The sequence below is a fragment of the Anaerococcus sp. Marseille-P3625 genome, from assembly GCF_900232825.1.
Classification (GTDB): Bacteria; Bacillota; Clostridia; order Tissierellales; family Peptoniphilaceae; genus Anaerococcus.
This window is the reverse complement of the sequence record NZ_OCTP01000010.1, coordinates 115344-230686: the sequence shown is the minus strand read 5'-3', so window position 1 is coordinate 230686 and position 115343 is coordinate 115344. Positions and strand designations below refer to the sequence as shown.

Sequence of the window (115343 nt, the reverse complement as noted above, 5' to 3'; positions counted from 1 at the left end):
TTTAACAGCAACAGCGATTATCTTCGCCTTTGCACGAACTTCACCTTTTGCTTGCATAGTCATATTTACAATTACTTTTCTTTGACCTATTTCTTCTACTTCAGAAATTACACTTATTTCTTCATCCATGGGTGTTGGTTTTTTGAAATCTATTTCAAGTCTTGCTGTTATAAATCTTCCGATAACAGTATCTTTCTTTAATTCCAAACCTTTATTTTTGTGAGCAAAGTAGGCTGCAGAAGCTGTTCCATGGCAATCAAATATCATTGCTATCATTCCGCCAAAAAGATTGGCTGGAACTCCTCCAGTAAATTCTTTTGCTGGAATTATTTTACAGATACAATTTTTTCCGTCATCGCTTGGATATGATTTTAGGTGCATACCTTCTTTATTTTTAGGACCACATCCCCAACAATATTGAAATCTTTCGCCATATGTGTCTTGAATTGCAATCTTTTCTCCCATAAAAACTCCTTTTAAAATCGTATTTGACAAAAATTAAAAATTTTTAGTAATATTTTGTCTACCGATCCTATCTTATTTTTCTAATAATAACTAGAATTTTCTATGTCTATTATATCAAAGTTTTATAGTATATAAAAATTCTACATTGTTTTTAATTCTTAAAATAAAATTATTAAATTTTGACACAAAAAAGCCACCAGCTTTTTATAAACTGATGGCTTATATTTTTAAATTAGAATATCATCATGCAGATTGATAGAATGATAATATTAAGAATCATTACTACAAAGAATGGTTTTTTAACCCATTTTAGATATGTTGAATATTCAACTCTTGCAGCTGCTAGACCACCCATTACTACTCCTGATGTAGGTGTGATAAAGTTAATTAGTCCACAAGCTGCACAGAATATCATAATCATAATGTTAGGGTTAAAACCTAGTGTGCTTGCTAAAGGTCCCATTACTGGAATTGATAATGCTGCTAGTCCTGATGTTGATGGTACCAAGAAACTTAATAACATATATACAAGATATGAAAGTGGTACGAATACAAATGATGGTACACCACTTAACATTTGACTTGCTCTATCAAGAATGAAGAAGTCTAAGTGAGTAGCGCTCATAACTACTGTAATACCACGAGCAACTGCTATAATTAATGCTACTGATAATAGATCTGCAGCTCCAGCTATAAATGTATCTACAAAATTCTTTTCACCCATACGAGCAACTATAGCAATTATGATACTTGCAAGGATAAACCAAGCACCTAATTCTGCAAAGTACCAAGAACCTAAAGGTGCACCTGTTAAGAAATCTGACCATCCAAATGCTGCTAAGTAAGCATCTTCATCACCTTTGAAGTTGATATCTGCATAAGATATAAGTGATAGAATCATTATTACAAATGAGAATGCGAATACTCCAAGTACCGCTTTGTGTGTTCCTGTAAATTCAAGTCCTTGATCTTTTTCTTGAGCATAGTTTGCATTCATCTCATCAATTTCAGATGGAGTTAATTCTGTATTAGCTCTATTTTCTTTTACCTTTTGAGCATATTTAATTACAAAGAATATTACTGCTGCTACAGTTGTTAGCCATAAAATTGCACCAACAATCATTACTGTTGTAGCATTTGGTGTAATACCTACTGCTGATAATGAGCTCATTGCAGCTCCTGTTGCAAATGGGTTGATTGTTGAACCAAGTACACCTGCTCCAGCACCCAATAATACAGTACCTGCTGCTACTAATGTATCAAATCCTGCTACTACCATTGCTGCGGTTATTAATGGATAGAAACCTATTGTTTCTTCTGCCATACCATAAGTTGTTCCACCAAGTGAGAATAAAAACATTAAAATTACGATAAGCTTACTTTCTCTACCTTTCATGCTTCCAACCAAATGATAAATACCAGCTTCCAATGCTCCAGTAGACATCATTACACCAATAAATCCACCAATACCAAAGATAAATATGATTAGATCTGATGCATCTTGAAATCCTTTAGGAATTGCCATTACAAAATCTGAAAGTTTTGCACTTTGTACTGCGACAGTGCCACCATTTTTAACTGTATCTACTAATTCTCCGTATCTTTCTGGATCTAAGGCATCAATTATTTTTGAGCTAATTGGAGATCCGTTTAAAAATACAGAAAACAAGCAAACGATAGCTAGAAGAATCATTAATATTGAGAATGCACTCAAAGAATTTTTTTTCTTCTTTTCCTTTACGTTTGTCATCATTTTCTCCTTATTTAATTTTTACTTTTTAATAATAGTTCCTGTTTGACCTTTTAGTGCTTCAGCGGCTTTTTCTAAAGAAGTAATTAGTGCAATACCATTTTCAGAATTTTCTACATATTCAATGCATGCTTCGACTTTTGGTAACATTGAACCTTTAGCAAATTGTTCTTCTTTGATGTATTGGTTTGCTTGATCAATTGTCATTTCTTTAATAGCTTCTTGGTTTTCTTTGCCAAAATTAATCATTACTTGATCTACTGCAGTTAAGATAACTAACATATCAGCGTTAAGTTCGCTAGCTAATAATGCAGAAGATCTATCTTTATCAATAACTGCTGGAATGCCCTCTAATTTTTCTTCCTTTTCAATTACTGGTATTCCACCACCTCCTACTGTGATAACGATGTTATCGTTTTCAATTAAGCTATTAACAACATCCAGTTCCACAATTTCTTTAGGTATAGGACTTGCTACAACTCTTCTGTATCCACGTCCTGCATCCTCAACAAATATATACCCTTTTTCGGCAGCAATCTTCTCAGATTCTTCTTTGCTCATGAAAGATCCGATAGGTTTTGTTGGATTTTTGAAGGCTTCATCATTTTCATCCACTAATACTTGGGTTAAAACTGTAGCAACATTTTTATCCATACCACGTTTTTTAAGTTCGTTTCTTACGGATTGTTGTAAGTGATAACCTATGTATCCTTGGCTCATTGCACCACATTCAGGAAATGGCATTGCTGGAGTTCCTGCTCCATTTAATGCTGCATATTCGAATGCATTATTTATCATTCCAACTTGTGGACCATTACCATGACCAATTGCTAAATCGTATTCTTCTGATAAATCGACAATTGATTTAGCTGTTTTTGTAACTAACTCTAATTGCTCTTCAGGGGTTTTGCCTAAAGCATTACCCCCAAGAGCGATTACTAATCTTTTTTTACTCATATTTTACCTAATTATTTTAATGTTGCATACATTATAGCTTTGATTGTATGCATTCTGTTTTCAGCTTCATCAAATACTTTACTTTGTCTTCCTAGGAATACTTCGTCTTTTACTTCCATTCCTTCTAGATCGTATTTATCACCGAATTTTTCGTTAACATCTTTTCCAGTTGTTGTTTCAAGATCGTGGAATGATGGTAAGCAGTGTAGGAAGATAGCTTCAGGATCAGCTAAATCCATAACTTTTTGATTTACTTGGAATTTGTGAAGAATTTCAATTCTCTTTTCCCAAACTTCTTTTGGTTCTCCCATTGATACCCAAATATCTGTGTATATTACATGAGCTCCTTTTGCTGCTTCTTCTACATTTTCAGTAAATTCTACTTTTGAACCATGAACTTTTGCAAATTCTTTAGCTTCTGCAATTAGTTTTTCATCTGCCCAAAGTTCTTTTGGACCGCAACCTGTGTAGTTAAGACCTAGTTTAGCACAAGCTACCATTAAAGAGTTGCTTACGTTATTTCTGCAATCGCCCATGAATACAAAGTTTAGTCCCTTTAGATAGCCAAAGTTTTCTTTGATTGTTAACATATCAGCAATCATTTGTGTTGGGTGGAAATCATCTGTAAGACCATTCCATACTGGCACTCCTGAATATTTAGCTAATTTTTCAACTAATTCTTGGTCAAATCCTCTATATTCGATACCATCATAGAATCTTCCCAATACTTTTGCTGTATCTTCGATTGATTCTTTGTGTCCCATTTGGCTTGAACCTGGATCAAGATAGGTTACTCCCATTCCTAAATCCATTCCAGCAACTTCAAATGAGCAACGTGTTCTTGTTGAAGTTTTTTCGAATAATAGAACTATATTTTTTCCTTCTAGATATCTGTGTGGTGTTCTTGATAATTTTAATTTTTTGAATTGTTCACCTAGATCTATTAGGTATTTGATTTCATCTTCTGTTAGGAATTTTAATCCTAATATGCTTCTTCCTTGTAAATTTACTGGCATATTTTTTGCCTCCTTATAGTTTTGTTTTTTTTACTTTTTTATTTTAATTTATTTTAAAGCTTTTTGCAATATTAATTAATAATTAGTCTAAGCTTCTGATTAATGGCATTGTCATACATCTTGGACCACCACGACCTACTGTTAGGTTTGATGCGTCTAATTCGTGTAATTTGATGCCTGCTTCTCTTAGTGCAGCGTTTGTTACTGTATTTCTCTTATAAACAACTACTTCACCTGGAGCTATTGTTAATGTGTTTGAACCATCATTCCATTGTTCACGTTCAGCAGCAATTGGATCTCCATTACCACATGGAATTAGGCGAACTTTTTCAACGCCTGCAATTTCAGCTAAGATATCTTCAAATTCTCCTGATTTTTCTTCAATGTTTAATTCATTATCACCTTTTGTGATTTTGAAGATTTTTAGTGTTTGCATAATTCCTGGATGATAGGTAAATGCATCATGGTCAATTCTTGTAAATACTGTATCTAAGTGCATGAATGCTCTGTTTACAGGAATGTTTAGTGCATATATTGTTTCAATTGTATTTTCATTTTCACCAAAGAAGATATTTCTAGCTAATTCTTTGATTGCTTCATATTCTGTTCTTTGAGAAATACCGATTAGTAAAGTTTTATCAGAAATGATAAGTTCATCCCCACCTTCGATGTGGTATTCTTTTCCTCTACCATAGAAGTTTGGAACTTGACCTTTGTAATCTTTGTGATATCTGATTATATAATCACCATAGATTGTTTCTCTATTACGTGTTTCTGCAAACATTGTGTTGATTGAAACACCATTACCAATTGTAGCAAATGGATCTCTTGTGAAATAAAGGTTTGGCATTGGATTGATTGCTAAATAATTTCCCTTTTCACCCATTTGTTTTAATTCTTCTTCAGAGAATTTACCAATTTCTAGAAGAGTGATACCAGCCATTGTTTTTTCAACAAATTCTTTTGTATCTTTAATTCCTTCAAGTAATTGTCTACATTTTGAAAGAATTTCTTCATCTTTTACGCCAGTTTCTTCTAGATATTGATTTAGGAATTGTTCTCTTAAACCTTCGTTTTGATCTAAAGCTTCTGCTACTAAATCTTCAAGGTAAACTACTTCTGTTCCATTTTCTCTTAAAATATCTGTAAATCTATCGTGTTCTTCTTGAGCTAATTTTAAATCTGGAATATCATCAAATAATAATTCTTCCAATGTATTTGGAGTTAAATTTAATAATTCATCTCCTGGTCTATGAACCAAAACTTTTTCTAACTTATTAATTTCGCTTGTAACTTGTATTGCTGTCATTAATTCCTCCTGAATAATTTTTAGGAAACATTTTCCTTTTACATTCCTATTATACAATAACTGTTTTTTATATGTTGGACAAAATAGAAGAAATTTATTGTAAAAAATGACATAGTCGATGATTATACAAGATTTTTAAAAATAAGACAATTAATGTTACTGAATTATTATATAATTTTGAAAATCCCTAAATTATTTCGGCAAGTTTATCAAGGTCAATTATTTCAATAGATTTTTCTTTAATTTTTATTAGTCCATCATCTACCATATTTGAAAGTTCTCTCGATAATGATGGTCTTGTAGTTGCCAATATATCTGACCACTCTTCTCGTGAATAGTCCATTTTGACAAGCGAATTTTTTTGATTTAATATTAAATACTTAACAATTTTATTTCTTAAAGAAGACTGAGAAGTTATTTGATTATTGAGACTTAATTGTAAACATTTTTTTGATAATAAATTAATATAAGACTTTAAAAATGTATTTGGAAGCTTATAATTAAATAACTTTCTAAAATCATGTAGGATTAAAATTTCACTTTTTGTTTCAGCTACTGCAGAAAAATCAAATGCTTGCCCAAGATAAGAATAAACTTCACCAAAAATTTCTGATTTATCAAATCTTTTGATTATAAATCTTTTACCATTAGCATCTATCTTATAAACTAAAATGCTTCCTTTTATAAGATAATATATATCTTTACTAACTTCTCCTACTCTAAAAATATTTGTGCCCTTCTTATAAATTTTTTCTTCAATGCTTAATTTTTCTTGTATGTAAGAAAGTTCTGTTTCTGTTAAATCTTTAAAAATTGCTATTTCTCTTATATTCATAACCACCTCAATATAAGTATAGAAAAAAGACGTATATTTTTCAATACGTCTTTACTAAATTACCTATATTCAAGCTCTCATTTCCTGTAGATCTTCTTCAACTGTAGAATTTGGTTTAATATTAAATTTTTCAACTAAAAATTCCACTACTGTTTTAGATAAGAAAGCTGGAAGAGTCGGTCCCAAATGAATATTTTTCACTCCAAGGCTTAATAGGGCAAGTAATACTATTACAGCTTTTTGTTCATACCAAGCAATGTTATATTCAATTGGTAAATCATTTATTGATTCTAAGCCAAAAGCTTCCTTTAATAATAGAGCAATCTGTACTAGTGAGTAGGAATCGTTACATTGACCAGCATCTAGCACCCTTGGTATACCATTAATATCAGGAAGATTTAATTTGTTGTAACGATATTTTGCACAACCTGCTGTTAATATTATCCAATCTTCCGGAATTTTTTTAGCAAAGTCTGTATAGTAAGATCTTTGTTTAAATCTTCCATCACAACCTGCCATTACCACAAATTTTTTAATATTACCTTCTTTAATTTCTTCTACAATTTTATCAGCTAGTTGACTTACTTGATGATGAGCAAAACCACCTACAACTTTAGTATTTTCTAGATTTGTTGGAGCTTTACATTTCTTTGCCAATTCTATAATTTCTGAAAAATCTTTATAACCTTGACTGTCACTTTCAATATGTTTACATCCTGGGTAAGCAGCGGCACCTGTTGTAAACATTCTATCCTTGTAGGTATTTTTTTCTTTCATTGGTACTATACAGTTAGTAGTCATTAGAATCGGTCCGTTAAAGGATTCAAATTCTTCATTTTGGCTCCACCAACTATTACCATAATTGCCGTGGAAATGACTGTATTGTTTAAATTCTGGATAATAATTTGCCGGAAGCATTTCAGAATGTGTATAAATTTCAACTCCACTTTCTTTGCTTTGTTCTAATAGCATTTTCATATCCTTCAAATCATGTCCTGATATTAAAATCCCTGGTTTGTTTCCTGCTGAATAATCAACTTCTGTTATTTCTGGATTTCCAAAAGTTTCTGTATTTGCTTTATCTAGTAAAGCCATAGCCTTAACTCCATATTTTCCAGTTTCTAGTACCAAGTCTATTAAATCATTGATTTCTCTGTCAGATTTTATAGTTTTTTCTAAAGTTTGAGCAATAAATCTATCAACTTCTAAATCTCTAAAACCTAGTACATTAGCATGGTGATTATAAGCTGCCATACCTTTTAGGCCGTAGGTTATTAGCTCAACTAAACTTCTTTGATCTTCGTTTACAATATTTAAAACGCCAACTTCTATTGATTTTCTAGTAAGCTCTTCTTCATCATTTGAGGAGTATCTAGCAGATCCAGATAAAGCTTTTTTATCATCTAATTTTTCTAATAGATAATCTTTGACATTAATTGTTTCTTTGACAGCGTTCATAATGAATTCTCTATCAAAATTAGCATTTGTAATAGTAATAAATAAGTTAGTAGAAATTCTATCAAATATTTTATTATCATCTCCTACTTTATTTAAAACTTCAGCAAGTCCTTTAGTCACATAAACTAAGAGATCTTGAGCATTTGCTGTATCTTCTTTTTTTCCACATACTCCTTGAATAGTACATCCTTTGTTATTTGCAGTTTCTTGACATTGGTAGCAAAACATAATATCCTTTCCTTTCATGTTTTATGATTTCTTTATTTAAATTATAAGATGAAATTTGATCCAGTTCAGTAACATTTGTTACAATCATCATTTTATATAAAAAAATAAAAATTTTATTACTAATGGACAAAAAACTTCAAATTTGTTGTAAAAAACAGTAAATAGACTATAGTAATCTTCCGATTTTGTGATATTATATATTATATATGATGGTAGATTAAAGGAGAAAAAATGACTAACACTCGTTTAGAAGAAAAATTTGAATCTCATTTTGACTTATCAAATTTAGTTACTTATGAATATGAATTTGCAAATTCTACCACCAAACCTCTTATCCATCAGCAAGCAAGATTTTTATTATTTACAAGAGGTTCTGGTAAATTTGTATTAAATTCAAAAGAATATAAGGTTAAAAAAAATTCAATAGCCTTAATTATTCCATGGGATATTTCTGAAATAAAAGAAGTGGACGAGCCTTTAGATTTTATAAAAATAGTTTTTAATTATAGTGCATTTACTCAATATTTATCAGATATGGAAATTTTTACCGAAAATAATAGCGCATTTTATAAAGAGATCAAAGACAATAGAGTTAGATATCTAGATGACTTAGAATTTAAAAGTATTCTTAGGACTATGAAAAAATTTAGAGCTGAAGTCGGGGACATTTCTCAATACTACACTCCAAATAAAGACCAGTTTTCAAGAATTTATTTGTTGACTTTATTAATTGAGCTTACTATTGAGTACTTAAGATCAAAAAATTTTACGGATAAAACATCTAAAGATCAATTCCATGTAAATATTAATGAAGTTTTAAGCTATATGTACTCACATTTATCCGAAAAACTCACTCTCGAAAAAATTTCATCTGTGTTTTTTATGAGCAAGTCTTCCTTAACTAAATATTTAAAAGAAAGCATAAACTATACATTCAAAGAATTGCTTGAAGATATGAAATTTTCTAAGTCAGTCGACCTACTAACTTACACGTCATTAAGTATAAAAGAAATAGCAAGTGAAGTTGGTTATAATGATGATTCTCACTTTATAAATTCATTTTTACAGATAGAAAAAGTTACACCAAGTGAGTTTAGAGAAGATTATTTGGTAACGGAAAATAGATTGAAACTTTTCCAATCTGACAGAAAAAATGACCTAATAAGGTATATTGAAAATAATTTTGCTAACAAAGACTTATCAATTTCTATGGTTTCAAAGAAATTTAATATGAACAAGGCTTATGTAAATAGGTTGTTGAATTTTCAATTCGAGAAAAATTTTACCGAGTATTTAAATTATTTGAGAGTTACTAGAGCTATAGAATTGCTTAAATCTACAGATAAAGCAATAGAAGATATTTCTTATGAAGTTGGTTTTAACAATAGTAGAAGCTTTAGGAGAGCTTTTAACCAAATTCTAGAAATTAGTCCTTCAGAATTTAGAAAAAATGTAAAACTGCAAACTGCGGAGGGAAAAATTATTGGTTAAAATAAAAAGCTATTGCGCTTATTATTTTAGCTAAGATTCCTTGAAATAATGCACATCTTAAAGCAAATAAAGAGCTTGTCAAATGACAGGCTCTTATAATTTTCAAATGTTTAACTTACATTATAGTTAATCCACCATCGGATACCAATATTTGTCCGTTAATATTGGAAGCTTGATCTGAAGCTAGGAAAAGTAGATTTGAAGCTATCTCTTCTGCTGTTGCTACCATCTTGTCAAGTTTTGGTCCTCTCATTACAACTTCCATTCCTTTTTCATCAACATCGTTTAGATTTTGAAGAATTTCTGTTGCAATTCCACCAGGTGCTACCGCGTTACAGCGAATTTTATCGTTAGCATACATAGCTGCAGTATTTCTTACTAGTCCGTGAATAGCATTTTTAGACATTGTATAAGCTACTCCAGCTTTTCCGCCTCTGATTCCTGCAATTGAAGTTGTAGCGACGATTGCGCCACCATCTTTCATTAAAGGTATTGCTCCTTTAAATAATCTGAAAGAACCTTTTACATTTACATTAAAAATCCAATCAAAAGTTTCTTCTTTGCAATGAGTAATAGGCTCAAACTTATCCATTACACCAGCGTTTGCTATAAGAACATCTAATTTTTCATTTTCTTTACTTACTATTTCAAAAAGTTTATCTACGTCTTCTTGTTTTGAAACATCACATACTACAGGAACTATTTCTCCTTGGCAGTTTAAAGCTCTCACTTCATCTCTTAAAGCTATCAATTTTTCTTCTCTTCTAGCAACAGAATAAACTTTTGCCCCTTCTTTTGCTGCCATTATGCTAGCACTTCTACCAACTCCAGATGATGCTCCTGTAATTATAAGAACTTTATTTTCAAATCTCATTATCTTCCTCCTTTTATTTATTAACTAACATTAATATTATACCCAAAATAATAATCTTATATCTTTTATATATAATTTTTAAATGAGATTTTTCTCATAAAACTAGATCTTTCAGCAGAAAATATTTTAAAATTTTATTAATAGGAAAATTTTGTATAATTACTATCATTTATTTATCAAAATATTTCTCGTAATTGTCAATTAAAAGTCTAAGTCTTTGAACTTCTTCTTCTAAGAGTTTTTTGCCTTCATCTGTTATTGTGTAATATTTGCCTTTTTTGTTTGTTTCGACTCTTTTTATTAGGTCATTTTCTAAAAACTGTGCCAAAAGAGCATAAAGAGTACCTGGTGCCAAGTTTATTCTTCCCTTAGTTATCTTACTAACCCAAGAAGTGATTTCAGCTCCATTTCTAACTTCTCCCAAGGCTAATAGAGTAAAATACATAGGCTCAGTTAGGGTTTGAAATTGGTCTCTTGCCATTATTTCTCCCCCAAAATTTTTTCTATATCTTTTTGAACCGTAGCGTCGTTAAGATCTCCATTAATTTCCAAAACAACATTATTATATAAAATCAAATATTCGTTTTCATTAGATAAAATATAGGTTTTTTCATAAGGATATGATTTGGAAATATCTTTTACAAAACCTGCCCTATAAGGATGATTTCTTGAATTTTTTACAATTCTTTCAAATAAATCTTCTGCAAGATTCTCTGATTTTACTAGAGTTTTTCTTACAGCGAGATTATAATTTTTAGCAGAATAATGCTTACAACTTTCTGTTAGTAAACTTTTTCTTTCTGAAGTCACAGAAAAATTATCCAAATATTCTTCTTTTTGAACTTTATTGTCAATATTATCCATTACAAAAAATGTAAAAATACTTGCAGCAAGAGTGAGCGAAACTATCATTAATCCTAAAATAAGCTTCTTGCTCTTCTTTTTGACATCCATAAGCTTAATTTTCTTAACAAGAAAATAAACTAAAAACAATAGGAAAATATTGGGAAGAATTAATAAAAATCTTGATAAGCCATCAGAACTTCCTATTGGAACTAATATTGATGATATCCATGCCATTGCCGTCAAAATTAAAGGTATTATGGCTAAAAATACAAAGATTTTAGAAAAACTAAGTTTAGAAAATTTAAAATCTCTAATGTCTTTTGTATCCTTATTTCTTTTTCTAAAACTTATAAAATCAAAAAGGCTTAATATTATAAATACTAAAAGAAAAATACTCGCTGGCGCCATAAACAAAGGATAATTAGAATAATATATTTCACTAGAATTAAAGGAACCTAGGATAAAAAAAGATAAAATCGCAAATATAAAAGCGAAAAACTAATTGATATTATCTCTCCTCTAATTGCCTTATTTAAGATCCCTATTTCATCTAAGCTATCATTATATAAAGAATCTGCCCCATCTTTATCTAGTCTATAAATATTCATATTAAAAGACCTATCAATAAGATGCCAACCGTAATCTTCTGCCATATTATCAAAGTCTTTTTGTTCGTCTTTAGTAAGAGCAGTAAATGTTCCTTCATTTGGAGCGATAGAAATTTTATATTTTACATTTCTTGGGTCTGCTTTTTCAAACCTGTGAATAAATGATAAGGAAATTTTTTCAATTTGCCAGCCATCTTTTGCCATATCTTCATACCATTTTTCTACAAGAGCAAAATTAGTATAAGTTAAAAATCTAAATTTTAACATTTTTCCCTCCTTCATCTATCGAATATCGATATTAAGATTATATATCGATACTCGATACTTGTCAATAGAAAAATTATTTTTTCTTTATGCTGACAATTATTAATAAAGAAAAAGCTTTTAAGATTTATAAATCCTAAAAGCTTTGCATATTCCTAAAGATATTATAATTATATTGCAAAATAATATCCTACAAAATCATATTCTGAATATCATTTCTATACATTTTCTGCTGATAATGGTTTTATGACAAAAAGTAAATAGAGTCTTTGTTAAAACAGACTTGATTCGTACGATTATAAATATAATTTAAGTCTTCTATCTTTTTTATTAGCACTCTTGTGCCTGGATTTGCAAGTTCTGCAAATTTTCTTACAAGGTTTTTTTCTATTTCTTGAGCATCGTTGTATAAATTTTCTCCCTTAGCTTTTAAAAACTCATCAACTGGGCCTTTTTTAATTAACGGAATATTTCCTATAAATTTACCTGCTGTTTTTCCAGCTAATCCTATGCCCTTAAATAAATTTGCCTCAACTCCGCTCTTAGATATTTTTTCTATATCTAAGGAAGCTTCGTTAAAATAATCTCTATACTTCGCTGATAATTTTTCTATTTCGTTTTTAGTGTTTTCAATGTATTCTTCTTTAAAATTACCAGATAGCATTATTTCCATTAATGATGCTAAGGAAAATATATAAATGGATAGGCGATAGTATTTGAATTTTTTTAATAAATCTGCTAATGTCGAATTAATTTTCCCTTGAGATGTTAGAAGTTGTTTCTTTGAAACTTCAGCTGTAAGTTTCTTTTGGAAAGCTAATATATTTTTTCTTGATCTGTTTTTTATGTCCATAATTACATTATGGCTATTTGCAACTACTAGCTCTTTGTCCCAATTGTACTTATAATTATTTACTATCTCCATTAAAGTTTCAACATCTGCTTCGATTTGCGATTCATTTTCAACTTCAAGAAATGAAAGTATTTTTTTCTGAGTTTCTGATATTTCCTTAATATCTTTTTCAATAGAATAAAGCATCATCGCTACAAAAATAGTTGCTGGATCAATTGGAAGCATGGTTTTTGTTGTTACTGTAAGTGATCCCACTTCTTTAAGTTGAACCATCTTAGACTTACCTTTGGTTGTTTTCATTGCACCCCAAGCATTGCCATTTTTGGCCATCTTCAATGTATCGCCTAAAGCTGCATTTGCTATTTTATATAGACCATCAGTAGGTAAGGACGTTGTCTGAGTAATAGTATTAAAAGCAGGAACTAATGATGATATACTTGCTCCTAGCATTGAAAGTTCTTCAATTGGCAAACTTAATGTATTTTTTAAATTAATTGATTTCCTCGCATCCTCAAGCATTTCTTCTGTTAATATTTCCAAGTTATAATTTTCATCAACTTTATTAAGATCTCCCATCTTACACCTCCGAATATTTTGATAATTGCTTCTTCATCTTTTTTAAATTATAGGCTTTATTATTATGTTTATTTATAGATTCCACACAACAATATATACAGAGCCATCAACTTATAAAACTTATTTCTTTAATGTGATTATCCCTGCACATTCTGAAATTTTTTCAAATTTCATATCTGGAAAATATGCCTTCATCTCATTCACAACAAAGTAGAATTCATCTTTGTCCCATTCATCTCCTACTTTTTTCATGCATTTATCATGTTCTATACGATTTTCAAAAGCTACATCCCCAATGTATATGACTGCATTTTCGTCTAATTGTTTAAGCAAACTTTTTAAAAACGTAACTTTTTTAGAATCAGTTAGATGGTGGAGAGAATATGTAGCAATTATTGCATCATATTTATGTTCTAATAATGCTTCTACCAATCCATTAGAAATATCTCCGTTATATAGCTTAGCTTCAGGCATTTTCTTTTGAGCTATATCTATCATTCTTTCAGAAAAATCCTGTCCGTAAATGTTACAGCCCTGCTGATATAGCCTGAATATTAAAGTTCCAGTACCAAATCCAATGTCTAAAATATTTTTATAAGATGCGTTTAATATGCGATTATATATTTCATTTAATACTATTTTATATCCAGCGAATGGATAGGATTCATTATTATCAGAAATATCAACACATTCATCGTAATCATCTGCCCATAAATCAAAGCCTTCGTTAGTTAACATTTTATCTCCCAATGATTCTAATTTCTCGCCATCAATACTACACTCTCCACAAAGCTTTAGTGGCAAGTGTGTATGAGATTTGAGTTTTTATGATTGTTTATACAAATTCTGTCTTTGTGTCTTTAGCTAATTTCTTTATTTATTACTTAACTTTTGATTTTATACTTGCTTCAATCTTTTTTTCTATTACCCTAAAAACCTATAATTGCCATAAAACATGACAAAGGTTGCTATCAGTATAAAAATATGCCATATAGCATGATTGTATGGTATTTTTTTTATTGAATAAAAAATTGCTCCTATGGTATAGAAAAGTCCACCAAGTACCAAAAATAAAATATAGTATATACCTATATATTTATAAATCTGATAGATAAGTAAAAGTGATATCCAGTCCATTGCCATGTATATAATCATAGAAGCCTTATTTATCTTATCTTCTTTGCCTGCAGTAAAGGCTGTTATGTTCATCCCTATGCCTATTAATGCCAAGATCCATATTAAAACAAATATAACTATGGAAAAAGTAGACATTAAGCCAATTAAGATAATTGGAGTATATGAGCCTGCAATTGTCAAATAGATTACTCCGTGATCAATTGCCCTAAAGATCGTCCTTGCTAAGGGATTGGTAATAGAGTGATAGAGGCTTGAAGATAAAAACATTATGGCTATGGCTATAAAATAAATTAACCAGGCTAAAAATCTAATTATGTCTTTGCCACTATAAGCTTTAATGACTACTGGTAAAAAAATATCAGGCTTAGGATAAATCCTAAAACGTGGGTAGCTATATTTAAAGCTTCCTCAGACTTGCTATATTTAATAATTCTCATATTTATCCCACCTCCAATATTTTAACTTCTTTAAATCATTTTATTCCAAAGTAAGAAGAAGTGCCATCTTAAACTTCTTTGTAGCTTTTACTGAGTGTAGACCACCTTTTGCAAAGTGGAAGTTTTCGCCAGCACAGACTACATGGTCCTTCCCCTCATAGTTTATGACAGCTTCGCCATCCAGAGCAAAGATGATTGCCTCGCCGGGAGCGGCGTGTTCCGAAAGCTCTGTGCCTTCATCAAATGCCATAACGACGAATTTCATCTTGTCATTATGCACCACATCCATGTTGACGATCTTGCCTTCCGCATAAGGAACAAGGTCTTTCAATTTAAAAACTTCTCCCGCTTTAATTTTTTCGTTCATAATACTCTCCTTTCTTACAGATACCTCTGTATATACACTGCCTTTTGCAGTACTCATTCCCATAGGGGTGTTTGTCAGTGTTAAGATACTTTCTCCTACTTGCAATCTTTGCAAGAAATTATCTTTTCCATAAACCTCCAAGCTGCCCTCTGCAACGATTAATAGCTTGTGGTAGGGATAAATCTCTGCACTTATGTCCGTATTCTTAGCCAGTGAAAAATATGTAATGGAATTTTCTCCACCATAGATTTCTTTTGATATAGTACATCCTGGAACCGACGGATTATCCCTTCCTATTGAAAAGACTTCGCCTATTTTTTCTTTCATTTTATCACATCCCATTTTTCTATTCTGTCTGCAACGACCCGTTTTACTTTTGATCTTCCACCGATTAATACATAAACTAATTTAATTTCCATTTCGAAATACACCGCCTTCTGTAACAGTTATCGAAAACCTATGATCAAATGATTCCGTTGGCACGTCGCCACACATGTGCTCTCTGCAAATAATAGCAGCCGGAACATTATTATATTTATTGAAAAGAGTGTCGTAATACCCGCCGCCATGACCGAGACGATTGCCTTTACGATCTGTTGAAAGACAAGGAATAACAGCAAACTCAACCTCATACATGGGAATAAGCTCCGAAGATTTATCCGGCTCTTAGAGACCGTAGCATCCTTTTTTTAATTCATCAAGAGTTAATATTCTTCTAGCTTCCATGACTCCTTTTCCAATGCAAAGTGGAACTGCTAGCCTCTTCCCATCCGCAAGCACCTGGTTAAGAAAAGGCCTTGTGTTGATCTCATGCTTCACACCTACAAAACAGAAAATAGTCCTCGCATCTTTATATTCAGGAAGTCCTAAGAGTAACCGAGTAATCTCTCTGTCCGCATCTTTTTTATAAATTTCTGGCAGTGCAAGGGCTTTAGACAGCATCTTTTTTCTCAGATCTTTTTTTATATTTTGTATGTCTTTGTTTTTTTCAAACACCATATCAACATCCCTTTCAAGAATCATAGCAAACCAAGGCATATATTTTTGCTCAAAACAGAATCAAAACATAAATTTTCTACTAATTGATTTTATATTTCAATTATACTACAATAAAGACAATAACTGCGTTGTAATAACAACTAAAATAGCATTTTAAAGATACTTTTTTTAAGGAGACATTTATGAATAAATTATTTTGTAAGAGAATATATGAAACTTCCGCAGAAACTGACGGTTTTCGTATTCTTGTTGATAGACTCTGGACTCGAGGTATAAAAAAAGAAAAAGCTGAAGTTGATTTATGGGCAAAGGAAATCGCTCCATCAAACGAACTTCGAAAATGGTTTTCTCATGATCCTGAAAAATATGATGAGTTTAAAGAACTTTATATAAAGGAATTAAAGAGCAATCCAAAGTCGCAAAAGTTTAAGGATCTGTGCACGCAAAAGTTGCAAGATTTAAATGTAACCTTGCTATATGCCGCGAAAAACGAGAAATTTAATCATGCAGTCGTTTTAAAAGAATGGCTGGATGAATAGATAACAGTAAAAAAGTGTTGAAAAAATATATCAACACTTTTAAAATTTCTGTTTAGTTTTAATTGAATCCAAATATTTGTTCAAATGATTTTCTATTCCTTTTATTAAATCATAGATTTCTCATGCTTCTATGTCATCTTCTCTTAGTAGATTGTTTAGCATATCTTATTTTCAAAAGGTTCTGACTTTTTCTTTTTCAGACAAAGTCTTTTTTCGTCTTAAAATAATTATTCTCCCTGTGCATCAAAGGATTGTTTCACAATTTCCATAATTTGATCTAATTGATCCTTGTCTTCCATAAACAATTCTACATCGCCATTTCCCCAACGTCCAATTCCAGTAATATCTCTGCAAATATCATTAGGATCAATAATATCCGGAAACTTCATATTAACTGAAATACGCAATCTTTGCTTTTGGAAAACAATATCTACAAAATTAGTATCCAGCTTATAGGCAACATACATCTTCTTATATTCCTTTTTTACAGCCGGAGATAGATTCATAATTCGCTTATCCAAAGAATCGAATAGCATCTTTGTAAAATCACTCATATAATATGTTTCCAAAGAATACTTCTGTGCCTTTTTTTCATCTACTTGATATTGTGCAAGTTCTTCGTCAGTTAAAGTTGGATATGGCCAAATAGATTTAGCTTTATTTGCTAATTACTTTGCTCTCTCTTTTATATATTTTTCATTCCACTCTTTTTGTAAAACAACATATTTATTAAGTCTTAGCGCACTTTCTTTAAATCCTCCCGACATATCCATCTTCTCTAAGAAAGGCCTATCGCTCATCTCAGAATTATATGCAGTCAAAGTGAGGTTACCAATTGTGTGTAAATATTTTTTCTGAACCTCCTGCCAATTGTCACCAAGATCTGCTTGCCAGTCTAAAGAAAGATTTTTGTTCTGTGGCATAATATGCTCAATTGTGTAATTCTCAATTATAATTGGAGCTTTGTTTTCAAAATTTTCCAAACTACTAAGAATATAATTTCTATTACGCATATTGTAAATATCACGACTCACAAATGCAATTTCAAACTTATCGTTATCCGGGAATTCTTTGTAAGAATCTTGCATCAAGAAGAATGCCTTGACAGAATTTATGTAATCATTTGATCTAATATAATTTCTCATAGTTGCAAATGTTTTATTCAATGAGTTAGTAGGGATCTCACAAATCGAACGTCTTAATACATAACTAATGCAAAGCTTTAAAATTTCCTTAAGCTCGTCTGATGTAATTAGCCCTTCCTCAAAGTCACGATGAATTTTCAATAAGAATGGATAAGATACTTCCATTTTTAAATCAATAATTTCCTCATATAAATTCTTTAAATCCGTGTCAGAATTTCGCTCAAATACAATATTTGTATAATATTTTGCATACACCAACAAATCTTGACATAGTTCTCTTATAGTTCCAAACTCACAATTCAAATGATAAAGCTTAAATTCTTCATATACACATCCCAGCTTTGGAATACGAGAAATTTTCATAGTCAAGTAATGGCGGAAAAAAGCATCCATTACTGTTCCTTGCCTTTCATAGACAAACAGTTGTTCCATAGGTCGCCAAAGATGTTCGTACACATAAGTTTGCTCTGAAGCTTCTAGTCCCATCAAAATATAGTTACGAATTAAATCGGATTCAGAAAGTTCTTTACCCGTTGAATTCAAACTTTCAAAAATTGCTTGTGCATCATCAACAGCTCGATCTAATGTGATATTAACAATTTGTAATTTTCCAATTGACTCATATACCTCAGCAGGCTGAATTTCTTTATCGGCCAATTTATTGGCAAAGAAGTTATAATTTTCAATCAGTCTTGATCTAATGCCTTCTCTAATCGGTTTTCTCTCAACAAGGCTTATAAGAATATCTCTATCTGTTTCAGTTAAGAGCAGCTTATATCTTTCATCACCTTCCTCATACTCATTTTTTAAAAGCATATTATCTATACGACGAGCATTTATCGTTGTGTCACTTGGATTCTTTATTGCATAATCGCGCAAAGCAAGAAGTAACAGTGTTAAGGTAGTCATTCGCTGTTGACCATCAATAATCATGTATTTTTGAACACCTGTTGGCATTGCCTGCTCTGCAATGTTAACAATAGATCCCACAAAATGACCAACCTTGCCCTTTTTCTGCATATCTACAATATCGTTCCAAAGTCGTTTGCACTGATCAATATCCCAGCTATAAAATCTCTGATAAACTGGAATTAAGAACTGCTTATTTCCATTTAATATCTCATAGATATTACCTTTACGTGCATCCATAACGCACCTACATTATTTCCTTTCTCTTACTGTCATATATTTCATTCTATCCGAAGCATGTAAAATTCATCATTCTTTATCTTTCCATCAACACCACAGTCTCCACATGCAAAACAACTCTTACGTCCATGTAGTTTTTTTGAGTCTTTTTACATATACTTCTTCATCTTTATCAAAGACAAAATGCTTATAAAACCGCTTAAAATGCAGGATTTCTAAGTTTACATCTTTTGTATCAACGCTATAGTCTCAACACAATAATAATGACCTCAAATATCTAGCCATGCTTCTTAATTTAAAATAAATTCTTCTACCGTCATAATATTCATGACTACATTTTTAAAATCTTATCCAACAATTCTTCTTTTTCCATTTTCATTTTTAATTTCCTTTCTTATTAATATATTTTACCTATACCCTATATATGTCAGAATTATTACTGAATAAAATTTTTCTTATTATTATATAAGAGGTTACAACTTTTCTTTGGTGCTTATTATTAAATATAAACCTTACTATGGATTCACCTAATCAAGCCAATCACATCGCTTCCAAATTTTATTTTATAATCCAAGTAGCAGCACTAGCCACGCTTCTACTATGGATGCGATTGGAATTAGTAATAATGGCATCAAGATAAAATGTTCTTTAATAGCCAAATGCTTCATCCAATTTCCAAATTCGTAGTCCTCATGTCCTTCTGTACCTGGTATTACGATCTTATCCTTGTACTTTCCTTGGAACAAAAGTACATCCAATAGAAGGAAATCTCCCAAGTTTAATATTATCCACTGAATATAGCTCATCCAGAAAAGATCTCTAAGTCCTCTTATTCCCGTATGTAAAAGAGAGGTCACTCCATATATAAATACGATTCCTAAAATTATAAATGTAAGTATTAAATTTATTCTTTTCTCTTCTTTTGTCATATTTTCCGGAGCCGAATTTTGTATTTTCTTTGGATAGGAATCAAAGAAAAATCTCGGGTTAATCAGTACAAAAGCTGCCACTGCACCGTTAAAGATAGCAGCCATTGCAATTCCATCTAATATTGCTCTTGTTATATCCATAATATTCTCCTTATTTATTTTCCAAAAAGACTTTTAGCTTCTCAGCGTATTCTTTGGGATGTTCGTGGAGAAATTGTCCGTGTCCCATTCCTTCAAATATTTCTGTTTCCATTTGTGGAAGATACTCTCTTAATATCTTTTCACTTTTTGCAGGGATTGGCTCTTCGCTTCCCCTCCAAAACATTACTGGATTTGAAAACTCAATTAAATTCTTTGGAGGCTTGTAATGATAGATAAACTTGCAGACATTTTTAATAGTGTTTTTTGAAATTTGCGGATACATCATTTCTATTACGCTTAGATTATCCTTGCCCATAATCTTATCTAATAAAAATTTAGGTATTGGCTTTTTATTTTTGATTCTGCTTGTCCCAATGATAAAAGCATAGGTAAAAGGCGTTGCCATTAAGCCTAATTCAGCAGTAATCGCCGCATCTAGTAGGACTTTTGAAACAGAAATATTTCCTCTTCCAATGAGTTCAACTGCGATGGTTGCTCCCATAGAAAATCCGCATATTCCATAGACGCTCCCACCCATTTCATTTAATATGTAATTTTCTATTGAATCTATGGTTTCTTTCAAGGAAGTCAAGTCTTTGGGATTAATTCCATAATGTCCGTCCAATTCACAGAAAATTACAAAATAATCTTGCAAATAAGGCAGAAGTGGTTTGAAACATTGGTCTGCAGTAGAGGCAAGTCCGTGAATAAATAACATTGACTTCTTATTTCTATTTCCATAGCTAATAAAGTTCATTTAATTCCTCATTATATAAAAATTTCTCTATATCGCCATAATTTGATTCCTTTATCAAATCATGTATTGCAAAAACGCTGCCTTTTTTAAGTACAAGAAAATTTACCAATAGAAGTTTCTGTTTATTATCACATTATATTGTGATAAACTTAGTTGCTTGTTACCTCATCGAATCTTTCATCTTTAAATGGAAGTTTCACTGCATTTCCTTCTTCAAATCTCACATTTGTTACTCCCTCTGACTTAGCATTGTCATGGCAGAGCTTCTTTGAAAATTCGCTCTTGTATGGACCACTCCATATATCACAGCCAGCCATGGTTGCTTTTGAGTTTATTTTTGCACAAGCAATTGTAAGTGCACCGCTGCCACATCCTAAATCAAATCTAACTCTACCGTCTGATATTTCAACATATTGAGTGCTCCTTCTATAATAGTTTTGGCGTGTTTCCTCTTGCCCCTATAGTCAAAGGTTCGATACATAAGGGAGAGCATAATCTTTTAATCTATCTTTTAGTTTAGCTAAAGATTCTTTATTCTTCTTTGGGGTCTTGAGTGAAAAAATCAAAATTCATTCTTGCCTCCTTTATTTGAAGTAAAAAAAGACGACAGAATTATTACTTTCCATTGTCTAAATTCTTAGATTAGTAGTTTGTTTCCCGTAAGCATATCTGTTTAACACCTTTCCAGTAAAACATTCCTTGCCTTGTCTTCTGTATCGTCTTTTTCATCATAGCCATCATAGAGTGCCTTGGGGTCATGGACTTTGGGTTTCCTTTTTAACCCATTGCAGATCTCATCTGTATGAGCAAAAACAAAATCTATATCATCAGTCCAGCCCGTATGTCCTGTTATAATTTTTAACTTTAAATTTCTCTTTCTAAGTGTTTCCTCTAACTTTTTAAGAGATTTAATTTGTAATTTTTTATCTTCTGCAAGAATGTTCAAAAATGCGTAGCCACCATCTGCTCCAAACCAAATCGTGTCACCTGTAAATAAATATGCATCATCAATCAAATATACAAGATGTCCCCAAGTATGCCCTGGTACAAGAAATGCTTCTATCTTAATATTCCCTATATAGAAAACCTGCCCATCATCAACTAATATTTTTTTATTTTCCATGTGAACTTGTGGCAGTTTAACTAATCCGCCAAATACTTTACGCTTTTTACGACCTTCTAAATATTCATTTTCGATTTTCCCAATATATATAGTGGATTCGCTAAACAATCCATCACTGCCTTTTTCAATAGCTCCCACATGGTCTGTGTCTTGATGGGTAATTAAAATTTCCTGAATATCTTTCGGATCGATATCAAGCCACTTCATTTTTTCTACTAACCTATCATAATTATAACCTGCGTCTATCATAATCGTGTAATCGTCTTTTTTATAAAAATAAATATTGGCAACATATTCTCTAAGGCAACTTACTCTCTCATCAATATGCCCTGTATTTAATGGCTTAAATATTTCTTTCCCGCGAAACAGTAAAGACATGACTTTTTCTTGCATTTTAGATTCTATTTTTGACATAAATCCTTGCCCCATGCTTCTTTCCTAAAATTGCATTTTTATTGATACTCATCCTTGTATTCTTCATTTTCTTATCTCTTTTTATTTCACGTTCACATTATTAAATTAGATACTCTAAGCAGCACATCAAATATTTGTTTTTTGAGTTTTAAACTTTAGTAAAAGTCTTGAACTCCTTATATTTACATAACTATTTGCCTCTATCACTATTGTGACGCGAAATCCATAAGTTGGCACCTATTTTTAAAATAGGTGAATTAATATTTTTAGAATTTGTGGTAGAAACAAGCGGAATCTTCCAAATCCCAAGCACCTTCTTTTACATAAAAATTATAGGCTCGCGAATTTTTTAAAGTAGTAAAAAATGCACCACTTATACCTCTTTGCTTCAATTGTTTTATACTCGTTTGGTAAAGTTCTTTTGCTAAACCAGTCCCTCTATATTTTTCAGAAACAAAAAACTCATCAATGTAAAATGTTGATTCAGTAGAATATCTTCTTATGTGACCAATTATTGCACCAATTATTTTATTTCTATCAACAATCACATTGCCAAAAAATTTATGGAAACCTAAAATATCGCTTAAGGATTCCAAGGCTGTTTCTTCTGTCCACTTATTATTCCAAGGTGGAGCATTATAGACAGCTACCATTAACTTTGCTAATTCTTCTAAATCTGATCTTAAAATTTTTCGAATTTCTATATTAATCACTTCCATATCAATTACTTCCTTATTTTTTTCTAGGCCATGGTATTACTCTGTTTACTTCTTTTAAATATATTTCGTACTCTGTTCCGAATTCATTTTTTAACCATTTTTCTTCTGTATTTTTCATTAATATTGTTAAGAATGCCCAAAATACAAATGGAAGTATTAATAAAATATAGTTTGCTGTAAATAAAAGTATACCTGTGAATATAAATATAAATGCTGAATAAACAGGATTTCTTACTATGCTGTATACTCCTGTTGTTATCAACTTTTTTTCTGTAACTTTTTTATTTATTTTCTGAAATATAACCGCTTATATCCATAAATATGTCCGAGCATTATAAAGAGAATTCCTAATATAATAAATATAATTTTCCCTTTACTTAGTTCTCCTTGATATAGGTATTCCTTAAGATGAAGGCATATTCCTAATATTGTAAGAATTAAACAAGTAATTACATATATAGGTCAAACGCCAAATGAAGGCATTTTAAATTCTTTCGATTTCATTTTTTCTCCCGGCTACTGTTTTAATAATTCAATAATTTTATCCTGCGCCTGTCTACCCTCTCTAAAAAATCTTAAAAGTGGATAACAGTGGCACATTCCTTCACCCACAATGATTTTATATGGAGCCTTGTATTTTTCCATTGCCTTTTTAAAGTATTCTGCAAAAGCATAAAGGCATTCATTTTCTCCGTAATAAAAGTAAGTTTTTGGAAAATCTGAAAAATCTCCCTTTGTTCCGTCTAACATATATTCAGGTAAGTCTTCATCTCCCTTTACGATTTCCCTTGCAGTTTTAAAATAGCTAGGTTCAATCATTATGTCTTTATGGTTAAGGGCATTTAATTTTTCCCATATTTCTTTATTTTCCTCAAGACTTACATCTGGAAGTCCACCAGGAGATATTGAAATTATTTTCCCAGCCATTGGTAAAGGTCTGCCTAATGCATTATTATGTAAAAAAATTCCAAGGGCTAAACCAGCACCTGATGAAAATCCAAGGACACTTATGTTTTCCGCCTTATAAGTTTCGGTCATCAGCTTATAGGCTTCAAAGGAAACTTCGTATGTCTTATCTATCTTTACATCTTCAGAGCAAAGGGGATAAAATAAAAACCAAACATCTTTGCCGGTTTTTTCCATTATTCTTTCTGCCAAAGCAAAATCCAATTTGTCCGGTGGTGTAATCATTCCTCCGCCGAAGAAATGTAGGACTGCTTCCTCTGCATGACTCTTGTTTTTTTGATATGAAAGGAGCCTGTAACCCATTACGTCTCTTACAATGAGATAGTATTTTTTTCTCTCGGCTCTCTTCCTTGCCTTATCTAAATCAAATACCGCCTTTGCGTTTTCTTTCTTTGCGTACTCTAGCATCTCTTCCTTGTTCTTTAAAAACATTTTTTTGACACCGGCAAGTCTTACTATTGCCGATGCAATTTTATATGTAACGCTCATTTCACACCTCCGACTGATACTCAAATAATCACAATTTTATAAGTTTTTACCAATACTTATTCTTGTAACTTCTTCATTCTTTATCGCCTGTAATAAAATAATCACAATAATCTGCTCCATTTGCTATGGTCCCTTTTCTGTGAAGTACTCCATGTTGAAGGCTTATCATAAGCTCATCAAGTTCACAGAATAGCGGCATTAATTCATCTACCCCAAGCTTTTTAGTGTATGTGCAAATAGGGCAACGAGTAATTCTGTAATAACAAGCGCCCTCATATGGTTCTCCCTCAAAATCAACTTTAAATGACGTAGGATATAGCTTTTCTTTTTCTTCTGTATACCATTTATAATACTTAACTATATTTTTCTTATTGGCTTCTTTTCCTCTCTTAGTATTTAGATTAGTTAATGAAAAAAACCATTTGACAAAATACAGAGAGCGACGCATCATTTCCTGGATGGTCTCTGGTGCAATTTCTTTTTCACTTGCTATATATGGAGCAACAAAGGCAAGGGCGAACATCTCATTGTATGCCATGGGATTGTCATTGCCGATATCATCCATATTCTCAACCAAATCTCTATAGACACCTTTGCTCTTTCTAATAATATCCGAAGCATATACTTTGCCATACTTTTCTATAAGAACTTTTTTCATCGGCCTTTTAAATAGCCAAAAATAAAAACCATTGTATTTCATCTTGCATACCTCATCAATTTTCTAAAATTTTTATACTAATTTATATACAATTTTATTTTCTCCCAATAAGAAGAGCTGAGCCAGAAAGTCCAAGGAATAAAGATTCTTTGTGACTCATAAAAAGACCCTTTGTTGTATCAATTAATTGCACATCTTCGAAGCCATCTTTTTTCAGCTCTTCCATAAATTTATTCATATCTCCATATCTTGATCTACTCATCAAATCATGAATAACAAAAACTCCACCCTTTTTAAGTACACGTAATGTTTCCAGTAAAAGTTTTTGTTTATTTTCCCCCGTTATATTGTGATAAACGTAGTTGCTTGTCACTGCATCAAAACTCTCATCCCTAAAGGGAAGTTTTACAGCATTGCCCTCTTCAAATCTCACATTTTCTATTCCCTCTAATTTTGCATTATTTTCACAGAGTCTTTTAGAAAATTCACTTTTATATGAACCGCTCCATATGTCGCAGCCCACCATAGTCGCCTTTGGATTTTTCTTTGCACAAGCAATGGTAAGTGCACCGCTACCACATCCTACATCTAATCCCAGACCATCATCTGGAATTTTTACATAATCGGCAGTCCTTTCTATAATTATTTTGGCAAGCTTTCTTTTTCCATTGTAATCAAAAGCCCTATATAAAAATCTCATCCAGCTTGCAAAGAAAATAAGTATCAACGTTACAAGCCCAAGAATAAGGGCACATATTAGACGAGTTCTTCCACTAAATACAAAATCACTGACACCAAAGGCTATAAATAGGATAAAAGCTACAAGGCTTGCAAATATTAAATTCTTTAACAAGCTTTGGGGAACCCAATTTTTGTAGTCAACCTTTGTTTTATCGTCATCCATAAAATTTACTTGTTTCATAAAATTTTCTCCTTTAAATAATAAATTATATAAAATTTCCCTTGTCTACTAAAATAATAATTTTGTCTTTGACTATATAACTTATAAATTCATATTAGTACAGTGTATCAATAAGGTTAGGTAGTAAATAAAATATATTATGTTAAACCAACCTCCGCGAATGATCATGTGCAGTCCCTTTGGCAATCTCTCAGTAAGAGGAGTAAAAAGCAAAAGAAATATAGGTGTAAATAAGACTTGCCATCTTGGAAATACTGTGTATCCAAATAAAATTACCAAAGTTAATCCTATGTTTGCTAAAGCCATAATAGAAAAAACTATTTTTGCTTGGAGTTTTAAAAATTTTAAAAATTCATCAAAAGCTCCTTTGTTTTCGTGCCTTGATAAAAGACCTAAGTAGGCACATTGAATGTGATAAGTGCCCCCTAATATCATGCCAAAAATATTTATTAAAAATACAAACCAAGCAAGATTTAAATACTCTTCTTGTATGCTCAAAACAATATGGAAAAATCCAATACAGTATATAAAGGCACATATTGGACCTAAAAGACCACCAATGTATAATCTTTTTATGCTAACATTTTTCATGATGCCAATAATACTATTTATAGTATCCTTGCCATCGTAATCATTTGGATCATAATATAGGGTCATGTCTCCCAAAAACATTAGAAATGAACCCAAAAGACCAATTAATATACTCTTGTATAAATTCATAATTAAACGCCTCCTTACACTCGGATGATATTGATTATCAATTTAATTATAGCATATAACGCTGATTTCTTTCAATTATATGATTTGCTGCGTTAAACTAAGCAAAAAGTTAAAGGCAGTCCGAAGACTGCCGATATTTTTATCATATTGGAATAATCCATAACACTTTTGGGTTCTTCGAAATAGACAAACGGATAATCCTTCCACATAACAGATGCTATTGCAAGTCTTTGCTTCTGTCCTCCTAATAAATAAATTCTTCTGCCATTTTTGTTTTTTCAATTAAGTTCCTATAAACTTTTGATTTTTGTAAAAGCTCTTCATGTTTGCCTTGGCTTTCTAATTTTCCGTTTTCAAGAACTACAATCTTGTCTGCATTTTCTATGGATTTCATTCTGTGTGAAATGATGACAACTGTCTTATCTTTAATTAAATTATTTAAAGACTCTTGGATTTTTTTCTCGTTATCGACGTCAAGGCTTGCCGCTATCTCGTCTAATATCAGTATCGGTGCATCTTTTAAGAAGGCTCTGGCTATTGATAACCTTTGTCTTTCTCCGCCTGATAGCTCAGCTCCGTTCTCACCAACAACTGTATCGAAACCCTTATCCATTTTTTCTATAAAATCTGTGCAATTTGCAAGTTTTGCTGCTCTTTTAACTTCTTCGTCACTTGCATCTTGCTTTCCGATCCTAATATTTTCCATAACGCTTTGATTAAAGAGAACCACGTCTTGAAAAACTATTGAGACCTTATCAAAAAGGGATTCTGTTGATATTTCTTTTATGTCTTTACCATCAATTAAGATTTGTCCCTTGTCATAATCATAAAGTCTTGATATAAGTTTCAAGATAGTTGTTTTACCGCAACCACTTGCACCTACTAGAGCAGTAACCTCTCCCTGCTTAGCTTTAAAGCTTACACCATTTAAAACTTTTGTGTCTTTATTGTAGGCAAATTCAACATCTTTTAAATCAATGTCAAATTTTTTTAGTTCATAGTCATCGCCTTCTTGTAAATCTTGATTTTGAATTTCTTTTAATCTTTCAATTTTCGGTGATAAATAAAATATCTCCATCATTCCCTCTTTAGATGCATCTAGAGAGTCTTTTATCTTTATAGCTGCTAGTAAATATCCTATAAGGTAGAGGGCGCTTATCTCTTTATTAATAATTAGATTTACGCCAACAAATATTACAACAGCAAGGGAAATAAAGCTAAATATTGAAGATATAGACATAGTTAAAATAAGTCCTATTTCTGTCTTTAAGTGCACTTTTTCACTTTTATCCATTTTTTCATACAGCTTTTCTTTCATTTCCTCTGATAAGCCGTATGCTTTAATCTCCATTTGCATTTCGATATTTTCCTGAAAACTTTCTGAATTTTCTCTTAGAACGTCATAATATTTTTTATGTCCCTTAACCTGAATTTTTTTAGATAAAGGTATAAATATAAAGCTTAAAAGTGATGGAATAATTACAGCTAAACCCATCTTGACATTGCTCACTAGCATCATGATAGATATTAGTGGGAAGAAGAGTGCCATACCGCCCACTTTTGGTATTGAATGGCTCATTGCATGCTCTATACCTTCAATATCAGACATAATTGTTTGCGCTAAGTCTGAAATATCATGCTTAGAAAAGTATGATAGAGGTAGTTTTGATAAATTCTCCGCTGTCCTTATTCTTAAATCCGCACTTTCTTGATATGTTGTGCTATATAATTTATCGTATTCGATAGAAAGCAAAATATACATTGCTATCAAGGTCAAAACCGAGAATACTATATAAAATCCCTTGCTTTGGCCCATATTTTCCAAAACTTCTTGAGCAAAAATCATTAGTAATATCGCTGGAAGCATGTTTATACAGTAAACAAAAAATGAGGCCAGTGTTGCTTTACTTAAATTTCTCGCTCCCTTATCTGTAAGAGCAAATCTTTTTTTATAAAACTCCTTCATTTGAAACCCTCCATTCATTCGCACTGTTAAACATCTCTTGTAGCCACCTATACCTTGTATCTTTTGACATTAATTCTTTGTCAGAGCCTCTTTCTATAATTTTTCCGCCATCCATAACAAGTATTTCATCAAGATCTTTAATTGTAGATAGCCTGTGTGCAATCATGATAACTGTTTTATCCTTCATAAGATTTTTGAAAGCTTTTTGCAATTCAAACTCGTTATCTGGGTCAATTGATGCTGATGCTTCATCCATAATAATAATTTTGGAATCCTTTAAAATTGCCCTGGCAATTGCAATTCTTTGTTTTTCTCCACCAGATAAATAAACTCCCTTTGAGCCTATGATTGTATTTTCTCTTTCTGGAAATTTGTCTAATATTAAATCGCATCCTGCTAATTTTAAGGCTCTCATAACGTCATCTCTCGTCGCATCTTTATTAGCCAAAGCGACGTTATCATAAATGCTTTTCTTGAATAATTTCGAATCTTGAAAAACAAAGGAAATGGCTTTTATTAAGGCTTCGTCAGAATATTCAGATATTGGAATCCCACCTATCTTTATGCTTCCTTCATTAACATTGTAAAAACCTGATATAAGTTTTGCCACTGTTGATTTGCCTGATCCAGATGAACCGACAAGTGCATAGGACTTTCCCTCTTCTAATTTAAAGGATAAATTTTCAATGACAGCTTTATCGTTATAAGCAAAGCTTACATTGTCAAATTCTATATTGTAGTTTTTAAAATTATTGACATCACCATGCACTAATTTGTCTTTTTGCATATCTTCGTAAATAGCCTCTAAAGTATCTACTGCATAGTTGCCTTGAGAAATATACATAGAGTACCACATCATCCTCATAAATGAAACAAAGAGAACTCCTGATAAGAATAAAATCATAATAAGCTCAAGTAAAATCACCTTGGCGCTGCCTAAGCTAGTCATAAAATAAACTATAGGAATAATTAAAATTGCAATTAAGCCAAAAAATAACCATTGATACAAAACATAAGGTTTTTTACAAGATAGCGAATAATCATAAGCATACTTTGAATAATCTTTTATCGCCTTATAAAAGCTTTTAAATGACTCGACATTTGCTCTAAATATTTTTACAACTTGCATTCCTCTTACGTATTCAACAGTTTCAGCGCTTAGTTTAGATAGAGCTTCTTGGTATATCTTCATAAATTCTTGCTCGCCCATCATTGCACCTAAAATTAAGCCACCGATTATGGTAAGAGCAAGCAAAGTTATGCCAACTCTTATACTTACTATAAAGCCGAGTACTAGTACAAGTACGGGTGTAACTATTGCCTGAGAACTATCGGGAATCATGTGAGCTACAACCTGATGAGTTTGCGCGGCGTTGTCATCTATGATCTTTCTTATTTGACCAGATGGATTTAAGTCAAAGAACCTAAAACTTGCTTTCTCTAAGCCGTCTATCCCCCTTTTTCTTAAATTTGTTTCAAGCCTAAAACCTAGTATGTGAGAACATGTTCCTGAAACAGAATAAAATATTGCCCCACTTGTTAGTGTGATGACAGATTTTAACGCTATGCTCTCTGCTCCAGATAAATTTGAATTAATTATTAAATTATCCAGAAATTTGTAGATTAAATAAAATCCATATACCGTAAGTACAGCAGATATAGCAGAAAAGACTATAGCTAAAAAACCAAGATATTTTTTATCCTGCACATAAGCAAATAGTTTTTTGTAAATCTTCATAATCATTTCTCCTTTCTTTGATATCCCTTTTAGATATAAATTTACTTAGTTGATAATAATTATCATTGCTTTTCTATTATACATTGGTTATAATTACTAATACAATAGTTTTGAATTAATAAGTCTAATTGGAATATTGTCTAAAAGGGATAGGTGTATTATGGCATATTACGATTTTGTAAAAGAATATATGAAAGTAGATGAATGTAAAAACAATAAGAAGTATTCAAGTGCAGGCTACACTTTTTGTTGGAAAAAAGAGGATTCAGCCTATGCAGAAGGCCTATATTGGTTTTATGAAGGAGATGGATTTATTATTGATATCCATGATTTTTATATCAGAGAAGAAATAATTCAAAATAGCACATATAGTATGGCGGATTATGTTTCAATTTATTCAAGTTACATTGTCAGTGCAAATGGAGAAAAGTTTAATCCATATCAAACACTTACTGCAAACTCATTATGTACTTTTGACTTTGACAATATAAAAGACGATTTTGTTTTTTTATTACACGAGAATTGTTGTTATCTTGCTGTTTCCATTGGTTTTAAAAAAGAGCTAATAAAAAAACATTTAGCATCTATTAACATTAATCCGGAATCATTTTATTCAGCTTTACTTCAACCGAATCAAATAATTCTTACAAAATCCTTAGAAAAAGTTGCAATGGAAATATTGAATTGTAAAATGGACGCTCCTGCCGCTGATTTTTTCTTTAAAGCCAAAGCGAATGAGTGGATAAGTATAGTGATTGACACATACCTAAATAGAAAAAAATATAAAATTGAAATTGATGATAATAAAGCACTTGAAGATGTAGCAAGATTCTTGGATGATCATTTCGCCATGAATGTAAATCAAGAAACCCTTGAAAAAATATCTAAAATGAGCGGAACAAAATTAAAAAATTTATTCAAAGAAAAATATGGTCAAAGCATTACAGAATACACCCAAAGAAAAAGAATGAATGTAGCTGAAACTCTTCTCTTAAATACCGAACTTTCTATAAAGGAAACAGCTGAATCTGTTGGATACACATCCCATAGCAAATTTTCCATTTATTACAAAAGATATAAGGGAAAACTTCCTAGTGAGGTTCGTAATTTAGCTTGCAAGGATCATAATTTAAAATGCGATTATTGTGATTAGAATAATGGAGTGTTATTATTGTTTGAACCAATTGTGCTGTAATAGTTGCAAGTGCTGCACCTTCAATTGCATATTTCTCCATTAATTTCATTAGAATAAGATCAAGAATTATGTTTAAGAGAGCTCCTGGCCCATAATAGGCATGGCTTTTTCATAAATCCATTTCCACGCATAACCATGTTCGATGTTATTGTATACAAATACGTTAAAATGAACATAGCCCATCCTTTTAGAGAGGGAAATAGCAGGACGAATAGGATTTGGCTTAATTTATTCTTAAAAAAAACCTAAAAAATGTGTAGATTGGAAAACAATCGATAAATACGCTTATCTGTCCGCTATGAAGAGATCGGTTGTAAACACCTGAAATCAACCATTTTTACAATCTGCTCTTACAGATAAAATAGACGGTAGAGAAGTTTTCATGAAAGGAATCGACAAGTCCTACCTCTACGAAGACCTCTATGACATTCCTATAGGAGAAATTTAATAAAAATATAGAAATAAATGCCCCAAAATTAAGATTTAAACTTAAATTTGGGGCTATATTTGTATTATAATTTATTAGCTTTTTCTTAATATCTTTTCATAGCTATTTATTTTCAAATTTTAAAAATTTATTAGAAAGATACAAAAATGTGAATAATTCTCCTAGGGCAAAAGCACTCAGCAAGACCAAATCATGTGGGTTTATGAACCTTAAATTATTAGCCTCTATTGCCAGAAAGCTTAGACCTACAATTTTTAAAGACCTAAAAGCGCTCGCAAAACCAAACATGGTAAAGATTGTAGATAAGAGCACTATGATCCCAAAAGACCTTATCCTTATGGAAAGAGCTCCAAAAATCCCAATTATTGGAAGGGCAAGCAAGATGCTAAGGCCTATATAATAAAAATATATAGAAAAATCAATGGTCAAAAATCCTCCTATATATTTTCCTCCCAGGTAGAAAAGGGCCAGAAAATATATTTGGCAAAGGCAAATTATAAGAAAAGCCAAAATCAATTTTGCTCCCACAAAGGCCATATTTTTCTTTGGGCTAAGTCTAATAAATTTTAGGCCTGCTCTGTGTTCTGTCGCCCAAAGGCTTGCTATTACGATTGCAATTAAGGGAATGTAGAAAAACGAAAAGTAAAACAAGCTTACCTGGGTCCACAAAGATTGCCATTCATTGGTCAATGTTTCCCTATTTCCCATAAAGTTTATAAGGCCAAAGGCGTTAGCTAGTAGGGGAATTATCAGACTTACCAACAAGATATTTGTAAATTTTATTTTTTTAAATTCTAATTTTAACATAAGTCCTCCTAGTCCTTGTATAGATTATAAGTTTTCATTGCCTTTAAGTAGCCAAGGCAGGCTATTAAAAGGATCAGGGCAATTATTGGTGTATAAAAATTTATTGGATTTAGAACCTGGATAAATTCCCCTCCTTCGCTTACATAAGAAATATTTAATAAACTTGCCATCCAAGCAAAGGGATTTACAAAGGCAAGAGTCTCTGATGTAAGCATGGTTATTACTCCAGTAAGACCGCCTATTATTCCTATAAATGATAGGGTATAGACTCTTTTTGATTTCATTTCTATTATCATAAATAGGCCCATAAAAAATAAATTTATTAATATGGCAGATATATTTACCAAGGCAAATCTTAATATCATGTCAGTGTCCATATTAAAATGACCCGACTTTTTTGCTAGTAGGAGAAAGACAATAGCTTCTACTATTTGCAATAAAACTAGTTTTAGGGATAGGTTTTTAAATTTATTTATGAGTATAGAGTTTACTTTTTCTCCAAGACTTACTTGCAACTGCCACATCTTGTTTTTTTCCTCGATTTCAATCACTTTTTTCACCAAAGAAGAGATTAAAATCGGATTTATCAATAAGGAAATAAATAGATATGTGTCTAAGATATAGGCTAGGGGATAATTTCCTTCCGCAAATGATTTTGAATGGCTGACCCCTGCCACCATTAGCATTTGAGCGAAAAATACTATTGGTATTAAAAAATTTATCCCAAGTCTTTTGTATTTTTTTCTTTCTAAGTTTGCCATATTAAGACCTGCTTTCTTCGATAAAAAGTTTTTCTAGGCTTTCTTTTTCTTCTTCAATTCTATATATATCAACCTTTCCGTGCAAGAAATTTACTATCTCAGAAATTTTTCGATTAGAAACTTTGCCCAAAATAATCTTCTTATCCCCTAGCCTTGTTTGATCAAGGTCTAAAAGGGCAAGGGCTTTTTTATTGTCAGATGTTTGGATGGAAATAAATGGTGGATGAAGTTTCCTATAGTCTTCCAAGCTTCCATTGTAGGTTAGTTTCCCTGCCTTGAGAATACCAATATGTGTAGAAATTTTTTCCATCTCATCAAGAATATGGGAAGAAATCAGAATGCTTGTAGAAGTGTTTTTCACTATGTTTTTAAATAAGTTTCTCATTTCCTCAATTCCCTGAGGATCAAGGCCATTTATAGGTTCATCTAAGATCAATAACTTTGGACTACCTATTAGGGCAATTGCAATTCCAAGTCTTTGCTTCATACCAAGCGAATAATCCCTTGCTTTTTTCTTGCCAACATTATTAAGGCCAACAAGGTCAAGAGTTTTTGAAATTTCTGCCTTATCTATTCTCTTAAGCTCACAAATTATTTCAAGATTTTCATAGCCTGTTAAGTGGTCATAAAAGGAAGGATTTTCAATTAGGGCACCAAGATTTTTGTTAAGGTCTTTTTGGTTTCTAGGACTTACTTCTTGGCCAAAAACCTTAATTTCCCCTCCATCTTTTCTCACAAGACCAAGTATAAGCTTCATAAGTGTTGACTTTCCCGCTCCATTTTTGCCTATTAGGCCATAAATTGAACCTTGTTCGATTTGCAGATAGTCAATATCTAGGACTTTCTTCTTGTTATATGATTTTTGTAGATTTTTTATTTCTAATATTTTTTCCATAATCACTCCTCCTAACAAAAGGATACCAGGCTAAGATAAAAATAAGCTTTAAGCAAGGTCACTTTTACATCACAAAAACCAAAATATCAAAAGTCTGGTGTATAATTAGGATAGCAAGGAGGAGCTTAATGGATTTTAGAAATAATTTTTCTATACTAATAGTAGATGACGAAACAAATTTATTGGAAAATTTATATATTTTTTTGAAAGAAAAGGGTTTTAAAAAAGTTTATACCGCCAAAAACCTCAATGAATCTAGGTTTAAACTAGGAAATTTCAAAATCGACCTAGTTGTCCTTGACCTAATGCTACCCGACGGGAGCGGTTTTGATCTATTGAAGGAAATAAGAAAAACTTCCGATATGGCAGTCATAATCCTCTCCGCCCTTGATGGGATAGATGATAGGAAGGAAGGTTTTGAAAACAAGGCCGACGACTACCTAGTCAAGCCATTTTTCCCTGATGAACTCCTTTGGAGGATTGATGCGGTTTTAAGACGCAGTAAAAAAATTAAAAACGAGGAAAGAATATCTTTAGGCAAGGTAATTTTCGATAAGTCCAAGGGCATCCTCATAAAAAATGGAGAGGAAATCCCCCTAACTGCCACCCAATTTAAAATCCTGTCCTACCTAGCCGACAACATGAATGTGATTGTCTCTATTGACCGCATTTTGGAAAATATTTGGGATGATTCCTATGGTTATGAAAACACATTGATAACCCACATTTACAGGATTCGTGAAAAACTCGAAGACAATCCTAGAGATCCAAAAATCCTAATTACCATCAAGGGTTTGGGCTATAAACTGGTGAAGGAAGATTAAGATGTTTAATTACATTATAAAAAGATTTAAAAAAATCGTAATAAGAATCCTTGCCCTTTTATTTTTTCTGACATTTTTGCTAATGGTCTTTCTCTACCTCAACTACAGGTTGGGAGATAAATATCCAAATCCTAATGATGTTTATACTTATATAGCTAATAACAAAACAGATACTTATCTCAACGAAAATAATAAGAACTTTTTAAAAGAAAATGATATTTGGGCCATAAGGCTAGATAAAAATGGCAAAGTCATCGAATCTTTCAACAAGCCAAGAGAGGTAAAAAATAAATTCGAGATTACAGATGTAGTTAGCTTTAACAGGTATTACTTGGCTGATTATCCCGTTTTTACCTATATTGTAGGAGACGGCCTAATCCTTTTTGCCTATCCAAAAAATTCTTTAGATAAATTGCCCTTTAATTATTATAACTACCAGAACCTTGTATTTAATATGTGGCTAGTAGTCATATTTATAGTTTTATTTTTGCTCTTTGTCTATGTTTTTTACAGGATGGATATAAGGGATATACTTAAAAATATTGCTCCTTTTCAAAAGGCCATTGATGGGCTTTTTGAAGATGACTATGAAAAATTAGATGAAAGTGGAGAATTAAGAGACCTTGCCCTTTCAATTAACAAGGCAAACGAAAAATATAATAACTTAAAAAAATCACAAAGTAAGTGGATAAGGGTAGTTAGCCACGATGTTAGGACCCCTCTTGCAAAAATTTCCTGGGAACTTAATAAAGAAAACAAAAATGACCTCGATACAAAAAATATCCAAGACCAGATTTTAAAAATTTCAAATATTTTAGAAGGTCTCAATCTAACTATGTCCCTTGCCAACATCGACAAGGAGAATTTTGAGTCAAAAAGTCCCTTAAAAGTAATCCGAAAAGTCATAGTCGATAAGTTAAATGAAAACCCAAAAAGAGAAATTATTTTTGAAAATAGGCTAAGAGATCCAGATATAAAGCTTAAAATGGATCCAACCTTGTTTTATAGGATGGTCGAAAATATCATAAAAAATTCCCTTGCCTATACCGAGGGAAAAATCGACCTTATAATTTCAAACCCAGATAACCAGCTAATTATAAGGGTCTTAGACCAAGGCTGTGGGGTAGATGAAGATATAATAAAGAGAATTAATGACGAAGATTTGACCAATATTACAAGGCACGGTTTGGGGATTTTTATTTCTAAACAAATAGCCGAATTGCATGATGGGAAATTTTCTATAGAGAATAAGGACCAAGGCCTTGACGTTTCCTTTATCTTTGACCTGATTAATTAAATTTTATTTTAATCATAAATCACAATTAAAAAACGAGCCAGCAAGAAAATCATGTACCGAGCTCCCAATCGTTAGATTTTGGTATAACTTTTTGAGGTCGGTACATGATTCTGAAATAGCATATTTTTTGATAAATCAGAAATAGAATATCTTTCAAAAGAATTATTTGGAATCGTATTATATGATTCTACAGTTGCTTTATATACTGGTTCTGAAAAAAACGTTAACTTAAATGTATCTGAACTTTCATCTAAATTTAAAAATAATAACAACTCTATTGTTTTTGTAATTTAATAAGAAAGTCTTATTCTAGAATCTACTCTATAAAATTCACTAATAGCATGGTCTATCTCATGACTTGAATGAATAATTAAAGCTGGACCATTTTTACACAAACGATCTTTTATTTCTAACAAATCAATTTTTGCATACGGAAAGTATTTATTAATAGAATTTTGTGCCTTTTCTATATCAATAAATATTGAAAGTCCCATATATTTTTTTGTTGGTATGCACGAATCTTCAAAAGAAACTTTACCTATTTCGATTACACTTAGATCGCCTTTACCTATCAGAGCACGTTCATTATTTTCAAGATTAAACTCATAACATCCATCTAAGCAATGATCTATTTCTAAAACCCTGCTTTTTTGATTTATTTTTTGATATGCTGTCTCCATATTTAGGTTATTATATGATAACTGAACACCTTCAAATAAATTGTAGCAACGCATTTCACCACAGCCATTAGAATTTTTAATTGTATAAATTTTACATTCATCAGTAACCTTTTTTTCGGAAAATATATATCCTTCAAGGACATCTTCTATTATATCCGCCTGATTTAATTCCAAAACTCCACCTCCAAATGAATAATAAATAATTAATTTATACCCCTCTTGATATGGCTGGCATTGTAGCCTTGGGGTACAGATATATGAAATACATTTGGAGTTCTGTAGGATAGGTCGTGGAGGTAGAGGGCTGTTTGATGAGAAAATATAATTCGATTACTATTGGATGATATTAAAATAAAATCGTCTATTACTTTTCCTTTTAACTGATATAGTCCTGGTCTTAATCTTTCTAATTGTCCGATTTTTGTTAATTTTGATAAATTATGCCTAGTATATCCAAGTTCTTCTGCTTCTTTGTTGGTGATTACTAAATTTTCTTGTATATAATTTTTAAGTATATCCATAGTCCACCTCCTATCATTTACGATTTTATTATATGTTATAAAAGCGAATATATAAAGTTGGCTTGTGATTGTTTTATATTTTAAAAAGGATGTAACGAATCCTTACTCTCTTCAATAAAAAAAGAGCAGCCTTTTAAGCCACTCTTATAGAAAGTACAAAATGAGTTTATATTATTTTTTGTGTCTCCTCATACCAGTTGCAAAACTACTCTTACATCCATGTAATTTTTTTGAGTCTTTTTGACATATCCTTCTTCGTCTTTATCAAATACAAAGTGCTTATAAAACTGCTTAAAATGCAGGATTTCTAAATTTACATCTTTTGTATCAACGCTACAGCTTCAGCAGTCGATTTCTGCCAATCAAAACTTCCTATTCGGTCGCTTCTCTTGGGAAATCTTTGCATGAGATCTGGCTCTACTTTTCAGTGTAGCTTCGCTTCTTGACAAGTAGGGCTAGAGCTTCAACGTGGCTTGAGGGGTCAGTATAGATAAGATTTGGTATTTTATAAATGCCTCGTTTGTGGGAATGGGTCAATTAATTTTTTAATCTATAGCATTCTAGCCACTTTAATTAATAAAAATATTTTTTATAAGTGAAACGGAAGTCCTGCTAAGGGTTCAGCGAAAACTCTCACACATGAATAAACTGCTGTCATTTGCATAGCAGTAAATTCGTTGACATTCCTTCCTGCTGTTGTTCTCCCAAATAAAAAAGACGATGAAGATTTCCTCTCCCCGTCTTTAGATTTGTCTCTCGACTTAAAAATTAAATTTAAAATGTTTATATTACCACCTCCTAAAAGTCAGCATAAGAAAAACACCTACAGATGTAGATGTTTAACCTTTATTGTAATATTTGTTTGAATTAATCTTCTCTATATTTATAAATTCTATCGATGGTATCCATATCTGTGTTCACAATGTATACGTAATTATGATCATCTGAAACATAGTACTTATATGGTCTGAAAGGATTTCTTAAAAATAAATCAGATACATAAAGGTCATCGGTGTTGTCATTCAGATTTATAATTAGAATTTCCTCTAGTTGTTTAACTTGGTCCAATGTAATACTTCTTTTAGAGATGTCTGTCATACTGTATACTCTGCATTTATTTGGATTAGATGGATCTTTCCCATCCCATAAATATACAGACTGACATCTATCGCATTTCCAGAAGTAATCATTAAACAGTTCATAATCCTCATGAAAAACTATATCTTCAAGCTTTGGATTCTCTTGATTCAAATATTTTCTGTTAAAATCTTGCAATTCCTCTTTTGTGTAAACATCAAATACAATGCTACCATCATGATCCCTCAATATATTTCTGCAAATATAACATCCCATACCAGCCATATCGATTTCTCCTAGTTATTTATTATCAATAAATTAATACCCATTTTACTCTTAAATTACTATAAGTCCTCTATCATCGTAGACAGATTCACTCGTATCATTGCCACACCTTATTGCCCTATCAAGAGCCATTATTGTAGCAATTACTCCATCTATCTTTTCTGTAGATTTTTCCTTATCTGCTTTTATATTTCCAGCAGGATCTGTTCGTATAAATATATTATCCATCATCTACCTTAGAACTGGATGACCTCCGTGGTCTATTTTTCTTTCAAGTGTAAGTTTCATTAACTCTTTTGTTGGTGAAGACATATCTTTAAAACCTCGTCCAAAAGGAATAACTGTAAATCCCATTCCTTCATGTGTGTCGACTGCCTTTTGATGAGTTTCGTAGCAGATTGATTTGATATCTATTCCAGCAGTTGTTATGAGTTTTAGAATCTATTTTATATTTTTCATAGTTTTTATTGTATTCTTTCTCATGTTTCTTACAGAATCGTCCATCAACTAATTCAGGACATCCTGGATGAGAACATGGTCTCTTAAGTTTACTTGGCATTTAAACACCTCTAAATATTAAAAGCCTCGAAGATTAAATCTCCAAGGCTCGTTTTATTATTCTTTTGCTATTTTAACTATACTACAACTACTTACTCTCATTCTATCAACTTTACTCTCCACTTGACTTTTTTCTTAGAAGAAAATATAATTTAGTTAGAAAGTATGAATTTCTAACAAGGAGGCTTTGTTATGTTAGTTGAACTAAAAGCTAAATCACAAGTTACTATCCCAAAAGACATAGTAAAATCTATGGAATTAAATCAAGGTGATCAATTTGAAGTCATAGAAGATAATGGAAAAATTGTACTTATTCCAGTTGCAATCTATCCAGAGCATGTCATAAAAAATTTAAAAGCTGAAGTAAAAGAGATTAAAGAATCTATAAAAAATGGGACTCAACCCGTTTTTGATTCTATCGACTCACTATTCGAAGAGTTAGACAAGTAATGTCCTATAAAATTACTTATTCGAAAGCCTTTAAAAAACATTACGAAAAACTATCTGATACTGAAAAGAAACAGACTAAAAAGAAACTTGAATTTTTCGTAGAAAATCCTACTCATCCATCTTTAAGAACCAAGAAGATACAGGGTACAGATGGCATATGGGAATCTTCTGTTAACATGGATATTCGAATTATTTGGTTCTATGAAAATAATGAATTGGTATTTCTTTTAGATATAGGACACCACGATATCTTAGATGAATTTTAAAATTAGTACTATAATAAAAACACGAATTGAAAACGAAAGTTTTGCGGGTGATGCATTTATGCGTCACCCGATTTTTTTATATCTCTATATTTTTTAAAGTCTTACTATTAAGTCTAAAAATATGCTGAATTGAGTAATTCATCTCAACAGCAATCTTTTCCCAAGATTCAAAACAAAGACTTCATTGTTTATCTTCTCTGGCATTTTAAGATAATCTTCAGCTTTCATAGAAACTGTTATATCTGATATCTTTTCATAGATTGCACCTTCAGCAAAAGGCAGTGGTTTATAGGAATAAATGATTGATCCATTTCTCTTATCTGGTTTGAAGTAGATTTCCCTATACTGACCAATAAATCTTCCAAGTCTCTCTCCCATATCAAGCAACCTAAACTTAGCCCATAAATCCATTAGTCCGTTAGATGATGGCGTTCCAGCAAGTCCAACTATTCTTCTTACCTTTGGTCTTACTTTCATCAAGGCTTTAAACCTCTTTGACCTATGAGATTTAAAGGATGATAGTTCATCAATTACAATCATATCGTAGTTAAATGGTAGTTCGCTCTTATTTATTAGCCAGTCAACATTTTCCCTATTGATTAAATAAATATCTACCTGTTCTTCTAATGATTTTATTCTTTCCTTTTCACTACCTATGACTACTGAATAATTTAAGATATCAAGGTGAGACCATTTTTCTATTTCTACCTTCCATGTATCTCTGGCAACTCTTAGTGGAGCTATGATTAGAACTTTAGATATCTGTCAAACTTACTGCTAAAAGTTCTATCTAAAATCCAGCAAGAGCTCCTGATATCAATAGTCCAAATTCCCTGTAGGCCTTGTTCCTAAATATATCATAAACAAGGATTACTACAATAAAATAAAATATTAATTCAAAACTATTCATTCAACTCATTTATAACTTTCAGATGCATTCAATTTCATTTTATGTAAAAAAACAAGCCCCTAATCTTAGTAGTTAAAGTTTACTAAAATTCGGACTTGCCTTTATGATTTTTTATTTTTTTAAAACATTAATATTTTACCTATTTTCGTTTGTATAAATTCTTTTGCCCTTCGGCGATTTTTTAGGATAAGCTAAAAACTTGTTTAAGGCGGCGAACATTTCTTCACTTGTCACATGCTCTAGTAAGTCCGATTGTTCATGGACTATATCACCATTAAGACCTAGGACATCCACTAGGAAACACTCCCATAGCCTATGTTTGGATAAAATTGCTTTCGCCTCCTTATCGCCTAGTTCGGATAAGTATATTTTGTTTTTTTTCTGGATTACCAACCCATCTTCTATTAGTTTTTTGATCATTTCACTAACTGATGGCCTACTTATCGAAAAATAATCTGATATATTTTTATTATTTGTATAGCCCTTATCTTTTGAAAGTCTATATATAGCCTGAATGTAGTCTTGTCTTATTGAGTTCATCTTATACCTCATAGTGCGTAATCTTTTAACAAATTTATATATAAGATTCTACCCTTTTCAGTTAGTTTATAAATACCATCATCTATAATTATCTTGTTTTCTGCTATTAGCATCTTGCTATATTTTTCTATATCTTCTTTTTTCCAGGATAGGTGTTTGTATATTGTGCCTATACCCAGTTCTTCTTCTGAATTTTCTCCTTGTTGGTGGTTGCCAACGTGAATCACAAATGTATCCTTTTTAAATTCCACATGATTTTTCTTACGCCTTAATATTTTCATCAAAAATCCATTTTTGTTAAATAAAAATGTAAGAAGAAAAGTAATCCCTGCCATGGTTGCTGACATTCCAGACATGGATAGGTTGAAATACATGGCTAATAAAAATCCTAAAACAGAATTTATTATTGAGTAAAGGACTGATATTAAGATCATGACTCTTAGATTTTTGCTTATCAAGTATGCACTTGCGGCAGGTGCTATTAGAAATGATATTACTAAAATAGCTCCCACAGCCTCAAAGGCGACCACCGTTGTAAATGAAGTAAGGGTCATTAGAGCGTAGAATAAAAGTACTTCTGAAAATCCTGCAATTTTTGCAAATTCTGTATCAAAGGTTGTTAGTTTTAGCTCTTTAAAGAAAACTATAATAAAGGCTAAGTTTAATATCCCTATCACAGACATTTCAAATAGGGATTTTGGAATTTCATAACCAAAGAAATTCATAGTATTTAGAGGTGCCATTATGACCTCTCCCATGAGGACGACATCCACATCAAGGTGGACATTTCTCGCATACTTTGTTATAAGTATAACTGCCAAGGCGAAAAACATTGGAAAAACAATACCCACCGCATCATCATTTTTTACAAGTTTTGTCTTCGATAAAGATTCTATAGAAAATACTGTTATTATTCCAAAAAGTGCCGCCCCAAAAACTAGGTAAACTGAGCTAATATCCTTTACGATAAAATAAGCAATTACAATACCAAGAAGTATTGAGTGGCTTATAGCATCAGCTAACATTGATAGCCTCCTTAGTACCAAGAAAACTCCAATAAGACTGCAAGCTATAGCTGTGACTAAGAGCACTAATAAGGTTTGGTAATTTGATATAAATGAGTATCTTAGAAAATCAATCATATTTTTTCCTCACAATCATTTTTCTCATCCCCCTTGGACCAACTAGCATTGATAATAAAGATATAAAGCTCATTATCAGAATAATTGTAGATCCAGTACTCATACCGTCATAGGCTGTGGAAATATAGGTACCTATAAATGCAGAAATTCCGCCAGATACTCCTGCAATTATTAACATAATATGAAACCTATCTGTCCACTGTAGGGCCGTAATTGCAGGAACTATAAGCATGGATGAAATCAATATTGCTCCAACAAGTTTAAGTCCTGTTGTAATCAAAAGCATAGTCGCAATTAAAATCACAGTATTCATCAACCCTGGATTTATTCCAATTGTTTTTGCATAAACTTCATCAAATACATAGACTTTTATTTCCTTATAAAAGGCTATGAGCATTAAGATTGAAAAAATTGATACTATAAATATTATATTTACATCGTTTTTCATAATGTAAGAAGCCTGGCCAAAAATATAGTTTTTAAGACCAGATTGGGAAACTCCAGCATAGTCAGGATTGCCTTGGATAAAACTTTTTAAAACCATGCCTAGTCCAAAAAAGCTTGATAATAAGATGGCTAAAGTAGCATCAAGGTCTATTTTTGAGTTGTTTGAAATAATATCAATTAAGAAAAATGATATAGCACCTGCAAAGGCAGCCCCAAACAAAAGTATGATTGGGGATTTTTCCATTGATAGCATAAAGGCAATGACAATGCCAGGATAGGTACTATGACCTATAGCATCACCTATTAAAGACTTCCCCTTTAAAACGCTTATTGAACCAATTATACCAGTAGCCATGGCTAGAATTATTGTGCCTAAAGCTACTATTATAAATGAATAATTTCTTAAAATATCCATATCCTTACCTCACAAAGGCCTTGTCAACATTTTCTTTTGTAAAAACTTCAGAGACTTTACCTTGAGCTATTACTTTTTTATTTAAAATTATGATATGATCGAAGTATTTTTCTATAGTGTTTAAATCGTGATGAACAACTATGGATGTCTTTCCCTTCATTTGAGAATCCTTCATAAAGTCAAATATAACTTTTTCTGTCACCTTATCAACACCAGCCAGTGGCTCATCCATGAAATATATATCAGCATCTTGGGCAATAGCTCTTGCTATAAAAACTCTTTGCCTTTGACCCCCTGAAAGCTCTGAGATTTGCCTATCTTCAAAATCGTGCATACCAATTTTTTTAAGGGCGGATCTTGCAAGATCATAATCATGCTTACTCGGTCTTTTGAGCCAACCAAGATGGACATACCTACCCATAAGAACAACGTCTAGAACTGTTGTTGGAAAATCCCAATTTACAGATGCTGTTTGAGGTATATAAGCAATTTTTTTCTTAATTTCTTCAAAAGATTTGCCCATAATAGCAACTGAACCTGATAACTTTTTTTGTAAATTTAAAATTCCCTTTATTAAGGTTGACTTTCCTGCTCCATTAGGGCCAATTATTGCTGTAATTGAATTATTAACTATTTCAATATCATTATCCCAAAGGACAGGCTTATCTGCATATGCAATTGTCATATCCTCTACTTTAATAATTACATCTTTCATAAGCCACCTATTTCAAGTTTTCCACAATTAAATCGACGTTGTGTTTGTACATATCTATATAAGAGTCGCCTGCTTGACCCTCTGGCGCTAGAGAATCTGAAAATAATTCCTTGCCTTGGCCTGATACAACTTCAACATCAAATCCTTTAGCATTAACAGCTTCCTTTAACTTTTCCATCCTCATTGGATCAGTAGTTGATTCTGCAAAAATAGCTTTAATTTTATTTTTTACAATAAAGTTTACAGTATCTTCTATATCTTTGTTCGCAACTTCACTATCAGTTGAAACTCCTTGGGGTGCCTTGACAGGAATATTATAAGCTCTTGAGAAATAGTTGAAGGCATCGTGTGGGGTAATCAGAAACCTACTAGATTCTGGAATAGAATTTATTTTTTCCTTATTTTCCTTATCTAGGTCATCAAGCTTAGCAAGATAGTCTTTTAAGTTTTTTTCAATGTTCTCTTTTTCCTCAGGAAGAAGTTTTTCTAAATCTTCTGCAGCATTTCTTGTTGCTTCCTTATAAAGATTTATATTAAACCAAAAATGTGGATCAACTACAACTTTTCCATCTTGCTCCATCTCCCCAACATCTTCCTTTTTAAAGCTTCTAGCTACTGCAGAGCCTCTCTTTTCTAAAACATCAACCATCTTTCCCTCAAAATGTAAACCATGATATAAAAGAAGGTCAGCCTTCTTAATCTTCTCCAAATCTTGTGGCTTAGCTGTATAAAGATGTGGGTCTTCACCAGCAGGTATTATAAGTTCCCTATCAACCTTATCTCCCACAAGATTATCAACCATATCATACAAAAATGATGTTGTAACAGTTACAATCTTTTTCTCATCACCTTGCTTTTTAGCTTCTGAATCAGTTTTATTTGCATTTTTAGAACAAGAACTAGCAATAATAAGCATTGCTAGAGCCATTAATATTTTTTTAAATTTCATATTTCCTCCGATAAATTTTAAAATTACATTATTAGGTGTGCCTAACTATTTCTATTGTAGCCTAAATTTTATTTTTGTCAATCAAATTTTGATAATAATTATCATTTGCTATTCAAATAATTTTTATAGAGAAATTTCAGTTAAGATAAAAATTGTATAAACAAGCTGAAAATATTGATATTAATTAATATTGGCTCTTAATTTTAACTATAAAAACCTGCTTATAAAAATAGTGCAAGATAGAAATCACTTTCTTTCTTACACTATTTATAGCACTAAAAACACCTACAAATGCAGGTGTTAGATTAAATTATAAAATTTTCAATCCAAATCACAGCAAAACTTTTCCCATCTAAGATTCCAGCATTAATTCCCTTATCTGTATAAGAAAACATTTTTTCATTTCCCAAAAAACCAATCATAAGTTCTTCTCCAATACTTATAATCGCATCTTTATCGTGGTAGGTAAATTCATATCCATCCCTAAATTTCTTCCAATCAGATGCTGTAAATAAGGTATTTTCATTCAAAATATCATCTAAATCTTCAATTATATATTCTGTTAAATATTCATCATCAGATATAAGATAATTTACAGAATTATCTTTAAAAGATATATTAACCCCGAGATCATAGGCCAATTTCATCAAATCTAGTTTGCTTACTTCAACTTCTATATGGTTTTCTTCCTTTGATATTGAATAAATTAACTCTTCCCACAAATTTGCATATTCACCAAAGATAAAAAAATACTTAAAGCCTGATGTGATTAGTTTATTAACAGTTTTTTCTATCATAAATCTATTATTAATGTTATTTGAAATTATAAAACAGTTTTCTCCTGATATTGGATCGATATCAAAATCACTGCTATCTTTTGCACATAAATTATTATAAAGCCAATCGTTATTATAGTACATATCACACCTAATAATCGTTAAGATATATCTTTATTTTTATCCTCGCCCACTTACCTCGCATTTCTTTTTCCTCTACTTTTGCAAAAAGATTTTTGCCAGCGTCCATTAGCCTTGAAGAAATTACATTATCTTGACGAGGAAGGTAGCCTATTTTTTCTTTTCTTGATGTTTCTATTGAAATGGCTTGGGGATCGTCTTCGTTGTCAGGCTCTCGGTAGAATACTAACTTTCCTCCTAATTCTAAAGTTTCGTAGATTTCCCCAATATTTTCAACATGAGTAGTCCCTGCCACATATGAATCAAAAAGATAAATATCATGTTCAAATGGTTTGGGAAGGTCAACTCCCTTTTCATTATTAATTATAATATCAATATGGCCATTTTGATCTTTTTTTATTAAATCACTCATTTATCTCCTCAATAATTCTTTTATGTATTTTTTCTGGGTAACGATGGCATCTTGGTAGGATTTTAGGTCATTTTCCAAAGTATTAAGCTTTTCTTGCTTTTTGTCTTCATCCTCTATATAAATCTTACAAGTATAGAGACTTTGAGATTTTATTTCAACGATATCTTCTTTAATTTTCTGAACTAATTCTTGTAATCTTTTGACCTCATCCATCAAAAATTTTCCAGTTAAAGGATTGTCAATATCAATATCTCCACTACAAACTATTTCGTAAATAATTTGCAGAGAATAAAGGTCATCGTCCTTATATGATTCTGTGGCATTATAGAATAACTCTTTCTCACTATCAGAAAGTTCTGGCTTAAGGTCAGAGTGTAAGGTTCTTACAATTTTTCTATATAACTTTTTTAGTAAAATTGTATCTTCCTTAGGTAAAATATCTAAATGCGACCTACTAATTGCATGGTTAATTTCATCCATCTTATAGTCTAGCTTTTTCTTATAATCAGCAAATTCTAAATCAAGTATAGAGTCAATTTCTGATAAATCAATTTTCTCTTTTCGATTAATCTTAGACTGAATTAAAGCTTTCTTTCTTCTAAGCCTATGATACTTACAAAAAGCGGAGAAATTCTTGTATTCAAGACTGCCAAAAATTAACATATATTAGGTTTTAATATTTTCGCAAACTACATAATAAATATTGTCTCTTTCGAGGAATAATTCTGCCAAAGTTTCTTTAAGTTCTTTATGTTTTCCTTAAGTTTTTTATCGTCAGAAAATCCAATTATTTTTCCCATAGAAATACCTTTCTTAAATGTTCTTTAAATTTTATTAAAAATAAAAAGACCCCAACATAAGAGCAAAGTCAATCATGTTGGGTTTTTCTTATGTATTTTTTTTGGGCTATTAATACCTTCTGTTAGATAGGTCTTCTTATCAGTCACAATTCCATTTATTGTTTGCTTTACTGCTTTCATTATAACATAATTTCCACTAAATCACTCACTAATATCAGAAGTAAATAATACATACCCTTATTCAGATAAGCTGCCAGATGAAATTGTAAAGGAAAAAAAGCTAATAAATTTTATAGAAGATTTCAAAAAAATCTACACATTACTTGGATTTTTCTGAGCAAAAAAGAATATTATATGATAATGCCATAGCCTTTAATTAGTCAAGTCCATAATATTTTGTAAAATCTACTAGCACAATATTTACTATTTTATTCTAATCTATAATTTAGAAGATGTTATCCAATCTTCATTGATATCAATGTGGATTGGTCTCCAAAAGACGACGGGCTGAATATTAATCTAATAACTGATTCTTGATTAGGGAATATCCTAATTACTTTTTCACGTCTTCTAACTTCTTAGTTTATTCTTTCTGGGCAATTGGTTGACCTAAGTCTACTATGAACCACTTCATTAGCTAGATATGCAAAGGCATCTTCAAATCCTTCGTCTAAGATGTTTAAAGAGTTTTGAAATTTCTTTTTATTTTCGTATTTTAAGAATATTTCATCTTTCATTTTTCTTGCCAAGTTGATATCTAGGATTTTAAATAGTGCTTTGATATCAGTTCTAAATCCTTCAGTGTTTTTCTTTGGTGTTTTTGATAGGATGTTTCTTAGAAAATGAACCTGTAATCTTTGCCATATTACATTTAAGAATGTTTCCTTTATTGCTTTTACTAGGCCTTTGTGGGCATCTGATATTACTATTTTAAGGCCAGATAGTCCTCTAGCTTGTTTGTTTCTAAAATTATATTTTGGCAAATTTTAGTATCACGTATTATATCATCCATTAATTCTTCAAAATCTGGAAGTTCAATTGATATCTTAACTTTGTTGAACTCACTAGAATTTTCTAACAATTTAAATCTATGTTTCTTTCTATTTATTTTTTTAATAAGGTAGTTGTATTTATTTATAGTATTTAATCTATAATCAACGATAAATTCACGAAATAAATCGTACCTTTTAATCTTAGTCGGAATTTTTGAAATTTCCTCTTATAAATAAAAAAGTTTATTTGACAACTTTAAACTTTCGATTTCATTCAAATAATCAATTATCTCAAAAGATATTTCTATCAAATTATCTATTTGTCTTATTACTAATGTATTATTATAATTTCTTACTTGCTGTAAAATCTCAGCATTTTTCAATTCATGTTCTAATTTTCGATTTTCTTTCAATTCTTTTATTAGTATATTTTTTGCTACAACTGTTGAAACAATTATAGCCAGCACTGATATACATGTGGATACAACAAATTCAATATTATTGATTACATATTTAATGGCAATCAGCTCAATAAAATTATACTAACTAAATACCTATGGATTTTTCCTTTAATAATATATTTTTAAATATCACTTAATTTTTTATTACTAGAATTATAATTTGAAATTGCAAAAATAGTATTATTGCACTTTTTCATTTATTCCCTTTCGATCCTTGACATCAATACTACCGTCTCCACATGTTCATCATTGTCCAAACTTATATTTAAATCATCGTCTACAATTGGGAGCCTGAAAGTAATTGATTTTAGCCATTGTCCGTTAGGCTGTTTTTCTTCATAAACCTGAATTTCGGAAATCAAAGCTGTAATTAACTGTCTACGCTCTACATCATTCATGACTTTATAGAGTTTATCAAAATAAATCAGAATCTTATATATGTTATCTCCTGTAAGTTTTTCAGCTTCAATAGTCTGTTTCTTTGCTTTCGCATCAATTAACAATGATTCTAAGTCTTCAATCTTATCATACATACGATAAAGTCTATCGTCTAAGTCCTGTTTTCTTCGTTTGTAGTGCTTATCATCAGCATCTAAATTATCTATTTCCTCAATTAGTTTAAACTTTGTAGAATGACTCTTCCTCAATTCCTTTTGGTAATTATCTATTTCTTTTTCTATTTCAGAGGTATCCACCTTCATGTTGATTTTTTCTTGCATCATAGAAGCAAATTTCGGATTACTTACAATCTTGACAATCACCTCTGCAACAGCATCATCTAACAATTCTTCTCTAATTTGCTTACTGAATGTACACTTATGACCTCTTATCATCTGCCTATGTTTACAACCATAGTAATAAAAATCTTTATACTTTGTGCCATCTTTCTTTTTCTTGATACACTTGTTTCCAAACATTCCCACTCCACATATCGGGCATTTTACAATTCCAGAAAGCAAGTGCGTGCGTGTATCTTTTCCTTTATTCACATGCTCATATTTCTTTGCTTGAGATTTTAGCTTAACCTTAGCAGCTTGCCAAACTTCATCGGAAACTATAGCTTCATGTATCCCTTCAGATATTAGATATTCATCTTGTTCAACCTGCTTATATTCATTTCTTGTACCATGAACTTTTTCTAAAGTTCTTCTTCCAAATGCTATTTTCCCATTATATACAGGATCCTTTAATATCTTTCTTATAAGACCTGCATCAAACAAAGGATTCTTACCATTCTGTCTTGGGATTTTTCTAATTCCATGATTCTCTAAGTATTTAGATAGTCCATTGGCTCCTATCGTAGTATTTACATACTGGTCGAAAATCGTTCTTATGGCAACTGCCTCTTCCTCATATATAAACAGCTTGCCATCTTCAAGTCTATATCCATATGGAGCAAAGCCACCATTCCATTTTCCTTCCCTTGCTTTTTGAATGCGACCTTCCATTGTTTGAATACGGATGTTTTCTCTTTCTATTTCAGCTCGACAAACCTAGGAATTGTTATATAACTTCATAGTTTAGTTATTATGATGAACATCGTTTTCCAAAAATGGATTAACCAAATCCATCCACTCCAAAGGCAGATAAGCAGATAGATAACCATGATTATATCCTTTCGCTTCATATACAGTACAATTGGGATGCATTTTTTGAAATAGCTTAGCCGATTCCTTAACGCAACCCATTTCTTTTTCACCATAAATATATAGAACCTGCGCTTTGCTTTCTGTAATAGAATATTTAAGCCTATATTCTCCCATATATGTTTGATACATAGTCACCAATGTTTTAATCGGCATCCTTGGCATATCCTCCATATAATAGCCTTCTATTTCTTCCGAATAAGCCATATTGGGATACATTTTTTTCATTAAACTCAACTGAATTTTACATGCATATTTGCTAAACATAAGTTTTCCGAATAATTTTACAATAATTGTACTAACCCTTGCCAGCTTGAGCTGAGGAATACAAATACTACCATCTATTATTGCTTTCTGAGCTATATCACTATTTAGCGATAATAACTCAATGGCAATTTGACCTCCCAAAGAAACACCTCCCACAGCAAACAATTTTCCATCGCAATTGTTTTTTATATAGTCCATAATTTGATGTGCGGAATTTTCAGTTGAAATATACTCTTTTTGATATTCTTCTCCATGACCATCAAGTGTTGGTAAAATCACATGATATTTATCGGATAATATACGAGCTTGTCGAAGATAATTCCACCAGGAATTACCTCCGCCGTGTATCAATAATATATGTGGAAATTTTTTATCACCAAATTCATGAAATATCATATTCCAAAACCTCTACAAACTCAAATTTGTTAGCTAATAAGTTTACTCGCTAACTTATACACTTGATTTATTTCTTTGCTTTCTAACTTCCAGTTGCAGAGTTCAGCTTTAATTAACTCTGGAAATCTTTTACTAATATCTCTTAAAGCATTCCCTACCGATTTTCTAACATATTCACTCGTATCTTCTTTTAATGCAGCAATTCGTCTGATAGCTTCATTCGGGTTATCTTTGAAATATGGTCTGCTCGTCCATATTCTTAGTCCCTCCGTAACAGCTCTCCTTGTATTAGGATTATTGTTTTTTAACCATTCATCAATTATTGGAAGTGCTTTTTCATATCCTATTTTCTTGCAAAATTCATCAAATGCCTTTGCCAATACTTCCTGAACTCTCCAATTATCATCTTTGGAAACTTCATCTCGCATAAATGCTAAAATATCATCTTGTTCTGATAAATATCCAAAAAGAAATACACCATACATTCTAACTTGATATGCATCAGATTTATATGCTAAAAATGCTAATTTTCTTATATATTCATTATCATTAGATTTATAATCTGCAAAGGCTCTTTTTTCCTCCTCTTTGAAGCCATTTTCTATCAACGAAAATTCTTTTTCTAAACTCACGATATATTCTTTCATGCAGCTTCATCTCCTCCTAACTTCCAATTTCTCACTTTGCCACCTTTTCAAATCTTATAAGCAGCTTTCTTTTGAATACACTGCAGCCATCACTTTCTCCAATAAATTCAAAATCATTTTTCATCGCAATTCGTTTGGTATTTTCCTGGTTCGGGGCACACTCAATAATCAAGTTTTTCCCTATCTCTAAACTACGGTTTATAAAGGCTTTTGTTAATTCATTGGCATATCCTTTCCCCCAGTATCTCTTATTGAGTATCCAACCAAGTTCGAAGGAGTCTTTGTCATACTCATGGAATATTACATATCCGATAAACTTCTGACTAAAATCTTCCACAGCATAGATCAAAGGAGGGTCAATTAGTGCGACACCATTTAGAAAATTCACTGTTTTTTCCCATGAAAAAGGCGGTTCTATAAATTCCATGACATCTTCATCTGAAAGTAGATTATATAATTCCGTTAGATCATTATTAGTAAATTTTCTTATCTTTAATCGTTTGGTAATCATGCAATCCCTCCTTCCTTTATATAATTATTATATCACAACTCGTCCCATTAAACTCTTTCATCTGTAATTATATGCTCTACTCCATTATGCTCCGACCTAAGAAATTCTTTCATAAATGTCGGGTATGCTTTGCATTTATCGAGCTCATCTATCGGCACCCAATGCATTGTCTCTTTAGCACCTGACTCTGTAGTGCTTTGGCTTGTAAAGTATCTTTTACCCATGGGCTTCATCATATAGTAGAATGTAAGCTCATGAAAGTCTACTCCTTTTAAGCCAGAGCTGCCGATGAAGAAGTTCTCGTGTATCACTGCAAGGTAATCTACCTCGTAATTAAATCCTGTCTCTTCAAATACTTCTCTCTTCACGGCTTCTTCTGATGTCTCGCCCATGTGAACTGCTCCGCCTACTGAGTAGTAATGGTCATCGACGTCATTTCTTGCAAGAAGCACAGAGCCCTCTTCGACTATGATGGCTGCTGCCCTATATCTAAATGCTTTTTTATCGTTAATAATAGCGCAATTATGCTCCATAGTTTTCTCCTTTATATACTTTCTCATCTAAGAACCGTAACTTATGGTTCAAATGCAAACAGGTTTCCAAGCTGAATTGAAAATCCAAGTGATTTATACATTTGTATATCGCATTGTGCACAAGCAACAGTCATTGAACTTATAGCACTTGACCTATATGCAAATTGGACTAGCTGGCGTGCTATTCCTTTATGACGAAAGTCAGGACATATGAAAAAATCTTCAAATATTCCACTTGGCATATAGTCAAAAGTTGAAAAATCAACTGTTATTGAACAGCAGCCTACCAACGCATCACCTTCCCATGCTCCGAAAAATAATATTTCCCCTTTGCTGATTGCATCTTTCAGACGTTTCTTGGATATATCATTCGGTATATCCTCTCCTATTTCTGCTTTATATTGCTTTTGAAGTTCCCACAAAAGATCTATGTGTGAAGCGTATATTTCCTTGTAATCCATTCATAACCTCCAGATAAACTCCTATTATATTATAAATTCAAATTCTTATTTTTTTGTACAATAATGCTATAGTCTACACATGGCTTGGTGGTCAGTATTGATAAAACTAACAAATTTTAAAAGCCTTATATGTGGATGCCAATCAATAAACATCATATAATTAACTATATCATTCTAAAGAAGAAAAAGACAGCTCATGGCTTAGCTCAATTTTGTTTAATAATTAAAGGAGATTGTTTGTTTGCTTACATTTACTTCTGCTTCTACCCCAAAAGGAATTATACATCTTGGAGTTGAGTGTCCAATATTTATATTATAGACAATAGGTAAATCTTTATTAGTAATTTCTTCTAATAAAATAGATTTATACTCCTCATAATAGATTTCATTTTGAGGTTTTCCTACTAGTATTCCCGATAATATATCAAACAAGCCGTAGTCTTTTAGAGCAATTATCATTTTCCTATATAAATCTGGTTTTGTTTTTTCTTCGCTTGATTCTATAAGTAAAATCTTATTCTCCCATGCCTCAAGGCTTGGAAATAAACCGTATTTGCTACAAATTTCTACTGTATCTTCAAATCTAGAATTATCGAACATATCATATATTGATTCTATGCATCCGCCTAAAATTTTTCCACAAAATATAGGATTTCCTCTTAATAGCTCAAAACCTGTATTATGATGACTTTTCATTTCTATTCCTATAGCTTTCTCGCTATAATCTTCCCTTGCGTCATACCAAACTTCACTAGGATGTATCACATTTATTTTCCCTGTTTTTATAAGTTCTAAAAAGTATTTCTCTGTATAAGCTAACATATTAGCAGATAGTTCGCACACATCTGGCAAGAAAGCCTGACCATAAAATGTTTTTATGCCAAGCTTATTTAGCATAAAGTGATTTATTGTTGAGTCAGAAAAGCCTAAAAAAAGTTTTTGTTTAACAATATTTTTTAATCTATCTCCTTCGAACAGATAAGGGGCTAATCTATAAGTATCTTCTCCACCAATAGCACATAAAATCATATCAATAGTGTCATCTTCAAAAGCAAGTATCAAATCATCTGCCCTAGCTTCCGGATGATTCTTTAAAAAATCAATGCCTTTCAAAGAATTAGGTAAAAACTCTATCTCTACTCCTAGCTTATTTAATCTGTCTACTCCAATTTTTATTTCATGCTCAATAAAGCTTTCCCCCAAAACACCATTAGATAAACTAACAATTCCTATTTTCTTTATCATTATTTCCTCCAAATTCTTAAATAAAAATAAATACCTTATAAATTTTGTATTCTTATTTACTTGTCATAAATACTAAAGTCTCGACATGGAACTAGTGAACACTAAGTACGTCAAGGAGTTCTATCTGTTGTAGAATATAATTCTGATTAATATCAACAAGCCGAGTATTCTAAACTACAAAATCTTTGACATTAAATGTAACTTGCAATAATCATCTTCAAACACAATCGCTTCATCTTTATAATTATTCTTAAGAAAGAAGTCTAAATTTCCATTTGGAAAAATCCCAATTTCATCTGAAATTACAAGTACTTTTTTATACTTATTTTTTAAATAATCTTCTAAAGCCATTAATGGTGCAGACTTATAATCATAATCTTCATTTGATAAATAAATACATGTTATAAATACTGTTTCGCCACTTCTAGGAATGTCGTAAGGTACTAGATTAGACGGAACAAATTCAACCCCACCAAGTAAGCTATTACCATTAACATTCATAAATCCATATATACCTTCATTTATTGAATCATACATTTTAATCTTCATTTCACACCCCAGACAATTGACCCTAGATGTGCATTGAGACGCAATATTATAATTTTCTTTTGTAATTGCTTTTATAGTTTTTGTCACACTTTCAGTGCCTAGTTTAGGAATATATGGCTTTTCTACTGGGATTATCCCTGAAGCAAGCTCTTCCATAAATTTATCATTAATTGGCCTATAATATCTATTAATATCATTAATTATAGTTAAGAATGGAAAATATATTTTTTTATTTTTACAAGCTGATAAATCATTAGATATTTCATAAGTATTTGTATTAACTTTAGATTTATATCTATTAATCACATCTAATATTTCTGCACTAATTGGGCACATACTCCCCCAATAATAGAAATCTATTTTCATTTTGGCACCTCCACAAGTTTCTAAATTATACTAATTTAATAAATAACAATTTTTAAGCCAAAAATAGTTGGAGATATAACAAATTTATCATTTCACAATATTGTATCTTATCATCAACACCAATGTCTCCACGTGGCTTGAGTGGTCAGTATGGATAAAATTTAATTTTTTTAAAAAGCCTCGTATGTGGGAATAAGTCAATAAATAAACATCTTATAATTATTATATCATTTTAGAACTAAGAAAAAACAGCCCTCAAAAGAGCTGTTTAGATTATTATTTTCTTGTTTTAGTCGCATTACTTATATTAGATTACCTACAAACATTGATGTGAGTCCAGTTGGTCTTAAACTTGTATATCTTTCAAAGATGTCTATTGGCAGTAGGTAGGAAATCACAAAAATCGTGAGTCCAAATAGAAATATCTTCTTGTTTAAATTTTCTTTCATAAAACCTCCTCTATTATTCTAAACTTCTTATTCTATCTACAAGACTGTTTTGACTGTGCTTTTCATAGAATCTACCTGTAAATAATATCCCAATAATTATATTTACAAAGTTTACAAGTATAAGTGGCATGATTACAAATTTATAGGAAGTCCACTTAGTTTGTTCCATAAAATCCATCAAGATGTATTTATCTACAAGAAGCATAATTATGAAAGAAAATACTAATCCACATAAAGAATAGATCAAATTCTTTTTCACCAAATATTTTTTAATATTTTTCTTTGTCATTCCAATTGCTTCAAGGATTGATAAGTTCACCATGTTTCTTAATATTTCAGTAGCAATAACGTTAATAAAGTTAAGCACAGATATTAAGAATAATACTATAGATAAACTATAACCCACAAATTCTATAAGATTTTTGAAATCTTTAAAAGACTTTATTTGAAGATCTCTTGAGTCATAGGAAAAGTCTGGGTTGTTTTCAAAAGATTTTAATAACTTATCAAAATTTTCCTTTTCACTATCCTCCACATCAAATCCATAGGACATTATACTTTTATCTCCTATGAGTTCTTTGTACTCATTTGGATTCATATAAATATATTCCAAACCTAAAGTAGGACTTAACTCATTGTTTTTATCTTCCTTAACCACAGGGAAATATCTAAGACCATTTGAAAAATTATATTCAACTTTACCCATAACTTGGACTTCTTTAATTTTATTATTTACATTTATCCTTATCTTATCACCGATTTTATAGTCAGAATCATTTCTTATTTTTTCCCCTATAATAACATAATTTCCTGTTTTCCATTTTTCCTTATCAAACTCTCCATCTATAAATTTTTGTTTATTTATTAAATAATCATCTATTCCCAATAATATTGGAGCAACTTTATTGTCTTCTATTTTTATATCCGGATATGTGTACTCATAACCGTATGAATATAAGGCACCTCCACTTTTAAATCCTTTATAGTTTTCTATTTCACCGATATACTTTTCATTAATACCGTCCTCACTTCCTGAGTACATATATCTAAAATATTTTGGGCTTGCTATATTATAGTCCGTTACAATTACATCAGATATTCCCTTTTCTAGATCAATATTGCCTGTATAAGTTAAGACACTATTCAAAATAACAGCAGAAAGGCTAATGGAAAGAACTATTGATATAAATCTAAATTTATTGGAAAATACTTGTCTTCTTGACAGCTTTCCTAAAGAAATATTCTCGCTTTTATATTTCTTTTTTATCGTGGTTTCATTGTATCTGCTAGCATCTATAGGAGAAACTTTTGCTGCATACCTTGCGGGTTTCATAACTGATATAAATACTGTAAGCAAAGTAAAGGCTGTTGAAAATAAGATAATTAATATTATTACTGCGGGTGATAATTTTACATCCGTTAACATCTCATTACTTACAAATATTTTATTTAAAATAATTTTTCCGATAGAAATTCCTACTAAATCTCCAACTATTATTGATGGAAGTGAGGCTGCTAAAGACTCAAGATGAACAAGTTTTTTGATTTGTGGTTTTGTCATTCCAATTGTTTTTAAAAGTCCCAGAAGTTTAATATCTTCATTTACGGATATCTTGAAAATATTATTTATTATTAAGTATCCTGCGACCATTACCAAAATCAAAAAAGCTAAGTATGGTAGAAATGTATTAAAATCAAAACTACTATCACCAGATAAAAGATAGGCAAAGTTAACACCAATCCTTATTTCCTTTTCGGATAAATTTCCAGGGTCCTCTACAACTTTATAACCATTTCTCTCTGCAATTTTTAAAAGTTTATCCCTTATCATAAAGGAATTCTTTAGCATTACTTCCGCGTCATTATTACTTTTTGGAATCGATAATTTATCTACATAAGCTTTTGATAAATAGATTTGCCCTACACCAACATTGGAGTCAATAGGATTTTGAAAAGTTCCAGATATAATAAATTTATGACTTTTCTTTTCGATAATCTCTCCTGTGTAAGCTTTTTCTATTTTAAAAGGAACTTCTATTTCTTCTCCGATTTCACCCTTATAACCTAATTTTTTAGCAGTTGATATATCTAGAAATACTTCATTTTCTTTTTCTGGAAACTTTCCCTTAACTTTTTCTATTAGAGACCATTCAAATCCTTTCTTATCCATATAAGATAGTTCTGCCATAACTTTTTCATCATCAAGAATTCCAACTTTTTCTCTTACTGAAAAATCCTTTATATCCTTATCATGAGTTAATATTTTTACATCTTCATCACAAATATCTTTAAAAGAACCATGGCTGATTGTTCCAACAGTTTTCATTGTTTGGGTTTCCATGCTTTTTCCTAAACCTAAGGCTACGGAAAACAGACTTGTAAATAGTATAGAAGTCAAAGCAATTGCTAATAAGAGAATATTTCTCCTGCTTTTATTAGCATTTAAAATATTTTTTGCAAGATGCCTTATATAAGCTTTATTTTTGACTTTCATTTTTTCCCACCAGCTTTCCATCTTCTATCCTTATAGTTTTTTCTGCAGCTTGAGCGACGGCATCATCGTGAGTAATCATAAGAATAGTATTTCCAAGCTCTTTATTAATCTTTTTTAGTAAGTAAACAACTTGGGAAGAAGATTTTGAATCTAAATTTCCTGTAGGTTCGTCAGCTAGAATTAAAGATGGTTTGGTAACCAAGGCTCTTGCTATGGCAACCCTTTGTTGCTGTCCACCAGATAATTCATTAGGCATTTTATATTTTTGATCACTTATCTCAAGAATATCTATTACTGAATCAACATATTTTTTATCTACCGCATCCCCATCTAGACCAAAGGGAATAATTATATTCTCATACACATTTAACATTGGCAAAAGATTATATGCTTGAAAGACAAAACCAATATTCCTTCTCCTAAAAATAGTTCTCTCATCATCTTTCAATGCATAAATGTCGGTATCATCAATTAAAACTTTTCCACTTGTAGGATAATCAAGTCCTCCTAGTAAATGTAATAGGGTTGATTTACCCTACAATGTCAAGCAATTGTTACATAAAATTAGACGATATTTCTATCGCCTAATTTATATACAAAACTTTTATTTTAACTTTTTTATACGTTCACTTTCTGTTAGAATCCTCATTTGTTCAATAGCAATTGCATTTAATTTTTCTATCCTTTCAGTTGCATCCATTCCCTCATTTATAAAAACAGCATTTAAGTTCTCAAGATTTGATAAACACACTAATTGTGATATATCAGCATAGTCTCTCATATTTCCTTTTAACTCCGGATTATTTTCACGCCATTCTTTTGCTGTCATTCCAAACAAAGCTACATTTAATATATCTGCTTCACTTGCATAGATATAGTTTATTCTTTCCTTTGATAATTTCTCAGGGACAAGTTTATTCTTAATTGCATCTGTATGAATTTTGTAATTTATCTTAGCTAAATTCCTCTTGATATCCCAACCTAATTGTCTTTGCTCTTCTTCTTTTAAGCGCTCAAACTCTTTAATAAGATAGAGCTTAAAATAAGGTGATACCCACGACGCAAATTCAAAAGCTATGTCTTTATGTGCATATGTTCCACCATATCTTCCTGCTTTGGCAACAATTCCGATAGAATTCGTCTTATTGACCCATTGTTTAACCGATAAAATAAAACGATTAAAACCTGCTTCATTTTTAATTCCCTCGAATTCGGTGGAATTAAAATTCGCATTATACATTTCTTCCCATATTCCTAAAAATTCAATTGTATTTTTATTCCTTAGCCATTTTTCTATTAGTGCCACACCATTTTCAACATTTCTAACCATGTCGGTTAAAGAAATATAATCTCTATTATCTATGGCAATAATGCTAATTTCTGATCCTTCCACATTTATTTTAGACACAAAAATCACCTCACAATATCTCATTTTAACTATAATTATATCATTTTTTTGTTTGTTCCTAAATATTTACCCTATCGTCTCATAATAAACAGTACTATTTATTTTCTCGAATTTTCTCGTCATTATTTTCATTTTGGCGTATTAAAATTAAAGTTGGCGAGATTATGAGTTACTTTTAATGCTATTCATCTATTTTTCTAAAATTTCTATTTCTCCACTTCTTGATACAATTATTTTATCAATTTTATTGTCTACATAAACCTTCAATAAACTTTCTTCGTCTAAGACTGTAATATCCGTTTCTTTCCTTGAATCAATCTTATCTGACTTCAATTCTTCCAATTTACTCTCCAATAATATCTTTTTATCTTGGATAAAAGTTTTTTCCTTTAAATAGTCCTCTTTTGAAATATTTTTCTTTTTATAGTTTTCATAGATGATTTGTAAATTACTGTTTAATATGGATATTTCCTTTAGAATCTCTTCTTTTACATTCTTGTGTTCTATAACTTTCTCTTCATTTAATGTATTTTGAATCTTAAAATCTTTTAATTTGGGTTTTATAAGTTCAATAATATCTTTCTCTTTGATATTGTTTGGTGTTTTCTCAGCTTTACATAAATTACAATAATAACTTTTATACTTGTGTATTTTATCTGAATTTTTCTTTTGTCTAATATCACTGCGAAAACTCATATGTCTACCACATTCTTTACAAAAAATCTTATCAGAAAAAATAGAACGATTTTTATTTCCTGTATATCTTCCAAAACTTCTTTTTTCTTTTATTTTCTTTACCTCATCAAATACTTCTCTTGAAATAATCGCTTCATGGGTATTTGGAAGTATTTTCCACTCCTCTTCAGGAAGTAAAATTCTTTTTCTTCCACCTATTTTTGTTTCTTTGAATTTATTATATACATAATCTCCTGTATATAGTTCGTTCCTTGTAATCTGTGAGATAGCTGCGTTTGTCCAAACTCTTTTCTTTACCTCACTTCCAGTAATTAAATTTCCAGTATAATCAGAAAGTTTCAGTTCTTCTTTTCGTTCAGAGCGTGTAATATAACCTTTTTCATTAAATATATTAGCCACTTGAATACACGAATATCCTTTTAGCAATAAATCAAAAGCTTCTTTAACTATAAAAGCTGTTTTTTCATCAATGATAATACTATGTTTATCTTTAGGATCTTTAATATATCCAAAAGGTGCTGCCCAATTTATATTTTTCCCCTGCGATTTAATTTGCCTAATAGAACTTCTTACCTTTTCAGATAATTCCTTACTGAATAAATCATAATACAATGTCTTAAACTGTGTATCTGTATCTAAGCCATTGCCTTGTTCTTTTAAAGAATCATAGTTGTCATTAATAGCAATAAATCGTATTTTTAGAAATGGTAATATATTGCTTAAGTAATCCCCAAGCAAAATATAATCTCTTGAAAACCTAGACATATCTTTTACAATTATAGTTCCTACTTTACCACTCTTTATATCCTCAATAAGCCTTAAAAATGAAGGTCTATTTGTATTAGTAGCAGAATATCCATCATCTACATATTCTTCTATTTCACAACTTTTTAAAGAGGTTTCATTTTCAATGTAGCTTTTTATATAATCTCTTTGATTTACTATACTTACACTTTCATCTACTTTGTGATAATCTTCTTCAGAAAGTCTTAAATATATAGCTATCTTATTCATGCTCTACCTCCAACTGCTTTCCCATATCTTTATCAAGATTAAACTTAAAATATATGGTAACCTGCTTATACTCTGATATTTCTATATGGCTAATTAATGTATCGACCAATTCTTTATCAACTTCTATGCTTTTATCATCCAAACAGCAAAATAGTGCATCTATAAATTCTATAATTTCTCTTTTTTTATTTTTTATATTTCTTATTCTTTCATCAAAAACTTTTAACTCATTTTTTAAGGTTTTTATTTGATTATTTATTTTTTTACTTTCTATTTTAAAATCACTTAAAAGAACCTCTCCTTTAACATAGTTTTCATATTGTTCTTGTAGATTGATCCTAAGAGAAGCAATCTTTTTATTATTTACATCTGTTTTTATAGAAACATGATTTATCTTTTCAGCACTTATATTTTCTAAATATATTTTTAGTTGTAATCTTTTATCCTTTTTATAAAAGCTTGAAAACAGTCTTTTTAAGGTATCTACTAAAATTTTGTCGAGGTCTGTTTCATATATTCTGACATGAGATTTTTCTAATTTTAATCTGTCTCCACCTTTACAATAATAGCAATAGCAAATCTCATCATGATATTTCAGTCCTCTTGGTCCATATTGTTTTTTCAAATATCTGCCACAAACACTGCACTGTATGAGGTCGTCATACTTTCCTTCTTTTTTATGATCTCTTTGAATTTTTACTCCAACATTTTCTTTTCCATCTTTTATTATGTTTTTCAGTGAATGGTAAGGTAGATAGTTTTGTTTTTTCTCCTTTATCTCTCTGATATTTTCAAATGTAGTTTTGTCTATTAACCCTTTGTGGGTGTTCTCTGTTATAATCCACTCTTCTTTATCACGAAACTTACTTTTCCTACTTGGATCATGTCTATTTGAGAATACTCTTTGAATCAAATTCCCAATATATACTTCATCAGAAAGCATTTTTGATATATAAGAAATATCCCATTGTTTTGTATCTTCTTTATCCTTAAAAATTTTACCTGTTCTTTTATATTCATCAGGTGTCGTATATGTTTTAGTCAATTCTCTTGCTATTTGCATATTGGATTTACCTTGACTTGCCATATAAAAGATAAGTCTTACTACATCTGCTGCCTTTTCGTCCATCACCAGAACTCTTTTTCCATCAATTTTATCAACCTTATAGCCATACGGAGCCATCGCTCCTATAAAAGACCCTTGTTTCATTTTTATTTCTTTGGAGGCTTTTATTTTCTTTGAAATATCTTTTGCGTATAAATCATTGAAGATATTTTTTATTGCTATTTCATAACTCTGATCTGATTTTATACCGTCTTTAGTATCCAGATTATCATTTACGGAAATAAATCGAACTCCCAAAAATGGAAATACTTTTTCGATATAGTTTGCGATTTCTAAATACTCTCTACCAAACCTTGACATATCTTTTACTATGATACAATTTATCCTACCTGTTCGGATATCTTCCATCATTTCAATAAATGCAGGTCTTTTAAAATTTGTTCCAGAATATTCATAGTCCTTGTATACTCTTAAAATCTTTATATCTTTTTCGTTTGCAGCTTTTATGCAAAGTTCTTCCTGCATTTCAAGTGAATTACTTTTATCCCTGTAAGCTTCCTTTCTTTCCTGTGATAATCTAACATAAATACCGGCAATGTATATTTTTTCAATCACTTTTACAACTTCTGTTTCTGATTGTGATATATGCCTATTTTTTGTTCTAGCCATAGCATACCTCACTTTCAGCACTTACAAGACTTTTATTCATAACAGTGGGGATAGTTTTTGACTTCCTGCTTATATCGATACTTTTCTTTTTTATGGTGTTAGATTTAATGTCAGACTTATCCATTTTTGTCATTTCTTCAAGTAAAGACAATTCTTCGGTATGATTAAATCTAACATCTATCGTTTTATCTTCAGAAATAAAAATTTTATCAATGAGCATCACAACAGACAATCTATCTATTTCCGATAAATTTTTATACTTGTTAATGTCGATGATCCAACTCTTATTTTTGTCAATCTTCTCCTTAGTATATTCCTGTTTTTTCAATCTATACTCGATACTTTCATCTAATTTAGTCAGTTTCTCTGTATAGTTTTTTCTAAAAAGTTGATATTCTTCTTTACTAATAACATCTTCTTTTAGGTCAAGGTATAGGGAAGATAAGAGTTCTTCTGTCATTGCTTTTTCTCGTTTTAGTATAGGAATTTGATTGTCTTTCAAATTTTTATTTATATCTATACGCTGAACTTTAGAATATAGATTTTCATTAAATTCAATGTAGGACTTCATTATTTTAGATACTGCTTTTATCAAGGTTTCTTCTTTTATGCTATGTCTTGTGCAAGATTTTTCCTTGTTATACTTTGAGCATATATAGAAAACATCTTCTCTTTTTTTATACTTTACAGTCCTTCTAATCAAAGAACTTCCACATTCTTTACAAAAAAGCATTCCTGTAAAAATATCAATTTTGTCCTTTCCACGAGAATTATTCAAATCTCTTTTTAACATAGTATTTGCAATAGTAAAAACTTCTTTACTTATAATTGATTCATGGGTATTTTCTACTCTTATCCATTCTTCTTTCTCTTTTTCTATCTGCTTTTTATTTTTGTAACTTAAAGTAACACTCTTTCCTTGTAAGGTATTTCCAATATATACTTCATTTTCTATAATTCTATTTACTGTCTTTGCTGACCAATTTCCACCTTTTGTATTTTGAAATCCATTACACTTAAATCCTTGACTTTCTTTATATTTTCTTGGAGTTAAAACTCCTAAATTATTTAGTTCATCTGCAATTGCCTTTGAGGAATATCCCAAGAGTTTCATATCAAATATATTTTTGATAATATCCGATATCTCTTTATCAATCACTAACTGGTTTTTATTCTCCTCAGACTTTTTATATCCATAAGGTGCAAAAGCACTGATAAAGTCTCCTTTTTCTCTTTTTATCTTTTGAGAGCTTTTTACCTTATTGGAAATATCTCGGCAATAACTGTCATTGATGAAGTTTTTTATAGGAAGTATAAGGTGTGTATCGTTTATATCTGCACTTTTACTATCGTAATTGTCATTTACTGATATAAATCTTATACCGTTTTCTGGAAATATTCTTTGAATATATTTTCCAGCTTCTATATAATCTCTTCCGAATCTTGATAAGTCCTTTACAATAATTGTATTGAACTTTCTATCATAGGCAGCCTTTATCATTTCTTTAAAATTGGGACGATCAAAATTTGCACCTGAATATCCATCATCTACATACTCTTTGACTATTGGAAATTGATTTTTTCTTGCATAAGAGTTTATAATTTCTCTTTGATTGGATATAGAGTTACTTTCTGTTTTTTCGCCATCTTCTTTTGATAATCTTAAATACATAACTGCCAAATTTTCTTTTGCTAAATTGTTTTTAAACATAAAAAAGCCTCCTTTAATTCAATTTACATACAATAAATCGAACCAAGGTTGGCTTCCACAAAAATATTATAACGCTCCTTATATTTTTTGTCAGCCCCTAATAGACAGAAAATTTTTCTTTGATGTATTCCTCTACTAAATTTTCTAAGCTAAATCCATTTTCATTAAATTTAACTTCTATATTCCAACCATCAATTTGATTTATCATCTGTTTATCTTTTTTATCTGTTTTCATTTCTGTATTTATATTATGTTCATCACACATAATATCTTCTCCTTATCTTTAATTTTTTTAAGTTTTTTGACATTAACAGGCGTGTAGGTCACGACATTGGAATTTCACCACCGCCCCTTTTCAAGATGAGCCGGCAACAACTGTAGAAGTATCATTATCCCCATTTGCTTCAATGCATCAGTTTCCTAGGCTGAATATATAATTTCTTTTTGTCGCTCGTTTTCTTTTATCCTTCTTTTAACTAGAGTATTTATTTAAACCGAAATCCTTATCAGCAGAAAAGTTATGGCGAAGAAATTATAAAGCTCCACAAATGGTTAATGTCCTGTCTTGGTCTATTCAGTTGTCAAGGTTCAAATTTTTATTAATTTCTTTTTTTTATATAAAAGAGGACAAAATTCCCCTCACTTTATAAAGGAAAATTTGCCCTCTTTGGTAACCAGAATTTATAATTCTTCTATAAATTTCTTTAGTTTTTCTAAAATTTTATCTCGTCTTTTAATTAAAGTTGGATGTGAGATATTTTTAGTCTTTGCAACTGCACGAAGTGTTTCATCATTGAAATATAATCTTTCGATTATTTCCCGTTCCTCCTCATTTAACTTTGACATAGCATTTCTTAGTGCTTCAATCATTATTTGTGTAGCTACAACTTTTTCAACATCAACATTTTTATCTTCTAGATTATTTTCAAAATTTCCATCGTGATTTAGAGATGAAAAAAAGAGCAAGTGGTTTTTCTTGTCCACCTGCTCTAAATATTTTTCATGTTCTCTTTCTTGCCAGTAGACTTTGTATATCTGCTCGCTTACTTTGATTTTTTGCCCACCGACATAAAGGTAATATTCTTTTGTCATTTATGCTTCCTCCATTCTTTTTTTGTCTTTATGTTTTCAGACAAAAAAAGGAGGACTCCTGCTCTTGGGCATGGTTAGTCCTCTAGAATGAAAGAAACTCTTTCTAATAGTATTTGTATTTAATTTTTTAACTGAGTTATCTAACTTGTAAACAGCGTAAACCAAAGAAAAAAGGTAAATTTACTTTAATTATATTTTTTTGCATATTTTACCTCCATTCTTTTAAATCAATCCACTCATTATTCATTACTTGAATTTTTCAAACTAATTTTATCCATCCTATTTAATTCCCCAAACATCATTACTACACCAGCTATTATCATAATTAAATCTACAAGAGGTTCAGCAAACCATACTGCTTTAACTCCAAATATCATTGGCAAAATAATCATTGCAGGTACGAATAAAAATAACTGCCTTAGCATTACTATTATGCCAGCTTTTTTAGCATTTCCTATTGATTGGAAGAATGTTATAGTCATTACCATTACTCCATATAGAATAAAGATAGAATAGAATAATCTAAAGTTCCCTATTCCTTGAGTTATAATGTTTTCTTCTACTCCAAATAAAGAAAGAATATTCTTTGAAAATGCTAATGCTGGTATCCAAAATATTGATGCCAGAACTAATCCTCCAATGGAAAATACTTTCATAGCTTCTTTTACTCTGTCGTATTTCTTTGCTCCAAAATTTGTACCAACTACAGGTTGTAAACCTTGACTCATTCCCCAAAGTGGAATAAATGAAAAGGCATATATTCTAAGTGTTGCTGCCATCAAGATAGCATTTGTATCTCCGCCATATTTAAAGGACATTTTATATAGCATTGTTTGTTGAATCATAAATAAAATTTGCATCATCATAGCAGATGAACCTACGCCAAACATTTCTTTTTTTATTTCCTGATCAGGTTTGATTTTATTTATTTTTACTGCTTTACTTTTGTATTTGAAGTAATGGAGTGTTATTATTGCTTGAACAAATTGTGCTGTAATAGTTGCAAGTGCAGCCCCTTCTATTGCGTATTTTCCCATTAATTTCATTAGAATTGGATCAAGAATTATGTTTAAAAAAGCCCCTAGCCCCATAATGAGCATTGCTTTTTTCATTAATCCTTCTCCACGCATAACCATGTTTGCTGATTGAGTAAAGTTTACAAATAAAGAACCAATGAAAATTACTCGTAAATATCTGATACCATATTCTTTAATTTCTCCACTTGCTCCAACCATATCTAAAAAATGTGGTGCAAGTAAAATTCCGCCTATTGTAATAATTAATGAGAATAGAATAACCCAAAAGATTAAATTTCCCATAATTTTATCAACTGTTTTTTTGTCGCCCTTTCCTATAGCTCTTGATAAAACCGATGCTGAACCTACACCTATGAGTGTAGAAACTCCACTATTGAAAAAGGTAAGTGGCATAGCTACACCACAAGCTGTCATTGCAGTTTGCCCTATAATATTTCCTGCAAAAATTCCATCCATTAGTGGATAAAGACCTATTACTATCATTCCTATTACAGCAGGGATAGATAATTGAAAAAGTAAATCTATAGGTCTTTTTGTTAATAATTGTTCTTTCATATCTTGTTTCATAAAATTACCTCCTTTTTTCATCCATATTTTTCAGCCAAATTTTAAGTTTGATCGAAGAATTCCCTAATTTTTTCCATATTCTTTTCATCTTTAATAACATGCCATTTGACTTTTCCATTCTCCATAAACATAAAATAATTACAACAGCATTCTACTAATTCTGGATCATGTGTAATAATAAAAATAGTTTTTCCGCCCTCTTTAAGCCTCATCATTTCATTAGAAACTTCTTTCATATTCCTAAAATCCAAACCACTTGTAGGCTTGTCAAAAATTAAGATTGATCTATTACTCAAATTTAAATCTTCCACTTTTCAGATTGTTTTCTGATTTCAATAAAATCCTTATATATTCCATGTTTAGTTGCAAGTTCACTATGTGTTCCTACTTGTTTTATAACACCGTCTTTTAAAACAACTATCTGATCTGCATTTTTTACAGTAGAAAGCTTGTGTGCAATTACAATAACAGTTTTGCCTTTTAATAAGTTTTTCAAAGCAATCAATAATTCTTTTTCATTTTCTGGATCTACGCTCGAAGTTGCCTCATCAAGAACTACAAACCTACTCGGTTTTAACATGGCTCTTGCAATAGAAATTCGTTGACGCTCACCACCCGATAGATTTGAACCCCCTTCTTGCAAAACAGTATCATAAGCTTGTGGCAATTTCATAATAAAATCATGGCACTGAGCTTTTTTGGCAATATCTATCATTTCTTCATCTGTTGCATTTGGATTACCAAACTTAATATTGTTTTTTATGGTATCATCAAAAAGATACACGTCTTGAAAAACAAAGCTAAAATTTGAAAGCAATTCATCATACTTGTACTGTTTAATATTTAGATTTCCAACTTTTACTTCGCCAGAATTTACATCCCAAAACCTCGCCATTAAATTGCAAAGTGTTGTTTTACCACTTCCTGAAAATCCAACAAGAGCAGTAGTTTTTCCATCTGGAACAAGCATACTTAGATTATTGAAAAGATTTTCTTTTCCATAAGAAAATGAAATATTGTTCATTGATATTTCTGCTTTATCTACTTCTGTCATTTCACCTTCTTCAATTACAGGCAAATTTCTTAAATTTATAACAGTATTAAGATTTCGTACAGCAACACCCTTAATACTCTGCATACTTCCTGCTAATTCAAATCCAGAAAAAACAACAAAACTCATAACAATTAATATAATAGCTTTAGTAACTTCAATATCCCCTGATAAATATCTTATTATAGAACTAAAAATTATCACACAAATACCAATTTTAAATACTAACAAGAATAAAAACTGTGTTGGAACTAAAATTTTTTCTACTGCAAGGAAACCTTTGCGACTTTTTGTAATACTTTCGTTTAGTTCCTTAACTGTATTTTGATCTTTTCCAAATGCTTTAGTTATTCCTATCCCATTTACATACTCAAGCATTTTTTCACTTAAATCCAATTTAAGTCCTAACAATCTCTCTGTTAGTTGATCTGTGCTTTTTTGTGTGAATAAGTTTACTAAGGTTCCAACAATCAAAGTCAACAATATAATTATAGCTGTTGCAAAATCATAAGGTAGTATAAAAATAACCATAATTAGTGTCTGTATTGTACCTACAAGCATTTGCTCAATAATAAAAACTCCTATTGTTTCAAGTTCACCTATAACAGTTGACAATGCTCCTGCTATATTCCCTAAAGAATTTATGCTGAAATATCCCATGTTTACATTTTTTAAACGATCACCAATATATAATCTATTTTCTGCTCCTAAATTGTACGAAGCAATATATTTGTTTTTATCAGCCAGATATCCAAATATAATTTTCCCCACCAAACTTATAGCTGCAATAATAAAAACAATACACACATCTTTCATTAAAATGCTTTGGTTCGTAAATATATTTTCACAAATTTTGGTCAAACATAGTAGAATTGCACCTAAAGAAACTCCTTCAAATACTCCCTTAAATACATCAAAAATAAGCATTTTTGTTATTTTATTTGAATATGACCCTGACACCTCATATAAAGTTTTTATCAATTCTCTCACTTTATATCACCTCGATTTCTTTAGATTCTGTATATACATCCCACATTTTTTTGTATCTCCCATTTAACTCGAGTAATTGTTTATGAGTGCCCTCTTCAATTACTTCTCCATTATCCACCACAATTATTTTATTTGCATTTACAATTGTAGATAACCTGTGAGCTACCATAATCACTGTTTTATCTTTAATTAACTTATCAATAGACTGTTGAATAACTGATTCATTGTCAGGATCAGAATATGCTGTTGCTTCATCAAGTAGTACAATAGGACTATTCTTTAAAAAACACCTAGCTATTGCAATTCTTTGCTTTTCTCCTCCAGAAAGATTTGCTCCTCCCTTCCCTACAATAGTTTCATATCCATTTGGTAGGCTATTTATAAAATTATAGCAACTCGCTTTTTCACAAGCCTCTTTAATTTCATCCATACTCGCATCTTCTTTCGCCATCTTTAAATTTTCTAATATTGTTTTATTAAAAAGAAAGTTTTCTTGAGACACATAGCTAACAAGCTCCATATTCTGTTTTAAAGGCAATTCGTTCAAATTTGTTTTTCCAATTAAAATTTCTCCATTAGAAACATTCCAAAATCCTGCGATTAGTTTTGTAATAGTAGACTTTCCACTACCTGAATTTCCAACGATTGCTGTTAACTCGTTTTCATTTGCTTTAAACGAAATATTATTTAATACATTCTTTGACTCTTCATATGCAAATGTAACATCTTTAAACTCTACATCATAAGATTTTATATCTCTTACTTCTTCTCCTCTTTTTAAGTTAGGAATTTCCATTATTTTTTTTATTTCTTCAAATACAACTTTTATATTTGCTATTGTTTCCATATGACTCATAGCTTTTATTAATGGTTTATATGAAGCATATGATAGCAATATACACGTGATAAGAGTCCCTACTTCAACACTACCCTTCATAAAGAAATACAAGGAAGCTGGTAAAACGAATACCATAGTTGACGGGATAGTTTCCATAGTTGCTGTCATTGAAAAACAAACACTCAAATACCAATCAAGCATTGCGTTCTTATTCTCTTCAACAGTCTTTCTAAATTTCCCAAATGATGATGCTGATTTATTAAATGCTTTTATAACTTTAATACCATTTACATATTCAACCATTGTCGTATTCATAGCTTTAGCTGCTTCTTGGTATCTTTTAGATTTTTCTTCATAACCTCGCATCATTAACATTGAGAACAATAATCCCAATGGAATTGTAAGTAAATTTGCAATTCCTATTCTCCAGTCCATTATAAAAATTGTTATGATCAATACTATAGGAATGAATATATTAGCAATAACTTCTGGAATCACATGAGCAATCGGTTTTTCCATTTTATCAAGTGTTTCCACCATAAATTGAGACCACTGTCCGCTACTTTTTCTTTCAACTTCTCCCATAGAAATTTTACTTAATTTGTCAGCTAATAACTTTCTTTTATCTTCAATAATCCTGTAGGCAAGATTATGAGAAATAATAGTAGATATTTCATGAAATAATATACTTGCCAAAAATCCCAAAAATACAGCAAAAATATATGGATAATAATTATTTAAATTTGCATTTTTTGCAACCAAGTTATTAATAATGGCTGCTACAGAAAAATAAGGTATTACACCAAATCCTACTCCTATTATCGCAATGAATACAGCTGCGAAAATCTTGCTTTTATGTCCCTTTAAGATATCCATCTTTTACCTTCTTTCATAAAATCTTTTTATTCTGCCATCGCAAATTTCCAATAATTTATTACATGTACTATCAATCAATTCATTATCATGCGTAACAATAAATATAATTTTATTATTTGAAAATTCTTTAATGACTTTGCTTATTTCGAGCATATTTGTATAATCAAGTCCACTCGTTGGTTCGTCCAAAATAATAATTTCTCTATCCATTAACATCCCCAATGCTACAGAAAGTCTCTGCATTTGACCTCCTGATAAGCACATAGGATGACGATTTTCTAATTTTTTAAGATCTAATTTTTCTAGAATATTATCTATTTGCTTTTCATCTATTTTAGAATCAAATAAACTAAATTCATCTCTTACAGATTCAGAAAAAAACTGATGAATTACATCTTGCATAACCATATAACAAAGTTTTCTTCGTTTTTTATATTTTATGGGACTTCCTTTATAGCTTATCTCCCCTTCGTTTTCTTTCAACAGTCCACATAAAATTCTCATTAATGTTGTTTTCCCTTGACCATTTTTACCTGTTATTGCAATAATATCTCCCTTGTTTCCGGAAATATTTATCTTATCTAAAATTTTTTGTTTCTTATTTTCATATTCTAAATTTGAAACTACAAAGTCATCAGATTCACAAAATGTGACAGGATTTGCAAAATCATCATTTTTCTTTCTTACAAAAGTTCTAAGTCCCAGTTTCTTTCGTGATTCGTCAGTAATTGAAGAAAATTCCACATTTGAAAAAACATATTCTATTTTTCCGTCTTGTAAATAAATAGCTCTATCAATTAAATCCATTAAATAATAGAGTCTATGTTCAGAAATAATAATTGTCTTACCCTGAGCTTTAAGATTTATAAGCATCTCTCTTATTCTTTCAATGCCATACTCATCAATATTTGCAGAGGGTTCATCAAACACATATACATCTGGATTGGTAGCATAAATAGATGCAATAGCAAGTAATTGCTTTTCTCCACCTGACATCATAAAAACATTTCTGTTTTTTAATCTTTCAATTCCCAAATCACGTACCACTTTAAAAACTTGTCTTTTTATTTTATCAGGGTTTTCACCTAAATTTTCTAATCCAAATGTTAGTTCACTATCTGAATCTAAATTAAAAAACTGTGTTTTGGGGTTTTGAAAAATTGTTCCCACTTTTTCAGAAATTTCATATATCTTCATTTGTTTTGTGTTTATCCCATTTATAAAAATATTTCCTAATAAATTTCCCTCTAAAAAATGAGGAATCAATCCATTGATTAATTTTGTTATAGTTGTTTTCCCAGAACCAGATTTTCCGCATAATAAGATAACTTCTCCTTGATTAATCTTTATTGAAATTTTCTTTAACTGATCTTCTAAGCTTCTCTTATAGGAATATGAAGCTTCATTTATATTAATCATGTTTCGTACCTCTTATAAAAATAACTTGAACTTTACATTAAAGAACATCAGAATACATAATAGAATAATTATTAGATCCCAAATGTTAAATCCTGCATCATCCATAAAAGTCTTTCTTGCAGGATTTTCTATCCCTCTTACTGTAATAGCTTGAGCTAATTCATCTGCGGTATTAGAAGCTGTAACTATTAAAGATATTAGTCCTAATTGTATCTTTTTAAATCCAGTCACGCCTCTTATTTTTATTGCATCTGAGATTAATATTTTTTCTTCTCTTAAAGATGGAAAATATCTGATGCCTATTGCTAGAGAAATAATTAGGCTTTTTGGAAAATGCATCATTTTTAAGGCATACATAATATTTCGTATAGGATTAGTTTTTACAAGAATTTGACCAACTAAAAAAATCGGTATTAACTTAGGAGCATGAATCACCAATAATCCAAAATGTGCTGATATGACATCTGGTAGAATCGGCAAAACAAAATATTTCAATCCCTGTAATAATACAAACATAGATAATGCCTTTAAAGATATTTTAACAAGTCCCATAAATAACGCTATAATAGCAACCATTAAAAGAATAAAAAAATCTAATTTTAAGCTATTATTTGCAAAGCTAATAATACTAACTGAAATCAAAAAAATGATTTCAGTTAGTGGATTTAGCTTTATAATGCCTCTTACAATACCCTCCATTTACATGATTCCAGCTTTCTCAAAACGTTTTTTGAACATTGCTTTACCTATATATGCACCAATGACTCCTCCAATAAATGCAGTAATGATCATCCCGATAAGTGTTGGAATTGAAATTAAAGTTTGTAATTTATTTACATATTCTGGACTCATTCCCATTTTAATAATAGATTTCATATAAGATTCTTGGAACAACCACATAGGCAATGGTGAGCCAATCAACCCAATGCAAATCAATCCTGAAGATACTATTACGCTTTTTTGACTTTTATATCCCAAAATTTTTCTAGTAATTTCTGCTAAAACTCCTGCAATAACGCAAGTTATGACAATTGTAAAAGTGCATTCTCCTATAGCAAAATATATAATCCCTGTAATTGCTATCAAAAGTAAAGCCGTTCCTGGTTTTGGCACCTTAGAGACCAACAACATGTAAATAAAATTACATATTATTCCTGTCATTGCTGGCCATAATAACCAAAGTATCGGAGAAAACACAGGAATAAACATTACCGCCATTGATAACGCCATGTATATCACCGAAAAAATACCGATGTTAACTAAATCTTTTGTTTTTAATTTTCTTTCATTCATTTGAATACCTCCATTTAAATTATTATATTTATTTACCAGTTGCAATATGATTGCTTCAAAATAATCTTTACTGGTAAAATTTTTTTATTTTTGTTTACTTTCCATAAAACGCAGAAAATCGGGATTAACCCGATTTCAAAATTTATTATTTTTAATTTTATATTATGTTTTCACTTAATAATCCTCCCCCAACCAAAATTCATTGCTGCCTCCATCATATCGATAAAATTTAAAGCTTCATTATATGGATACCTATGTGTGATTACCTCAAATAAAGGTGTACATGCCATTGTATAAAGAACATGAAGTTCATCATCATTCAAATCATTTACTTCAATCTTTTTTTCTTTAAGAACCTCGATCAATTTCTTAGCACCCTGCACTTCAAGATTCACTAAATCATGACGAATTGATTCAAATTCCGTACCCTGAGAACAGTTAAACAGAAGATTAACTATAGGATCGTTTTGGTAAATAAATTCCAATAATTCCCTATTACTATCATCAGATTTTTCTCCAAAAGCTTGTAAACCATTTACTTTAATTTCTTCAATCGCTTGATTTGTCAATTCTTTACTTCTTCTGTATAAGTGATTAAGTATAGGATTTACAAGTACCTTAAAAATATCTTCTTTAGATTTAAAATGCTTATATATTGCACCAGGTGTAATTCCTGCATTTTTAGCAATAGTGCGAATAGAAGCCTCTTCGAATCCATGCTCTGTAAACTCGCTTTTTGCACTTTTTAATATTTTCTCTATTGTAACATCTTTGTCTCTCAGTAAGTTTCACCTCCCAAATTAAGATAACACCGTTTACTATATTTTAGCATAAAGAAGCTAATGAAGTCAACAATCACTATCAATTACATTTTTTTATGATAACATATTATTTAATTATCTATAAATTCTATTGTTAGGTCCGCTACTAGTTTCCATTCTGGATCAAGCATACAATCATGACACACATCGTCTAAAACAACGATTTTTGATTTATACAACTTAGCTGATTCCATTACTGATTCTCCGAGTAAACAATTGTCATTTTTAGAATATATGGTTAATATTGGAACATTAAATTCTATTTTTTTAATTGAGGAATAAATAACAGGCAACATTCTTATGCTTAGAGGTTCCTTATTCATTTTATCAATATACTTTTTAGCGTTATTAACTCTTCCAGAAAAAAAGAATTCTTCCCTTGTCAACTTAATATAATTCTTATTAGTAAAGAATAAATTTTTAATCCTGTTTTCAATTGGAAATGGCATTAAAAAAACCATTGATTTCGGCACACAATCTTTATAAGTTTTTAAAAATTCATTTATAAACAAATTACCCATAGAATGTGTTATAAAAATAAACTCTGTATCAAATTTTTTAATATTTTCCCTTAATATTTTCATAGAATCTTTTAAATTTTTAGCTTCTTTTGATAATGCATGCACATGTAAATTGTATCCTTTTTCCTTAAAGTATGGTATAAAATGTTCATTCCAGCACCATTCATAATGAAAAGCTCCACATACTAAAATAATTGTTTCTTTCATGACTACTTATTTATCTCCTCTTTTTATATTTTAACAACAAATAATTGTTGCCCAAATTCATACAAGGCGTGTGTATTTTTAGGATAAGTAAGAATTTGTTTTTTATCAAATGTATCCTTTAATAAATCAAGCCATTCTAATCTATTTAAAAATGTTCTATTTTTCTCTAGCCTAATATCTGTTGGTTTTGTCATCATAAAAACTTGTGAAACAAGCATTTCAGGAGGTTCTTTAACTGGTTCTGCAATTAATATAAGACTATCTTTTTTTACAGTATTATATATCTCTCTCAATACTGTATTTAATTTTCCAGAATTATTTAATACACCTACAGCTATCACTATATCAAAAGTTTCCTTTCCTAACTTTTCCATATCTTTATCTATATCAATCTTTTCATATTCGATGTTACTAACTACATTTTCATATTTGCTTTTTGCACACTGGATAAAAAAATTCGATATATCTGTATATTTATATAATACTTCATCAATCAAATTTTCATCTATTAATCTTTTTAATACGCTATCTGTAGTAGCTCCTATTCCAGCTCCTATTTCTAAAATTTTTATCTTATTAATTCCACTAGAATATTTTTTTACATAATCAGATATAGTTATTGCTACTAAGTCATTAATATATCTATATACCATGTTGTTCTTATATAATGCCTTTGCATATTTCAGGTCTCCCCCAGGAAATAATATAGAATTACATTTTTTCTTTCCATCAAATAATTCTTGTAAATATTTTATATTTTGATTTATATAATCTATAGACAACGGATCTCCTAATTTCCAATCCCATAAGTTCTTTGCATCTTCATAATATCTATCAATGTTATTTTTATTCACGACTTTACGCAAATAACAATTATTATTTTCTAGATGTATAAATTCATTTTCGAATAATATATTTAACCATCTTAATATAATATTTTTATTTCTACTATTAAAGTTTTTTTCAATAATCTCATTTATATTATATTTGCGATTACAATCAATAAAAACACCATTATTTTGAAAAAACAATATCATGGACAAACATATATACATATTTATCGATTCTAAAAATTTATTTACATGAACATGATCTATAAATGAGTACCTTCTTTCAACATCTTGTATACAATGAATATTCATTAAATTAGGTGTTTCATACAACCACTCATTTTTTTCTAAATTTGAGGATAAATATGAGTTTTGTTTTATTGTAAGGTCATCTTTTAAATCAAACTTTCTTACTAAACATTCAAATTCATCAAATAATTGAACATCTTTAATAATCTCGTGTACCTTTGGCAAATATTTTCTTCCATCATTCTTCATATTATTTAAAAAAGTGATCTGTTTTTTTACCAAAAGTAATAATTCATCATTTAAATCTGTTTTATTTTCGACTGTAAAAGATGTTTTTAAATTTAGTAGTTGTTCTGCATTGTATAAATTTATATTTATGTTATCTTTATCAAAAAATAAATTTCTTCTATTTTCCCAGATAATTATATTTTTAAAAATTTCTAAAATCAAACTACCATCTTCAAATACAAACTCCAATTTATTTTCATAGTATTTGCATCTGTTATTAATATTTATAGGATCATATACTTTAAAGCAAAATGTTATTTCCGATATTTTCCCACTAATGGTAATAAATTCATCATGACTAAATGTTTTTATATCAAAACAAAAATTCTCATTAAGGCTTGACTTAATAATTTTAAAAATAGAAAATAACATATCTTTAGATATAAACGAATCAATATATATTATTTTTTGTTCTTGCATTATTTGTTTCGCTTTTCTTATGAACATTTTTGAAATTTCTGTTTCTTCATATAAATTTCTAATAAGATAGTAACAGTTTTTACTTTTTATTTCCTTTAAATATTTTATTGTATCTTTTTTACTTTTAGGAATTTCTTCAATTACGTTTATTCCTCTATTTAATAGATAGCGAACAATATCTACATCTCTATTAATTTCAGAATTAAATGGAACATATGCAAGTTTAGTATTATTAGGGATGTTTTTTATATTTGTAAAAAGTGGCAAATTATTAAAATATGCATCTCTAATTGTTGTCTTAGAATTAACTTCAAAAATTCCTGATATTTCAATTATATCTTTTAATTTAAATAAAGATTCTACAATGAAATTTCCTGATACTTTTCCACAAATAATTGTTTTTATCATTTTTTCACCCCCCACAAAACGATATACTTTCTTTTTTAAATATTTATTATAATATATACTTTATTCTCTATATTTCGCTCGACATATTTTCATTTAACATATTTGCTAAAACTTTTGAGTTTGACTTTTCTTGTACTGAACTATAATGATTGCCTGGTATATAAAATTTTCTAATATCGCCAATAATTATATTCTTCCAATTTTCAGCTAGGATATTAAAGTGCTTATATGCCCCAACATTATCTTTTGCTATATAGTAATCTATATCCCCAAAATATATTTCAGGCATAAATTTTTGAGCATTAAATGACTTTATGAAAATTTTATACATATCTAAAAAAGATTTTTTTGTAATTGAATTTCCCTTATTTTTTACTAAATTATAATATAATTCAAATCTTTTTTGTTGAGATAAAGAATTTAATTTTTTTACATAAAGTATATCTTCTTCGAATCGCATTTTACTCAATATATTATTAACCGTCATTGCATTCTCATAATTATTATCCATATTAGAAAATGCTATATCTAATATATTTGTTTCTTTAAATCCTATATCTGAAATTTCAATATTAAATGCTTGTAAGAAATTAAATTCCAATAATAATTCATCATAATTATAATTTAACAAGCTTCCACCTTCTATAACTGCTAAATTATCTACTAAAATTCCTGCTTCTAATAATCTCCTAGAAACTTCTATTGCAACTACCCCGCTAAAGCTATATCCTATTATTTGAACATTTGTTGGAGAAAATTTTTGTATTTCTTTATAATACTCATTTGCCAATTTTTCAACTAATTCATCTGAATTTATATCTAGATACTTACCTATATCTGATACACCCATCAATAATATATCTCCTTTATTTTGAGAACATAATTCCATTGCTAAATTTTTTAAATTTTCAAGATTTCCAAAAGCTCCATGTAATATAACTCTTAATCTTTTATCCTCGATGGCTGCACTATATTTTTTTGAGTATATAAATTCATCATTAGAAATATTATGCTCTGTAGCGTTTCCGCCTTTCAATAACTCAGAAATCCTATAAAAAGTTGGTTCATCTATTAATTCTCTAAGTATAGATTCAAATGTGCTACTTGATTCAATGCTTTTTATAATTTCAGCTGCTATTTGAGCTAAAATCAATGAATCAGCTCCACATTCATATAAATTCTTATTTAAATTTAATTCTTCTTCATCTAAAAATTTAGCACAAATATTCAATACTTCTTTTGGTATAGATGTTTTTTTTGAATTAAAATTAATAGATTCATTTTCTGCACATCTCAAATAATCCGTTTCATATGAAAAATTTTTCTTTATGTCAACTATACCATTTGAAGTCAATTTGAATTTTTCTAAAAAAGTTATTTTGTCAGGCATCAAATCAATAGGCAAACATATCTTAAGATTATTATATATTTTCTCTCTATTGATAAAAGAATAATCACTTTTAAACTGTTTTATAAACAAAACCATTCCTAATTTCTCTATAACAGATTCTTCTCTTGGTAAAGTAAAGATTTTTTCATTGTTTTCATATAATATATTTTTCCATTCTTCTATTGATAAGAAAAATTTGTTTTTCCTTAATGAATCTAATGGTTTTTCCATCATAAATACTTGAGATGCAATTATCCACGGTTCATTACGTATAGGCTCAGAAAATAGTAAGTATCCCTTAGGCGCACATATATTTCTTATATAATTTAAACTACTTACAACATCTTTAGCATTTTCTAAAACATAAGCGCCAATTATTATATCAAAATAATTGTATTCTATCCCTATTTTTATAGGATCTTCATTAATGTCCAATTGATAGATCTTAACATTTTTATTATCTTCAAACTTCTTTTTAGCTTTAGATAAAAAATATTTCTTTCCATCTGTAAAATGATATTCATAATCTACACCATTTAATAAATCTATTATTTTTTCAGATGTTGCCCCAGTTCCGGCACCTATTTCTAAAATTCTTATTTTCCTATGATTATTATTTTTAATATACTCATTAATAAAATTACAGTAAAAATTATTAATAACAATAGAATTTATACTTGTATTATACATTGCATCAGTGTAAATATCAGAACCCTCAGGATATAATATATTTACTGGATCAATCTTCCCATTTAAAATTTCTACTAAATTATCCGTGCTGTCTTTGACATACTTTAAGTACTTCAAACTATTATCATTTTTAACATCCCATTTTAAAAAAACTTTTGTCCATAAATTAGCAATATCATCATATGTCAAAATAGACTGAATTTTATAATCTCCATTTTCAGAATATATTATATTTTTTTCTATCAATTGATATAACCATCTGTCAATTATCCAATTATATTTATTATCATTTAATTTCCTTTTTCTTTTATATAAGTCAGAATTTGGTTCTTTTTTTAATATGTCTGTATCTATCATTGCATTTAGTATAGCATTTAAACATATTTTATCTCTTATATCGCATAATTCCCTATATTTCTTACTAAATAAGTATTCCTTATTTTTAATATCTATACCCTCATTATTATTAAATAAAGTTTCATAATGCGAATCTAATTTATCATCTCTGTCTTCTCTAGCAATTGTTACTACTGATTCAATAGGAAATTCTTTTTTATTTTCATTTACCATTACAATAGCATTTGAAATTACTTTTTGCTTAACTAAAGCATTTTTTATCTCCTCAAGTTCTATTCTATTGCCTCTTATTTTTACCTGAGTATCTTCCGTACCTAAAAATTCTATTTCTCCACTTGATAAATAGCGACCCAAATCTCCAGTAGAATAAAGTCTGATCTGCTTTAGAGGATGAATAAAGAACTTTTCTTCTGTTAACTTTTTATCTCCTAAATACCCTTCCGCCAAGCCACTACCAGCTATATATAAATTACCTTCGCAATAAACTGGACAATCTTCAAAATTTTTATCTAATACATAAATTTGTTGATTAGTGAGCGGTTTCCCATACGGAATGCTTTTCCATCCCTTTTTAATACCTTTATATTCATGATAGTTAGACCATATAGAGGCTTCTGTAGCACCTCCCAATACTATTATTTTAGATTCTACAAAAGTTTTTTGCACCGCATTAGGCATATTTAAAGGAATCCAATCTCTTGATAGCAATATTAGTTTAATAAAATTTTGTTTTTTTGATAAATTTTCTAAATAATTTAAATATAGTTTCATTAATTCTGGTACCATATTTAATATAGACACAGAATTTTCTTCAATCAATTTATCCCAATGAGCAGGATTTAAATACTCACTTTCATCAGGATATACAATAGTTCCTCCAACTGATAGCATTCCAAAAATATCATAAACAGATAAGTCAAAATCTAATTTTGATATTCTTAATATGCAATCTCTCTCAGATATTTCAAATTTTTGATTTATATCATATATAGTATTAAATACTGCGCCATGATTTATTACAGCACCTTTTGGATTTTCAGTAGTCTCTGACGTAAACATGATATAAGCTGCATCAGTCGAATCGATATGTTCTATATTAAACATATTTATCAAATCTAACCTATAATTTACATCATCAATGTTCACAAAATTTCTTTGTCTGCTATCATAACAACTGCCATTTGTCAAAATAACTTTACAATTACATTGTTTTAAAATATTCTCTAATCTTTTTTCTTCTATATTAAAATCTACCGGAACATATATAGCTCCTACCATAAGTATTCCAAGAATAGTATAAACTTGACTTTTATTATGTGGTAGTTTTACAATTATATGCTCACCTTTTTTTACATTTTTTTCTTTCAATGCTAAAGCTATAGATACAGACTTATTATATAATTCTTTATAAGAAATCGATCCTCTAGAGTCTATAACAGCCGCCTTATCTGGATAAGATTTTACTTTTTCTATAAAATCTTCTAATAATGTCTTATTATTAATTTTTTTATTTGTAGCATTAACTTTTTCTCTAATTTCACGTTGCCACTTAGGTAGATCAATTTCAAGACGTTTCTCCCAAAATTCTTCATTGTTCGATAAATTTATTAAAATCTTCTTAAACTCACTAAACATATCTTCCAACATATCATCTTCAAATATTCCTTCACGAACATCCCAATTAACCTGTAAACCTAATTCAGTATCCATAGCTTGACAATCAATAAATACTTGCGGTGTTTGAGATATTCCATACACATATCTTCCTATCAACCTCTTTTTAATTAACCCTATTGCACTTGTAAATACATACGGCGCTAAAAATTCTTTGGAATTATGCAGTTTAGCAATATCTCTTAATATATTAACTCCAGGATATGCACTATTATCTATTGAGCTGAATAATTCTTTATTAACTTCTCTTGCTAACTCTGAAAAAGATTCTTTTATGTTTTTTATCGAAATTACCGATGTATTTGTAAAATCTCCTACTAAATATTCTATATTTTCCCCTAAATTTTTCTTGTTAAATAAAGTTAAATTTATAAGAAATTCTTTTTCTGTACTCCATTTTTTTAGTACTTCACTATATACAGTCAATACTGATGCTGTCGGTGTTAAAGCATGGTTCTGAGCTAAAATTTTAAATTTATCCCACATATCCTTATCTAATGTTAAAGACAATCTTTTAAACTTACAAACGTCCGTTTCTTTTAGCGTTTTTAAAGGTATTACTGGAGATGTCTTTAATTTTCTAGTCTTTTGACTCCAATATGCTTTCGCATTCTTGTATTCCGAGTTTTCTTTTGTCTTTTCTTCACTTATTATATAATTCCTAAATGATATCTTAGATTGTCTATCATTCTCTATTCCTTTAAAATACTTCATCTCAAACTCTAATAAAAGTTGCCATATACTTGACCAATCACATATCATAAAATCCATCGAAAAGTGTAAAATTGATTTTTCTCCATAATTTGATACTCCAATATCAAACATCGGCCATTTTTCTAATTGATAAACTTTATCCTCTAACTGTTCTCTAATAGATATCCTATCTCCAGTAACAACCTCATATTCTGGAACTTTTTGTAGTATTTTTTGATATCCTTCTTTAAATATAACTGCCCTCAGCATTTCATGTTTATTTATCAAGTAATTCCATGTATCTTGTACTTTTGAAACGTCTAAATTATCATATAAAAATTCTTGATAAATGTGACAAGATACATTTCCATATGAATGTAAGTCATCTCTTCCATAAAGATATGATGTCTGAACTGGAGATAATGGAAATGGTGCATAATCATCTTTAACATCATATTTATTCTCAAGTTTTTTAATGTATTCTTTAAGTCCCTCTTTATTTAATTTTAATTCCATTAAAATATCTTCATCTAACTGACCATTTATGGATTTATATTTTAACTTTTCACCATCAACATACAACTCAATACCTTGCTTAGAATATTTTTCAATTATTTCTTTATAACCGTTCTCCATTATTTACCTCCTTATTAAATTATTCATCAAGAATTTTTATATCACTCAGCAAAAGCAGCTTCTCTTTACTAGTCTCCATAAACTTTGCATATCCCGCTTTTTTCTGCAAAATTTCCCATTTTTTAGATGTTGATAGTTCCCTGTTTACTCGACGAATATCAAGTTTGCCTGAATTCATATATTTCTTCATTTTAATCAATTCTGCTGTTATTGAATCAATCCAGTATGTTTGAAAAAATTTTGAAGTACTCGTTTCTTTTAAAGAATTCAAAACCTTGTAGATTGACTCTTTACCTATATTTAAATCGTCTTTAGCTCCTTTTAAATATGTTCTTGGACGCCAAGCAACATCTCCATAAGCATCATTTAGCGATAATACTCCATCTTCATAATAAAGTTTAAAACTATACATTAATTGCATATTGTAATCAGGTGTTTTGGGATTTAATTGATTATTGAATTCTATTAAAATAGGTAATTTCCCTATATTTCCATATAATATATCAAATGGGCCTAATCCCTTTATTATATTATTATCCAACTCTAAATCACCTAAAATACCAGAAATAGCTAATAAATCCAAAGCTACATATGATAATTGTGTAGAAAAAGAAACACTTATATATTCTAACTTAGAATATATATTTAATTTTTTTGCATACACTGCAAAGCTCTGCATATTTGATAAATTTGAATATAGATTTGCAGTCATGTAAATAAGGTTTTTCTCTCTTGCTAGCTTATAACATTTATATAAATGTTCTTGATAAACAGGTTGCTCTTGAATTACGTTTATTCCTTTATTTAGTAAATCTATGCACAATTCTGTTCCATCCCCACCTGTTCCCTCACTTCTAACAATAACGCAAGCTAAATCTATATCTGATGGCAATTCTTCAACATTAAAATACAGTGGTATATTATATTTCTTTGAAAATGTCTTTGACCTTTCACTACCTCTTCCGATAATACCAACAATTTGAAAATCTGATTCGGCTCTCTTTAATGCTTTTAAATAAAATTCCCCAAAATTCGTGCCACAAACTATGGCTTTCAATCTTTTTTTCATTTTATATTTCTCCTTCAAAGATATTATTCAATTTCAAATTTGTTCCTTTCATCAATTTGTAATAAAATGTTGTATCCATTTCCATCATCTTATCAAGTAAACTATTTAATAAAGGAAACTCACTCATATCTTTGATTTCAGTTTTATTACCATGTTCTAGAGCTAAAATGGAAACAGCTGCTACTGTTAGAGCCGTTAATCTAGTTGGTGAAATGCTTTTTAAAATCATATTAGCATCTATAGTATTTTTATTTTTTATTCCTGTTGCCTCTAAGATAAATCCTCCAAAATCTTTTTTTTCAATATTATCCAAATTGGATAAATCCACTAATTTTTGTGCCATTACATTTATATTTTCAATGTTATCGGAACGAATATTCTTTAAAAAATTGCAAACATATCCGTTCTTTATGCACATATAAAATATGGCATTTTCCACACCTATTTGCCTACAAACTTTAATAGTTCTTTTATCAATATACGGAAATGGCACCCATCTTTCGCTGCTTATTGGCAATGTTATTGTTTTATTTTCTGCCAAATATGGTTCTATCTTCCCTGAATTTAAGATTGATCTTGCATAAAACCCATCTTCACTTAAATATCTCAAGTATTCTTTGGCTGCATTATAAGTAAATTCTCCATTAGAGGCGTAATACATTTGAAAACTAAGGGTTTTATCAAAAACTCTAGAAATAATAACTGGCAATGCTTCTATTAATCCTGGCGATGAACCAACTCCATGATATATTGTTCCTCCTTCAAAAACAGATTTCTCATAGAAATTATAATAACTTAAGTCAATGAGAATACATTTGTTTTTATTAACTGTATCTATTAAATTAAATATTGATGAATCTGAATACCCTGAACAGTTTATAATACAGTCACATCCATCAACAAACTCAATACAAGTATTTATATCATCCAAATCTATAAACGCAAAAGTATTCTTACTCTTATAAACTTTTTCTTTTTTTCTATATCCCAACTTTATATCTTTGATGCCATAATCATTCAAAATTTTAGTACATTCTGAACCAATATCTCCAGTAGCTCCAATTATTCCTATCATATTTCACCTTCTACTACCTCCATACCTAACTGTTTTGAATTTATCAAATTTAACATTTTTTCAAATTCAGGATTTGAAAAAATTTCATTTAATTTTAGGTTGCATTTTAATCTTCTTTCTATCTCAACTAGAAGCTTTGTTGCAGATAAGCTATTTCCTCCAAGCTTAAAATAATTAGAATTTCTATCTACATCATCTATATCCAAATTTTGCATCCATATTATTTTTAAGATTTCTTCTAAATTTTCATTATGATTTTTTAATTGTTCTTTTATTGTTGCTTTATCAGAGACATCCACATCAAAAGAGTCCAATGACAGCAAAACAATCTTCTTATCGAAATCTAACCCAATTTCATTTTCTAAGTTATTTATCAACTCAAGATGATCTGTATAGTTTTCTGATTCGAGATAATAAGCAATATTATTTTCTATCGAAAACATAGTATTTTTTAAAAAATATTTTTTGGCTATTTCCTTAATGTAATCAACTTTATAAAAAAACTGCGTACGTTTTTCAGTTTCTACATTAAGATTTTTTTCTTGAAAAAATATGGCTGTAAGTATAGATATTGGATCCATTTTACCAAAATCAATTACATGAATTTTTCCGTTTCTTTTTAACATTAGTTTTGAGGTTTTGAAAAAAGATTCAACATCTTCAATTTGATGTAAAAAATTAACAGAAATAATGTGATCAAATCTACTTAAGTAATTATCTTTTAAAAATTTCTTATCATTGCAATCATTTAATAAAATTACATTGTTTAAATATTTAATTCTGCTGACTAAGTTATCTTTTATTGTGCAATCTACATCATTAACAATGCCTATTGTTAACCTTTTAATATCTTTACTTTCATTATTGATGTTTTTAATTAATTTATCTAATAAACTCTCAGTAAACTCACTTCTAATGCCTAGTTTTGCTGGGGATATTTCATTATCTAAAAGCAAAAGCTCTTTTTTATTATTATTCTCAAGTATATCTACAAATAAATTCTTTTTTAGTTGTAGTTTTCTATATAAAGAATCCTCTGCGATTTTTACTTCATTCATCTCATCTGCTTTAAAATCTTTCACATATTTCAACCAGTATTTAATTATATTTTCATTCTTGTTGTCTATTTTTATTTTTTTAACATTAATTTCAGTTAATAAATCTAATAAAAATTTTTGGACAAAATACTTTCTCTTTTTTACTTCATTGTCTGTATTAATATTATCAATATAATTTATCTTAAATTCCGATTTATCTTCCTCTAATTCTGGTTCAACCAGGAGCGTTTTAACATTTTCTTGTGAGATTATTGTTTTATATTTACCACTATAAATTCTTTTTTGATACTCAATATTAAACTTTTTTCTTTTCATATTATTCCCTCCATAGTTGATTTATCAAAAATTAGAGCATATTTCATTTGAAACATCAATATACTTACCTACCATCCAAATAATATCCTCTTCATATAATAATTCATCTATATAATCAAAAGTAATCACAATACTATCATCAATCATTCTTATATGATGATCTAGATAAACTTGAGGTGTTTGACTTAATGAACATATTTCATGGAATCCATTTTTACAATTGTTATAACTCTCTCCAATCATGCAAGTAACTACTATTGGAAACAATTTATTTATTCCATTCTCTTGCCTAGCTTTATTTATAACATTAATCCCATCAAAACATCTATATTCTAATAACTTAAATATTTGTTTTTGGGTTTTTTTGATGGACTCTAATATAGATTTATATTCATCTTTATAGCTAATTAATCCTATATTTGTAAATTCTCCCAACAATTCATCTGCATTTTTAACTACTGGTAATTTCCCAAATAATGTTGTTGTTATTGTTAATTCGTCAGTCTCAATTAAGTCAGACAATACTTTCATATAAATAGTGATTAATATAGCAGACAACGTTACACCTCTTAGTTTTGAATAATGTATTAAATTGTCAGTTTGTTCTTTACTAAAACGATATTCTTTTCTTTTAAAATTGTATTCTTCTAAGTCATTAATCGGCATTTTTGTTCTTAAATTCGGTGCTTTTGGTAGTGTTTTTATCATTTTATTCCAATATTTTTCAGCCTCATCTAAAAGTCTCTTATTAAACGCAAGTTCCTTATATATTCTTAAATTCATTACATAATCTTTATAAGATACATCGGAAAAACTTATTTTTTCTCCTTCGTATAACGCAAAAAGCTTATATATCATATTACCTGCACTCCACGCATCTAATATAGAACAATCAAAACTTATGTGGAGTACATCATTTTTATTCCCGCCATTAATTTTCTTTCCAACTACGAATTTAAACATAGGCCATGTTTCGATATTATACTTCATATGCGATAAAATCTTTCGCATTTTATACCTATCCTCTTTAGAATTATATTGATATTTAAAAACTTTATATTCAGGAACTTTTTCCAGTATAATCCCTCTACCATCCGATAATAAAATCAATCTTAAAATATCATTTTTTCTAATCATCAAATTAATGTTTTTTTCAAGATTAGCAATATTTAAATTTTGCTTTTCAAATTCAATATAATAATGAGCATTAACTTTATTTAAAAATTCCCCATCTACTTGTCCAGCCATATATGCCAACTGAAGTGAACTCAATTCCAAAGTGTTTTCTTGTGCTTTTGATAAATATCTGAGTAAATCCTCTTTGTTAACTTTAATTTCGTTGATTACCTCTTCATTGTATAATTCTTTTTTGATTCTATATTTTAATTTTTTATCTTCCACAAACAAAAACATTCCCTGTTTTCTCAGCTCATTTACATAATCAAATAATTCTAAGTCTGTACTATCATTTTTTAGTTTCATTTTTTCATCCCTAAATTTTTTAAAGCTTGTAAATGGTTAAGATGTTCTTCACCAAATTTAACATTTTTAGGAAACCCTATTTCTTTCATTATTTCTCCCCATTTTTTCGAAACTATTATTTCCTTTTGCGTTCTTGTAATATTATTTTTTCTTTGTTTAACATTTTCAATAAATTTTTCAATTTCTTTCCTTATGGCATTCGGAAAAACATCATAAAGTATAGTTTCATATGTCAAGTTACTGTAATTTGCCAAGCTAAATTTTATTGGCTTATTTAAATAATTAACATCAATTTGTTTTGAATCTAACACAATATTATCAGATATATTCATTCTATCCCTCCATATTACAGATCCAAAGGTATCTTCAAGATCTAATCTTCCACTTTTATAAAAAAAAGTAATTTTATGAAGAAGATGCATATGGTTATTCCCATCCACATCAGAAACCTCATTATGAATTTGTAAGTTTACATCCAATTGCCCATTTGACAAAACAACACGATTAAAAGGGTATCTTTTCTCTGTTAACGTTGGAATTATATTAAAACTTCTAAGAAGAGGTAATGCTTCGTTCAGAATACCTATCAAAGAATAAAGAAGTTGCGAAGATGTCATGATATCTACATGTTCAAGAATATCTTTTTTATTTAAATATTTTGCAGCTTCAATAAATTTTTCAATAGTTTCCAATGAATTATATAAATTCCCTACTATATAATATGAGTTGAATTCATGAGCCAACTTTAAGCAGTTCTCTATCTCTCTATAATGAATTGGATGTTCCTGTATCACATGAATTCCTTTTTTTAAGAGACTCTCTGACAATTCAGTTCCCTTACCTCCCAATACAGAAGATTTAATTATAACAAATGCAATATCTATATTTCCTGGAATAGAATCTACATCAACATATAGTGGAACATTATGTTCTTCTGCACACCTCTTAGAACGACTACTTCCAAAAGCTAATATACCTACCAATTCAATATTATTTATTTTTTTTATCGCATTTATATAGGATTGACCAAAAGTTGTTCCACAAACTATCGCTTTCATCATAATGTTCCTCTCTCCAAATACATCATTTCAAAAAATCCATCAACTTTATTACCAAATTTTCAATATATGGAGTTTCCATAAATTCTCCTAATTCTAAATGAAAACCATATCGTTCCATTAATGTATTAGATAGTTGTATCATATTTAAAGAATTCCCTCCTAGTTTAAAGAAGTTATCTTCTTTTTTTATTTCTTCAATTTTTAAAATTTCTTTCCAAATTTCTGATATAGAATAAAGTAGCTCAGTGTTCAGTTTATCTTCTGTTTTCTTGTTTGATTTATGAATATCTTCATCAGGTTCATTATTTTGATAAACTGATAAGTCTTCTCTAATACATACATTATTTTCAGTATCTTTATTTTCCTTATAATTAATTTTAGTGGAAAACGTATTGGTATTATTTATTATAGTATCCAATAAGTTTACATAAGACTCAAACATCCTATCTAGCAACTGTGCCGTAAATATTTCATCAATGGAATCCCAAATTATTTTTAATTTGCCGTCCATTTCCATAACTTGATGATCAAGCCAAACTTGTGGTGTTTGAGAAATATTATATACAAGTTCTCCTAGCCAAGTATCTTTCCTGCCTTCAGACAAACCTAATCCACTTGTAAATACTATAGGCATTAAAGAATATCTATTGTTAGAGTATTTATTCCTTAATTCTCTTCCAAATTCTACAGCACTATATGAATTGTGTTTTGTATCTTCTAATAATTGTTTTTGCAACATTTTGGATTTTTCTAGCAATGAATCGCTAGTACAATTTTTTACTTCAAGAAATGTTAGGTTAGTAAAATCTCCTATGATTTTATTTATATCCGGATGAATTTGTTCCTTGTTAAACTGTGTAATATTTAATACAAATTCATCATTTAATGAATATTTCCTAATTATTTCAGAAAATAATGTTATTAATAAAATTGTCAATGTTATGTTATTTTCTCTTGCGATTCCTTTTAATTTATTCAATCCATAAGAATCAATAATTTTTTCTCTTCTATTAAAAGTTTGTTCTTCTATATCACTTTCTAACTTTGCTATTTCAAATTTAGGGGCTTCCAAAAATCCATTCAATCTATCCAGCCAATATTTTTTATCAACCTGATATTTAGATGTGTTTTTTACTTTTCTAATTTCTAAAACATAATCTCTAAATGAAACATCTGGTAATTCCTTATAAAAATTTTCATCATTATATCTTAATTTCAATTCATCTAGAATATAGAACATACTCCAACCGTCTAAAATAATATTATCTAAACTAATGTGGAGTCTGGATTTAATTTCATCTAAAATGCTAAGTTTGAAATTAAATATAGGCCATTTATCTATCTTTAATATTTCGTGAGACATAATATCTCTAGTCAATTTTAAAGCTTCCTCTTGTTCAACCTTATTAAGACATGATAAGTTATTAATATCTAACATAAATGGTGGAACTTTTTCCAATATCTGTTGTGTTCCATTGTTTAAAATTATCGCCCTTAACATAGAATGATACTTAATCATATCATTTATTATCTTTTGAAGTTTATTAGGCTCAATATTCAAACAATCTAATTCGAAGTAACAATGTGTTGCTACTGAACCTAAAGAATACATTTTGTTTCTTCCTATCCAATATGCAAATTGCACATCCGTTAATGGAAATGGCTCATTTATATTTTCAACATCAGGTATAATTTTTTGAAATGATAAATTTCTCTTTTTGTCAATTTTTTTAATATACTCTGAAAGTTCTCTCAAAACAGGATATTTGAAGATGTCTCCAATTGATATTTGTACACACAATTCTTTCTGTACTTCGGAAACAATTTTCGTCGCTGTAAGAGAATCTCCTCCTAATTGAAAATAATTAGAAGTCGATAATACATTCATATCATTTAAAATTTCTTTATAAATATTGACTAATTTCCTTGTAATTTCATCATACTTTTCTGTTTCATTTTTACCTTCAATACTTTTGCTATCATAACCAGAATCTTGATTATCATGTCCTTCTATCAATTTCCTTAATTCTTTTCTATCAATTTTACCATTTTTATTTAAAGGCATTTCTCCTACTATTACAAATTCAAATGGAATCATGTATTCAGGAAGCTTGTTCTTTAAAAATTTAATTAATTCATCTTGTTCAACATCTATTTTGTTATTTTTAAGAACATATATCATACTTCCCATTTTGTTAATTTCAGTCTCATTAGATAAATACTCAATTTTATATTTACAATTTTCACTTGCATTTTTAATGTTTTTAATATTTGGAATAATTTTTCCATTACGCTCTAACAAATCAAAATCAATAAAACCACGTTCTAATACAGATGCACTAATTTCTGGTAATAATAATTCATCATTTATTTCAGTTCCAATCACAACGCCCATAGGAGATAATATGGTTTTTATATTACGCAACATATCTGAAATATTATGAGAACGATGTAGTGAATTATATAATATGACAATATCAAAATTTTCCGTTTTAAAATTTTCCAAATACTTACTTGAAGAATTTATTTTTATAAACTCGAAACAAGTATATTTATTTTTTATGTCTTCAAACTCATTTGCAAAATATAGTGAATTGTCCGTATAAACATATTTTTCGATTTTATCTTCAAAGTTTGTAATTACCTCTTCTGTTAATTCGCTATTTCTTCCACCTATTTCTAAAATCTTAAGCTTTTTATTTTTGCCATCAAATACCATCTTTATAGTTTCAATAAGTTCATTTATATTTTCTCTATAATTTTTCAGTTTTCTCAAAAGTCTGGAAGGACTAAGTTTAGATTCAGAAGCATAAAACACATCAATAGCTTGTTTCTTACCCTGTATAATATCTACCACATTATTTTTGAAATTATCTAGGTTGACTGTTGTGTCTAATGCTATATCTATTTTTTTAAATAAGTAAATACCATCTTCTAAACTTATCATACTATGCTCTTGCAATAATAATAGCCATCTTTTTACGAGCAATTCGTATCCTATATCTATTTCTCCAAATTTCATTATTTCATCAAAAGAATACCTTTTTCCTTGACTAATACCCAAATCCATGAAAATAGAAAATATCAAACCTAAAACCATATTATTTTCACTATTTAGATACTCATCATAATCAATGTATTCAGATTTCAGTTTATTTATTTTTTCATTACTACTTAATCTAGTTAATGTATGATCCTTACTCTCATTACTTTCAATAAATGCGACCAATTGATTATTAGTGCCTATCTTAATAACATCAACAATAGCTTTATTAATTTTAGGATTTCCAATTAAAGCATCTTCAATTTCTCCAAGTTCTATTCGATGACCTTTAACTTTTACCTGATTATCAAGCCTTCCTAAAAATTCAATAGTTCCATCATTCCATGTTCTTCCAGCATCTCCAGTTCTATACCATTTAACTCCATCCGATTCTACAAATTTCTTTTCTGTTAATTCCTTATCTCCCCTATATCCCTTTGCAACACCAACCCCACCAATTAACAATTCTCCTTTAACATAGTTAGGACATATTCTTCCTAAACCATCAACTACTCTATAGACTTGGTTCTTTAACGCTTTTCCATATGGAATAGAAATCCAATTTTTAGGTATTTCCTTTGGAATATTGATATAATTTGACCAAATGGAAGCCTCTGTTCCTCCTCCCATTCCAACTACAAGAGAATTTTTGCTTCTGTTATAAAATCTTTTAGGTAATGTTGTTGCAATCCAGTCTCCAGAAAGAAAAACTAATCTCAATGGAATAGAAACATCTTTACCCTCTGCCATAGTTACTAGCATATCAAAAAGAATTGGCACCGAATCCCACATTGTTACTTCATATTTTTCAATAAGTTTTAACCAAAGTTCCGGATCTTTGAAATTATTATCATCTAAAGTAATGATGGTTCCTCCAGCCGATAATATTCCAAAAATATCATAAACTGATAAATCAAAATCAATTGCTGATACCATTATTACGCTATCATTGGCATTTACTTCATATCTTTCATTTAAGTCATTGATTGTATTAACAGCACTATTGTGTGCAATTTCCACACCTTTAGGAATTCCCGTCGTTCCTGATGTCATAATTACATAGGCTGTATCAAACGGACTAATATTGACAGGTTTTTCAATTATACTTTGAATAGTTGATTGATCCATATCAACAAATGTGATATCTGTATCATCTAAATTAAAATCCCTTATTGTATTTTTATTGGATAAGACATGTTTTATTCCTATCTGTTCATATATTTTCCTTCTTCTTTCGTTGGGTTGATTAATACCGATAGGAACATATGCTGCGCCAGCAAATAAAATTCCTAAAATACCAACTATTTGACTATATCCCCTTGGCAATGTTATTCCCACGTAGTCATTCTTTTTTACTCCAAAAGAAATTAAATTTGTTGCAATAATTAACGCCTTTTTGTATAAATCTCCATAAGTTAATTCAATACCGGATTGTGCATCCACGATAGCAACTTTTTCCGGGTTTACTTTAATCCTATCAAGAAATTCTGTATAGAGAGTTTGTTTAGGGTAACTCAAAGGCAAAATACTTTTTAATTCTTTTTCTCTATCTTCAATCTGATTCAACGGAAGAATTTCAGGCAATCTATACCAATTTTCATTATCACTTAATGATTGTAATAAAGTGTATAAAGAGTCGAACATATCATCAATCATTCCATCTGGATATAATTCATCAACCACATCCCAGCATAATACAATCTCATCATCTACTAAATAAGTTTGAAAATCGAGCCAAACTTGTGGAGTTTGTGATACCATATAGTTTATTTTCCCGAATATTTTTCTTGTTTCCTGAGTCTCTAAAGGATAATCTATATTACAAGCAAACACCACAGGTGCAATATTGATAGTTTTTCCAACTTCTTTATAAACATCTCTTTGTACCTGCACTCCAGAGTATGAGCTGTGAGAGGCATTTTCTAAAAATGTGCCAGATATAGTTTTCACTCTATCTAAAAATTTTTCATTCTTTCTTTCACACTCAACTAATAGAAGATTAGTAAAATCTGCAACCATTCTTTTAACACTATTATCATTTACATCTCTATTGAATAATGGCACATTGATCACAAATTTTTCTTGATTTGTCCATCTTTCAATAATCATTGAATATGCTGATAACAGAACCATTGATGGGGTAACTTTATTTTTATATGCATTTTCTTTAATCTTAATCCAGTTTTCTTTGCTAATAATTTTCTTTCTTCTTGAAAAAACCACTTTTTCAATCATTTCTGGTTTTTTGTTAATGGGTAAGTTAGGTGCCTCTAAAGGAAAACTGGATTCAATTTTTTTCTTCCAGAATTCCTTATCTTTTTTGTATATTTCGTCATCTATTTTTCGTTCCTCCAGATAATTTTTAAAAGTATAATTGCTATCTATTGAAACTTTATCTTCTCCGCAGTACAGCTCTACAAGTCTACTCATTATAATGCCTATGCTCATTATATCTGCAACTAGAATATCAATATCTAAAAATATTCTATGTTTTTTATCCTTTAGTAACGCAATGCTAAGGCTAGCTACTTCTCCAACTTCTATATCAAATTTTCTATGAGACATTTCTTTTCTCATTTCCAATAGTTTTATGTCTGCATCTTCTTCAGATAGTGAAGTATAATTAAAAATTTTAACTTCTTTTGAGTATGGTTCTTCCATAATTTGCTGAGTACCATTACGGTTAAATTTTGCTCTAAGCATTGGATTTTCCATTTGTAAACAGTTCCAAGCAGCAGTTAATTTATCTGTTACAATCTCTTGTCCATCAATTTCTAAGTATGCGTGACACCCAACACCACCTAGAACCTGATCTTCTTCTCTCCCTACAAAATAAGCATACTGTACATCCGTTAAAGGGAACTCTTCCGAAATATTCTTTTCTCTTGATTCAGTCTTTTTATCAATATTTTTAATATTTGCTTTTTCAATAAGTCTAATCCAATCTTCAAGTGTAGGATTTTCCATTAGTTTTGCAAACGATAATTTTATCCCTAATTTTTTAAGCTCTGAAACTATTTGCATGATTTGGATAGAGCCTAAACCCTTTTCAATCAAATTGTCTTTTCCTGAAGGTTTAAATCCATCTAAGTTTGCTTGTAACACTTCATCAAGAAGTCGTACTGCCTGTTGTCTAGTTTGATATGTTTCCATATTGTAGCCTCCTTATCTATTTAATCATTTGTTGTTTTAATTTACTTTTATCTACCTTTCCAACGCTTGTTAATGGCCATTGATCAACATACTGTACTTCATCCGGTAACTTAAAAGAAGCAAGTCCTCTTTCTACCAAATAATTCCTTATATCTCTAAGTGTAAGAACGGTACTCCCCTTCAAAATAAATACACCTATTTTTTCTCCGAGAGTCTCATCGGGTATGCCAACAATTTGCACTTCTCTAATATTCTTATTTGTAAGCAAAATATTTTCCAACTCAGAAGGAACTATTTTTTCTCCAGCACGATTTATAATCTCCAACACACGACCAACAATTTTATAATTGTCTCCATATAACTTAGCGGCTCTATCTCCTGTTCTTAAAAAGCATTCTTCTGTAAACTGAGTATCATTTAGTTTTGATGAATCATAATATTCCAAAATAGTATATGGTCCCCTAACTATTAGCTCTCCAAAATCTCCATCAGGAACCTCTTTCCCGTTTTCATCAACAATACGAGCTTCGTCAAACTCACTTAACTTCTTCCCTTGAGTATGTAATCTGTCATAATCATCGTCCAAAACCCTAGAGCAAGTAATCAACGACTCACTCATGCCATACAATTGCAATAATTTACAATTAAATTCTTCCTGAATCTTTTTTGCTAAGTTAGAATCAAGAACAGATCCACCTATCTGTATATACTTCAAACTGCTGATATCAGCATCATCATTTTTAAGATATTCTATACACATATTAGCTAAAGTAGGTACCAATGCCATAATGCTAACTTCCTGTTCCTCAATCAAGGGTATTATTTCATCAGGACTGGATACTCTACAAGTAACCACCTTACCACCTTTTGACAATGTCCCAATCATTCCCGGACAACAAAGTGCAAATTTATGGCTCATAGGTAAAGCTGCCAAATACACTGTATCTTCATTCATATCTGTTGCATTTGCCAGTTCTTTTGCTAAATATATAAATTCACAATGCCTATTAGGTATTAGTTTCGGAAAGCCTGTTGTTCCTCCTGACAATAAAAATATAGCAGTTTCCTTATAATCTAATTCTTCAACAAATTTATTTTTTCTATTTTGTCTTAAAGCACATAATTTCTCATATTTCTCTGTTTCGCCAATCAAATAAACTTGTATATCTTCTTTCGTATCTTCTATAATATTAGACACCATATCTTCATATGAAAATCCTAAGTACCTGTTAATTCCAATATATGCTTTTGCATTTGTTTTATTTAAAATTCCCTTAACTTCTGAATATCTATGACCCATCAAGATAATTACAGGAATCACTCCTATACTCATCATTGCAAATAAAATTATAATGAATTCTTTACTATTAGGAAGTTGAAATAATACTTTATCTCCCTTACAGAATCCTTGATTTAAAAGTCCATTAGCATAACAATCCACTTCATCTTTAAGTTGTCTATATGTCAATTCTTCATTTTCATCTACAACTGCTACTCTATCGGCGTATGTATTTGACCACATTTTCAAATGTTCGCCAACAGTTAGATGCTCCCAAACATCTTTATCATAAAAGTTGATTAATTGTCTCTTAATCTCTAAATTCATAATATTTGCCCTACCTTTTTAATAGCATAACGCAAAAACAAATTTTTCTTTTTCAAAAATCAAAATCTCCTTTTGAATATTATTTTCTTTATCTATAACTTTCATTACATTATTATTTTTATTAATAACATCAACTGTTTCCAAATTTTGAATTAAGCCGACTCCTTTATATTTTAAATAAGCTTCTTTAGAAACCCAATATTTGTAAAAGTCTTTCAAACCTAATATTTTTTCATTGTTAATAAAAAAATTATTCTTAATTTCACTATAATCTATATTTCTTTCTATATTTTCAATATCAACTCCTATATCATTTCTTGAGAAGGCTACTATTGAAAATCCTGTGGTATGTGATATATTAAAATGTAAATTCAAATGATTTCTAATATATGGTTTATTATATTTACCATAACGCCATCTAATCTCTTCGCATTTTAGTTTCTCAATTTTAGAAAATAGCAAGTTTACTATTGCTTTTGTTACAGCATAATTAATTCTGTCACTTTCTTTTCTATACTTCCACATAATTTCAATTTGATCTTTACTTAAATATGGAATACATTCACTTATAATTCCATAACTATTTGTTTCTACAGCAACTACTGCTATACAATCATCATGTATAAATTGAACTACCTCATTAATGTCAAATTTTGTTAGTTCTGTAATTTTAATTATTTTTAACGTTTTCATTAATATAGCTTTTTATTTCCCTTATAACCATATCAGTTGATGTATTTACAAACATATGCTTGCCATCTATATATTTATAGACGAATTCTTTTGTTGTATAATCTTGCCATTTTTTAAGTTCTTCTAATTTCATTTCTTGATCTTTATCTCCCATAAGGCCAAGTATGGGACTTTCTAATTTTTCATGTTTTGTATCTTGATAGTCTTCGTCTATTACAAAATCTGCTCTAAGTGTCGGTAAAAAAATTGAAATCAATTCTTTATTATCTAATATCTCTTTCGGGGTTCCCTCATATCTTCTTAGCCCTTCTATAAAACCTTCGTCATCAAGGTGATAGATTGGATTTGGTTCTTTATACACTGGAGCACGTCCACCTGAAATTATTATTCCTCTTGGATTTTCATAACTTGAATTTTTGATCTTTAAGGCTATTTCATAAACAATTTTTGTTCCCATACTGTGTCCAAATAAATAGTAAGGTTTTCCAAAATCAAAATTTTCTTTCATATCATTGAATAATGTTTCAACTAAAATATTAATATCACTTGTAGCCTTTTCAGAAAATCTATTTTCTCTTCCTGGATATTGAGCAACAAATACCCTTACATCTTCAAATTCATATTTCCAATTTCTAAATGCAGATACTCCACCTCCTGCAAACGGAAATATAACAAGACTAGCTTTAATATTATTTTCGTCTAATTCTTTATTTAGCATTTCAAAATTTTTTGACATAAATTCACCTTTTAAAATATTTTTTGTTAAATAATTAAAAAAAACAGCATAAAAAACTTATTTAAAAGTTATCTATGCTATTCATTATAAGGTTTCATTAAAATGTTTTTTTAATTTTTTAAACGTTTCATCTGATATAACGTGTTCTATAAGACAAGCTTCACTTTCTGCTTGTTTAGGATTAACTCCAAGTTTAATGAATACGCTAGTAAGATACATATGTTTTTTATACATCTTTTCACAAAATATTTTTGATTCGTCTGTTAAACGAACTATTTTATCATCTCCATAAATTATCCTGCCTTTATTGTCAAGTTTTTTTAGCATTCTTGTAACCGTCGGTCTTTTGTAATCCAAATAGTTAGCAATGTCTATATTTCTAACCTCTTCATTTTCCAAAGATAAAATATATATGGCTTCTAAATAATTTTCTTCAGCAAATCCCCTGTGTAAAATAAATTTCTCCCCCTCTTAAATTGTTAGTAACTAAGAATTTAATTAAATATTTTTAAATATGATAATTTAAAATATTTTTTAACATCATACATATTATTATAGTTGTAAAAGTATCTATTTCAAAGTAAATTTTTTATTTTTTTAAAATTCAAGTTATCATAAAATAGTGTATTTTTATTAAACAAAAATAGCAAAAATAGCAAAAATAGCAAGCACAGTAAGTGCATATGCACTTACTAAAAATGAAATAAGAATACTACGATTATATCGCTTATTTTTTTCCATTTTACTTGTTGGGGAATATCCCCAACCCCCTAAATTTATAATAATTAAATTCATCAACAAACTCTTATAATAGCCCCAACGTAAACTTGAATATTATCTCAAAAAGTGATAAAATATAAGCAATAAAAAATTAAATCAGGAGATTTCCAGACGAAATATATAGAATAAATTAAACCTGTAAGTCAAGTTATCCTACTTGAATTTACAGGTTTTTCTTTTTTATTTCTATTAATAAATTTATTAGGTAGACGGACTTCAATGAGGTTTACTACGAGCTCTATCTTCATAATTATTATCCCGTAAGAAAGAGGGATTGAAAATAAAATGTAGTATTTTATTACTACAACTATAATATACGAGGAGGTTAAATTATGACAAGTAGATTTAGAAATAACGGAATCTATTTAATGTTATCTGATGAGGAGTTAGAATTGCTAAATGAAAAATATAAAGCATCTAAGTGTAAAACTCTTAGACAATTTATTATGAAATGTATTTTAGAAAAAGATATTTATGTATTAGATATGGATGTCTTTCGTGAAATGTCAACAAATATAAGTCGTACTTCAAATAATATAAATCAAATTGCTAAAAGGGTAAATACTACATCAATTATATATAAAGATGATGTAGAAGATTTAAAAAGCTTATTAGAAAATCAGGCAAAAGATATTTTCTCTATACGTAAAAAAATATACTCTCTTACTAATTCTAATAGCATAAATACTGAGAAAGAATAATGGCAATTACTAAAATTCATCCTATAAAATCCACTTTAAAAGCAGCACTTGATTATATTATGAATAGTGATAAAACAGATGGAAAAATTCTAATTTCCTCCCTAAACTGTAACCCTATAACTGCTCATTTAGAATTTGAACAAACAAAAATAGAATGTAATTCTAAAGCAAAAATTTTGGCAAGACATTTAATTCAATCTTTTTTCCCTGGAGAAACTACTGCTGAAGAGGCTCATCAAATAGGAATAGAACTATGCGAAAAAATCTTAAAAGGAAAGTATGAATATGTTCTTACTACCCATATAGATAAGGGACATATTCACAACCATATACTATTTAATAATGTTTCTTTTGAGACTGGTAAAGCATATCAAAGTAACAAAAAAACTTATCACCAAATTAGAAATCATAGTGATAATTTATGTAGAAAGTATAAGCTATCAGTTATAGATGAAGATTATGTAAAATTTAAGGAAAAGTATAAAACCAATGGTAAATCCTATAAAGAATATATTGAATTTAAGAAAGGAAAATCTTGGAAACATAAACTTCAAATCGCTATTGATCATACAATTAATAAAGCAAATAGCTATGAGAATTTCTTAAAGCTTATGGAAGAATATGGCTATGAAATTAAACTTGGAAAATATCTTTCTTTCAGGCATAAAAAACAAGGAGAAAAAGGGCGATTCATTCGTGCGAGGGAAACTACTCTTGGAAAAGATTATACAAAAGAGAAAATAAAAGAGAGAATTGAAAATAAGGTAAATAAAAATTACAAAAATAACAAAATTTGTTATGATAAAAAATCTTATAAGAAATTTGATAATATAATAGACATAGAAAGTAATGAAAAGGTTAAATCTTCTAAAGGTTATGAAATATGGGCAAGAAAGCATAACATGAATACTATGGCGAAGACCTTAAATCAGCTTAGAAAATACGGTCTATCATCTAGTATGGATTTGGAAACTAAACTCCAAGAAGAGGCTGTTAATAGGCAAGAAATCCTAAATAAAATTAAAGATGTTGAAAAAGTTATGAGCGAAATTTACGTAGCTATTGAAAACATTAACACAATAAAAATAAATAAGGTTATCTATAAAACCTATAAAGAAAATCCAAATGATAAAGATTTTTATAGTGAATATAAGCCTCAAATTATCGCATATGAAAAAGCAATAAATGCTTTAGAAAAGTGTCAATATAAAAATCCAAGTATAAAAGAGTTGTCAAAATTATATGATGAATACAAAAATAAAAAAGATATTCTTATGGATGACTACGCCAACGAGAATATATTGATAAATGAATTGACTCAATTAAGAAAGAATACTGATAAGTATATTTATAATGAATTATATAAGTAAGGATCTGGTGTATCAGTTCTCCGGTAGTGTGAAAAGTTTTGTGTATCAGCCCTCCTGATAGGATGTGGCTGATATTTTTCAATATGACCAATCATTTTCCCTTAAAGACAACCAATAAAAAAATACAGGAGGCAGACTAAAACCTGCCCCCTATAATCTTTTACCTTTCTATGCTATTATCCTTTTTCTTCTTTTCATCCACTTTCATATTCCCTTTAGTCTTAAATTCCTTTAATTTCCCTATTGTTGATGCTTTTGCTTTAGTATGCTCTTTAGCTTTTAATAACTTTGCAGAGTATACTTTTAGACTTGTGTATTCCTTATTATCCTTTCCCATACTTTTCTTTTCTTTTCCAAATAGGTGTACAAAATCTCCTTTTTTCAAATTTTTTACTTGATTGATTTTGTCATTATAGGCGTAGCAGCTGATGAATTTTGCATTTCCTTCCTTGTCATTTTCAGCAATAGAAAAGGAGGCTACTTTAAAGTCCCTCCCATCTTTTGATTTTAAATCTTTAATTTCTATATCAGTTGCTATATTTCCATCTATATTTAATGTATCCTTTTCTTTATTATCTATATCTTTCATTTCTTTATCTCCTTGTTCTTGATTAACTTCTAAATTTTCTTTTAACTCTTCTTCGTCTATATATTCAATAAACTTTTCATCAATAAGCCCCATAACTGAATCGTTCATATAATTATCATAGGCATTATTAAGAACATTTTCATTTTCTACTCCTGTTTCAAGAGATATAATACCTTTTACAAATTCTTTATGATTATATTCTGCTAAAAAATCTATTGTATTTTTCATGCTTTCAAAATTTGTATTTTCCATATTTGCTATTGTTTTTATATCACTTGCGTATCTAACAGAATCCCATTCATACTTTCCACTTTCTTTGTTAAACTCTACTCCTGTGGCTAAAATAAATTGCTTCCCGTCAAATAAGGTAGCTTGATTATCTTTCACATCCAATACCATAGTGTCTCCAAATTCAGTTTCAATTACATTTCCCTTTTTTATATTCATTTTTATTCCTCCATTTCTATTTTTATCTTTCTTATCTGTTAAATCTTTTATTTCTTCTTCCTTTCCATCACTAATAATAAATTGTTTTATTTCTTCAACTGTTGGATCATCAATTGTAGTCTGAATAAATTCAACTAATTTATCTTCTGAATCGGCAAAATTTTTAATTCCATATTCAACTATATTGTTGATTATTCTTTGAGTATTACCATCAAAAGAAAAATTTTCTCGAATAAATTCATTAAATCTATCTCTATCAAATTCCATATTCTTTGTCCTCTAATAATCTCATTTAAAGTTTTATCTGCCACATGGTTCACTATTATTTATTTCTTTTATATTATTATTTACTACTAAATTTCCCTTATATTCCTTTAATTTATCCATAATAGATGTTTTTTCTTTCCTTTCAAAATCTCCTATTTCCTGCACTTTACTATCTCTAAAGTCAGCATCATTTCTATCTATTATTCCATCTAAATCCATATCTTTAGATAATGGATCATAGAAGTTGCCATCATCATCTATTTCAAGTCCCATTACTTCTCTCAGTTTTTCTTCATTTACTGATACAAGCTCACTAAAATTCCAAAAGCCAATAGATGTCTTTATCTGTACTAGCTCTTTTAAATCACTTGCATCTAAGGGATCATAGGTGTATTGAAAGCTGTCAATTAGGTTCTTATCTACATAGGTGTTCATCTTGTAATTTATTAAATCTAAACTTACTTGTATTTCATGTTTTTCATCTGGTGTAGTTGTATAAGCTACTCCTATATCTGTTAAGTCAGGAAATATAGTATCAAAGTCCTCTAGCCTATTTTCTTCATCATATTCTCTGTTAAGGAAGTCTATCAATTCTTCCTTTACTTCTTCAAGTAATGGATTGTCTTGGCTTATATCTTCACTTTTTCCCATATCTAGTAAACTATTTACTTCTGCAAGTCTTAGGCTCTTATCCTTTAAAAGTTCAGCCTGAGGAAAAGTTTTTTGTATTTCAATTTTGGCTGTTTGAAACTGTTCTTCTGTATCTTTTAGTTTGGAAATTGTATCTTCCAATCGTTCAGGTAATTTATCTAATACATTATCCATTCTTGTTATATTACCTATTTCATCTGTTCCAAACTCTCCTCTATATTCTCCCTTACCTTTTAATATAAAGTTATATTTATTGAAAAAAGAATCATATTTTATGGATAAAACAAAATTTCTATATTCACCTATTTTTTCTCCATCTTTATCCATTTCCCTATATATTTTAACTCCCTTAATTTTGTTCAACAAAAACTCTCCAGCTATTTTCTTATCTATATACTTCTTGCCGTCAATAATTAGAGAGGTAAATTTATTATCTTCTTTTAAATTTTTATCTACTTCTCTATAAGGCTCAACATTTTTAATATCTTCCTTTAAGTTCTCTATCCTTTCTTTTAATCTTTCTATTTCCTTTGGATAAAATTTAACTACTTTATCTTCCAGCTTGTAAAGATTTGATTTAAAATTGGACTCTAGCATTTTAAGTTTAGAAACTTCAACATCAAGGTCCATCTTCTCCTTTATTAATGGATTTCCTGTTGCAAGAGCTTTGATTTCGGCATAGTTTAATGTGGCTTCGTCTACATCTTCTGCAACTCTTACAGGAGTCTTTGACGTCATAATTTGGGAAATATATTTTTGTTTATTCTCTAAGGTTTGGAATAGGTAGGCATCAAAAGTATTTTCTGTTACATATCTAAATATATGGACTTCCTTATTCTCATTTCCCTGCCTCACAATCCTGCCTGCCCTTTGAGAAAGATCAGCAGGTCTCCATGGTATATCAAGATCGTGGATTGCAATTAGCTTGTCTTGGGCATTAGTACCTGCTCCCATTTTCTGTGTTGAACCAAGTAAGACTCTTATTTCTCCCTTTCTTACCTTATCAAAGATAGCGTCTTTTTCCATATTGTTTTTTGCCTTATGAATAAATTCTATTTCATTTTCAGGTACTCCCATATCTATAAGTTTTGTTTTAATATCATCATAGATATTAAAATCACTACTTGGTGTAGACATATCACAAAATATTAATTGAGCAGATTTTTTATCTTTATATTTATCCAAAATGCTAAATACATTGCTTACACAGGCATTCACCTTACTATTAGGATCATCAGGAAGTAAAGGATTGATTAATCTTTGATCTAATGCCATCTTCTTCCCATCATTTGTTATTAATAGCATATTATCAACACTTGAATCTACCTGCTTATCACGAACCTTATCTGCTCTCTCGGAAAAAGTTTCAAGAATTTCTTTTTGTTCTTCGGTAGGCTTTGTTTTTATAGTTTCATAATGGGCAATTGGTGTAGGAAGATTTAAAACATCAGCTGTTTTAATATCCATAAATCCTTTTACAGTATTCATAAGTTCAGGAAGATTATAAAATTTTGCAAATCTGGTTTTGCTCCTATAACCATTACCCTCAGGATTTAATTCTATTGCCGTTATTGTTTCTCCAAAGGTAGATGCCCAAGAATCGAAATGTTGCAATTTCATCTTTTTTAATTCATCATACTGTAAATATCTCTGCATGGTATAAAGTTCAGCCATACTGTTGCTTACTGGTGTACCTGTGGCAAATACTAATCCTTTATTATTAGTTATTTCATCCATATAGCGGCATTTCATAAGCATATCTGATGATTTTTGTGAATCTGTAGAAGTAATTCCTGCTACATTCCTCATTTTAGAAAATAGATAGAGGTTTTTGTATGCGTGGGCTTCATCTACAAATAACTTATCTACTCCCAGTTCCTCAAAGGTTACAACGTCATCTTTCTTATAATCAGCATTTAGTTTTTCTAACTTTGTCTCTAATTTTTTCTTTGTTTTTTCTAATTGCTTTACAGTAAATCTTTGATCCCTTTCTCTTTTATATTCATCTATATAGTCAATTATTTCATCAATTTGACCTTGCAATTCATATTCTTGTCTTTCTTTTGATATAGGAATTTTTTCAAATTGACTGTGTCCTATAATAACAGCATCAAAACTTCCTGTAGCAATACGACTACAAAATCTTTTTCGTCTATCTGGTGTAAAATCTTTTTCTGTAGCACATAATACATTAGCTCCTGGATAAAGTTCATTAAATTCTCTTCCAAATTGCTCTACAATGTGGTTAGGAACAACAAACATTGACTTATTACTCATACCAAGTCTTTTTGACTCCATGGCTATACCTATCATTTCAAAGGTTTTTCCTGCTCCTACTTCATGGGCAAGTAAAGTATTTCCACCAAACAAACCTCTTGCTATGGCATCTTTTTGATGTGCTCTTAATTCTATTTCAGGATTCATTCCTTCAAAAGTAAGATTAGATCCATCATATTCCCTTTGTCTTATGGAATTGAATCTTTCGTTATAATCTTCTACTAATCTATTTCTTCTTTCCACATCATCAAATATCCAGCTTTTAAATTCTTCTTTTATTATCTCTTGCTTACTTCTTGCAAGCATTGTTTCTTTTTGATTAAGCACAGATTTTTTCTTTCCATCACTGTCTTCTACTTGGTCAAATACCTTAGTATCTCTTAAATTTAAAGTATCTTCTATCAATTTGTAGGCATTTACCCTATTTGTGCCATAGGTAAAAGAAGCAAGGTCATTGTCCCTATCAGAGCTTTTTCCTTCAACTCTATATTCTCCTGTAAAGTCAGAATACTTAATATCTATATTCCACCTTGATGAAACTGGTGTTTTCAACAAATCAAACATAAATTTTTTGTAATCTTGTTCCGGTATCCATGTTGCACCCATTCTAACTGTAATCTCACTTGCATCTAGTGCTTTAGGCATTACTTCCACTAGCTTTGCTTTTTGAAAATGTAACTCTTCTAATTCTTTTTTTAAGAGTTTACCATCCTCTAGATTGTCTTCCTTTCCTAACTCTTTTTCGATGTTTTTAATATAAGAGTCTACAACTTCAATTTTATCTCTTATATTTCCTGACAAGTATTCATCAGCACTTACGTAAGGTCTTGAAAAATCTCCTAGATCCTTAGCAGACTTAAATGGATTTATATCATTAGGTTCAAAGGAATCTAAATTTAAAAATATTTCTCCCTTTAATTCTTCTATTAATTTATCTCTTGTTTTTCCTGTCAATTCTTCCATATAATCAAAATTTATTTTACCTTTTTGACTAATAGAGAGTACCAGAGCATCTATTGCCCTATCTGTATGATCTATTATTACAGCTTTTTTTATAGTTCTCTTGTTAAAGATATCAGATTTTCCTATAAAGTTGCCTTCTTTATCTAATTTCTCCAAAGTTGAAATTAAAGAAAAATTGGCATCTTCTCTAAATAACTTTTTATTGGTTTTTGAATTTAGTCTTCCATGTTTGCTATTGAAATCATCGTAGAATTTATTTAGATTTTCTTGTTCTTTTTTTATCTCTTCATCTGAATAGTCTTCTTTTTGATAGGTTATAACTTTCCTTAGACTTTCATTTAATCTTAAATATTCTTTTACCTTATCTTTATCCTTTTGGTTTAAGGATATTCTTTGCATAATTGAATTTTCTCTAAAATATATTTCATCATCCGCTAAAGCAAAAGAATAGTTTTTAACACTATCATCAGCTGGTATTGTTTCTTCTCCTAAATCATCATTTATTTGAGCTTCTTCATACCTACCTTGGATATTTTTAATGGCTTTTTTTAGTCCTTCTTCTAAAGAAATATCTTTATTTTCAATACATACAAGGCTTGTCCCAAATCTTGACGGTATTTCTTCCATAGTCCCTATTACCATCTGAGGATTATCTACAAAGTATTTATTATATATTAGTCCTTTTTCGTCTTTATCTAGCTTTACCCAGTCTTCATCTATCTTTAAGAGTCTATCTCTCTTTTTTAAAAAGATTATATCTGAAGTTACTTCTGTTCCAGCTACCCCTTTAAATGTAGTATTTGGTAGTCTTATTGCTCCTAAGAACTCTGCTCTTTCCGATATATATCTTCTAACATCTTCACTTTTTTTATCCATTGTTCCTGAAGATGTTATAAAAGCAATTATGCCTCCATCCCTAACCTTATCTAAAGTTTTAGCAAAAAAATAATCGTGAATTAGAAAGTTATTTCTTTCATACTCACGATCTGCTACTTTAAATTCTCCAAAAGGAATATTTCCTATGGCTACATCAAATAGGTTATTAGAAAAATTGGTTTCTTCAAATCCTTTTATTTGTATATTGGAATTAGGGTAAAGTTCTTTGGCAATTTGTCCACTAATGCTATCTAATTCAACTCCATAAAAGTTTGACTCTTTCATTTCTTCAGGTAGATTTCCTATAAATCTCCCTGTCCCAGCACTTGGTTCTAATATATTTCCTTTTTCAAAGCCAAGATTAGAAAGACCTTCATAGATAGCGTCTATAACTACTTTCGGCGTATAAAAAGCTGTTAAGGTTGATTCTCTTGCCCTATTATATTCTTCCCCAGTTAGATTTTCTTTTAAAAAGTTTCTTGCATCAAACCATTGACCTTCCTTTTCTTCATCAAATACATCAGAAAGTCCTCCCCAGCCGATATATTTTGCCAAAATTTCCTGTTCATCTTTTCTTGCACTTCTATTTTCTTTTTCTAAAGCCTTTAAGACATTTATAGCTTCAATGTTGTTTTTTAATCTCTGTGAAGGTGGTAGGTTTTCTTCTTCATTAATAATTTTATAGTTTTCTAAAGAAACTTCAGAAACCCCTTCTATATTTTCTCTATCAGTCCTTATTAAATTATTATTTTCTTTCCATTCCTTATATTCTTCTAACTTCTTATCAATAGTTTCTTTTCTATGAGTGGTTAATTTCAATGAATTACCATCTCCGTCAATTTTGTCGATTCCTTTGAGGTAAGAAAAAGGTAGAGTAAATTCCCTATAATTTTTTGGATTAGACGAACTATATACTAAAAATTCTTCCTTTTCATTATCAACTCTTACTATAAACTGATCAGCAACAAGAGAAGATTTATTATTTATTACATCAAGGCTTTTATGTAAAAGCCCTGAATTGTCTTTTTTAACTTTTTCTTCGTTATTATTGTCAATATCCTCAAAGCTAATTTGTTCTACTAATTCCTCTTTATCGATAGATTGTTTTTTACTTAATATATCTTTTTCACTAGATTTATATTCTTCTAAATCTTCCTTTCTTACAAAAATATTAGAAACAGGTCTTTCTCTACTATATATTACTTCAGTAATACCACTCTTATCTATTGTACTTAAAGCTAATCTACCCATTCCAGCTTCATTAAATTCATTTTCTTTAATTAAATATTCCTTATTTCTAAATTGAACTGGTAATCCTAAAAGACTATAATCTTCTATTTCTAACGGAATTAATTCCTCTTTTTTTATAACTTCCAAATCAAGATCTTTGTAGTCATTAAAAAGAATTATTTCGCTTCCGGTAATAAAACCATTCATTAGTCCTGTGCTATCTTCTAATTCTATAGTTTTAGGACTTGTAGCATCGTTAATGGCGGTTATAGTGTATTCTTTTCCTTTGTATCTAATACTCATACCTTCTTTAAATGGATTTTCTTCTTGCCTTGTTCTATCATTTTCTATTTGCTGATTTAAATATCCATTTAAAAGCACTTTTCTATGTTTGTCATCAAGTAAATAAGGTAAGTTACTTAATATGTCCTTATAACTTTTATATTTTATAGCTTGATTAGAATTTAAAATATATCCATTGTATCGTAAATTTTGTCTTAGAGTTTTTTCTTTTATATCTAAGATTAGCTCTACATCAAAGCCTTCTTTTCCATCGATTGTCTCCTTAATACTATCTGGGATTTTTAATAGTCCTTCTTCTATTTTCTTTGATAGTAGTAAGTATTCTTCATTTTGAGGATCAAAATAGTATTCTCTTTTTTCTTTGATATCCTTATCTATTAACTTGGAAAGAACTTCTTTTTTATCTCTTATTTCTTCAATTTTTGATTTTTCTTCTTGCGATAAATTTATATTAAAAGTAATTTTATTTTCTTCATTTATATGTGCTAAATTTTGATATGCACCACTGATTTCAAGATTTTTATTAAAAACATATATATCATTATAATAATCCGGAAATTGCTGATTAAAACTTTGAACATCTATATCATAGCCTTTCTCAAATTTTGTAACTTTATCATCAGCAATTTCAAATAATCCTTCTCTTTCCAATTCTAATACATCATTTAAATTTGTAAGGTTTACTTCTTTCATTTTGACAGTAATTTCATCAAACAAACTGTCTATTTTTCTGCTATCTTCAAAAGATTTCCCTTTATATAAAGTATAGATCTTTCCTTGTGAGTTTTCCTTTCTTGGATAAACTCTAATTCCTGTTTCTTCTAGTTCTATATCCTTTGTTTTCTCTTTATCTACTAAAGCATAATAAAATCCTACTTTTACTGCTATTTTATCTTCTACAATCTCTTTTGTTAATTTTTCTTCTACTTCATTTCTTAATACTTCTAAAGCTTTTAAATCGCTTTCTTTAAAGGAATGTGAGAATAGTTTTAAGTCCTTATCAAAATAGGCATCATATGAATAATATGTTATTTGATTATGGTTATTATCATATCCACTAGAAATATTTTTTATTTTTAAATATTTATTATCCTCTGTTCTAACTATATCTCCCACTTTTATAGAGAGTATCTCCTTATCATCTTCTATATTGTTTTCAAGTGAATTATTTAAATATTCTCTATATCTATGTTCTATTCTAATGCCTAATTCTTTAACCTTATCTATTGACTTCATATCATCTGGAAGATTTCCCTGCTTATCGGCAACTTCTCTCATGATTTTTGCATATTCTCTTTGGAATACAGAGTTAAAACTTGCTAAGGTATTATTTCCTAAGTTTTCTCTTGCCTTTATAATTTCATTTTCTAAAACTTTATCCTTAACTAATACATCAAAAATTCTATCTTCAATTTCATTTATTGAAATTATTTTTTCATCTATCTTATTTTCTTCTATAGTTTGATTAAGTTCTATCTGACTTTTTCCTATTTGTTCATAAAAAAATTCAAAGTCTCTTTGGTTGATCTCGTTTCCATCACCTATGTCTATCTTATAGTGATCAACTATTTTCCCATCTACTATATGGTTAAAATAGAATTTGGAATACCCCTCCCACTTATCAGTCATCTGACCATACTCATCTTCTCCTAAGGTCTTATTATGAAGTCTTATTTTTTCATCTATTTCCCTTATTTCATCTAATAGTTCTTTAGTCAGCCTTTGTCCTGCATAATCTTTTTCTATTAGACTTGAACCCTCATTAAACTCAATTATCCAATAATCATCTTTTATATGGCTATCTAAATCAAAACCTATATTCTCTTTATTTTTATTAGGATAAAATTCCTTAAATTCTTCAAACCCATTTACTATATCATCATCTATAACTTCTTTGTTAGAATTAACTACAATATTTGGAATATCATCATATCGACTTTGACTTTCTAAAAGGTAATATTCTCTTCCTTCTATTTCTTCCTTTTCTTTAATATAAAAAGTGTCATATATTCCCTCAAGAATAATTCCATCGTCTAACTGGTCTAAGGGTATATCTAATTGTTTTTCAAAGGCTATGGAATATAGTTCTTCTTTTAAAAAGTTTGGTATAAATTCATCATAAATGATAAGTTTTCCATCATCACCTATACTTGCTACAGACTGTCCTTGATAATAATATATAGAACTATTATTTGTTCTTTCTATATATACATCATTATCAGTTGGAGGCAAATCATCTTGATAATTTATATACTCTTGGCTTTCTTTTTCTGTTTTATTGATTTCCTGATCTGTTTTTTTCTCCCTATTTTCTTCAAAACTTTCTTCATCTATATATCTATTCTTTTTAATAAGGTCATTAATTCTTCTTGCAACATTAGACCAAGATAGTAGTATTTCTTTTGCATTACCTTTATTATATTTTATTCCCTTCGCATCGTGCCACTCACCACTTTCTCTTGCAGCAGATAGTGCATGAGAACTTCCACCTACGCCATATTCATTTTTCAAGAAATCTGCTTGTTCTTTTAAATCATGCTTTTCAGTAAAAAATTCATATATTCTTTTCTTTCCATCAGAAAACCCGCTTCCTCTTTTTAGGCTTTCATCTATTTCATCTTGTGTTATAAAACTCTGAATAGGTGCAATATCCTTTAAATTTGACCTATATAATTTTCTTTCTATTTCTAAATCATTGATATCATTATAGATTCTAGATAATTTATAATGATGAAATCTTAAAATATCTGGATTAATCTTATATTCTTCTAAAAATACCTCGTATTCTTTTCTGAGTTTATTTATAAAATTTTTATCTTCAAGTTTTTTCCCGAGATTTTCTTTTTCATCTGGGAAGCCTCTTCCTTTTATATCATTAAGAATCGCTAAATATCTGTCCTTAGTTTCATCAGAAAGATCTCTCTTTAAATACAATAATTTTTCTGCTATTTTTTCTCTTTCATATGTGGCACTTTCTATAACCTCCACGTTGCTAGCAAATTCTCCTCTATTTAATAAATCATTAATATTATTAGCTAAATGTTTCCAAGAAACTATTTGCCCTTCTCTATATCTTGCCTCATCTCCATCTTTAAAAATTGCTCCTTCCTTTCCAAACCATGCAGATATCTTTCTTCCTTCAATTTCAAGACCATTGGCTCCCCTATATATTTCTTTCAAAAAGTTTGCCTGTTCTTCTAAAGATTTACCCTTAGAAAATTCTGCTATTACTGCCAATCTTCCATCTTCATGATTTCCTCCATGAATTAAAAATGTATCTATTTCTCTTTGACTTATTGGATTTGAGAAGGATATTTGCTCTCCCTGATTTTTAGCAGAAAAAAAGGAAGTAGACTCTACTTCCTCATTTTTTAGATTAAGATTATCTCCTTTTCCCCTATTTCTTGTAGGGTCATATCCATGTTCTTCTTCAATCTCAGATATTTCAGATAGTCCTCTTCTTTCAGTTCTTCTGTCAGACCCCAAGTTTCCATCATTTTGACTTCTTCCCTCGTTATAAAGTCCTCTATCTCTTTTTCCTTTGATAGAAGATGATCCATCAATGTCCCTTGCAAATACATTATCTGATAATCCTCTTCTTTGTTCTCCTTGAGAAAGTTCAATCTCATCCTTCCCCATCTGTTGAGTTTCTTTAAATCTATTTCCTTGGGAATTGCCATATTGGGTATTAGGACTTCCATGCCTTCCTCCAATTCTTCCATCTTGTATGTCCCTCCCTGTCTCTCGAAGGAATTCTCCTTGACGATTGGTGTGTAAATCCCCTCCTCCATGAGGTATTCCTTGCCTGCCAATGTTAATTTCTCTTTCATCTTCCAAGCCTCCTTTAAAATTTATTTCACCGTTTATATCAGAACTTAATTTATTATAACGCTCCTTAAGCTCTTTTGTCTGCTCCAAATCTTTTCTTTCTTGAATTTTCTCTAAAATTTCTAATCTTTTTATTTCACTTCCCAAATCAAGTAAGATATTTTTACTTATATTAGCACTTATACTTAATACTTTGTCTATGTCCGAACTTGATATTTTAGACAGTAAAGATAAGTTTTCTTCTTTTAGCTGATATGAGACCTCCATTCTCTCGCTTATGGAAATTTTTACGGATTCTTTTAACAAATTAAAAAGGTCTACCTTTTGAATGCTTTTTAAACTTTCATCAGATAGACTTTCTAAAATTTTATTGAATTTTCCTCTAACATTACTTTCTACTAAGGCAGCAATTTTATCTTCTTGGCTTAATAGAAGCTTACTATCTTTTTCTTTAAACTTATCTATCATTTCATCTAGTAAGTTTAAATGCTTTTTGGTATCATATTTCCATAACTTTACCTCAGAAATATTATGATTAATACTTACCGTTTGCCTTATGTCGAATATATATTTTATCCTTCTACTATCTATATCTAAAAGTGGTATTCCTTTTTCGCCTCTTTTAACGCTTCTACCTATACTTTTCCAATAATCAAATTCTGCACAGGCTGTTGCTTTTGGATCCATATTGTATATAGATATTTGATGCATATATGGATACTTATAGTTATTGCCTGATACCTTTAAATATTCCTCATATTTTTTTATATCTTTCTTAAATTCTTCTTTTGCAAGATAGATTGTTCTGCTTAAATCTACTATATCATATCTTGGCATTTTATCCCTCCTCATTATAGTGATAAAAATGAACTAAATTTTTATATATTTATTTATTAAACTTTATTTCTTTCTATTTTTTAAATTTCTGTAAGCAAAAGATAACTTTAAAATGTCATTTACGCTATCTTTTTATTGCAATAAAAAAACGATTGAAATTTTTTACTTTTCAAATCGCTCTAACTGCCTTTATTCTATTGCTTCCAATCCAACATTGCCTTTTCTAACTTTGAAAAATTGCAATTTGCTCTTCTTATAATTCCTGTTTTCTTTTGATTTTTGTATATTTTTTCTACCTTTATCAAGATCTTTGTTTTTATTTTTAAACAAAAAGCATATTCTTTTTGAAATAAGTCTTTATATCTGATATCTTTAAGTTCGTTAAAATCAATTCTTTCATAACAATCAGTCGGTACAGGAATCATTTTCTTAATATCCAATATAGATAATATGTGCATTTTTTCTCTATCAGAATAATATTTGTAAATATCTCCATCTATAGTAATACTATTATCGATCACTTCATAAATCAAAAAATGCTCATCAGAAACATTCTTGCATTTTTTATGTTTTTCCTTTGCAGAAGAAATTGGAATAAAATAATTATAATTTTCTATGCCAACAATAATTCCAACAAATGGTTTTATACTGTTTCTATACGATGGATTATAATAAACTTCTGAATCCACTTTATTTAGACATTCAAGGTAATCGGAATTTACAGTATAAAATCCATATTTAATAACTTCTAGCATTGTTTTATCCTAAAAAAACAGAGAGGTTTTATCCTCTCTGTTTGCTTTAATGCTTCACCTTTGGGATATAGGTAGTGAGACACCTTCTTTAATG

Annotated in this window: 92 protein-coding genes and 12 pseudogenes (1 of these 104 only partly in view); 10 read left to right on the top strand and 94 right to left on the bottom strand. The window is 29.8% G+C overall.

Annotated elements, in window-relative coordinates:
* The 7 genes from CS884_RS02390 to hcp all read right to left on the bottom strand — a co-directional run.
* Positions 1-465 carry the 5' portion of a hotdog domain-containing protein gene (locus tag CS884_RS02390; RefSeq protein WP_099320473.1) on the bottom strand. It extends 12 nt beyond the left edge of the window, so 465 of the gene's 477 nt are visible here — the first part of the coding sequence; the start codon lies at positions 463-465; the stop codon falls past the left edge of the window.
* A gap of 232 nt (positions 466-697) precedes the next feature.
* A complete protein-coding gene (locus tag CS884_RS02385; protein ID WP_099320472.1) occupies positions 698-2215 on the bottom strand; it encodes a YfcC family protein in 1518 nt (505 codons plus the stop codon).
* A gap of 21 nt (positions 2216-2236) precedes the next feature.
* Complete coding sequence (gene arcC, locus CS884_RS02380; RefSeq protein ID WP_099320471.1) at positions 2237-3172, bottom strand: carbamate kinase; 936 nt, start codon at positions 3170-3172, stop codon at positions 2237-2239.
* Between the two features lie 11 nt (positions 3173-3183).
* Positions 3184-4188 carry an ornithine carbamoyltransferase gene (gene argF, locus CS884_RS02375; protein WP_099320470.1) on the bottom strand — a complete coding sequence of 335 codons (1005 nt, stop codon included), beginning with the start codon at positions 4186-4188 and terminating at the stop codon, positions 3184-3186.
* Positions 4189-4270: 82 nt separating this feature from the next.
* A complete protein-coding gene (arcA, locus tag CS884_RS02370; protein ID WP_099320469.1) occupies positions 4271-5497 on the bottom strand; it encodes an arginine deiminase in 1227 nt (408 codons plus the stop codon).
* A 187-nt stretch (positions 5498-5684) separates the two neighbouring features.
* On the bottom strand, positions 5685-6332 hold the full coding sequence (locus CS884_RS02365) for a Crp/Fnr family transcriptional regulator (protein ID WP_099320468.1): 648 nt from the start codon (positions 6330-6332) through the stop codon (positions 5685-5687).
* A 69-nt stretch (positions 6333-6401) separates the two neighbouring features.
* Complete coding sequence (gene hcp / locus CS884_RS02360; RefSeq protein WP_099320467.1) at positions 6402-8018, bottom strand: hydroxylamine reductase; 1617 nt, start codon at positions 8016-8018, stop codon at positions 6402-6404.
* Positions 8019-8249: 231 nt separating this feature from the next.
* Here hcp and CS884_RS02355 point away from each other — a divergent pair, with 231 nt between their 5' ends.
* The gene (locus CS884_RS02355; protein ID WP_099320466.1) at positions 8250-9509 is read left to right on the top strand and encodes an AraC family transcriptional regulator; all 1260 of its coding nucleotides are present in this window, start codon (positions 8250-8252) and stop codon (positions 9507-9509) included.
* 115 nt (positions 9510-9624) lie between these two features.
* Here CS884_RS02355 and CS884_RS02350 read toward each other — a convergent pair whose 3' ends face one another.
* The 9 genes and pseudogenes from CS884_RS02350 to CS884_RS10805 all read right to left on the bottom strand — a co-directional run bounded on the left by CS884_RS02350 (position 9625) and on the right by CS884_RS10805 (position 16470).
* The gene (locus CS884_RS02350; protein WP_099320465.1) at positions 9625-10383 is read right to left on the bottom strand and encodes an SDR family oxidoreductase; all 759 of its coding nucleotides are present in this window, start codon (positions 10381-10383) and stop codon (positions 9625-9627) included.
* Positions 10384-10552: 169 nt separating this feature from the next.
* Entirely contained in the window at positions 10553-10864 is a 312-nt protein-coding gene (locus tag CS884_RS02345) for a PadR family transcriptional regulator (RefSeq protein ID WP_099320464.1), read from the bottom strand.
* Positions 10864-11637, bottom strand: coding sequence for a hypothetical protein (locus CS884_RS10490; RefSeq protein ID WP_143434404.1), 774 nt, complete (start codon positions 11635-11637; stop codon positions 10864-10866). The genes CS884_RS02345 and CS884_RS10490 overlap by 1 nt, the downstream gene beginning before the upstream one ends.
* A 47-nt stretch (positions 11638-11684) precedes the next feature.
* Positions 11685-12104 carry a DUF2812 domain-containing protein gene (locus tag CS884_RS02330; RefSeq protein ID WP_180753290.1) on the bottom strand — a complete coding sequence of 140 codons (420 nt, stop codon included), beginning with the start codon at positions 12102-12104 and terminating at the stop codon, positions 11685-11687.
* Between the two features lie 241 nt (positions 12105-12345).
* Complete coding sequence (locus CS884_RS02325; RefSeq protein WP_180753289.1) at positions 12346-13530, bottom strand: hypothetical protein; 1185 nt, start codon at positions 13528-13530, stop codon at positions 12346-12348.
* A gap of 120 nt (positions 13531-13650) precedes the next feature.
* Positions 13651-14268, bottom strand: coding sequence for a bifunctional 2-polyprenyl-6-hydroxyphenol methylase/3-demethylubiquinol 3-O-methyltransferase UbiG (locus CS884_RS02320; RefSeq protein ID WP_099320460.1), 618 nt, complete (start codon positions 14266-14268; stop codon positions 13651-13653).
* Between the two features lie 186 nt (positions 14269-14454).
* A complete protein-coding gene (locus tag CS884_RS02315) occupies positions 14455-14934 on the bottom strand; it encodes a hemolysin III family protein (protein WP_257875735.1) in 480 nt (159 codons plus the stop codon).
* Positions 14935-15144: 210 nt separating this feature from the next.
* Positions 15145-15798 carry a cupin domain-containing protein gene (locus CS884_RS02310; RefSeq protein WP_099320459.1) on the bottom strand — a complete coding sequence of 218 codons (654 nt, stop codon included), beginning with the start codon at positions 15796-15798 and terminating at the stop codon, positions 15145-15147.
* A gap of 81 nt (positions 15799-15879) precedes the next feature.
* Positions 15880-16470 (bottom strand): annotated as a pseudogene (locus CS884_RS10805) (5-formyltetrahydrofolate cyclo-ligase).
* A gap of 182 nt (positions 16471-16652) precedes the next feature.
* Between CS884_RS10805 and CS884_RS02295 the strand changes: the two are divergent.
* Positions 16653-17009, top strand: coding sequence for a DUF488 domain-containing protein (locus tag CS884_RS02295; RefSeq protein WP_099320456.1), 357 nt, complete (start codon positions 16653-16655; stop codon positions 17007-17009).
* Positions 17010-17236: 227 nt separating this feature from the next.
* Here the strand turns inward: CS884_RS02295 and CS884_RS10690 are convergent, their stop codons facing one another.
* From CS884_RS10690 to CS884_RS02220, 15 genes and pseudogenes are all read right to left on the bottom strand, one after another.
* On the bottom strand, positions 17237-17563 hold the full coding sequence (locus CS884_RS10690; protein WP_219350573.1) for a DUF5655 domain-containing protein: 327 nt from the start codon (positions 17561-17563) through the stop codon (positions 17237-17239).
* Positions 17564-17677: 114 nt separating this feature from the next.
* A complete protein-coding gene (locus tag CS884_RS02290) occupies positions 17678-19303 on the bottom strand; it encodes a DUF262 domain-containing protein (RefSeq protein ID WP_219350572.1) in 1626 nt (541 codons plus the stop codon).
* Between the two features lie 563 nt (positions 19304-19866).
* Positions 19867-20373 carry a hypothetical protein gene (locus CS884_RS02285; protein WP_099320455.1) on the bottom strand — a complete coding sequence of 169 codons (507 nt, stop codon included), beginning with the start codon at positions 20371-20373 and terminating at the stop codon, positions 19867-19869.
* 10 nt (positions 20374-20383) lie between these two features.
* The gene (locus CS884_RS02280; RefSeq protein WP_099320454.1) at positions 20384-21130 is read right to left on the bottom strand and encodes an alpha/beta fold hydrolase; all 747 of its coding nucleotides are present in this window, start codon (positions 21128-21130) and stop codon (positions 20384-20386) included.
* 16 nt (positions 21131-21146) lie between these two features.
* A pseudogene (locus tag CS884_RS10875) lies at positions 21147-21605 on the bottom strand (class I SAM-dependent methyltransferase); the annotation flags it as partial.
* Between the two features lie 198 nt (positions 21606-21803).
* Positions 21804-22667, bottom strand: a complete 864-nt coding sequence (locus tag CS884_RS02270; RefSeq protein WP_099320931.1) for an MBL fold metallo-hydrolase — start codon at positions 22665-22667, stop codon at positions 21804-21806.
* Positions 22668-22933: 266 nt separating this feature from the next.
* Positions 22934-23386: a GNAT family N-acetyltransferase gene (locus CS884_RS02260; RefSeq protein WP_257875734.1), complete on the bottom strand. Its 453-nt coding sequence runs from the start codon at positions 23384-23386 to the stop codon at positions 22934-22936.
* A 13-nt stretch (positions 23387-23399) separates the two neighbouring features.
* A pseudogene (locus tag CS884_RS02255) lies at positions 23400-23845 on the bottom strand (isoprenylcysteine carboxylmethyltransferase family protein).
* 57 nt (positions 23846-23902) lie between these two features.
* A complete protein-coding gene (locus CS884_RS02250) occupies positions 23903-24841 on the bottom strand; it encodes an alpha/beta hydrolase (RefSeq protein WP_099320453.1) in 939 nt (312 codons plus the stop codon).
* Between the two features lie 73 nt (positions 24842-24914).
* On the bottom strand, positions 24915-25541 hold the full coding sequence (locus CS884_RS02245; RefSeq protein WP_099320452.1) for an L-2-amino-thiazoline-4-carboxylic acid hydrolase: 627 nt from the start codon (positions 25539-25541) through the stop codon (positions 24915-24917).
* 52 nt (positions 25542-25593) lie between these two features.
* Positions 25594-26421, bottom strand: a complete 828-nt coding sequence (locus CS884_RS02240) for a class I SAM-dependent methyltransferase (protein ID WP_099320451.1) — start codon at positions 26419-26421, stop codon at positions 25594-25596.
* Positions 26422-26502: 81 nt separating this feature from the next.
* Positions 26503-27141: a DUF6796 family protein gene (locus CS884_RS02235; protein ID WP_099320450.1), complete on the bottom strand. Its 639-nt coding sequence runs from the start codon at positions 27139-27141 to the stop codon at positions 26503-26505.
* 131 nt (positions 27142-27272) lie between these two features.
* A pseudogene (locus CS884_RS10900) lies at positions 27273-27392 on the bottom strand (ABC transporter ATP-binding protein); the annotation flags it as partial.
* Positions 27386-29107, bottom strand: a complete 1722-nt coding sequence (locus tag CS884_RS02225; protein WP_099320449.1) for an ABC transporter ATP-binding protein — start codon at positions 29105-29107, stop codon at positions 27386-27388. The gene CS884_RS02225 and the pseudogene CS884_RS10900, both read right to left, overlap by 7 nt.
* Complete coding sequence (locus CS884_RS02220) at positions 29091-30845, bottom strand: ABC transporter ATP-binding protein (RefSeq protein WP_099320448.1); 1755 nt, start codon at positions 30843-30845, stop codon at positions 29091-29093. Before CS884_RS02220 ends, CS884_RS02225 begins: the two co-directional genes overlap by 17 nt.
* Positions 30846-31005: 160 nt before the next feature.
* On the opposite strand from CS884_RS02220, the gene CS884_RS02215 reads away from it, so the two are divergent.
* A complete protein-coding gene (locus CS884_RS02215) occupies positions 31006-31998 on the top strand; it encodes an AraC family transcriptional regulator (protein WP_099320447.1) in 993 nt (330 codons plus the stop codon).
* Here CS884_RS02215 and CS884_RS10795 read toward each other — a convergent pair.
* Positions 31946-32195, bottom strand: a pseudogene (locus CS884_RS10795) (polysaccharide biosynthesis C-terminal domain-containing protein); the annotation flags it as partial. The gene CS884_RS02215 and the pseudogene CS884_RS10795 sit on opposite strands and share 53 nt — an antisense overlap.
* On the opposite strand from CS884_RS10795, the gene CS884_RS10895 reads away from it, so the two are divergent.
* Entirely contained in the window at positions 32176-32289 is a 114-nt protein-coding gene (locus tag CS884_RS10895; protein WP_374220157.1) for a Fic family protein, read from the top strand. The pseudogene CS884_RS10795 and the gene CS884_RS10895 overlap by 20 nt on opposite strands.
* A 301-nt stretch (positions 32290-32590) precedes the next feature.
* Here the strand turns inward: CS884_RS10895 and CS884_RS02205 are convergent, their stop codons facing one another.
* The 3 genes from CS884_RS02205 to CS884_RS02195 are packed head-to-tail and all read right to left on the bottom strand — an operon-like array spanning position 32591 to position 34951.
* Positions 32591-33295, bottom strand: coding sequence for an ABC transporter permease (locus CS884_RS02205; RefSeq protein ID WP_099320446.1), 705 nt, complete (start codon positions 33293-33295; stop codon positions 32591-32593).
* An 8-nt stretch (positions 33296-33303) separates the two neighbouring features.
* Positions 33304-34056 carry a hypothetical protein gene (locus CS884_RS02200; RefSeq protein WP_099320445.1) on the bottom strand — a complete coding sequence of 251 codons (753 nt, stop codon included), beginning with the start codon at positions 34054-34056 and terminating at the stop codon, positions 33304-33306.
* A gap of 1 nt (position 34057) precedes the next feature.
* Entirely contained in the window at positions 34058-34951 is an 894-nt protein-coding gene (locus CS884_RS02195; protein ID WP_099320444.1) for an ABC transporter ATP-binding protein, read from the bottom strand.
* A gap of 128 nt (positions 34952-35079) precedes the next feature.
* Between CS884_RS02195 and CS884_RS02190 the strand changes: the two genes are divergently transcribed.
* Both CS884_RS02190 and CS884_RS02185 read left to right on the top strand, forming a co-directional pair.
* A complete protein-coding gene (locus CS884_RS02190; protein WP_099320443.1) occupies positions 35080-35775 on the top strand; it encodes a response regulator transcription factor in 696 nt (231 codons plus the stop codon).
* A 1-nt stretch (position 35776) separates the two neighbouring features.
* Positions 35777-37072 (top strand): sensor histidine kinase KdpD, encoded by a 1296-nt coding sequence (locus CS884_RS02185; protein ID WP_099320442.1) that lies wholly within the window; start codon positions 35777-35779, stop codon positions 37070-37072.
* Between the two features lie 290 nt (positions 37073-37362).
* On the opposite strand, the gene CS884_RS02180 is transcribed toward CS884_RS02185, so the two are convergent.
* The 4 genes and pseudogenes from CS884_RS02180 to CS884_RS10870 form a co-directional block, all read right to left on the bottom strand.
* Positions 37363-37926: a hypothetical protein gene (locus CS884_RS02180; protein WP_257875733.1), complete on the bottom strand. Its 564-nt coding sequence runs from the start codon at positions 37924-37926 to the stop codon at positions 37363-37365.
* 41 nt (positions 37927-37967) lie between these two features.
* Positions 37968-38273: pseudogene (locus CS884_RS02175) on the bottom strand (type IV toxin-antitoxin system AbiEi family antitoxin domain-containing protein); the annotation flags it as partial.
* A gap of 867 nt (positions 38274-39140) precedes the next feature.
* The gene (locus CS884_RS02160; protein ID WP_257875732.1) at positions 39141-39599 is read right to left on the bottom strand and encodes a hypothetical protein; all 459 of its coding nucleotides are present in this window, start codon (positions 39597-39599) and stop codon (positions 39141-39143) included.
* 87 nt (positions 39600-39686) lie between these two features.
* Positions 39687-40007: pseudogene (locus CS884_RS10870) on the bottom strand (terminase TerL endonuclease subunit); the annotation flags it as partial.
* Positions 40008-40385: 378 nt separating this feature from the next.
* Between CS884_RS10870 and CS884_RS02145 the strand changes: the two are divergent.
* Both CS884_RS02145 and CS884_RS02140 read left to right on the top strand, forming a co-directional pair.
* A complete protein-coding gene (locus CS884_RS02145; RefSeq protein WP_099320439.1) occupies positions 40386-40643 on the top strand; it encodes an AbrB/MazE/SpoVT family DNA-binding domain-containing protein in 258 nt (85 codons plus the stop codon).
* A complete protein-coding gene (locus tag CS884_RS02140) occupies positions 40643-40909 on the top strand; it encodes a type II toxin-antitoxin system mRNA interferase toxin, RelE/StbE family (protein WP_099320438.1) in 267 nt (88 codons plus the stop codon). Before CS884_RS02145 ends, CS884_RS02140 begins: the two co-directional genes overlap by 1 nt.
* Before the next feature lie 171 nt (positions 40910-41080).
* Here CS884_RS02140 and CS884_RS02135 read toward each other — a convergent pair.
* From CS884_RS02135 to CS884_RS10570, 51 genes and pseudogenes are all read right to left on the bottom strand, one after another.
* Positions 41081-41674: pseudogene (locus CS884_RS02135) on the bottom strand (SNF2-related protein); the annotation flags it as partial.
* 280 nt (positions 41675-41954) lie between these two features.
* A complete protein-coding gene (locus CS884_RS02125) occupies positions 41955-42359 on the bottom strand; it encodes a metal-dependent transcriptional regulator (RefSeq protein WP_099320437.1) in 405 nt (134 codons plus the stop codon).
* Between the two features lie 8 nt (positions 42360-42367).
* Positions 42368-43501 carry a metal ABC transporter permease gene (locus CS884_RS02120; protein ID WP_099320436.1) on the bottom strand — a complete coding sequence of 378 codons (1134 nt, stop codon included), beginning with the start codon at positions 43499-43501 and terminating at the stop codon, positions 42368-42370.
* Positions 43494-44363 carry a metal ABC transporter permease gene (locus CS884_RS02115; protein ID WP_099320435.1) on the bottom strand — a complete coding sequence of 290 codons (870 nt, stop codon included), beginning with the start codon at positions 44361-44363 and terminating at the stop codon, positions 43494-43496. Before CS884_RS02115 ends, CS884_RS02120 begins: the two co-directional genes overlap by 8 nt.
* Positions 44364-44367: 4 nt before the next feature.
* Positions 44368-45078, bottom strand: a complete 711-nt coding sequence (locus CS884_RS02110; RefSeq protein WP_099320434.1) for a metal ABC transporter ATP-binding protein — start codon at positions 45076-45078, stop codon at positions 44368-44370.
* 7 nt (positions 45079-45085) lie between these two features.
* Positions 45086-46027 carry a metal ABC transporter solute-binding protein, Zn/Mn family gene (locus CS884_RS02105; RefSeq protein ID WP_099320433.1) on the bottom strand — a complete coding sequence of 314 codons (942 nt, stop codon included), beginning with the start codon at positions 46025-46027 and terminating at the stop codon, positions 45086-45088.
* Positions 46028-46332: 305 nt separating this feature from the next.
* Entirely contained in the window at positions 46333-46947 is a 615-nt protein-coding gene (locus CS884_RS02100) for a hypothetical protein (RefSeq protein WP_099320432.1), read from the bottom strand.
* A gap of 7 nt (positions 46948-46954) precedes the next feature.
* Positions 46955-47356 (bottom strand): HIRAN domain-containing protein, encoded by a 402-nt coding sequence (locus CS884_RS02095; RefSeq protein ID WP_099320431.1) that lies wholly within the window; start codon positions 47354-47356, stop codon positions 46955-46957.
* Positions 47357-48019: a molecular chaperone DnaJ gene (locus CS884_RS02090; RefSeq protein WP_257875730.1), complete on the bottom strand. Its 663-nt coding sequence runs from the start codon at positions 48017-48019 to the stop codon at positions 47357-47359. It lies immediately after the preceding gene.
* A gap of 592 nt (positions 48020-48611) precedes the next feature.
* A pseudogene (locus tag CS884_RS02085) lies at positions 48612-49139 on the bottom strand (transposase).
* A 236-nt stretch (positions 49140-49375) separates the two neighbouring features.
* The gene (locus tag CS884_RS10775; RefSeq protein ID WP_257875729.1) at positions 49376-49615 is read right to left on the bottom strand and encodes a hypothetical protein; all 240 of its coding nucleotides are present in this window, start codon (positions 49613-49615) and stop codon (positions 49376-49378) included.
* Positions 49616-49806: 191 nt separating this feature from the next.
* A pseudogene (locus CS884_RS02075) lies at positions 49807-51093 on the bottom strand (recombinase family protein); the annotation flags it as partial.
* Between the two features lie 36 nt (positions 51094-51129).
* Positions 51130-51918, bottom strand: a complete 789-nt coding sequence (locus CS884_RS02070) for an alpha/beta fold hydrolase (protein WP_099320429.1) — start codon at positions 51916-51918, stop codon at positions 51130-51132.
* Positions 51919-51947: 29 nt separating this feature from the next.
* The gene (locus CS884_RS02065) at positions 51948-52565 is read right to left on the bottom strand and encodes a DNA alkylation repair protein (protein WP_099320428.1); all 618 of its coding nucleotides are present in this window, start codon (positions 52563-52565) and stop codon (positions 51948-51950) included.
* A 31-nt stretch (positions 52566-52596) separates the two neighbouring features.
* Positions 52597-53076, bottom strand: a complete 480-nt coding sequence (locus tag CS884_RS02060; protein ID WP_099320427.1) for a GNAT family N-acetyltransferase — start codon at positions 53074-53076, stop codon at positions 52597-52599.
* Between the two features lie 47 nt (positions 53077-53123).
* Entirely contained in the window at positions 53124-53609 is a 486-nt protein-coding gene (locus tag CS884_RS02055) for an NUDIX hydrolase (RefSeq protein WP_099320426.1), read from the bottom strand.
* A gap of 41 nt (positions 53610-53650) precedes the next feature.
* Positions 53651-54070, bottom strand: a complete 420-nt coding sequence (locus tag CS884_RS02050) for a GNAT family N-acetyltransferase (RefSeq protein ID WP_099320425.1) — start codon at positions 54068-54070, stop codon at positions 53651-53653.
* A gap of 216 nt (positions 54071-54286) precedes the next feature.
* Positions 54287-55315, bottom strand: coding sequence for a S66 peptidase family protein (locus CS884_RS02045; RefSeq protein WP_099320424.1), 1029 nt, complete (start codon positions 55313-55315; stop codon positions 54287-54289).
* 174 nt (positions 55316-55489) lie between these two features.
* Complete coding sequence (locus tag CS884_RS02040; protein ID WP_099320423.1) at positions 55490-56230, bottom strand: hypothetical protein; 741 nt, start codon at positions 56228-56230, stop codon at positions 55490-55492.
* A gap of 302 nt (positions 56231-56532) precedes the next feature.
* Complete coding sequence (locus tag CS884_RS10575; protein WP_180753298.1) at positions 56533-56679, bottom strand: hypothetical protein; 147 nt, start codon at positions 56677-56679, stop codon at positions 56533-56535.
* A 13-nt stretch (positions 56680-56692) separates the two neighbouring features.
* Positions 56693-59194 carry an ABC transporter permease gene (locus CS884_RS02035; protein WP_099320422.1) on the bottom strand — a complete coding sequence of 834 codons (2502 nt, stop codon included), beginning with the start codon at positions 59192-59194 and terminating at the stop codon, positions 56693-56695.
* A pseudogene (locus tag CS884_RS02030) lies at positions 59157-59708 on the bottom strand (ABC transporter ATP-binding protein); the annotation flags it as partial. The gene CS884_RS02035 and the pseudogene CS884_RS02030, both read right to left, overlap by 38 nt.
* 69 nt (positions 59709-59777) lie before the next feature.
* Complete coding sequence (locus CS884_RS02025; RefSeq protein ID WP_019132960.1) at positions 59778-60581, bottom strand: KilA-N domain-containing protein; 804 nt, start codon at positions 60579-60581, stop codon at positions 59778-59780.
* A gap of 189 nt (positions 60582-60770) precedes the next feature.
* Positions 60771-62291, bottom strand: coding sequence for a recombinase family protein (locus tag CS884_RS02020; protein ID WP_099320421.1), 1521 nt, complete (start codon positions 62289-62291; stop codon positions 60771-60773).
* Positions 62284-64026 (bottom strand): recombinase family protein, encoded by a 1743-nt coding sequence (locus CS884_RS02015; protein ID WP_099320420.1) that lies wholly within the window; start codon positions 64024-64026, stop codon positions 62284-62286. The genes CS884_RS02020 and CS884_RS02015 overlap by 8 nt, the downstream gene beginning before the upstream one ends.
* On the bottom strand, positions 64019-65737 hold the full coding sequence (locus CS884_RS02010) for a recombinase family protein (RefSeq protein WP_099320419.1): 1719 nt from the start codon (positions 65735-65737) through the stop codon (positions 64019-64021). Before CS884_RS02010 ends, CS884_RS02015 begins: the two co-directional genes overlap by 8 nt.
* 97 nt (positions 65738-65834) lie before the next feature.
* Positions 65835-66002 (bottom strand): hypothetical protein, encoded by a 168-nt coding sequence (locus CS884_RS02005; protein ID WP_000332792.1) that lies wholly within the window; start codon positions 66000-66002, stop codon positions 65835-65837.
* A gap of 416 nt (positions 66003-66418) precedes the next feature.
* Positions 66419-66829 carry a sigma factor-like helix-turn-helix DNA-binding protein gene (locus tag CS884_RS02000; protein ID WP_099320418.1) on the bottom strand — a complete coding sequence of 137 codons (411 nt, stop codon included), beginning with the start codon at positions 66827-66829 and terminating at the stop codon, positions 66419-66421.
* A 239-nt stretch (positions 66830-67068) separates the two neighbouring features.
* Positions 67069-68433, bottom strand: a complete 1365-nt coding sequence (locus tag CS884_RS01995; protein WP_099320417.1) for an MATE family efflux transporter — start codon at positions 68431-68433, stop codon at positions 67069-67071.
* A gap of 41 nt (positions 68434-68474) precedes the next feature.
* Positions 68475-68729, bottom strand: coding sequence for a hypothetical protein (locus CS884_RS01990; protein WP_099320416.1), 255 nt, complete (start codon positions 68727-68729; stop codon positions 68475-68477).
* 2 nt (positions 68730-68731) lie between these two features.
* The gene (locus CS884_RS01985) at positions 68732-70474 is read right to left on the bottom strand and encodes an ABC transporter ATP-binding protein (RefSeq protein ID WP_099320415.1); all 1743 of its coding nucleotides are present in this window, start codon (positions 70472-70474) and stop codon (positions 68732-68734) included.
* 1 nt (position 70475) lies between these two features.
* Positions 70476-72188 carry an ABC transporter ATP-binding protein gene (locus CS884_RS01980; protein ID WP_099320414.1) on the bottom strand — a complete coding sequence of 571 codons (1713 nt, stop codon included), beginning with the start codon at positions 72186-72188 and terminating at the stop codon, positions 70476-70478.
* A 3-nt stretch (positions 72189-72191) separates the two neighbouring features.
* Positions 72192-73607: an ABC transporter ATP-binding protein gene (locus CS884_RS01975; protein WP_099320413.1), complete on the bottom strand. Its 1416-nt coding sequence runs from the start codon at positions 73605-73607 to the stop codon at positions 72192-72194.
* A gap of 12 nt (positions 73608-73619) precedes the next feature.
* Entirely contained in the window at positions 73620-74306 is a 687-nt protein-coding gene (locus CS884_RS01970; RefSeq protein WP_072537653.1) for an energy-coupling factor transporter transmembrane protein EcfT, read from the bottom strand.
* A complete protein-coding gene (locus tag CS884_RS01965) occupies positions 74307-74900 on the bottom strand; it encodes an MptD family putative ECF transporter S component (RefSeq protein ID WP_001005732.1) in 594 nt (197 codons plus the stop codon).
* Between the two features lie 170 nt (positions 74901-75070).
* A complete protein-coding gene (locus CS884_RS01960; protein ID WP_257875727.1) occupies positions 75071-75469 on the bottom strand; it encodes a hypothetical protein in 399 nt (132 codons plus the stop codon).
* A gap of 60 nt (positions 75470-75529) precedes the next feature.
* A pseudogene (locus CS884_RS10890) lies at positions 75530-75652 on the bottom strand (TetR/AcrR family transcriptional regulator); the annotation flags it as partial.
* A 140-nt stretch (positions 75653-75792) separates the two neighbouring features.
* Entirely contained in the window at positions 75793-76449 is a 657-nt protein-coding gene (locus CS884_RS01955) for a hypothetical protein (RefSeq protein WP_099320411.1), read from the bottom strand.
* A 23-nt stretch (positions 76450-76472) separates the two neighbouring features.
* Positions 76473-78644, bottom strand: a complete 2172-nt coding sequence (locus CS884_RS01950; protein WP_099320410.1) for a bifunctional 2-polyprenyl-6-hydroxyphenol methylase/3-demethylubiquinol 3-O-methyltransferase UbiG — start codon at positions 78642-78644, stop codon at positions 76473-76475.
* Positions 78645-78711: 67 nt separating this feature from the next.
* Positions 78712-84084 carry an AMP-binding protein gene (locus tag CS884_RS01945; protein ID WP_099320409.1) on the bottom strand — a complete coding sequence of 1791 codons (5373 nt, stop codon included), beginning with the start codon at positions 84082-84084 and terminating at the stop codon, positions 78712-78714.
* Positions 84085-84103: 19 nt separating this feature from the next.
* Positions 84104-85153 carry a Gfo/Idh/MocA family oxidoreductase gene (locus tag CS884_RS01940; RefSeq protein WP_099320408.1) on the bottom strand — a complete coding sequence of 350 codons (1050 nt, stop codon included), beginning with the start codon at positions 85151-85153 and terminating at the stop codon, positions 84104-84106.
* A 1-nt stretch (position 85154) separates the two neighbouring features.
* On the bottom strand, positions 85155-86228 hold the full coding sequence (locus CS884_RS01935) for an NAD-dependent epimerase/dehydratase family protein (protein WP_099320407.1): 1074 nt from the start codon (positions 86226-86228) through the stop codon (positions 85155-85157).
* Positions 86225-87601, bottom strand: a complete 1377-nt coding sequence (locus CS884_RS01930; RefSeq protein ID WP_099320406.1) for a phosphopantetheine-binding protein — start codon at positions 87599-87601, stop codon at positions 86225-86227. Before CS884_RS01930 ends, CS884_RS01935 begins: the two co-directional genes overlap by 4 nt.
* A gap of 24 nt (positions 87602-87625) precedes the next feature.
* Complete coding sequence (locus CS884_RS01925) at positions 87626-89083, bottom strand: condensation domain-containing protein (RefSeq protein ID WP_004838458.1); 1458 nt, start codon at positions 89081-89083, stop codon at positions 87626-87628.
* Entirely contained in the window at positions 89080-90144 is a 1065-nt protein-coding gene (locus CS884_RS01920) for a Gfo/Idh/MocA family oxidoreductase (RefSeq protein WP_099320405.1), read from the bottom strand. Before CS884_RS01920 ends, CS884_RS01925 begins: the two co-directional genes overlap by 4 nt.
* Positions 90145-90166: 22 nt before the next feature.
* Positions 90167-96340, bottom strand: a complete 6174-nt coding sequence (locus CS884_RS01915) for a non-ribosomal peptide synthetase (RefSeq protein ID WP_099320404.1) — start codon at positions 96338-96340, stop codon at positions 90167-90169.
* 16 nt (positions 96341-96356) lie between these two features.
* Entirely contained in the window at positions 96357-97946 is a 1590-nt protein-coding gene (locus CS884_RS01910; protein ID WP_099320403.1) for an AMP-binding protein, read from the bottom strand.
* An 18-nt stretch (positions 97947-97964) separates the two neighbouring features.
* Complete coding sequence (locus tag CS884_RS01905) at positions 97965-98639, bottom strand: 4'-phosphopantetheinyl transferase superfamily protein (RefSeq protein WP_036764335.1); 675 nt, start codon at positions 98637-98639, stop codon at positions 97965-97967.
* On the bottom strand, positions 98617-99375 hold the full coding sequence (locus CS884_RS01900) for a thioesterase II family protein (RefSeq protein ID WP_099320402.1): 759 nt from the start codon (positions 99373-99375) through the stop codon (positions 98617-98619). The genes CS884_RS01905 and CS884_RS01900 overlap by 23 nt, the downstream gene beginning before the upstream one ends.
* 84 nt (positions 99376-99459) lie before the next feature.
* Positions 99460-99831: a metal-dependent transcriptional regulator gene (locus CS884_RS01895; protein ID WP_099320401.1), complete on the bottom strand. Its 372-nt coding sequence runs from the start codon at positions 99829-99831 to the stop codon at positions 99460-99462.
* A 177-nt stretch (positions 99832-100008) separates the two neighbouring features.
* Entirely contained in the window at positions 100009-100170 is a 162-nt protein-coding gene (locus CS884_RS10570) for a hypothetical protein (RefSeq protein WP_180753286.1), read from the bottom strand.
* A 317-nt stretch (positions 100171-100487) separates the two neighbouring features.
* Here CS884_RS10570 and mobC point away from each other — a divergent pair, with 317 nt between their 5' ends.
* Together mobC and CS884_RS01885 are read left to right on the top strand one after the other, a co-directional pair.
* Positions 100488-100856: a plasmid mobilization relaxosome protein MobC gene (mobC, locus tag CS884_RS01890; RefSeq protein ID WP_035111045.1), complete on the top strand. Its 369-nt coding sequence runs from the start codon at positions 100488-100490 to the stop codon at positions 100854-100856.
* The gene (locus CS884_RS01885) at positions 100856-102226 is read left to right on the top strand and encodes a relaxase/mobilization nuclease domain-containing protein (RefSeq protein ID WP_099320400.1); all 1371 of its coding nucleotides are present in this window, start codon (positions 100856-100858) and stop codon (positions 102224-102226) included. The genes mobC and CS884_RS01885 overlap by 1 nt, the downstream gene beginning before the upstream one ends.
* A gap of 160 nt (positions 102227-102386) precedes the next feature.
* Here the strand turns inward: CS884_RS01885 and CS884_RS01880 are convergent, their stop codons facing one another.
* From CS884_RS01880 to CS884_RS01870, 4 genes are all read right to left on the bottom strand, one after another.
* Positions 102387-103529, bottom strand: coding sequence for a transposase (locus CS884_RS01880; protein ID WP_019107253.1), 1143 nt, complete (start codon positions 103527-103529; stop codon positions 102387-102389).
* Positions 103530-103562: 33 nt separating this feature from the next.
* Complete coding sequence (locus tag CS884_RS01875; protein ID WP_374220158.1) at positions 103563-112817, bottom strand: SNF2-related protein; 9255 nt, start codon at positions 112815-112817, stop codon at positions 103563-103565.
* Between the two features lie 383 nt (positions 112818-113200).
* The gene (locus CS884_RS10885; RefSeq protein WP_369122520.1) at positions 113201-113509 is read right to left on the bottom strand and encodes a TnpV protein; all 309 of its coding nucleotides are present in this window, start codon (positions 113507-113509) and stop codon (positions 113201-113203) included.
* Positions 113510-114688: 1179 nt separating this feature from the next.
* Positions 114689-115249 (bottom strand): type III toxin-antitoxin system ToxN/AbiQ family toxin, encoded by a 561-nt coding sequence (locus tag CS884_RS01870; RefSeq protein WP_099320398.1) that lies wholly within the window; start codon positions 115247-115249, stop codon positions 114689-114691.
* Positions 115250-115343: the final 94 nt, after the last annotated feature.

Excerpts from the sequence above, each read along its gene's own strand:
- CS884_RS02385 (WP_099320472.1), bottom strand. The coding sequence starts at position 2,215 with ATGACAAACGTAAAGGAAAAGAAGAAAAAAAATTCTTTGAGTGCATTC.
- arcC (WP_099320471.1), bottom strand. The coding sequence starts at position 3,172 with ATGAGTAAAAAAAGATTAGTAATCGCTCTTGGGGGTAATGCTTTAGGC.
- argF (WP_099320470.1), bottom strand. The coding sequence starts at position 4,188 with ATGCCAGTAAATTTACAAGGAAGAAGCATATTAGGATTAAAATTCCTA.
- arcA (WP_099320469.1), bottom strand. The coding sequence starts at position 5,497 with ATGACAGCAATACAAGTTACAAGCGAAATTAATAAGTTAGAAAAAGTT.
- CS884_RS02365 (WP_099320468.1), bottom strand. The coding sequence starts at position 6,332 with ATGAATATAAGAGAAATAGCAATTTTTAAAGATTTAACAGAAACAGAA.
- hcp (WP_099320467.1), bottom strand. The coding sequence starts at position 8,018 with ATGTTTTGCTACCAATGTCAAGAAACTGCAAATAACAAAGGATGTACT.
- CS884_RS02355 (WP_099320466.1), top strand. The coding sequence starts at position 8,250 with ATGACTAACACTCGTTTAGAAGAAAAATTTGAATCTCATTTTGACTTA.
- CS884_RS02350 (WP_099320465.1), bottom strand. The coding sequence starts at position 10,383 with ATGAGATTTGAAAATAAAGTTCTTATAATTACAGGAGCATCATCTGGA.
- CS884_RS02345 (WP_099320464.1), bottom strand. The coding sequence starts at position 10,864 with ATGGCAAGAGACCAATTTCAAACCCTAACTGAGCCTATGTATTTTACT.
- CS884_RS10490 (WP_143434404.1), bottom strand. The coding sequence starts at position 11,637 with ATGGCGCCAGCGAGTATTTTTCTTTTAGTATTTATAATATTAAGCCTT.
- CS884_RS02330 (WP_180753290.1), bottom strand. The coding sequence starts at position 12,104 with ATGTTAAAATTTAGATTTTTAACTTATACTAATTTTGCTCTTGTAGAA.
- CS884_RS02325 (WP_180753289.1), bottom strand. The coding sequence starts at position 13,530 with ATGGGAGATCTTAATAAAGTTGATGAAAATTATAACTTGGAAATATTA.
- CS884_RS02320 (WP_099320460.1), bottom strand. The coding sequence starts at position 14,268 with ATGTTAACTAACGAAGGCTTTGATTTATGGGCAGATGATTACGATGAA.
- CS884_RS02315 (WP_257875735.1), bottom strand. The coding sequence starts at position 14,934 with ATGTTTTTATCTTCAAGCCTCTATCACTCTATTACCAATCCCTTAGCA.
- CS884_RS02310 (WP_099320459.1), bottom strand. The coding sequence starts at position 15,798 with ATGAAAGAAAAAATAGGCGAAGTCTTTTCAATAGGAAGGGATAATCCG.
- CS884_RS02295 (WP_099320456.1), top strand. The coding sequence starts at position 16,653 with ATGAATAAATTATTTTGTAAGAGAATATATGAAACTTCCGCAGAAACT.
- CS884_RS10690 (WP_219350573.1), bottom strand. The coding sequence starts at position 17,563 with ATGAGTGATTTTACAAAGATGCTATTCGATTCTTTGGATAAGCGAATT.
- CS884_RS02290 (WP_219350572.1), bottom strand. The coding sequence starts at position 19,303 with ATGGATGCACGTAAAGGTAATATCTATGAGATATTAAATGGAAATAAG.
- CS884_RS02285 (WP_099320455.1), bottom strand. The coding sequence starts at position 20,373 with ATGGATATAACAAGAGCAATATTAGATGGAATTGCAATGGCTGCTATC.
- CS884_RS02280 (WP_099320454.1), bottom strand. The coding sequence starts at position 21,130 with ATGAACTTTATTAGCTATGGAAATAGAAATAAGAAGTCAATGTTATTT.
- CS884_RS02270 (WP_099320931.1), bottom strand. The coding sequence starts at position 22,667 with ATGTCAAAAATAGAATCTAAAATGCAAGAAAAAGTCATGTCTTTACTG.
- CS884_RS02260 (WP_257875734.1), bottom strand. The coding sequence starts at position 23,386 with ATGGAAGTGATTAATATAGAAATTCGAAAAATTTTAAGATCAGATTTA.
- CS884_RS02250 (WP_099320453.1), bottom strand. The coding sequence starts at position 24,841 with ATGAGCGTTACATATAAAATTGCATCGGCAATAGTAAGACTTGCCGGT.
- CS884_RS02245 (WP_099320452.1), bottom strand. The coding sequence starts at position 25,541 with ATGAAATACAATGGTTTTTATTTTTGGCTATTTAAAAGGCCGATGAAA.
- CS884_RS02240 (WP_099320451.1), bottom strand. The coding sequence starts at position 26,421 with ATGAAACAAGTAAATTTTATGGATGACGATAAAACAAAGGTTGACTAC.
- CS884_RS02235 (WP_099320450.1), bottom strand. The coding sequence starts at position 27,141 with ATGAATTTATACAAGAGTATATTAATTGGTCTTTTGGGTTCATTTCTA.
- CS884_RS02225 (WP_099320449.1), bottom strand. The coding sequence starts at position 29,107 with ATGAAGGAGTTTTATAAAAAAAGATTTGCTCTTACAGATAAGGGAGCG.
- CS884_RS02220 (WP_099320448.1), bottom strand. The coding sequence starts at position 30,845 with ATGAAGATTTACAAAAAACTATTTGCTTATGTGCAGGATAAAAAATAT.
- CS884_RS02215 (WP_099320447.1), top strand. The coding sequence starts at position 31,006 with ATGGCATATTACGATTTTGTAAAAGAATATATGAAAGTAGATGAATGT.
- CS884_RS10895 (WP_374220157.1), top strand. The coding sequence starts at position 32,176 with ATGTTCGATGTTATTGTATACAAATACGTTAAAATGAACATAGCCCAT.
- CS884_RS02205 (WP_099320446.1), bottom strand. The coding sequence starts at position 33,295 with ATGTTAAAATTAGAATTTAAAAAAATAAAATTTACAAATATCTTGTTG.
- CS884_RS02200 (WP_099320445.1), bottom strand. The coding sequence starts at position 34,056 with ATGGCAAACTTAGAAAGAAAAAAATACAAAAGACTTGGGATAAATTTT.
- CS884_RS02195 (WP_099320444.1), bottom strand. The coding sequence starts at position 34,951 with ATGGAAAAAATATTAGAAATAAAAAATCTACAAAAATCATATAACAAG.
- CS884_RS02190 (WP_099320443.1), top strand. The coding sequence starts at position 35,080 with ATGGATTTTAGAAATAATTTTTCTATACTAATAGTAGATGACGAAACA.
- CS884_RS02185 (WP_099320442.1), top strand. The coding sequence starts at position 35,777 with ATGTTTAATTACATTATAAAAAGATTTAAAAAAATCGTAATAAGAATC.
- CS884_RS02145 (WP_099320439.1), top strand. The coding sequence starts at position 40,386 with ATGTTAGTTGAACTAAAAGCTAAATCACAAGTTACTATCCCAAAAGAC.
- CS884_RS02140 (WP_099320438.1), top strand. The coding sequence starts at position 40,643 with ATGTCCTATAAAATTACTTATTCGAAAGCCTTTAAAAAACATTACGAA.
- CS884_RS02125 (WP_099320437.1), bottom strand. The coding sequence starts at position 42,359 with ATGAACTCAATAAGACAAGACTACATTCAGGCTATATATAGACTTTCA.
- CS884_RS02120 (WP_099320436.1), bottom strand. The coding sequence starts at position 43,501 with ATGATTGATTTTCTAAGATACTCATTTATATCAAATTACCAAACCTTA.
- CS884_RS02115 (WP_099320435.1), bottom strand. The coding sequence starts at position 44,363 with ATGGATATTTTAAGAAATTATTCATTTATAATAGTAGCTTTAGGCACA.
- CS884_RS02110 (WP_099320434.1), bottom strand. The coding sequence starts at position 45,078 with ATGAAAGATGTAATTATTAAAGTAGAGGATATGACAATTGCATATGCA.
- CS884_RS02105 (WP_099320433.1), bottom strand. The coding sequence starts at position 46,027 with ATGAAATTTAAAAAAATATTAATGGCTCTAGCAATGCTTATTATTGCT.
- CS884_RS02100 (WP_099320432.1), bottom strand. The coding sequence starts at position 46,947 with ATGTACTATAATAACGATTGGCTTTATAATAATTTATGTGCAAAAGAT.
- CS884_RS02095 (WP_099320431.1), bottom strand. The coding sequence starts at position 47,356 with ATGAGTGATTTAATAAAAAAAGATCAAAATGGCCATATTGATATTATA.
- CS884_RS02090 (WP_257875730.1), bottom strand. The coding sequence starts at position 48,019 with ATGTTAATTTTTGGCAGTCTTGAATACAAGAATTTCTCCGCTTTTTGT.
- CS884_RS02070 (WP_099320429.1), bottom strand. The coding sequence starts at position 51,918 with ATGATATTTCATGAATTTGGTGATAAAAAATTTCCACATATATTATTG.
- CS884_RS02065 (WP_099320428.1), bottom strand. The coding sequence starts at position 52,565 with ATGAAAGAATATATCGTGAGTTTAGAAAAAGAATTTTCGTTGATAGAA.
- CS884_RS02060 (WP_099320427.1), bottom strand. The coding sequence starts at position 53,076 with ATGATTACCAAACGATTAAAGATAAGAAAATTTACTAATAATGATCTA.
- CS884_RS02055 (WP_099320426.1), bottom strand. The coding sequence starts at position 53,609 with ATGGAGCATAATTGCGCTATTATTAACGATAAAAAAGCATTTAGATAT.
- CS884_RS02050 (WP_099320425.1), bottom strand. The coding sequence starts at position 54,070 with ATGGATTACAAGGAAATATACGCTTCACACATAGATCTTTTGTGGGAA.
- CS884_RS02045 (WP_099320424.1), bottom strand. The coding sequence starts at position 55,315 with ATGATAAAGAAAATAGGAATTGTTAGTTTATCTAATGGTGTTTTGGGG.
- CS884_RS02040 (WP_099320423.1), bottom strand. The coding sequence starts at position 56,230 with ATGAAAATAGATTTCTATTATTGGGGGAGTATGTGCCCAATTAGTGCA.
- CS884_RS10575 (WP_180753298.1), bottom strand. The coding sequence starts at position 56,679 with ATGAAAGAAAATTTAAACAAGAAGATATTTCTATTTGGACTCACGATT.
- CS884_RS02035 (WP_099320422.1), bottom strand. The coding sequence starts at position 59,194 with ATGGAAAGCTGGTGGGAAAAAATGAAAGTCAAAAATAAAGCTTATATA.
- CS884_RS02020 (WP_099320421.1), bottom strand. The coding sequence starts at position 62,291 with ATGAATAAGATAGCTATATATTTAAGACTTTCTGAAGAAGATTATCAC.
- CS884_RS02015 (WP_099320420.1), bottom strand. The coding sequence starts at position 64,026 with ATGGCTAGAACAAAAAATAGGCATATATCACAATCAGAAACAGAAGTT.
- CS884_RS02010 (WP_099320419.1), bottom strand. The coding sequence starts at position 65,737 with ATGTTTAAAAACAATTTAGCAAAAGAAAATTTGGCAGTTATGTATTTA.
- CS884_RS02005 (WP_000332792.1), bottom strand. The coding sequence starts at position 66,002 with ATGTGTGATGAACATAATATAAATACAGAAATGAAAACAGATAAAAAA.
- CS884_RS02000 (WP_099320418.1), bottom strand. The coding sequence starts at position 66,829 with ATGACAAAAGAATATTACCTTTATGTCGGTGGGCAAAAAATCAAAGTA.
- CS884_RS01995 (WP_099320417.1), bottom strand. The coding sequence starts at position 68,433 with ATGAAACAAGATATGAAAGAACAATTATTAACAAAAAGACCTATAGAT.
- CS884_RS01980 (WP_099320414.1), bottom strand. The coding sequence starts at position 72,188 with ATGGATATCTTAAAGGGACATAAAAGCAAGATTTTCGCAGCTGTATTC.
- CS884_RS01975 (WP_099320413.1), bottom strand. The coding sequence starts at position 73,607 with ATGATTAATATAAATGAAGCTTCATATTCCTATAAGAGAAGCTTAGAA.
- CS884_RS01970 (WP_072537653.1), bottom strand. The coding sequence starts at position 74,306 with ATGGAGGGTATTGTAAGAGGCATTATAAAGCTAAATCCACTAACTGAA.
- CS884_RS01965 (WP_001005732.1), bottom strand. The coding sequence starts at position 74,900 with ATGAATGAAAGAAAATTAAAAACAAAAGATTTAGTTAACATCGGTATT.
- CS884_RS01955 (WP_099320411.1), bottom strand. The coding sequence starts at position 76,449 with ATGAAAGAAACAATTATTTTAGTATGTGGAGCTTTTCATTATGAATGG.
- CS884_RS01950 (WP_099320410.1), bottom strand. The coding sequence starts at position 78,644 with ATGATAAAAACAATTATTTGTGGAAAAGTATCAGGAAATTTCATTGTA.
- CS884_RS01945 (WP_099320409.1), bottom strand. The coding sequence starts at position 84,084 with ATGGAGAACGGTTATAAAGAAATAATTGAAAAATATTCTAAGCAAGGT.
- CS884_RS01940 (WP_099320408.1), bottom strand. The coding sequence starts at position 85,153 with ATGAAAAAAAGATTGAAAGCCATAGTTTGTGGCACGAATTTTGGGGAA.
- CS884_RS01935 (WP_099320407.1), bottom strand. The coding sequence starts at position 86,228 with ATGATAGGAATAATTGGAGCTACTGGAGATATTGGTTCAGAATGTACT.
- CS884_RS01930 (WP_099320406.1), bottom strand. The coding sequence starts at position 87,601 with ATGAAAAGAAAAAAGTTTAATATTGAGTATCAAAAAAGAATTTATAGT.
- CS884_RS01925 (WP_004838458.1), bottom strand. The coding sequence starts at position 89,083 with ATGAAACTAAAAAATGATAGTACAGACTTAGAATTATTTGATTATGTA.
- CS884_RS01920 (WP_099320405.1), bottom strand. The coding sequence starts at position 90,144 with ATGATGAAAGCGATAGTTTGTGGAACAACTTTTGGTCAATCCTATATA.
- CS884_RS01915 (WP_099320404.1), bottom strand. The coding sequence starts at position 96,340 with ATGGAAACATATCAAACTAGACAACAGGCAGTACGACTTCTTGATGAA.
- CS884_RS01910 (WP_099320403.1), bottom strand. The coding sequence starts at position 97,946 with ATGAATTTAGAGATTAAGAGACAATTAATCAACTTTTATGATAAAGAT.
- CS884_RS01905 (WP_036764335.1), bottom strand. The coding sequence starts at position 98,639 with ATGAAAACGTTAAAAATAATTAAAATTACAGAACTAACAAAATTTGAC.
- CS884_RS01900 (WP_099320402.1), bottom strand. The coding sequence starts at position 99,375 with ATGTCAAAAAATTTTGAAATGCTAAATAAAGAATTAGACGAAAATAAT.
- CS884_RS10570 (WP_180753286.1), bottom strand. The coding sequence starts at position 100,170 with ATGAATTTAATTATTATAAATTTAGGGGGTTGGGGATATTCCCCAACA.
- mobC (WP_035111045.1), top strand. The coding sequence starts at position 100,488 with ATGACAAGTAGATTTAGAAATAACGGAATCTATTTAATGTTATCTGAT.
- CS884_RS01885 (WP_099320400.1), top strand. The coding sequence starts at position 100,856 with ATGGCAATTACTAAAATTCATCCTATAAAATCCACTTTAAAAGCAGCA.
- CS884_RS01880 (WP_019107253.1), bottom strand. The coding sequence starts at position 103,529 with ATGGAATTTGATAGAGATAGATTTAATGAATTTATTCGAGAAAATTTT.
- CS884_RS10885 (WP_369122520.1), bottom strand. The coding sequence starts at position 113,509 with ATGGCAATTCCCAAGGAAATAGATTTAAAGAAACTCAACAGATGGGGA.
- CS884_RS01870 (WP_099320398.1), bottom strand. The coding sequence starts at position 115,249 with ATGCTAGAAGTTATTAAATATGGATTTTATACTGTAAATTCCGATTAC.